Below are 115,343 nucleotides of genomic sequence, written 5' to 3'. Positions count from 1 at the left end.
GTGGGGATCAAAAAGAAGTTAAACCGAATTGGCTTCGGTGGAATTTCGGAGACTACTCTTTACGGAAGCTGGATGGAAACACGTGTTAAACAGTTTCAATCCTATTACGGTCTATCTGCGACAGGAAAAGCAGATGCAGCAACGACAAAGAAATTAGATGAAGTGTATAATAGTCCGTTCCAACAAGGTAAGCGTCACAGTGACACGACAGAATTAAAGGAAAAGTTGAATCAACTTGGTTATGGTTATATTACGGTTACAACACTTTACGGTTCCTTTATGGATAAACAAGTAAGGAAATTTCAAAAAGATAATGGCCTTCGAGTAAATGGAATAGCTGATGAAGTGACTGTAGCAAAAATTAATAAAGCAGTTAAAAATAATGTTGTTAAAATATTTTTAGACCCAGGCCATGGAGGACACGATCCTGGTGGAGAAGGATATGGGCTTCAAGAGAAAAATATTGTATTAGATATAGCATTAAGAACTGCAGAGGTTTTAGCAAAGCATTATATTGGAGTAGAAGTAATGCTCTCACGTACGACTGATAAATTTATTGAGTTAACGGAAAGAGCTAGAATGGCTAATAACTGGAATGCGGATTACTTTGTCAGTTTCCACACGAATGCTTTTAACGGTGAAGCAAGTGGATTTGAATCCTTTATTCACAATGGAGAAGTAAGTAAGGAAACAAGAGATAGACATTCCGACATACACAATTACTTAGCAAAAAAATTACCAATTAATGATAGAGGAATGAAAGAAGCTAATTTTAACGTTTTACGCAATAGTAATATGCCTTCTATTTTGTTAGAGTATATGTTTATCGATAATAAGAACGAGAATTCTCTGTTAAAGAGTTCAAGTTATCGACAATCATTAGGAAAATTAACAGCGGATGCTATTGCAAATTCTTTTAACCTAAAAAGAAGATAATTACATTTTTGAAGATGAGGATTCTATTTCGATAGAGCCTCATCTTTTATTAATGAAAAATAACATTAATCAGCTTGAAAAATAGTAGAAATATGTCGATACTAGAATAGTAATCTAAATAGTAAGAAGGAGGTGAAACTAAAGTGAAAACAAAAAAGTTTATAATTCTAGCTGTCTCATTATTTACCTTTTTCCACTTTAGTCCACAATACGTAGCTGCAACATCAGATGAGGTTAAAGAACAGGTAAATGTAAAAAAAACCGATGAGCTTGATGCATCCAACGAATTACAAGATGAAACACAAACTGAAGATAAGGATGAGCAATCTCTACCTGAAGTAGATGAACCAACAGAAGAGATAGACAATGGTTCAGAAGAAGCAGATAGTATAGGGACAGAAACATCAGAAGAGGGAAACTCAGATAAGCCAGAAGAACTGTCCAAGCAAGAATCTGGTGAGAAAGAAACGCCAGCAAAAGAAGAGGCGGATGAGCCCGCTGAAGTGAAGGAAGAAGAATCTGTAGAAGAGGATTCAGTAGAAGAAAGTGAATCAATTCAACTAGAAACTTTTTCGGTTCAAGTTGCGGAAGCTCCATTTCAAAAAGGTGATCGTCATAATAACATAGTTGGAATCAAAGTGAAGCTAAATAGAGTAGGCTTTGATGGAATATCAGAAACAGATTACTTCGGAAGCTGGATGGAAACGCGCGTAAAGCAATTCCAAACGTACTATGGCTTATCGGTAACTGGAAAGACAGATCAAGCAACGCTCCAAAAACTTGATGAGGTATACAGCAGCCCATTCCAAGAAGGAAAACGTCATAATGATACGGTTGCTTTGAAAGAAAAGCTTAATCAATTAGGCTATGGTTATATTAGCGTAACAACACTTTATGGCTCTTACATGGATACACAGGTAAGAAAGTTTCAAGGTGATAATGGTTTACGTGTAAATGGAATCATGGATAGCATCACATTGAAAAAACTTAATGATCTAGCTGGACAGACAAGCTTCCAAAAAGGTGATCGTCATAATAACATAGTTGGAATCAAAGTGAAGCTAAATAGAGTAGGCTTTGATGGAATATCAGAAACGGATTACTTCGGAAGCTGGATGGAAACACGTGTGAAGCAATTCCAAACGTATTACGGCTTATCGGTAACTGGAAAGACAGATCAAGCAACACTCCAGAAACTTGATGAGGTATACAACAGCCCATTCCAAGAAGGAAAACGTCATAATGATACGGTTGCTTTAAAAGAAAAGCTCAATCAATTAGGCTATGGTTATATTAGCGTAACAACACTTTATGGTTCTTACATGGATACACAGGTAAGGAAGTTCCAACGTGATAATGGTTTACGTGTAAATGGAATCATGGATAGCATCACATTGAAAAAGCTCAATGATCTAGCTGGACAGACAAACTTCCAAAAAGGTGATCGTCATAATAACATAGTTGGAATCAAAGTGAAGCTAAATAGAGTAGGCTTTGATGGAATATCAGAAACAGATTACTTCGGAAGCTGGATGGAAACGCGCGCAAAGCAATTCCAAACGTATTATAGATTATCAGTAACTGGAAAGACAGATCAAGCAACGCTCCAGAAACTTGATGAGGTATACAACAGCCCATTCCAAAAGGGAAAACGTCATAATGATACGGTTAGTTTAAAGGAAAAATTAAACCGTGTTGGTTATGGTTATATTACAGAAACCACTCTCTATGGCTCCTTTATGGATACGCAAGTAAGGAAATTACAACGTGATAATGGTCTAAGAGTGAATGGAATCATGGATAATATCACACTGAAAAAACTTGATGACCTTGTGAAGGAAACACCTTTTCAATTTGGAGATCGTCATGATGATATTGCTGGGATCAAAGTGAAGCTAAATAGAGTAGGCTTTGATGGAATTTCAGAAACGAACTACTTCGGAAGCTGGATGGAAACACGCGTGAAGCAATTCCAAACATATTATGGCTTATCAGCAACTGGTAAGACAGACGAAGCTACATTAAAGAAATTGGATAATGTATATAATAGTCCATTCCAAGAAGGAAAACGTCACAATGATACGATAGAATTAAAAGAAAAGCTGAATCAATTGGGTTATGGCTATATTACAGTAACAACGCTTTATGGTTCATATATGGATACGCAAGTAAGGAAGTTTCAAAGTGATAACGGACTTAGAGTGAATGGAATAGTAGATGAAGTAACTTTAGCTAAGATTAATGAAGCTATTGCAAACAAAACAATTATCAACTATACACGTTACAATTTAACTTTACAGCAAGCCCTGAATATTCAAATGGCTATTGATAATCCACCACCGCAGACAGATCTATATCGTAGCTCACCTGCATATATCAGTAGTAACTATGTAGAGATTAGCCAATCTGGTGCTATATATTCAGGTGGAAATGTTAAGGTTCGAACTCTACCTAAACTTATAGAATCAACTTATAAATATACACTCACGCCTGGTACGAGGGTTACAATACTCGAAACAGTAAAAGGCGATGCATATAATGGAAGTACCGACTGGTATCGAATAAGATACAACGATCAAATATTATATGCACATACCCTTTTAGTGAACCCTCAGGCAACTATTGCAACAACTACAGCTAATTTGAATGTTAGATCTGAGCCGGGCAGTAATTCACATGTCTACGGGGTTCTTCCAAAAGGAACGGAAGTAAATGTAATTAGTAATACAGGGAATTGGTATGAGATATCTTATGGAACTTGGAGAAATGCAACCCAATCTGATACAGAGTTATATTTAAATCCAGATAATAATGATGAATTTCAACATTTAGATCTATCATCGACAGCTGGAGCAACTGTAGCAGAGTTAAATGCATTTTTAAAAGGAAAAGGTATTTTAGAAGGGTTGGGCCAAGCATTCATTGATGCAAGCAAAGCACATAATGTAAACGAGTTATACTTAGTATCGCATGCTTTGCTTGAAACAGGTAATGGTACTTCTAAATTAGCAACAGGTATTGAAGTTAATGGTAAAAAGGTTTATAACATGTTTGGTATCAATGCATATGATTCTTGTCCTCAAACCTGTGGTTCTCAGAAAGCATACGAAGAGAATTGGGATACCCCATATAAAGCTATTGTTGGTGGCGCAAAGTTTATAGGTGAAGACTATATTCATAATGCAAATAAGCAAAATACACTTTATAAAATGCGTTGGAATCCTTCAGCAATGGAAGCCACCGGAAAATTTGGTAGGCAATATGCAACTGATATAGGTTGGGCTGCAAAGCAGGTAACGAATCTCAAAAATATGTATAATACATTGAGCAACCCTTTATTTAGATTTAATATTGTACAATATAAATAATCTATCATTCTATGTGTCTAGCTCTTTAATAAGAGCTAGACTTTTTTATTTTTGATAATAAAAGTGTTCATTATATAGTGATATACTTTCTTATATTTTATGTTAAAATAAATAAGACTATATCAAACTACTAAGTAGGTGCACACTTATGTGGAACACAAGCGAATTGCTTATAGCATTTCTAATTTCCTGCGGGACAGCATTACTTGTAACGCCTTTAATTATAAAACTATCATTTAAATTTAATATCGTTGATAAGCCGGATAATAACCGTAAAATGCATAAAGGCGCGAAACCTAGTATGGGTGGGCTTGGTATTTTTATTGGTGCAGCTGCAGGTTTTTGGTATTTACAGCCTGTCAGTCCGGAAATGAATGCAATTATACTTGGTGCGTTTATTATGTTGATTACTGGTATAATTGATGACATTTTTGAAATAAGAGCGGCCTATAAATTATGTGGTCAGATTGCTGCTGCTGTAGTAGTTGTATCATCTGGATTAATCATAGATAAAGTAACCTTGCCGTTCACTGGAACTGTATTTTTAAATGAATATGTCGGGATTGCTTTGACGATCTTCTGGATTTTGGCAGCTTCCAATGCAATTAACTTAATTGATGGTTTAGATGGACTAGCTGCTGGAGTTTCAATAATTGCTTTAATAAGTATTCTAATTATGGGTGTAACAGATTTCCGCTTTATCGTCGTGGCTCTATGTGTTATTTTGATCGGAAGTTCTTTAGGTTTTCTTTTCTTCAACTTCCATCCGTCGAAGATTTTTATGGGGGACACGGGAGCATTGTTCCTCGGATATTCGATTGCAGTTGTATCAATGCTTGGATTATTTAAAAATGTAGCTTTCTTTAGTTTTATCATTCCGATAATTGTTATTGCCATTCCGGTATTTGATACATTGTTAGCTATTATAAGAAGAACGATAAATCATCAGGGGATTGCTAAACCAGACAATAAGCACATTCATTACCAGTTAATGAAAAGAGGGTATTCACATCGTGCTTCGGTTTTAATCATCTACGGTTTTAGCGTATTCTTTGGAATCATGGCGGTAATCTTTAATAGTGCGACACTATTATCTTCGTTAGCTGTATTCGCATGTATATTAATAGGTTTTCAGCTGTTCTCTGAAATAGCTGGGATAACGATTCATAATCGTCAACCAATATTACGTGGAATTCGCCAGCTAACGAAGTTACGAAAGCCTAATCGAATGAAATAAAAGAAGCATCTAATCTATAATACTAGATTAGATGCTTCTTTTTAATAGGACTCTGAAGTACTTTCTATCGTTGGATCTTGAGTATTCGCAATCGATGAATTGATTTCTAAATGATCCTGTAATAAGGCTTTTGTTTCTTCTAAAGACGGTTGATCAAGTGCCCAATAATATTTATTTGAAGGCTGATAATCGTACCCTTCTAATGTTAAAGCATTGACCTCGATGTTCTTTCCTTTTGTACCGTACGTAATAAATGTTTTCATATCACTAAACGTCATATTTGTCGTCATATTATCACCAACAGCTTCCAAAAGATCATCATAATTTAAAATGGAATTCAGTGACGTCGCTTTGTTAATTACTGCTTTCATGATTTCCTGTTGTCTTTTACCGCGCTCAATGTCATTATCAAGCTTTCTTGTTCTTGCAAGTGCAAGTGCTTCTTCTCCATCTACATCCTGAACACCAGGCATAAGGTGAATCGAATCACGTTTATCCATAGAATTGGATTCTTTGAATTCATATGGTACATCTACGTTTATTCCACCTAAAGCATCGACAACGTCTACAAATGCGTGGAAGTTTACTTTAACATAGTAATCTACTGGTATATCAAGTAAGTTTTCTACAGTTTCAATCGCTGCGGTAGTGCCGCCGAAATAATGTGCGTGATTGATTTTATCTTCATAACCAACTTCAGGAATGTAAACTAATGAATCACGTGGGATACTTACTAAATTAACGCTCTTTTCATCCTTATTGAAGGTCGCAAGCATTAAAGCATCTGTCCTTGCACTTTCAGCATTACCTCGATGATCATTAGCATCTATCCCCATAATTAGTATGGAGACATTATCAATACTTGGATCAACAAGTGCATCTCTTAACGGAGATTTTTCTCTTTCAGTTTCTACATAGGAGTCTGATAAAACAGTATCAGCTTTTATATACAAATAAGTGCCGTAACCTAGTATACTTACAAAGGCAATTATTATGGGTAGCAAGATAAAATATACTCTTTTACGTATTTTTCTTTTGTGTCTTTTAACGGTACGAGTTGTTGTAATTTTATTATTATCACGCATCTGTTTTCTCCTTAAACAATTCTATTAACCACTCATCAAAAAACGTGCTACAGTTCATTTTACTATGAAAGGAGCTATTCGTAAATTAAATTTTAATTACAAAATCAAGGATAAGTGGTCGACTTATTTATTAGACGTGTAACTTGCAAAAAGGATTCATGTTATTGGTTATTATTTATATTTTTTTTGATTCCCGATGTCGAAATACCTTCTGTTCTTGGAAAATATACGACTTCACAATACTCCAGCAGGAAATCAAAATGTCCCTTCCAGTCATCTCCCATAACAAAGGTATCAATATTGTAACGCTTAACATCATCAATTTTTTGATCCCATGAATGTTCGGGAATAACCTTATCAACGAAACGAATCGATTCTAGGATCATTTTTCGATTGTCAAAAGAATGATAAGCCTGTTTATTTTTTAGTTTATTAAATTCATCTGTTGAAATCCCTACTACTAAATAATCTCCTAATTCCTTTGCTCGGCGTAGTAAATTGATATGGCCTGCATGAATCAAATCGAATGTACCATATGTTAGTATATTTTTAATGGCTTACTCCTCCATTTTTTTAGGTGATGATTTCTTAATTATCATACCATAAATGTGAATCTAAAACTTACATAAATCGACTTTTTTAGTACAAATATGACAGATGAAACTTGATTGAGACAAGTCTGTAATTTGATGGATATAAAGCTTGTAAAAATTTCAATGAGTGCTGCGAAAACAATCTCGAAAAAACAGCCATCTAATTCAAGTAATACCGGATCATCCTCTTTAGCTCCATTCTCAGAAATATAGCACTATCCGTCCGCCGCCCCCGATCGCCATGCGGCTAAATCGAAATTAACATCAACATTCCTCTTGCCCCTTGCTAAATTGAAAAAAATCCGAGTACCGAATCGACTAAATCTTAATCTTCTCCCTACCACGGTGTAATCTACTATGTTATTTTAAATGTATGGATAAAAATTATTTATTATTCTATGAAACTGGAATAATAAAATAGGGAAGTTTGAAAGGTTGTTATTAGATGACAAGGGAATTAAATGCTGTGAACATAGAAGGAATTGAAGTAATAAATACAACAAAAAAAGATTTTTTACATTATCATCTATATCCTCGGTTGAACAGAAAACAGCAATCTTTTGTTGTTTTTGCTGACACAGCAACACTTATGCATGCGAATAAGGATATAACCTATAAACAAATCATTCAGTCAGCTGATTATGTTGTTCCAAATGGTGAAGGAATCGTAAGTGCTGCAAAATATAAAAAACAGCCATTCATAGAACGGATCGAGGCTTATGATATGATTCTTGATTTACTTAAATTTGCTGAAGTGCAAGGCTTAAGCTGTTACTTCTTAGGTGGGAAAGATTATATCAATGAAAAGACTGTGTTGGAAGTGGAGAAAAAGTTTCCGAGTGTTAGGATCGCTGGACATCATCACGGTGCAATTTCCATTGAAGATTCACATATCGCAGAGAATGTAAAGCAAGCAAATCCAGACCTTATTTTTGTGTCATTAAAGAAAGCCAAACAGGAACAATGGATTGCTACCTATAAAAATCAATTTCAAAAAGGAATGTTTATCGGAGTCGGTGACAGCTTTGAGCTATTAGCTGATGAAAGGAAGCAAACACCACGAAAGTGGAAAAGAGTAAATTTGGAATGGTTGTATCGTTTGTTGCAAAAGCCAACCCGATTTGGTCAAACAATAAGTAAAATTGGATTTGTCTTACATCTAATTTTTAAAAATAAGTAAGGCTAGCGTATGAGACGAATTCCCAAAAGTTAGATTTCAATTCTTACTTTTGGGGTTCAGTGCAATGACGCTAGCCTTTTTATATTGTTTTCAATTAAGCTCGGAATCTATTATCTATATAAATATTAGATAAATATATTCTGATTAATCATTTTATTATTAACCTTCTATTAAATATGTAAATCATTCGTTAATCATTTGTAAGAAATCAGTAAAAAACCATTTTTCTGTTTTTATTTATGATTAAATGAATGTTGTCACATGGTGATGTAGCTATGTTCTTGCAATCCTCTGCAAGCTCAAGACAGGTTATTGATAATGCTCCGTTTGAAGTAGGTATTACCTTCCTGCCTCATCCGGAAGATAAAGAACGACAAGGTGTTGTAATTGGTGGCGAAAGCCTTTGGATGGTTGATGGTAAAGGTTCCGCAGAATAGGATGCAGCATGGGATTTTATGAAATATCTATAAATTCCTGAAGTACAAGCGGAATGGCATGTTGGAACAGGATACTCTGCAATCAATCCAGATGCATATGAAGAAATGCCTCATTATAAAAGTATCAGTTGAACAGTTAAAGCAAAAACACGCTCTAACTCCTCTATTTAATAATTTAGTAAAGGAAGTGTTTCTATGTGTGAGACAAAGATTTACGGTCATCGTGGTTGTATGGGTACGTTTCCGGAAAACACATTGCTTGGATTTAGGAAAGCAATTGAGTTAGGTGTTGATGGACTTGAAATTGATGTACATCTGACAAAAGATGGTGAAATTGTTGTCATTCATGATGAAACATTGGATCGAACGACAGATGGATCTGGATTTGTTAAGGATTTAACTTTAGAAGAGGTTAAACAATTTAGCGCTGGCGTAAAATATACTCATTTTGAGAATTATGATGAAGCGGCTTGGACTATGGAACGTGTACCGACATTAAAAGAGGTGTTAGAGCTGCTTGGGCCATATCCAATTGATTTGAATATCGAATTAAAGACATACCGATTCCATTATGAGGGTATAGAAGAGAAGGTTCTTTCATTAGTAGAGCAGTATGGAAACCGATGTAATGTAGTTTACTCTTCTTTTCACTTGCCGACTTTATTACGTATTAAGAGTTATGATAAAGAAGCGAATATTGCATGGCTGTTAGATCAACCAATTACACATCCACTGGATTATATGGATATATTTGATTTGGAAGCATTGCATTTATCGAAAAGGATGACATTATCAGATCCGTTTGAGTGGAAAGGAATGCTTGATAAGCTACGTGTCTGGACAGTAAATGAAAAAGATGAATTGAAACAGTTATTAGATCTACGTGTAAATGCGATTATTACGGATTTTCCAGAAAAAGCCTTATTTTATCGAAGTGAAAGACTGACATTTTCGTAGAAATGTCTGTTACTAAATAGATAAAATAGGACATTTCGTCATACTGCCGTCTACTAGAATATGTGAGACTACAAAGTGCAATCAAGTAGAAATACCGACATTGGATGAAATTTTGCAAACCTTTGGTGCCGAATCAAACTACTACATTGAAACAAAAACTCCAGAACAATATCCCGATATGAAATGAATTAATTACGGTATTAAGGAAGCATAATCTTGTTGGAGAAGATGTATCAGAAGGCAAAATTAATATTTAATCGTTTAGTAAGGAAGGCTTATTAGAGGTAATGCAATTAGCACCATCGCTTCCACTGGTACAATTAGTAAGCTATAAAGAAAAGGCATATGTTCCGGAAAGCGAACTTAAGGATTTGAAAGAATATGCCGTTGGAATTGGAGTTAACTATACATCCTTAACGGAAGGGTTATGTTCAGAAGGTTAGAGATGCAGACTTGCTTATTAATCCATTTACGGTTAACGAAAAGGAAGATATGGAGCGGCTTATTAAATGGGCTGTGACAGGGAAGTTTACAGATTATCTCGATCGACTTAACGAAGTCTTGCAAGGTGACTAGGTAATTTAGGAATATAAAACTTACTAAAAACACCTTTGATTATGAATCCAATTTAAAGAATTAAAAGTGACCACAAGCATTTTATTCCTTATTATCAATACGTTAGCCTAGTAAGATATAAGTTGATAGTAGAAAAAGGTCGAAAATAAGAATCATTTCCCGGGAAATATCGACAAAATAGCAGGGCTAGAATATCCAGGATTTTTGTGAGATACGGCTAGTATCTCCGGTCAGCAATTAGTTGCTCCTCTCGGGGAGAGACAGCGCACGTAGGAATAGACCTCACATGGACTGGTAATCTCAGAGAGGTCTATTTTTTATGGTCGATGATCACTACAACAAGTGTTGCGACGGCAAAAAGTGCGCCGACCTCCATGAGAAAAAGCAACCATTGCATGTAATTATGATACCTTAACGTATCATAATTCAAAAAGAACGAACCTTCTATTTAAGCTGCATATTTGTTATATAATCCAATACGAAAAGAGGCTTTACCAAATGTCCAGCACTCCTCTCTTCAAACCTACTATACCCTTTTCACAGAAATAGCCTGAGAATAACTTGCCACTCTACACCCCTCTAAATCTTCTTCACGAAGCAGTCCCAGTTCAATTGCAGCTTTTACCTTCCCATCATCAGGCTTTTTCACAACTTGAATGAGGTCATGCATTTGTAATTCTTCTAGTCGCTCAACCGTATCCATCTCTTTAAACTTCTCTGTTTTTCGAATCTGTCGCAGAAGTCTGTAGTCACCTTCGATAAACTCTCCCTTTTTATTAGGTCCACTATATTTATCCATATGTGTATGGAAAGAGGCTTTCAATTGACTCATCTCTAATTCAATTTCTTTCTTTAGCTTGTTCAAATCATAATAACGGGCTAGCATATCCTCTGTTAACAGCAAATTCTCTATGTTCATTATACCCCTCCAAAAAATACTGTTTGTAGAGTTTATTGAAAGGATAGATGAATTATTACTTGTTTTGGTGGAGGTTTTATTTATCTGTTCTATAACTATAGTGGTATAGACATGTATACTTTTAAATAATATAATGACAATAATAGGGGATAAATTGGTAGGCATAATTGAGAAAATGTTATTTAGGTGAAAAGTTTAAGAAAGGAGCGTTCAAATTGCTGAAAAACTATTAAAGGCAAAAAGGAAGACCTTTACGGAACAGCAAGACATACGTGAAGAGGACGTTGTAATTGTTGTGTCTACATCAGGAAGGAATCCAGTTCCGATTGATTCTGTTTTAATTGCAAAAAAAAGGTGTATTTGTTATCGGGATATCATCACAAACATACGCTAATTATCAACTATATCGGCATGTGTCTGGTAAATTTTTGCATGAAGTGGTTAATTTAGCAATTGATAATCATGTGCCTTATGGAGATGCACTCCTAAATGGTGAAAGGTTGCAGTAAAGTTTGCACCAAGTTCAACGGTTATTGGAGCTCCTATTGTAAAAGGTGTTATTGGACAATCTGTATCAGCAAAGGAAGATAGAGGCGTTAATCCGCCAGTGCTTTTAAGTGGCAATGTTGATGGAGCAGATCAACATAATAAGACATTACTAGCAAAATATGATGGAACGATTCCATTAACGTAATGGTATGGACAACTATAATGTCAACTGCTTTTATTTATGCTTAATAATGATAGCGGTACCAATTATAGGAACAATTTAGGTAAGAAGTTAATACCGAAAAGATTTTTAACGAAATAGATATCGTTTCATCTAAAAATTATACATGAAATAGGAGGTAATTCTGATGATGAAATATCTGCAAAACCTTGGAAAATCGCTGATGCTGCCAGTAGCTGTATTACCTGCTGCTGCTATTCTAATGGGTATTGGCTATGCAATTGATTCAGATGGCTGGGGTTCTGAAAATGTGTTTGCTGCCTTTTTAATTAGTGGGGGAAGTGCAATTCTTGATTTTATTCCAATTTTATTTGCTGTAGGGGTAGCTATTGGGATGACGAGGGATAAAGATGGACCTGCTGCACTTAGTGGTTTAGTTGGTTATCTTGTTATTACGACCGTTCTTTCTTCTGAAAATGCTGCGAATCTGCTGCAAATTTCAAGTGACGCAGTAAACCCTGCGTTTGGTGCTATTCAGAACGTATTTATTGGTATTTTATCTGGAGGAATTGCAGCTGCCTTGTATAATCGTTTTAGCAATGTAAAGCTACCAGATGCCCTTGCATTCTTTAGTGGGAAAAGGCTTGTACCAATTCTTACTGCAGCAGCAATGCTTGCAGTCTCAGTAGTGATGCTGTTTGTTTGGCCTGTTCTTTATTCAGGGTTAGTATCATTTGGTACATTTATCAGTGATCTAGGGGCGTTAGGTGCAGGGTTATATGGATTCTTTAATCGTTTATTAATTCCGACAGGCTTGCATCATGCACTAAATAATGTATTCTGGTTTGATTTAGCAGGAATTAATGATATTGGAAACTTTTGGTCTGGAAATGGTGAAAAAGGTATAACAGGAATGTATCAAGCAGGGTTTTTCCCAATTATGATGTTCGGACTTCCTGCTGCCGCTCTTGCCATGTATCATACTGCTTTAACAAAAAGAAAAAAACAAGCTGCATCATTATTAATGGCTACAGCATTTGCTTCTTTCCTTACAGGTGTTACAGAGCCGATTGAGTTTGCTTTTATGTTTCTAGCACCTGCGCTGTATGTAGTTCATGCTGCATTAACGGGTATTTCACTGGCTGTTGCAGCTATGTTTGGGTGGACAGCAGGGTTTAGCTTTAGCGCGGGATTAATTGATTTTATCCTGAGCTTTCAGCTGCCATTAGCCAACCAGCCGTACATGCTGCTTATACAAGGACTAGTAATTGCCGTCATTTATTATTTCCTGTTTCGTTTCCTCATTGTTAAATTCAATATGAAAACTCCAGGACGTGAAGATGACGATGTGGAAGAAGTACTTATTGGAAATACTGTGAATTCATCAGAAACAGGTACAAGTACCACAGGGAAAGATAGATTTGCTATGATGGCTGAAAAAATTTATGATGGACTTGGTGGTGCTTCAAATATCCGATCCATTGATAATTGTGCAACCCGTCTTCGATTAGAAGTAAATGATATGGATGCTGTTGACCAAAATAAAATCAAAACAGCAGGCGTTCCAGGGGTAAATGTCGTAGGTAAACACAGTATTCAAGTTATTGTCGGTACACAAGTCCAATTTGTTGCTGATGAAGTGAAAAAATTACATGATGAAAAATAAATAAAGGGGCTAGTGTCGTTCATGGACACTAGCCTCTTTAATGTTAGGGTTATTAGTATGTCTCGTACAGTAAATTACTTGCTAACTTATAAACTAATACGGCACTGCTACAAAGTGCAGCACCGTATTACTCCCGTTTCATTTGCATTTTAAATATGTACTTATCGGAGCGATATGCTGATTTGACATATTCAATGGGTGTGTCTAGTTGATCCTTTAAATAAGTTGTTCGCTCCATGAGTAGAATAGGATCACCCTTCTTAATCTTTAAATTTTCAATCTCCTCTTTTGTCGCGAGCGCTGACTCAATCGTTTGTTGCCCGAATGCTATTTCTAATTGAAGTTCCTGCTCTAAGTAACGATAAAAGGAGTGCTCTATATCTGCATCTTGTATATTTCCAACTAGTTTTTTCGGTGTATAAATCGTTTCTAATGCCATTGGTTCATTGTTAGCTAAGCGGATGCGTTTCATCTCATAAACCGTATCGGAGAGGTTTATTTTTAGAATGGATGCGATTTTATCATTTGGGGAAATGCTATTCAAGCTTAATAATTTATTGGAGGGAGTGAGACCACGGCTTTTCATATCTTCACTAAAACTGGACAAACCAGATAAATCCTGTTCAATTTTCTTTTCTGCTATGAAAGTTCCTTTTCCTTTCTGCCGGTAGATAAGCCCTTCTGTTACAAGATTATTGATGGCTTGCCTTACAGTCATTCTGCTTATGTCATATTTCTCCGCATATTCACGTTCAGAAGGTAACAAATCTCCTGGCTGCAACTGTTTAGATTGAATTAAATTTCTAATTTCCCCTTCTAATTGAAAATAAATAGGTATTGGTGAATTTTTGTCAATCATTGGTAAGCCCCTTTTCCTAATAGATGATTAACTCTGAATTTGTCTAATTTCTTCATTTTAACAAATAGCTGATAGCTTGTATACATATACAAAAGTATAGACAACTATATAAATTTATTACAGAAATAGTTTCGTTTAGGATAGCTATTCAATGGAGTATTACTATTCTAAAATAAAGAAGAAGTAAAGAGTTTCATGAATAATAACTGATATCCAAATACAAAAGGCTAGTGTTCATCTGAACTGCTAGCCTTTTGATTAACTATATTTATGAATAGCTTCTAGTGTTTTATTGCGAGCATGCATTAATTTTTCATGGTTTAGCAATTTATAGGTTAATAAATCAAGTAAAAATAATCCTGGTAATTGAGAATTAATAAACCTCGTATCATCAATGTATTTATAGCTTGATATGAGAACAACCTCGTCTGCAAGCTCCGTTAAAGCTGTTTGCTCAAAATTGGTTACGACAATAACGGTAGTCTTATTGGCTTTTGCTATTTTAGCAGAGTCAATAACCGGTTTCGTTTTACCGGTATTAGAGAAACAAACGAGCAAATCATTTTCTTGAAGGAGGCTACTTTTCATTAATAAATCATGTGCATCCGTGACAGATTCCGAAGCGATCCCCATTCTGTATATTCTGCTGTTAAACTCATGAGCAACCAATCCGGAGTTGCCAATGCCACAAAACAGGATTTTATTCGTGTTTAAAATGAGATTTACAATTTTACTCGTTTGTTCTTCACTGAAAAACTGTTGAGTAGATTTGATTATTGTTTGGTAATAGTTGTAAACTGTTTCGAATGTTTCATCATTTTTCTTATTTTCTGTACTGCTTCCAATTAAGGAAAATTTCATTTGCTGGAATGTGTTGAAATCAATTTTTTTGCAAAACCTGGTTATACTAGCTGGAGATACTTGAATTTCTTCAGATAAGTCGATAATGGTTTTATCACGTATGGAAGCTTTATTGGCGAGTAAATATTTGGTTATTTTTTTATCATTATCGGTCAATGAAGAATTATATTTTTGAATCCTATTCTTAAAATTCACCGGATTCATCTCCTTTCTTAATTCTAATTAATTTTATCATACCACCAAATATTATATTGACATAGATGAAAGCGTTTGTTAATATTTTTATGAAAATAATTTTCTGGAGGTGTAGTATTTATGAAAAAGTTTTTCGGTAAAGCGCAGCAATTTGGAAAATCGTTTATGTTACCTATTGCTATACTACCTGCTGCAGGTCTTTTGTTAGGAATAGGGGGCGCTTTATCCAATCCAAATACAGTTAATGCGTATCCAATCTTGGACCAATTCCTGCTCCAAGCGATTTTTACGATAATGAGTTCCGCTGGTAATATTGTGTTTGCAAATTTACCAGTAATATTTGCAGTTGGGGTTGCCATTGGGCTAGCCAGATCAGATAAAGGTACAGCTGGCTTAGCTGCTTTAATTGGTTATTTAGTAATGAATGCAACGATAAATGCTATTTTAATTATTACAGATAGCCTTGCAGCAGATAGTCTTTCTGCAGTTGGACAAGGTGTTACGTTAGGAATTCAAACATTAGAATCTGGCGTTTTTGGTGGGATTATTGTTGGGATTATGGCAGGTTTACTGCATAACCGATTTAATAAAATTGAGTTGCCACAATTCTTAGGGTTCTTTGGAGGATCGCGGTTTGTACCAATTATAACTTCTTTTGCTGCGATCATACTCGGAACAGTTATGTATTATGTATGGCCAATGGTTCAAAATGTCATTTTTAACTTTGGTGATATCGTTAATGCAACCGGTTATATCGGTACATTTTTCTATGGATTCATCCTGCGTATGTTAGGACCATTTGGTTTGCATCACATTTTCTACCTACCTTTCTGGCAAACAGGCCTAGGGGGAGCTTTAGAAATTGGTGGGCAATTAATACAAGGAACACAAAATATATTCTTTGCACAGTTAGGTGATCCAACAACGACAAAATTCTTCGAAGGTACATCACGTTTTATGTCTGGACGATTTATTACGATGATGTTTGGTTTATTAGGTGCAGCTTATGCCATTTATCGTACTGCGAAGCCTGAGAATAAGAAGATTGTTGGAGGATTAATGTTATCTGCTGCGTTAACTTCCTTTTTAACTGGGATTACAGAGCCATTGGAATTCTCATTCTTGTTTATTGCTCCATTACTCTATGTCATGCATGCAATTTTTGATGGTTTGGCATTTATGCTAGCTCACATTTTCCAAATAACAATTGGGCAAACATTCTCTGGAGGATTTATTGACTTCATCTTATTTGGAGTATTACAAGGGCAGGCACTAACGAACTGGATGTACGTTATCCCAATCGGAATCATTTGGTTCTTCTTATATTTCTTTACATTCACATTCTTAATTAAGAAATTTAACTTTAAAACGCCTGGACGTGAAGATAAGAAAGCAGAAAATGATACTACTGTTCAAACAGCTCAAGGTTCTGGTGAAGAACGACCACTCGCAATTATCCAAGCATTAGGTGGAAGAGATAACCTGGTTGATGTTGATAATTGTGCAACAAGATTGCGTGTCACGGTTAAAGATGGGGAAATGGTAAATGAAGCTGCTTTACAACAAACAGGCAGTAAAGGTGTTATTGTTAAAGGTGAAGGAGTACAGGTAATTTACGGACCTCAGGTATCAGTTATAAAAAATGAAATTGAAGAAGAATTAGAGAAATAATAGGAGTTGAACGTTTTGAAATTACCAAACAATTTAATTGTATCGTGTCAAGCACTAGAAGATGAACCACTTCATTCATCCTTTATCATGAGCAAGATGGCGCTTGCTGCTGCTCAAGGTGGAGCAAAAGGAATTCGAGCTAATTCAAAAGAAGATATTATCGAGATAAAGAAAGAAGTCTCGCTTCCTATTATTGGAATTGTAAAGCGGGACTATCAGGGGTCAGATGTCTATATTACTGCAACAAGTAAAGAAGTAGACGAATTAATTGAAAGTGGCTGTGAAGTTATTGCGATGGACGCGACCATTAGTGAAAGACCAAAAGAGTCATTAGAAGAATTGGTTAACTATGCGAGAGAGCAGGCGCCGGATGTTGAATTAATGGCGGATATATCAACCATTGAGGAAGCAATTATTGCTGAAAAACTAGGCTTTGATTACATTGGAACAACATTGCATGGTTATACAAATCATACAAAGGGTAAGAAATTATATGATCAAGATTTTGCCTTTTTAAAAGAAGTATTGCAAGCAGTGGAAAAACCAGTAATTGCTGAAGGAAATATTATAACACCAGATATGTTGAAGAAATCCTTTGAATTGGGAGTATATGCTACCGTTGTGGGTGGGGCAATTACAAGACCGAAAGACATTACAAGTCGATTTGTTCATGAAATCAAAGATATGCTTTAATAGAAGATAGTGATTAACTAATATAGGAAGGAATTTAACTATGTTTAAAAAACTGTTTAAGCAAAAAAAGGAAGAAAATATAGTTGCACCATTAAATGGAAAAATCGTACCTATAGAAGAAGTTCCTGATCCTGTCTTTAACCAAAAAATGATGGGAGAAGGAATTGCAATTGTTCCGGAAGAAGGAATGGTTTATTCCCCTGTTAACGGTAAGATTGTTCAGCTTGCTGAGACAAAACATGCGATTGGAATTGTTACGGATGGTGGGGTTGAGATTCTTATCCATATCGGACTGGAGACAGTTGGGTTAAAAGGAGAAGGATTTGCATCAAAAGTAAATGTAGGGGAAGAAGTATCAGCTGGCCAGCTTTTAATGGAAGTAGATTTGGAATATATTGGTGAGCATGCATCGGACACAATCACACCAATCGTAATTACAAATAGTGCGGAAGGTAATAAAACGTATCGCTTTACATCTGAAAAAATAGCTAAAGCAAAAGAGACGGTTATCATTACAGCTGAAGATAAATAAATGTGTAGTAGAAATAGGTGGAGGGGAAGCGAATGATAGAAGGAACTTGGTCAATGTTTATTAAGAATGTGAAGATCTATTTGGAAGATAAGACGATTCCAAATAGTGGAATTTATATCGAAAATAACCGTGTTCAGTCTATTCATGAAGGTAATGATCTGCCGCATGACCTTGACCAAAACGCTCACATCATCGATGCAACTGGCCTAAACGCCATCCCAGGTTTCATCGATGGACATATTCATGGTGCAAATGGTGCGGACACGATGGATGCAACGGAAGAGGCACTGGATAAAATTGCATCGCTTTTACCAATGGAAGGAACGACGAGCTTTCTCGCAACGACGATTACACAATCACACGACAATATTTCTAAAGCCTTAGAAAATGCTGCCCATTATTCAAACAAACCAGGACAGGCAGAACTGGTTGGAGTCCATTTAGAAGGCCCTTTTGTGGAAAAAACAAAGGCAGGCGCGCAACCAAGAGAGTATATTATTAAACCGGACTTGCAGCAATTTAAGAAATGGCAAACGCAATCGGCTGGAAAAATCAAAACAGTTACGATGGCTCCAGAGCATGATGAGAATGGTCAATTTATTAACAGTCTAGCAGAATCTGGAGTTAATGTATCGGCAGGGCATACAGACTGTGGATTTGCTGGAATTGAGAAAGCAGTGGCACAAGGGGTGAGCCAGCTAACACATCTATGTAATGCAATGAATGGTATTCATCACCGTGATATTGGCGCGGTCGGTGCCGCATTTCAATTGAAGGAATTACGTGCAGAGCTAATCGCTGATGGAATTCATGTTGCTCCTGAAATGCTGCAATTGATTTATAATAATATGGGTAGTGAGCGGATTATTTTAATCACGGATGCGATGCGTGCTAAAGGACTACCAGATGGCGATTATGAGCTTGGCGGTCAACCTGTTAAAGTAGAAAATGGGAAAGCTGTATTAGAAGATGGAACACTAGCTGGGAGTATTTTGAAGATGCATGAAGGTGCGAAGCAAATGTTGAAGCTAAACGGTGTCTCTATTCGTGACATTGTTAAGATGGCTTCCGTTAACCCAGCAAAACAAATTGGCATTTACGACCGAAAAGGCAGCATTTCACTTGGGAAAGACGCCGATATTTTGTTGGTAGATGATGAACTTAATATAAAATTTACCATTTGCCGAGGGGAAATTTCATTCCAATAAACACTTTGTAAATAATTCGTGTTATTATCAAGGTGTATACAAAATTTGACAAGATTTGTAGAAGTTTTTCATTTGGAGGAGATTGGAAAGTGAACGTTATCAAAGTAAAAAACTACGATGAGATGAGCGAAAAAGCAACTGAACTTATCGTAAATCGTATCAATACCTTAGAGAATCCGGTTCTTGGTCTAGCAACTGGTTCAACACCAGAGGGTCTCTATCAACGAATTATAAAAAAATATGATCAAGGCGAAGTATCTTTTAAAAATGTAACTACTTTTAATTTAGATGAGTATGTCGGATTAGATAAAGATGATTCAAATAGCTATTATTATTTTATGAAGGAAAAGCTATTTCGTCATGTAGATATTGCAATGGATCATGTTCACGTTCCAAATGGTGTAGCTTCAGACTTGGAGAAAGAATGTGTAGAACATGAACGTGCAATTGAACAAGCAGGTGGAGTAGATGTTCAAGTATTGGGAATTGGTGGCAATGGCCATATTGGTTTTAATGAACCAGGAACTCCCTTCTCTAGTAAAACACATGTTGTTGACCTAGATCAGTCTACCATTCAGGCGAATGCACGATTCTTCAACTCCATTGATGAAGTGCCAACACAGGCGGTTTCAATGGGAATTGAAACAATCATGAACAGTAAAGAGATTCTTCTGCTTGTTTCAGGTGAAGCAAAAGCAGATGCAATGGCAAAATTGCTAAATGGCGAAGTGTCTGAAGACTTCCCAGCTTCTATTTTGAAACAGCATGATAACGTAACAGTTATTGTTGATGAAGCAGCATTGACTGTTGCAGAAGGTAAATAACTATTCCAACAAGCGCTCGTATTGAGCGCTTTTACTTTTTTACTAGCACCATCCAGGTTGGGAATGGCACCATTCCGTGCAACTAAGACACCATTCGTAAAACTAAGGCACCATCCCGTGCAGCTAAGACACCATTCGCAAAACTAAGGCACCATCCCGTGCAGCTAAGACACCATTCGCAAAACTAAGGCACCATCCCATGCAGCTAAGACACCATTCGCAAAACTAAGGCACCATCCCGTGCAGCTAAGACACCATTCGCAAAACTAAGGCACCATCCCGTGCAGTTAAGACACCATTCTCAAAACTAAGGCACCATCCCTCGCACCTAAGGCACCATCCCTCGCACCTAAGGCACCATCCAACCCCCAATAACTCCACCAACTAGCATCTGAACTCTCATTATAATTCGTGATTAAGATAGAAATAAACAGGGTACAGTAAGAAAAGAAAAATCAAGCTTGAAAAGAGGTGTTAATTCAAGCTCTTTCCTTATGCATGATTTAAATTCCCACCCACCTTATTAAATTATGTCAACAATAGTTATGCCAATTTGTCGCTTTCTTTTGATTGAATAACCAACCATAGTCGCTTACGATTAATAATGATGCAATTATGAAAGGAGAATATTAAATGGCTGAACAAAAAGGACTCCGTGCTAAAGTACAGCGCTTCGGGAGCTATTTAAGCGGTATGATTATGCCGAATATTGGTGCTTTTATTGCATGGGGAATAATTACAGCTTTATTTATACCGGATGGCTGGCTGCCAAATGAAGATTTGGCAACATTGGTTGATCCAATGCTTTATTATTTATTGCCACTTTTAATTGGTTTTACTGGTGGACGTATGGTTTATGATTTGCGTGGTGGAGTTGTCGGTGCTACTGCGACGATGGGGGTCATTGCTGGAGCAGATATTCCAATGTTCTTAGGTGCAATGGTTGTCGGTCCGTTAGCTGGTTATTTAATGAAGAAAATTGACCAGGTACTGCAGCATCGAGTTCGTCAAGGATTTGAGATGCTTTATAACAACTTCTCAGCAGGGATTCTTGCTGCGCTTTTAGCAATTGTAGCTTTACTTGGAATTGGACCAGTAGTAGGTGCATTGAACAAAGCCTTAGCTGCTGGAGTTGAAGTTATTATCAATGCTGGATTATTGCCACTGGCAAATATCATTATTGAACCAGCGAAAATACTATTTTTAAATAATGCAATCAATCATGGAATTTTAAGTCCAATTGGAGCGGATCAAGCCTCACAATTTGGGAAATCAATTCTATTCTTATTGGAAGCGAATCCAGGACCTGGTTTAGGTATCCTGCTTGCCTTTATGATCTTTGGAAAAGGTGCCTCAAAAAGCTCTGCTTCTGGTGCGGCAATTATTCAATTCTTTGGTGGGATTCATGAGATTTACTTCCCGTATGTGTTGATGAAGCCAGCATTAATTTTAGCAGCTATCGCTGGTGGGGTTAGTGGTGTGTTTACTTTCCAACTATTTGATGTAGGACTAAGAGCTCCTGCTTCACCAGGTAGTATTTTTGCCGTATTGGCGATGACAGCACAAGATAGCTACGTTGGAGTTATTCTCGGTGTGATTATTGCAGCTGCGGTTTCATTTGTTATTGCTGCTATCATTTTGAGAACAAGCAAAGACAGTGAGAAGGATCTTTCTGAAGCTACAAGCAAAATGGAAGCGATGAAAGGGAAGAAAAGTTCTGTTGCTGGATCATTGAATCAAACTGCAGAAGAGCAGGCTGAAGAAGCAGCTGATGAAAGCAAGCAGGCAGAAGATGTGGACAGAATTATTTTTGCTTGTGATGCTGGAATGGGCTCCAGTGCAATGGGTGCTTCCTTATTGAAAAATAAATTTAAAAAAGCAGATATTGATATTTTTGTGACGAATAAAGCGATTAATGATATTCCAGATGATGCAGATATCGTTGTTACGCATAAGGATTTAACGGATCGTGCAAAAGCGAAGGTTCCAGCAGCTGAACATATATCCGTAGAAAATTTCTTAAATAGTCCAAGATATGACGAGCTAGTAGAACGTCTAAAAAAGTAAGATAAGGTGGTGAATGGTTCTGAACATTTCTAGTCGTGAGCGTAAAATCTTTGAAATTCTATTGGGAAATCCTGATGGTATAACTGTAAAAGAAATTGCCAAGGAATTAGAAGTAAGTGCACGAACCATTCATCGTGATTTAAAAAATACAGAAGAAATTACGAATCTCTACAACTTAAAGTTAGAAAAAAAATCTGGTGTTGGCCTTCGGTTAGTTGGTATGGAGCAGGATCGGAAACAACTCCGTCAAGCATTAACGAATGTAACTGTTATTGACTTCACACCAGAAGAAAGACAATCGATTATTTTGGCTACCCTTCTTGAAATGAAGGAACCAATTAAGCTGTTCACCCTAAGCGCTGAATTAAAAGTAACAGAAGCAACGATAAGCCATGATCTTGATCAATTAGAGAAAGAAATAGCAGCCTATCGTCTTATTATAATTCGAAAAAGAGGGTATGGAGTTGAAATTGCAGGGGAAGAAGCAAATAAACGTGCTGCATTAAGTGATCTCATTTCAAAGCATATTGATCCATTCGAATTCGTGACATTGATCAAGGATAATATTCAAAAGAATGCACAGGATCAGTTTTCTGCAATATCCAATAGACTGTTGGGGTTAGTCAATCCAGAGCATTTAATTGTAATTCGACAAAGGGTAGAACAGGCCAGAGAAGAATTGCCATATGAATTAGCAGATAGTGCATTGATTGGCTTGGTCGTTCATTTAGCGTTAGCGATTGAGCGACTGCAAAAGGGTGATACGATCCAATTTGACCAAGCACAGCTAAAGCAAATGGAAGGTACAAAGGAATATCGCATTGCCGAAAAAATGATACGTGATTTAGAATCCCCCCTTGGAATGGACATCCCAGATGATGAAATTGGCTATATAACGATGCATTTAATGGGTGCTAAATTGCGCTTTGATTCGAATTATATTCATATGTATCCTGATGAGGACATCGTTTTTTTAGCAAATCAATTAATTCGCTCTGTTAGTTCGCATATCAATGTACCTTTGATGAACAATAAGCAGTTGCTAAATGATTTAGTAGCTCATTTGAAACCATCCATTTACCGGCTAAAGCAAGGGATGACAATAAAAAATCCAATGATTCAGGAAATCAAACAGGACTACGATGAGTTATTTCATATGATTGCAACAGCTGTTGAGGATACGTTTCCGAATATGGAATTTCCAGATGACGAAATTGGTTATCTTGTCCTTCATTTTGCAGCGGCATTGTTAAACAATGAAAAAGCAGTAGACTTACAAGCGTTAGTCATCTGTTCGAGTGGAATCGGTACTTCAAAGATGCTAGCAACAAAGCTGGTGCAACGTATACCAGAGATTAAGCATGTTGAAAATGCATCAATTTTTGACTTAAATAAATTGGATGTGGAAGCTTATCATGTTATTGTGTCCACGATTCCATTAAAAGAATTTGACCACGGTTATTTACTAATTTCTCCTATGCTTACTCAATCTGAGATTCATCAGGTGAAAAAGGAAATAAAGAAAAGAAAACTTACGGTTCGTTTGAATCGCAAGGAGCAACCAGTGTTCACAGATAGCAGTAATTTTATTGTTCGCATGGAAGCACTGCAAAACTATTCACGCACAACACTTAATCTGCTCGATTCCTTTCGAGTTTATGATGTCACAGATAATTTAACAATGGATTCGGTATTACGTTTAGCTTGTAAAACGTTAGCAGAAAAGAAAATCATACGAAATGAAGAAATTGTATTTAAAAAGCTGCAATTAAGGGAACAGATAAGTGGATTAGGAATTCCAGCTACGTCCATTGCCCTTTACCATACACGATCCAATGCAATTCATAAGCCGACGTTTTCTATTTATAAATTAACCTACCCACTCACTATCCGCGGGATGGATGGCAACCAAATGAAAATGGATACGGTAATCGTCATGCTGGCACCAGAAATAATACATCAGGAAGTACTAGAGATTTTAAGCTTTTTAAGCAGTTTGATTATCCAGGATCAGACAAGTATTTCCTTGTATGAATCTGGAGACGAAACAAGGATAAAACAGTATCTTTCCGAACAGCTAGAGCAGTTTTTACATGAAAAAGATTTAATTTAAGGAGTGAGTTTTATCATGGCAAAAGAAATTTTAAGCAAAGATAACATTCAATTAGACACAAAATTAGCTAACAAAGAGGAAGCAATCCGTTTCACAGGTAAGATCCTCGTTGATAATGGGTATGTTGAACCTGCATATGTGGAAAAAATGCTTGAACGTGAAGAGCTGACTTCAACATTTATGGGAAATAGTGTTGCTATTCCACATGGTACAGAGGATGCAAAGGAATTAGTTAAAGAAACAGGGATTTCAGTTGTTATTGTACCAGATGGTGTAGATTTTGGTGACGGAAACACGGTGAAAATCTTGATTGGTATTGCTGGTAAAGGTGATGACCATTTGGAGGTCCTATCAAAAATTGCGATTGTACTTTCTGAGGAAGAAAATATCCAAACAATCGTTAATGCAACGACAGAAGAGGAAATCATAAGCATTTTTGATGAGGTGAATTAAATGCTGGCAGTACATTTTGGAGCTGGAAACATTGGCAGGGGCTTTATTGGCGCCCTGCTTTATCAAGCGGATTATCATACAACGTTTGTCGATGTTAATGAGGGCATTATTAATGAAATAAACGAGAAACAGCAATACAATGTCGTTTTAGCTGCTGAAGAAAGTGAAACGCTAACAGTAAAAAATGTTTCCGGAATTAATAGCATTACAGATCCAGGTAAAGTAATTGAAGCAATTGGAAAAGCAGACCTCATTACAACTGCAGTTGGCCCTAACATTCTAGCCATCATTGCCAAGTTAATTGCAGAAGGTTTGCAAAAACGAATCAAGACAAATGATAAATCCTTAAATATCATCGCTTGTGAAAATATGGTCGGCGGGAGTGCTCTGCTTAAAGAACATATTTACAAACAAGTAACAGCAGATGAACAACAACAGTTTGATAAAGTGTTTGGATTTCCAAATGCAGCAGTAGACCGGATTGTCCCTAACCAAGTAAATGAAGACCCATTATTAGTCTCTGTTGAACCATACTATGAATGGGTTGTTGAAAAACCAGCATTTAAAGGTGAGGTACCTGCAATTGATGGTGTCACATATGTCGAGGATCTAACGCCATACATTGAACGGAAATTATTTACGGTAAACACTGGACATGTCGTGCCTGCCTATATTGGTCGTTCCTTAGGATACGCAACCATCAATGAAGCAATGCATGATGAAAAAGTACAGGAAATCATTAGGGGTGCTTTAAATGAGTCTGGTGAAGCGCTGATTCAAACCTATCATTTTGACCGCACCGAACATCAAAACTATATCGATACAATTATCGGTCGCTTTATGAATCCATATATATCAGACGAAGTAACACGAGTTGGACGTGGCCCAATTCGCAAGCTAGGACCACGTGATCGGATCATTCGTCCAGCAAGCTTGTATATGGATGTAACAGACAAGGTACCAACCTATCTCGTCCAGGTAATTGTAGCTGCATTACAATACAAAAATGAACAAGATGAAGAAGCAGTGAAATTACAGCAAATGATCGCTGAGCAAGGCTATGAAAAAACGCTACAAACTGTTTCGGAACTGGATACCCACCCGTTGATTGCAGCAGTGATGAAGGAATTATAAGCTTAAGAGACACGTGGGTGCACGTGTCTCTTTTCTACTCCCCTCGCCAAGACTACTTTTATTAAAAATAAGACGCCATCCCTCGCAGCTAAGACACCATTCTCAAAAATAAGACACTATCCCTCGCAGCTAAGACACCATTCTCAAAAATAAGACACTATCCCTCGCAGCTAAGGCACCATTTTCAAAAATAAGACGCCATCCTCCGTAACTAAGACACCATTATTAAAAATAAGACGCCATCCCTCGTATCTAAGACACCATTCTCAAAAATAAGACGCCATCCTCCGTAACTAAGACACCATTATTAAAAATAAGACGCCATCCCTCGCAGCTAAGACACATCCGTAGAAAACAGCACCACCCGTCGCTAACATATTTTGATTTTAAATTAGAACACCTATTTAATTTTTGCTATACTAATGAACATAAAGGATTAGAACAGGAGAAGTTGACATGGCAACCACATTACTAGCTAGAATTAACGAACGGCTTCACCAATTTTCCAAAACGGAGAAGAAAATTTCTACGTACATATTAAATCACGCAGAGCTAATTCCAAACATGACAACGAAGGAATTGGCGAATAAGGCAGATGTAAGTGAAGCAAGTGTTATTCGCTTTGCGAAAACAATTGGAATAGGAAGCTTTAAGACATTTAAAATTTCCTTAGCACAGGAATTAGCTGTAAAGGATGGATATATCACTGACTTTTCAATTTTGCAGAAAAAAGATTCCCCATACGAAATGTTCCAGAAAGTTGTCCATGTGAACAAGAATGCGATTGAGCTGATAATGGAATCCTTAGATAAAAAAGAGCTAGAAGATGCAGTCAACGTATTAAAAAATGCGCGAAAAATTATTTTTTATGGTGTCGGAGGATCGTCGATTGCTGCGATGGATGCATTATACAAATTTACGAAGCTCGGATTTCAAGTGGAGTTTAATTTAGACTTTCATTACATGCTATCAAAGGTGCCGCATTTTAATAGTGAAGATGTCTTTGTTGCGATTAGTATGTCAGGAAGGACGAAAGATGTTCTGGACCTAGCACGATTGTCGCAAAAAAAAGGAGCCAAGGTGATAGCAATTACAAATATAAACAAGTCACCACTGTATAAAGAAGCAGATATTCGATTAGCTACACCAAATGTAGAGCAGGACTTTCGGATTGGCAGCATTACATCAAGAATGACCCAGCTGACAATTATAGATAGTTTATACATCAGTATTTTTAATAGCATTGGTGAGAATGTGCTGGACGAATATCAAGAAGCGAGAGATCATGTCGTGAAATTAAGAAGATAGCTTCTTTTTTTACCTAATATGAAATTTAATTTCATATTATTTATAATTTATATTGACTTTTAATTTCATAAATAGGTAAAATAGAGGTGTAAGAAAGTAGAGGAGGCTGAAATTATGCTTGAAAAATTAACAACCGAAGCGCGAAATCAACACACGATGCATTTAGATGAAATGAGTACGATGGATATTTTGCGCACGATGAATAAAGAAGATCAACAGGTTTTAACAGCGATTAAGGAACAACTTCCACAAATTGAGAAAGCTACGCAATATGCAATAGAATCATTTAAGAAAAACGGAAGACTTATCTATGTTGGAGCTGGTACAAGTGGTAGATTAGGAATTTTAGATGCTGTAGAATGTGTTCCTACATTTGGTACGTCTCCAGAGATGGTGCAAGGAATTATTGCGGGTGGAATGAAAGCGCTCTATGAGGCTGCCGAGGGAGCAGAAGATGATCCAGAGCTTGGAGCAAACGATTTAAAGAGCATTCAGCTGTCCGAAAATGATACGGTAATTGGAATTGCTGCAAGCGGTCGTACTCCTTATGTTATCGGAGCATTACAATATGCGAATTCGAAAAAAGCGAGTACAGTAAGTATATACTGTAATAAAGACGCAGTAATGAGTCAATACGCTTCGGTGGCGATTGAACTTCTAACAGGATCTGAGGTACTAACTGGTTCTACTAGATTAAAGGCTGGAACTTCTCAGAAAATGGTCTTGAATATGATTTCAACAGCATCGATGGTGGGAATTGGTAAAGTATATCAAAACTTTATGGTAGATTTAAAGCCGACGAATGAGAAATTAGAAGAAAGGTCCAAACGAAATATTATGGAAGTTACTGGTGTTGATTATGAAACTGCAGCCTCTTATTTTGAGAAATCGAAGCATCAGGTGAAGATAGCAATCGTTATGATTTTATTGCAATGCTCCTATGAAGATGCTATTAACAAGCTTAAGAGCTCTGACGGGTTTGTTCGACGCGCATTAGCTAAATAGAAAGGGAGGGGTCAATCATGAAGAAAGAACAAAAAATGGCCACGGATATTTTAGAACATGTTGGTGGAAAGGACAATATTCAGCGAGTCGCTCATTGTATGACAAGGTTACGTTTGTCATTAAAGGACGATTCCAAAGTGAATATGACTGACTTAAAGCGTGTAGATGGTGTGATGGGCGTTGTTGAGGATGAAACGTTACAGGTCGTTATTGGACCTGGAACCGTAAATAAAGTTGCAACGGAGATGAGTCAACTAACCGGATACGGTATCGGAGAAGATGCAACATCAGATGATTTAACATTTGAAGAAAAAGCAGCGCTTGATAAACAAACACTCAAAGCGAAGAATCGAACACCATTTAAAAACTTTTTACGTAAGCTCGGGAATATTTTTATTCCACTTATTCCAGGTTTGGTTGCTTCAGGGATCATTAATGGAGCAGCTAACTTTGCAGTAAACGCAGGTGTAGATAGGGAACAGACATGGATGCAAATTTTACTCTTGCTTGGAAGCGTTGTCTTTGCTTCGTTAGGAATATTAGTTGGTTGGAATACAGCAAAGGAATTTGGTGGAACGCCTGTATTGGGCGCAATTGCAGGTATGTTCCTATTTAGTCCGCTTCTCGCAGATATTACGATTTATGGTGAAGCGTTAACCCCTGGCAGAGGCGGCTTATTCGGTGTTATTTTTGCAGCTTGGTTAATGACATTTATTGAGAAAAACGTTCGTAAAGTAATGTGGGATGCAGTAGATATTATTTTTACCCCTCTAATCACATTACTCGTTGTCGGATTTGCATCCTTATACGCTGTTATGCCAGTAGCTGGTATCCTGTCAGACGGTATTACGATGGGACTTACTGCTTTAATTGATACAGGTGGAGCGATAGCAGGAGCAGTTCTAGCTGGATTTTTCCTACCATTAGTTATGGTTGGTTTACACCACGGTTTAACACCGATTCACCTTGAGTTAATTAATGTATATAATGAGACTGCCTTGTTAACAATCTTAGCAATGGGTGGAGCTGGACAAGTTGGTGCAGCGATTGCGATTTTTGTAAAAACAAAGAATACGCGTCTGCGAAATATTATCAAAGGGAGTGCTCCAGTAGGGTTTCTGGGAATTGGCGAACCGTTAATGTATGGAGTAACATTACCACTAGGAAGACCGTTTTTAACAGCTTGTCTGGGAGCTTCCGTTGGTGGAGCATTCCAAGCAGTTATGAGTACAGCATCATCAGGAATTGGCGTTTCTGGTTTATCTCTAATTCCACTCATAACAAATGGACAATATTTAAGTTATTTTCTTGGACTCGTCATTTCGTATGCGTTTGGATTCCTATTTACGTATGCATTTGGCTTTAAGGAAAGCATGGCAGATGGAATTTAATAGATATTAAGAATAGGAGGTTGCTTTAACCTCCTATCTTTGCTTACATCATCAGGAAACAATAAAATTTGAATGCTGTGGATAACGTGGTTACCTAAACAGCCACGTCCAGCTCCAGCGCCCAACGACTAGCGAGACTTCCCTCACCTCCGTACGATAAGTCAACATCGGCTCCCTGCGGTCGCCGTGTTTCCTTTATCTCCTCCGGATCAGTCCAGTCCGTACGTCGTTACCCGGGCGCTTGCGCTTTTGTACATCATAATTAAATGGAGGGAATCAGTGTGTTAGGAATTTCTGTTTATCTAGGGAATGGGTCAATTGAACAACAGACTCCCTATATTCGTAAGATGAAGGAAAGCGGATTTCAGTCGATTTTTACATCGCTCCATATTCCTGAGGACGATCACTCGATCTATAAGGATCAGCTTCAGGCACTTGGAAAAGTAGCTACTGAGTTAGATATGGAATTGATGGCAGATATTTCACCGAATTCATTACAGGCATTAGGATTTAATTGGGAAAATGCTGATGAATTACTGAGTTGGGGGCTTTCAGGCCTTCGAATCGATTATGGTGTGGACGAGCAAACGATTATTGATTTGTCTCACAAAATGCGAATCGCATTAAATGCAAGCACCATTACAGCGGATTCGTTAAACGATATGAAAGCAAAAGGGCTCAATGCTGAGGCAGTTGAAGCTTGGCATAATTATTACCCACGACCAGAAACCGGACTTGGGCTAAGTGATTTTATCCAAAAAAATAGGCTATTAAAATCAGCAGGGATAACTGTAATGGCATTCATTCCTGGGGACAAGCGATTAAGGGGACCGTTATATGAAAAATTGCCAACCTTGGAACAGCATCGCAAGCTTTCCCCGTTTGCTGCTTTTTTGGAATTAGAAAAACTGGCTGAGCTAGATAAAATTGTAGTTGGTGATGTTGAAATAAGTGATGCTTCACTGGAACAATTTCGTGTCTACAAGCAAAATGAAATAGTAGTACGGGCTACCCCTAATAAACTGACAGATATTGAAATACTTAATAAATCAGCGAGTCCGTTCACCAATCGAGCAGATAATGCGAGAGACTGTATTCGTGCAGTTGAATCGAGAGGCTATGCACAATTTGGAGAATCAGTTGTTCAACCCCGCAACTGTGTCGAGCGGTTGATTGGATCCGTTACGATCGATAATGAAAAATATATGCGCTATCAGGGAGAAATTCAAATCACATTAGCCGATTTACCAGCTGATGAAAAAGTAAATGTGCTTGGAAAAGTCATTGACGATGATTTACCATTGCTTCCATGGATTAAGGGCAACCAGAAGTTTAGAATCAAATGGGTGTAATCACGCTATCCATGGTAGAATGTCAGAAACATAGGAGGGACAGGGATGATCATTAGAGCAATTGCGGAAAGTGATGCAGAAAATTTATTAGAGCTTAGTAAAGAAATTGATGCGTCTGGCTTTATGTTATATGAACCAGGAGAGCGAGATACAACTGTCGAGCAGCAACGAATATCAATCGAACGAATCCTAACTGAAAAAAATACAGCTTTTTTTGTAGCTGAAGATGATGATAACAAATTGATTGGACTGATTGGAGCAACAGGTGGCACGCTGAAAAGAAATCAGCATTCTGCACACCTTTTTTTAGGTGTTCATGAAGCATATCAAGGACAGGGGATAGCTACGAAATTATTTCATCAGATATTTGAGTGGGCAAAGAGCAGAGGAATATCAAGATTAGAACTAACAGTTATAAAAGACAACATAAAAGCATTTAATTTATACCGAAAAATGGGGTTCGTTTTAGAGGGGGAGAAAGTGAATTCCTTGATGATAAACGGTAAGCCGGTTAATGAGTATTATTTATATAAATTGATATGACCGTAGATTTCCTTCAAGGGGGAGTTTTTTTTCTACATAAAAAAGAAGCTAAAAGTCTAAGTAGATTAGATAATTAGCTTCCTTTTTATGGATTACAGTAGTTTCATTGTATTGAATTAGCACCTAAACGAGATTTTTTATGGTAGCTTCATCATCCAAATTGTAAATTCTTTTCTTAAAGGGCATAATCCATGTATTTTTTATAGAACACCGCCTTTCCTCCATATTCAAAACCAACTCGAATCTAACTAATAATCAATTTTTCCCTAACATATAATCTAATAGATAATCAACCTAATAAACAGTGGTGGAGGCTAGTTATTATGTACGTTTTAGGAATTGATGGTGGTGGCACAAAAACGAAGGGCGTCATAGCAAAGTCCAATGGAGAAATAATTGCCGAAGCAACAGTAGGTCCGACCAACCCGAATAGTGTAGAGAAATTGGATTTGAAAAAAGAGTTGGAGAATCTAGTTACTTTATTAAAACAACAGTGTAATTCTTGCTTTTCCCAATTAAAACATGTATTTGCAGGGATGTCAGGTGTTGGCCATCCAACAACGAAAGAGATGGTGCAAAAGTTACTTACCGACTTATTACCTGATCATGTGCATGTAACAGTAAATACCGATGCTATTAATGCTCTCTATTCAGGAACCCTAGGAAAACCGGGAATTGTACAAATTGCCGGCACAGGATCTATTACATTTAGTATAAATCATGACGGTTTATCTGATCGTGTTGGAGGATGGGGTTATTTAATTGGAGAGATGGGGAGTGGTTTTGCGCTTGGTCGTGATGCTTTAGAGGCGGCTTTCTTAGCTCATGATGGATTAGGGAAGCCAACAACAATCTGTAGTTTACTTCTTGAATACTTTCAAGCGACTGCACTACCTGATATTATCTATTCTGTATATCAGGGAAAGAACCAGAAGCAACGTGTCGCATCTTTAAGCAAACTTGTAATGAGAGCTGCTGATACTGGTGATCCGGTTGCTCAAGAAATCATTCGAAAAAATGCTGTACATATCGGAAAGTCCATTGCTTGTTTACAAACAAAGCAATTTTCAAAAAAGGATAAAGTTCAGGTTGTGCTAACGGGTGGAATTTATAATCGACTTGACCTTTTCGAAGCAATAATCGAAGAAGAAATTTGTCAACATCAATTGGAACCAATGCTCACTGTACCTAAAATGGAGCCTGTTGGAGGTGCAGTTGTTGCTGCCTTGAGGGAAGAAGGGATTATGATTCATTCTAGTTTTGTTGAGGTTTTTATGAGATAAGCAGGAGGTTAATCGTACTTGAATCAAGTCTTTTTACCTGTTGACAGATTTTTTTAGGTACATTCGTTTATTTGTTTATTTCTAATAATTGAAACTTGTTTAGCATTTTGGTTTAATGTAGAATGAAACTGCAATCGCGCGATATGCTTAAAATTTAGTTCCTATCACAAGAGTTTATAATATCAGGGAGGAATTGAAGTTGACCAAAATGAATCTTGAATTGGCGAAGAAACTAATTGAAGGTGCTGAGCAAGAAGCAGCGAATGTTGGAGTTTCAATGGTTATATCCGTTGTTGATGAGGGTGGAAATCTAATCGCAGTACATCGTATGGATGACGCATGGTTAGCTAGTGTTGACATAGCGCAAAATAAAGCATGGACTTCTGTTGCATTAAAAATGCCAACATCAAATTTAGCTGAAGCTACTGTTCCTAATGCTGAGCTTTATGGTTTAAACACGACTAATAACGGGCGAATTGTTCTCTTCGGTGGAGGAATTCCATTAGTCGAAAATGAACAGGTTATAGGTGCTGTGGGCGTAAGTGGCAGCTCTGTAGAACACGATGTTCAGGTAGCTGAGGCGGCAGTGAATGCTTTTGAAAGATTAAAAGTATAATTTAATAGAATAAGTGCAGTAGACATAAAAAAGCAGTGAATGAAAAAATCATTCACTGCTTTCACTTATTGCAAGTACATATAGATTATTTAGTTATACTAGAAACACCGTCCGCTTTTCCAACAATAACTTTATCAGCCATCCCTACAAATAGACCTGTTTCAACAACACCTACAAGCATTTTCAAGTCCTTTTGTAATGCTTCTGGGTCAAGAATTTGATTAAAAGAGCAGTCAAGAATGTAGTTGCCATTGTCGGTAACAAAGACTTCCCCATCTTTATGGCGTAATGTTGGTGTGCCTCCTAGATCAGCAATACTCACTGAAGTTATTTCCCAACCGAACGGCGTTACCTCTACAGCTAGCGGAAATGCTCCCAGATGAGATACAAGTTTAGATTCGTCAACAATAACAATAAACTCTTTTGCAGCAGCTGCAACGACTTTTTCGCGCAGTAATGCTCCACCGCCACCTTTAATAAGCTGCAGGTTTTTATCTACTTCATCAGCACCATCAATTGCTATGTCCAATTGCTGTACCTTTGAGAAGTCAGTAAGTGGTACACCGAATTCGACTGCCCACTTGGCTGTCGTGTTGGAAGTAGGAATAGCTGTAATATTAAGTCCATCTTGGACACGTTCTCCTAATCTTTTCACCATCCAGTACACTGTAGATCCAGATCCTAGGCCGACTTTCATGCCGTCTTTAACTAAATTTGCTGCCTCTTCTCCAACTAACTTTTTTAACTCATCTACATTTTGCATCCTGCAACATCTCCTATTCGTGAAAAAAATTATGAAATAACTTCCACGTTTAATACAGATTCAACATGCTTAACTACATTCTCAACAGTAAATCCATACGCTTCAATTACTTTATTTCCTGGTGCTGATGCTCCGAAAGTGTCAATTCCAAGAATTGTACCTTGTTCACCTGTATAACGTTCCCAGCCAAAAGTGGATCCCATTTCGATTGCAACACGTGCTTTCACTTGAGGCGGAATAACTTCATTTTTATATGCTACATGTTGTTGATTGAAGCGATCCCATGATGGCATGCTAACAACGCGTACATCAATTCCTTTTTCTTTCAATTCTTTCTGGGAAGCAATTGCTAGTTGAACCTCTGATCCAGTAGCTAACAATAGTGCATCTGGGGTCTCTTTTTCAGAGTGACTAACGATATAGGCACCTTTTTTAACACCCTCGTAGGCATTTTCTTTTGTTGATTCCAATGTTGGTAAGTCTTGTCTAGTTAAAACGAGTGCTGTAGGTTGATCTTTTGATTCTAATGCTAGACGCCATGCAGCAGCGGTTTCGTTAGCATCAGCAGGACGAATCATGGATAGTCCAGGAATAACACGTAATGCTGCTAAATGTTCAATTGGTTCATGTGTTGGGCCATCTTCACCAACAGCAATAGAATCATGGGTAAATACATAGGTAACAGGTGTTTTCATAATTGATGCTAGGCGAATAGCTGGGCGTAAATAGTCATTAAAGACAAAGAATGTACCACCATATACTTTTAATCCACCATGTAGAGCCATTCCGTTTAAAGCAGCTCCCATTGCATGTTCACGTACACCAAACCAAATATTTCTTTCTTCGTAAGTATTCCGTGAAAAATCACCTTCACCATTTATCATTGTCTTGTTGGAGCCTGCTAGGTCAGCACTTCCGCCAAAGAAGTTAGGTACTGCTTTTGCAATAGCATTTAAAACTTTACCAGAAGATGCTCGAGTAGCAAGTGTGTCTTGCCCAGCCTCAAAAACTGGTAAAGATTTCTCCCAATCTACCGGAAGTTCATCTTGAATTGCTAGTTTAAGCTCTTTTGCAAGTTCTGGATATTTTTCATTATAAGCTTCCATTAATTGATTCCATGTTGCTTCTTTTTCTTCCCCGTTTTTACCAATTTTTTCGTTGAATTCGGCATATACCTCTTCTGGAACATGGAAGGCTTCGTGTTCCCAACGGTAAAATTCTTTTGTTAGCTTTGTTTCCTCTGAGCCAAGAGGTGAACCATGTGATGCAGCAGATGCAGATTTATTTGGTGAACCATAGCCAATTACAGTTTTGATTTCAATTAAAGTTGGTTGTGTGTTATTGGCTTGAGCTTCTCTTATTGCTTTTCTAATTTCATTGATATCGTTTCCATCTTCAACCCGGAGAACCTGCCATCCGTATGCTTCAAAACGTTGCTCGGTATTTTCAGAGAAGGATTTATCTAAATCACCATCTAAGGAAATATCGTTAGAGTCATAGAGTGCGATTAATTTGCCTAAACTTAAGTGGCCAGCTAAAGAAGCAGCCTCATGGGAGATTCCTTCCATTAAATCACCGTCACTCACAAGTGCATACGTATAATGATCCACTACAGAGAGATCTTCTTTATTAAATTTAGCAGCTAAATGTGCCTCAGCCATTGCCATCCCAACAGCCATTGCAATCCCTTGGCCAAGTGGACCAGTAGTTGCTTCTACTCCATCAGTATGATGTACTTCTGGGTGTCCTGGAGTTTTTGAGCCCCATTGGCGAAACGCTTTCAAATCGTCCATGGATACGTTGTACCCAGATAAATGAAGTAAGCTGTATAAAAGTATTGATCCATGACCTGCTGAGAGAACGAAACGATCACGGTTAAACCATTTAGCGTTTTTTGGATTATGGTTCATGAAATCCGCCCATAGCGTGTATGCCATTGCAGCAGCTCCCATTGGTAAACCAGGATGTCCAGAATTCGCCTTTTCGATTGCATCAATTGATAATGTGCGAATGGTATTAATGGATAAGTTCTCAATGTTTGTTGACATTAGTAAACGCTCCTTTATTTTATATTGTTATATGTTTCACATAACTATCGTATAATGAACCGTTTTCAAAAACAAGCATTTTATTGTACGTAATTGTGAATAATATATGTACAAGTTTGTATTTTCTGTGTAAATCACAACATTGTACATTTGATGTCCTGCTTTTTGGGATGAAAACGAATTCAAAATATGTATAATAGATGTTAGTATATAGCTAAAGGAGGATTACGAGTGGTACTAAGCGATCGCGACAAAAGGATCTTAAATGATTTGATAAGTAATCCAAGTATTACAAGTATGGCATTAGAAGAGAAACATGTATTAACAAGAAGGCAGCTTGGTTATAGCTTTACGAAGATTAACGAATGGTTAAAAATAAATAGCCTTCCAGCAATAGAAAGAACCAGGAAAGGTCAATTTGTTATCGATCAGGCTATTTTTTCAAAACTTAATAGTAGTTATGAAGGTGCTGTTTCCTCAGCAATATTTACGGAAGAGCAACGTGTTCAATTAATTATTTTAATGTTGCTAAGTTCCGAGGAAGAGCTGTCGCTAAATCATTTTACAATCGAACTGGAAGTTAGTAAGAATACAATTCTTAATGATATGAAACAAGCCCAAGTATTTTTAGATGATTACGATTTGGCGATCCGTTATTCAAGAAAACATGGATATTTGATTGAGGGTAATGAGTTTCAAATTCGCAAATTACTCATCCACATTACACATCAAGTACTGCAAATGAGTAATGGGAAAAATAGATTAGAAGATTTATCTGGCATTCAAAATGATTTGTTAGATGAATTTAAAAGGCGTATTGAGAAAGTGGAGAATAAGTTAAATTTAAAATTTACTGATGAAAAATTGGTAACGATGCCATACATTTTGATTTTAATGTTAAGAAGGATACAAAAAGGCTATGAGATTAACTCGTTTTCCATTCGTTATGAGGAATTATCGGATACGAAAGAGTACCAGGCTACAGAGGAAATTTTATATGATTTTAATGAAATCACAGTAACCGAGCGCCTATTCATCACATTGCATCTTTTGACGACAAATGTATATTGGTCTGAGTACATTAATGAGGAAGCAATACCAAATCTAGTTCCAGCTATTAACGATATGCTTAGACAATTTGAGAAAAGTGCTTGTATTTATTTACAGGAGCGTAATCAGCTATTAGACAAGCTTTTACAACATCTTCAGCCTGCATATTACCGAATAAAATATCATCTTACAGACACGATCAATTTTCAAGGATCTTTGAGTAAAGAGTTTAAGGAACTGCATCATCTCGTAAAGCGTTCCATTGGACCACTAGCAGAATTAATCGGTGATGATATTCCTGAAAGCGAAACCACTTATATTACGATGCTTATTGGTGGGTGGATGAACCGACAAGGTGAAAGTATTGAAGAAAAAATAAAAGCAGTTGTCGTTTGTCCACAAGGCGTATCCGTTTCGAAATTAATGTTTAATGAATTGAAAGAGTTATTTCCGGAATTCGTGTTTTTGGATTCCTTGTCTGTACGAGAGTTTCTTGACTATAAGTTAGATTACGATATCGTATTCTCACCAACCCAATTGGAAACAGAGAAAAAATTATTTATCTCAAAAGTATTTCTGGGTCAAGATGAACGTTATCGTTTAAGAAAGCAAGTGATGCTTGCAATTCATGGGTATATTCCAAATGATATTAATGTTGATCATGTTGTAGACATCATTAAAAAACATTCTGCAATCAAAAATGAAAAGGCTTTAATAGAGGATTTGGAGCAATACTTTAATCGAGATGATGATTCAGCTGTGGTAAGACAGAACGCTACACAACGGGAAATCGATTTAGATGAATTAATTGTGCCAGATAATATCACGTTAAGAGATTCCATTGGTTCTTGGGAAGAGGCGATTCGTATAAGTGCCGAACCATTGATTAAAAAGGGCAAAATACTTCCAGAGTATGTGCACGCTATGATTCACCATTCGCTGGATGACCCGTACATCGTAATAGGTTCAAATATAGCAATCCCACACGCTGCCCCAGAAGATGGCGTTAAAGAGGTTGGCATGACTTTATTACGATTAAAAGAAGGTGTTCAGTACGGCCCGGATTATACGATTAATCTAATTTTCGTTATTGCTGCAGAGGATAAAAAGCAACATATACATGCTTTAATGCAATTAATGAATTTGGCAGGATCTGAAGAAGATACGAACAAAATAATCAATGCGAGTTCTATTGAAGAGGTTCATGAAATTATAAAATATTATAGTTCTGACAGAAGTTAGTAAGACAGAAGTAAAGAATAGGAGTGCAAAGAATGAGTGAATTATTTTTCAATGAATCTGTCATTCTGCTAGATGTGGAAGGCGACAATAAAGAAGAGGTATTAGCAACAATAAGCAATAATCTAGTGGAAAGAGGTTTAGTGAAAGAAAGCTTTGTTCCTGCGATTATTAAACGAGAAGGTGAGTTTGCAACAGGACTTCCTACAGCAGGAGTATCTGTAGCAATTCCACATACAGATGTGGAGCATGTAAACAAAAAAACGATTAGTATCGCTGTTTTAAAGAACCCAGTTGATTTTGTGATCATGGGAGACGATAGTGAGACTACACCTGTACAATTAGTTTTTATGTTAGCAATGGATGAAGCGCATTCACAGCTTTCTTTACTCCAAAAGTTAATGCAAGTTTTCCAAGAAGAGGATACATTGAAGTACCTAGTAAACCAAAAAGACAAAACAAAGATTAAAAGTCTTTTGGAGGAAAAGCTAGATTTTGTAGCACTTAAAGGAGGTGAGAGATAATGGCGAAACAAGTATTAGTAGCATGTGGAGCAGGTATTGCAACATCAACAGTTGTAAACAGTGCAATTGAAGAATTAGCGAAGGAAAACAACCTTAAAGTTGATTTAAAACAAATCAAAATTGCTGAAGTTGGTGCTTATGTAGATACAGCTGATCTATTAGTTACAACTGCAATGACGAAAACAGAATACCCATTCCCAGTAATTAACGCACGTACATTTTTAACTGGTATTGGTGTTGAAGATACAAAAAAACAAATCTTAGAAGAACTTCAAAAATAAGTAGCAAGACATAAATCTCGATAAGCTCGTAACGTGATATCGAGATTTATGTTGAATTTGTTAGGGGGCATCATGATGCAAGCATTCGTAGATTTTATTCAAGGTTTTTTAGGTTTAGGAGCAACAGTTATACTGCCAGTAGCAATCATGATTTTAGGTCTTGTGTTTGGTCAGAAGCTCGGTAAAGCGATTCGTTCAGGTTTAACAATCGGGGTTGCTTTTGTAGGTATTTTCTTAGTAATTGACCTGTTAACACTCAACTTAGGTCCGGCAGCACAAGGGATGGTTGAGCGTTTAGGGGTAGATTTAAATGTTATTGATGTAGGTTGGCCAGCAACATCGTCAATTGCTTGGGCATCTGTTGTAGCAGCATTTATTATTCCGTTGGGTCTAATTGTAAACGTTGTTATGCTATTAACGAAGACAACGAAGACAATGAACGTTGACATTTGGAACTACTGGCATTATACATTCATGGCAGCAGTTGTGTATACGGTGTCAGGTAGTATTGTCCAAGGTTTAATTGCGGCCGTCTTATTCCAAATCGTATGTCTTAAAGTTGCGGACTGGACACAACCGATGGTTAGTGATTTTTATGAATTGCCAGGAGTTTCCGTTGCAACAGGAAGTACAATTTCCTATGCACCTTTCATTTATTTAGTAAAATTAGTACAAAAAATCCCTGGATTGAAAGATTTACATGCTGATCCAGATTCAATTCAAAAACGTTTTGGTATCTTTGGGGATTCCATGGTAATTGGTTTGATTTTAGGTGCAGCAATTGGTGCATTAGCAGGATACAGTGTTGGAGATGTTATTAACATTGGTATTTCAATGGCTGCTGTAATGGTCCTTATGCCACGTATGGTTAAGATTTTGATGGAAGGGTTAATGCCTGTTTCAGAATCAGCACGTGAATGGTTAAATAAACGTTTTGGTGATAGAGAAATTAATATCGGGCTGGATGCAGCTGTGTTGTTAGGACATCCTTCTGTAATTGCAACCGCTCTTATTTTAACACCAATTACAGTTCTAATTGCAGTTGTATTACCTGGTAATGCTGTTCTGCCGTTTGGTGACTTAGCAACAATTCCGTTTGTTGTTGCATTCGTAGTAGGTGCAGCTAGAGGAAATATTATACACTCGGTTATTGTTGGTTCGGTTATGATTGCACTTTCACTATATATGGCAACAGACATTGCACCACTCTTTTCTGAAATGGCTTCAACTGCAAGCATTAATTTACCTGAAGGCTCAGCAATGGTTTCAAGTATTGACCAAGGTGGTAACTTAGTAAACTGGATTATCTGGAGAATATTTGAGATTTTTAACTAGAAAGAATCATTCTTTATAAAGTTAAACAGTGTCTAATTGTGAATTATTTCACTTAAAAGCTATTTGCAATTAAATTGATCGAGTTAAACGAAAGCAACAGGAGGAATTCATAGTGAAAGCATTAGTAAAAACAGAACTCGGATTCGGTAACCTAGAAATTCAAAATAGACAAGAGCCTCAGGTTGGCAAAGGCCAAGTGAAAATAGAAGTTAAATATGCGGGTATCTGTGGATCTGATATTCATACGTATGAAGGACATTATAAAGTTGCAACACCTGTAACACTCGGACATGAATTTTCTGGTGAGGTAGTTGAGGTTGGAGAAGGAGTAACGGAATTTAAAGTCGGTGATCGAGTTACTTCAGAAACTACTTTCTATATTTGTGGTGAATGTGAATACTGTAAATCGGGTGACTATAACCTTTGTAACCACCGAAAAGGTCTTGGTTCACAACAAGATGGTGGTTTCGCCAAGTATTTAGTAGCCCGTAAAGAGAGTGTTCATCATTTGCCGGAAAATGTTGACTACCAGTCAGCGGCAATGACAGAACCATTAGCATGCACATACCATGCAATTGAGAAAACAGAAATTAATGCAGGGGATCTTGTTGTTGTGATTGGTCCGGGCCCTATAGGATTGTTAGCAGCTCAGGTAGCTAAAAGTAGAGGTGCTACGGTAATCATTACAGGACTGACAAATGATAAAGTTCGTCTAGATAAAGCAATTGAAGTAGGTATTGATTATACCGTTAATACTCAAGAAAAAGATCTAAAAGAGTTTGTCAATAAATTAACAAATGGTTATGGTGCTGATGTAGTATTGGAATGCTCTGGTGCTGTACCAGCTGCAAGACAAGGTCTAGAAATTCTTCGCAAAAAAGGACATTATGCACAGGTAGGTATTTTTGCTCAATCTGAAATTCAATTTGACCTTGAGAAAATTATTCAAAAAGAAATTCGAGTTGTGGGCAGCAGAAGCCAAAAATCAGCTGATTGGGAACCATCACTTGCATTAATGAATGATGAAAAAGTAAATGCAAAGGCTTTGGTAACACATGAGTTTAACATTACCCAATGGGATGAAGCATATCAAGCGATAAAAAGCGGAGAAGCAATTAAAGTTTTGTTAACGCCTGTGGAGTGATCATAAACGTAGTAATCTTCCAGCGCAAACGTCTGAATTACATTATACCTTGTTTCAAAGGTGAGGGGGAGAAAGAAATTGGATAAGCAACAACTAATTGACATGATTGATTATACACTATTAACTCCAACTGCAAGTAAAGAGGATATTAAAGCATTCTGTGAAGAAACAATCGAATATGGCTTTAAAACTGTTTTTGTGAACCCATATTATGTATCTTACGCCCATAGTCTGTTATCTCCACACAATATTAAAGTAGGAGTACCAATAGGATTCTCACTTGGTGGTGCAACAACACATGTAAAAGTGGAAGAAACAAAAGAGGCAATCAAAAATGGTGCTGAAGAAATCGATATGTTAGTTAACTTGGGAGCTCTTAAATCAGGTGAATATGATGTGGTAAGAAATGATATTGCAGAAGTTGTTAAGGCATCTCAAGGATTAACAACAAAAGTTATTATCGAAACAGCATTATTAACAGATGAAGAGAAAGTAAAAGTAACGGAATTAATCATCGAAGCGGGAGCTGATTTTGTTAAAACAGCAACTGGCTTTAATGGTGGCGGAGCAACCGTTAAAGATGTTAAATTACTTCGTTCTATAGCAGGTGACAAAATTGGCGTGAAGGCTGCTGGTGGAGTTAAAACGTATGAAGATGCAGTAAATATTGTCGCTGCTGGTGCGAACCGTATTGGTGCAAGTGGGGCAGTAGCAATTATCAGTGGCGGGGTTTCAGAGGCTTCATATTAAGAATATCGTGCCTAAACGGTTAAGTATATTACTTAATCGTTTTATCACTTTTCATAGAAATGAGGGTTAGTATGGTAGACACACTTTTAGACTTTATGTTAGGCCCACTGAGAGGGATAAGTGAATTCTATTTTGAATACCAATTAATTTTTAACACGATTATCGTTGGATTCGCAGCATATAAACTATTTTTTAGCAAAAAAAAAGAAGTAAAAAATGAGTCTGCAAATTAGTAAGAGTGAGGGTGACTGAGATGAAATCGTTAAATCTTTATGGTGTACAAGATCTTCGTTTTGAAGAGAATACACCAGTTCCAGTAATCGAAAATGATAATGATGTTATCATTAAAGTAAAATCAGTTGGAATTTGTGGATCCGATACATCTAGATATAAAAAACTCGGTCCATATGTAGAGGGAATGACGTTTGGCCATGAATTCGCAGGTGAAGTAACAGAGGTTGGTCCAGAAGTTGAAGGAATTAAAGTTGGTGATCGTGTCGCTGGATGCCCAGCTTTCGTTTGTGAAAAATGTGAGTATTGCTTAGGTGGCGAACCAGCACGCTGTGAAAACCTAAGTGTAATTGGTGCACGCCGCCCCGGCGCGTATGCAGAATATACAAAATTACCTGCTACCCACATCGTTCCCCTTCCAGATAATGTTGATTATGATACAGCTGCATTGGTAGAACCCTCTGCAGTAGTTGCACATGGTTTTTATCGTACTAAAATCCAACCAGGTGCAGAGGTTGCAATTATGGGAGTTGGAAGTATTGGACTTCTAGCTGTACAATGGGCAAAAATTTTCGGCGCGAAAAAAGTTTATGCAATTGATATTGATGATAAGAAACTACAAATTGCTAAGGAGCTTGGTGCTGATGTAGCAATAAACTCATTGGAAAAGCCCGCACATGAACAAATTATGGAGTATACAAATGGGCGTGGTGTTGATCTGGCTGTTGAATCTGCCGGCTCTCCAATTACATCTGCTCAAGTATTAGCCTTACCCAAAAAAGGCGGGGAAGTAGTATTCATGGGAATTCCATATGCGGATATTAATATTGAACGTTTCTATTTTGAAAAAATTGTCCGTAACGAATTGACCATTTATGGATCATGGAATGCAATCTCTGCACCATTTCCTGGAAAAGAGTGGACCTCAACAGTTCACTATATGAGTACTGGCCAAATCAATGTTGAACCAATGATTTCTCATAAGTTATCTTTACAGGAAGGTCCAGAAGTATTCCAAAAAGTTATTAATAGAGAGATAGATTCAGTTAAAGTTATTTTTAACCCGGAAAAAACGGAAGTATCTGGGGAAATAAATAATGTTGAAGAGGTTCCGGTGGGAAATTAAAATACTCTATAATATGTAACCTATAAAAGCTTAATGAATTTTAATTAATGACCAAATCAATTTCAAATAAATCTTTGATTGAAATAATTGAGGATCACTACTATACAGGAGGCCTAAAGGTATCTTGTATAGTATTTTCTGTTATTTCGAGGTTAGTTAACATGTGAATAATTATTACGATAAATTGGTTTATTTGGACAACAAACAAAATATCTGTTTATATATAAATATAGAAATAACTTAGAAAAATAACTACTTGGATGTGTTGTAAATGATGAAAATAGGAGTATTAACAAGCGGTGGGGATGCGCCTGGTATGAATGCTGCAATTAGTGCCGTCGTTAAAGCAGCCAATTATCATAACATTGATGTGATGGGAATTAATTATGGGTACAATGGGTTAATAGAGGGTTCTATTTATCCGCTAAATGCATCTGATTTGGAAAATATTACAGATGCAGGCGGTACAATCTTAAAGATAACAAGAAGTCCGGAATTAAACGAAAAAGAGGAATTAATAGTTCGAAATAATTTAGAAAAATTCGAAATAAATGCTTTAGTTATAATTGGGGATAATAAATCTTTTGAAGTAGCCAGGAAATTACAACAACTAGGTGTAAAGGTAATTGGTATTCCTGCAACAGTTGAGAATGAAATGATCTATACAGATTATTCTATTGGTTTTGATACAACTGTAAATACTATTTTAGAGTGTATTCATAAGATTAAAGATACAAGTCTTTCTCATGATAAGACAACTATTGTTGAGGTGATGGGAAGAAATTGTGGAGATTTGGCTTTATTTTCAGCCTTAGCAGGCGGGGTAGAAATTATTTCTACACCTGAACGGAAACTGGATTTAGATACAATATGTTCCACATTAGCTACGAGAATAAGTGATGGAAAAAGAAACAATATGATTATTGTAACAGATGAATTGCATGACATACAGGAATTACAAAAAAGTATTGAAGAAAAGCTAAATATATCTGTAAGAACATCTACATTAGGGTTTTTACAAAGAGGAGGCAACCCATCGGCCTTTGATCGGGTGCTTGCAAGCAGGATGGGCATTGCTGCAATAGAATTATTAATGAACGAGCAAACTGGCAAAGCGGTAGGGATTAAAGAAAATAAAATGATAGATGTTGATTTTGATATGGTAGATATTGACGAAGGAAGTAAACTGGAGAGTTATCGTTTATTAGAACCCCTTCTTAGTACTTGACTTTTACTGTACATTTTTGAAATGCAAAGGCCATAATGGCATTTTAACTTTTCAAAGAAAAAAGCCTAGGCAGACAGAAACACTATGTTCTGTCGACTAGGCTAATCTGGATTAATACCTGCATCGCTATAAGATGGTTCATCCTACAAAACCAAATATGTTATTTTACTAAATTCTTTAAACTTGGTCGATCCAATTTAAAGATCGAGATATCATGATCTGTTTCACCAGTTAACGCCAATTGAGATAAGATTTCACCTATGACACTAGCAAATTTGTATCCATGTCCTGAACACGTAGCAGCAATTGAGATGTGAGGATGAACTGGATGCTTGTCAATGATAAAGTGACCATCTGGGGTTCTTGTATACATGCAAATGACCCCCTTCTTTAATGCGCCGGATGCTTCTGGCATGAATTGATCCAAAAACTCACGGATATGACCTTCATCGTTTTCGTTTGATCCGAATTCACGGTCCACTGTATTTGGATCAATATGATCTTCATAATCATGTCGACCAACTTTTACACCACAGCCATCAAAAGTTGGGAATCCATAGTAGATTGCTCTTGTATCACCCTGTGGAACTTCTACCATGAACACAGGGAATGCCTTTGTATTAAATAATTCCTCATTAGCTTCGAACCAAGCGACAGGCTGACGAGTTGGGTATAGTGGTAGATTCAAGCCTATTTTTTCAGTTAACATTCCATTCCAAGATCCAGCGCTAAGAATTAACTTATCCGAAGTAAATTCTCCGTTTGCTGTTACCACTTTTACTGAATCTTCATATGCCTCGATGTCGGTAACTGGATTGTTAAATGAAAGCTCTGCTCCGTGGTGCACTGCTAGCTCTTTGTATGATTGGATAGCATTTTCGCTAAATAAGAACCCTGAATCAGGCTCAAAAAAAGCATTATAATCATCTGGTACTTGCAACCCAGGGAACCGCTCTCTCATCTCTTCTCCAGTAAGCTGTTCTACATTTAAATTATACTCTTTTCCACTAGCAATCGCTTCATCGATAAATGGTGCATTACCTTTAGGGCCAAATCCCATTGCACCAACCTGTGAGAATATTTTAAGATGTGATTTCTTTTCTAATTCATTCCAAAGTTCTTGTGATCGTAGAGCTAGTGGAACATACTCTCTACCTTCCCCGTATGCATGGCGAATAATTCGAGTTTCGCCAAAATGGCTTCCTTGATCATGTGGTGGGTTGAATGCGTCTATCAATAAAACTTTTACCCCTTGTCTCGCTAAATAATAACCAGCAGCCATACCCATAGATCCAGCGCCAGCTACAATCACGTCATAATGTTTTGTCATATAAAATCCCCCTTTTTGGAATTTTGGTGAATATATTAATTTAAATTGTTAAATTGTGTACGACATATTCCGTGTAAACGATACATTAGTGATCTGTCGTTAATGATGGTAAAGTAAGAAATCCATCTCTTTTAGTGATATAATTCCCATGAAAAATGATAAAACTATTAAAATGAAAACCATGGCAATAATAAAAGATGGGTGTTCATATCGATAACTGAACACCCATATGAAAAAATGAAATCAATTATTTTTTGATAATGTTATGCTCTGGTCCGTAAGGGAATTTCGTGATATTTTCTACCACTCCATCTTCCCCAATAACGAGAATATCATGCTCACGATACCCACCAGCACCAGGTTGACCTTCTGGAACCATAATCATTGGCTCCATGGAAACGACCATTCCTGGTTCTAAAACAGTTTCAATATCTTCACGAAGTTCCAGCCCTGCTTCACGTCCGTAATAATGTGAAAGAACTCCAAATGAATGTCCATAACCGAAAGTCCGATTCGGTAAAAGATTATGTTCTATATAAATTTCATTCAATTCAGCAGCAATATCCATACATTTCACACCAGGCTTGATCAACTCAAGACCTCTTTCATGTACTTTCACATTGATCTCCCATAATTCAAGATGACGATCTGGTACTTCTTCTAAGAATAAAGTACGCTCAAGTGCAGTATAGTAACCTGCAATCATCGGGAAGGAGTTCAGGCTAAGAATTTCGCCACGTTTTATTTTTTTGCTAGTTGCCCAGTTATGCGCACCATCTGTATTAATTCCAGATTGGAACCATATCCATGAGTCTCTTAGCTCAGCATGTGGGTAAGTACGAGCGATTTCCCGAGTCATTGCTTGCGTACCGTGTAAGGAAACTTCATATTCTGGTACACCTTCAGCAATTGCTTCAACTACTGCAGCACCACCAATATCAGCAATTCGAGCTCCATTTTTAATTAACTCAATTTCTTCCTGAGATTTAATCATACGTTGTTTCATTGTTACTTTAGAGACATCTACAAGTTCAGCATCCGGGAAAGCTTCTTTAACCTTTTGACGCATTTCAAGTGTCAAATGATCATCTTCGACACCAAGACGCTTAACCGAAGTTCCGTTTAACACTTTCTTCACTGCGTACAAATAATTATCTCTTTTCCAATCGGTATATACGATATTATCTTCATAACTGCGACGCCAAGGCTGACCACCATCAATATTTGCACTAACTGTATAATGTTTATCACCAGTTACAACAAGTGCATAAGATCTACCAAATGATGTATAGAGGAAATCGCTATAATAATTAATATTGTGATAGGATGTGAATAATACAGCATCGATATCTAGCTCAGCTATGTTTCGGCGTAAAATTGAATTGCGATTTTCCATCTCCTGCCTAGAAAAGGTTGATGTTACTTTTTCACCATTTTCTATGATTTTAGTTCTTTCCAATTCGGTTACGTTTTGCATGTTCAATTTCCCCTTTCTGGTATTCAAATTATTTAGTAAGAATCATGCATAAAAATCGAATACTAATATGCATAATCACTTAAACTCTATTGTTCTTGCTAATATTTGAATGCGTTTTCAATATATGGAGTGAAATCTTAATTTTATTGTATTGGATAAAAAATCTTTTGTATAATAGTTAAAAATGATGTGTGTATCATTTTTACAGATTGATTACGGTTTTAAAATAAAATATCACCTAGAATTTGACAACTATTTACACAATCTATTTATTTATACTTGAATTCGTGACATAGATTTCCTTTCGTTCGACAGTAAACTCCTTCTTCAAAAACGAAATAATATTAGTGGACACGTTCTCTACAATTAAACGGCCTTTTTCAGCTGTACTAGATTTTCCAGTATATAGACATCCCGAAGCTGGAATTAAATTCTTTGAAGGTGGAAATCGTTGATAGGTTGGTGCGTTTTCAATACCATCATCTGTAATCAGGTCTTCATGAACAAGATCTGGAGTAAAATACATCATCATCGATGTTTCCGTAATAGCAGCATGCTCCATTGCCCATCCTTTAAATTCTACTTCATCAAAAATTGTTGGCAAAAGTTCAGGTGAAATATTATCCCACCAATTTGATAAAAGAATTTTAGGAAATTCCTCTTTTTGATCTCTTAATAATAGATCACAAGCTTCCGCTAGAAAGGCATCATTTTCATAATGCCCACTCATAATTAATATATTTTTCCAGCCATCAGCAATAAACTCTTTTAAAACATCATAGATTAGCGATGTTAACGTTGATCCGTTTAGATCAACCGTACCAGGGAATAAAGGACCGCCACCACTTGCAGGTTGTGACTTATAGCCATAAGTAATTGTCGGAGCTATAACTGCCTTTACTTTCTCTGCAATAGACTCACTGTATTTTTCCGCTATGATACAATCAACACCTAATGGTAAATGTGGTCCGTGTTGTTCAGTAGATCCAACTGGTAAAATTAAGATGTGGTCCTCCACTTTGGCTTGATATTCTTTCCATGTCATGTTTCTTGCAAAAATTTGACTCATTAGATTTATCCTCTCTTTTTATATTTTTTAATACTTAACCACTGATTTTAACGTCCTCTGTTTTACTTGGAGTTTTATGTTGATCATCGATACCTAATAAGTTATAGATTTTTTTCATAACATAAACCAATCCAATTCCAAGTAGTATTCCATTAAGTGGTGGTAGTCCTATTTCAAAAACAGAACTTAAATATGCACCTAATGTGGCAAATATATAAGCAATTAAATTCGAAGATCGAATCACTCTAAAATTCATTTCTTCAATTCTTGGCATTGACTTTCTCCAGTTAAATAGATAATCACCGATAATCAATCCACCAAGAGATGGAACGAAAATACCTAAAAATGTTAAGAATGAAATGAACACTTCATAGATTCCGGTTACAGCCATAATCGTAGCGATGATAAGTCCTCCAATTACAAATGGGACTTTATTCGGCTTATTGAAAAATTCAGCACCAGCAACGCCGAAGGAATAGGCTGCAGTTGTGTTTGTTGTCCAAATGTTAAAAATTAATATGAACATGGCCCATACAATAATACCCATTTGTAATAAAACATTAACCATATCCTGTTCTTGCATAACTAATCCACCTAGCATACCGGATATAGCCATGACAATATTACCGATTAAGAAGGCTAAAAATCCCACTGAAAATGCTGTTTTTGGAGTTTTTGCGAAACGAGCCCAGTTAGGGGCCTGTGTACCCCCAGAAATGAAAGCTCCTATAATGATTGTAATAGCTGCAGCAAAAGTAATGGTTGTAGTAGGTTCGATTGCAAAAAGCTCACGAACACCTCCAACAGTCTCTATACTAATTTGAGGAATCTTGTAAGCTAAAAAGAGAAATGGTGGAATTGATAAGTAAGCTACTATTTCCATTCCTCTCGTTCCCCAGATTGCAAAAGCGCCCATGAAGAGTGACCAAAACATGGTTACTGGAACAAAATAAGTTTCCCAACCGAGAGCTGCAGTAAATACTTTTCCCATATAGGCAGCCTGGAATGCATACCAGAAGACCTGTGTTCCACCCAAAATTATACTTGTCCACTTTGAGCCAAATTTCCCCAATGTGTATCGAGCTAGAAGGATTGTATTTAAACCAGTTTTTGCAGAAATCCAACATAATACACCAACATAGGTTGAAAGAATTATATTGCCTATCAATAATACTGTAATTAAATCACGAAGTGGCAGTGACGTTCCGAGGTTTGCTCCAGCCGCCATCGTGGTAACGATGAAAGTGAATCCTAGCAGAACAGCAAATATGGGTATCCAGCTTTTTCTAGCACTTTTCGGAACATGAGTTAAAGTATAATCAACATCAACATATTCTTTTGATACTTTCTGGCTCAATACTAACACGCCCTTCCGATAGAATAGGTTGCTCAATCAATCCCTTTTGCTTATTTTAAGGAATATCCATAAAGTAGATTTCAACTATACATATTCACCTCCTCAAATGTCGCGACGTTTGGAATTCATTCTAATCCAATTGAATCCGCTTCTATTATGGGGCTGATTTTTTTCCGTTTCAGATTCTTCTATTAATACCTCCGTTCCTTTTATCTCTGAAAGTGAAATATTTGTCGTTTCTGTCGTTTTAAGCAGGGCAATCAATGCGATAATTGCTCCTGCCATGAGATAAAAAGCGGGTGCAAAATTGTTGCCAGTGGTGGCAATTAAAAAAGTTGCGATATAAGGTGCAGTCCCACCAAAAAGTGCATTTCCTGTATTAAAAGATAATGCAAATCCACTGTACCGGACTTCTGTTGGGAACATTTCAGATAAAAATGTTGCTAATACACCATCATTACAGGCAAGAATAGCTCCTAAAATAATCAATGACAATATGGTGAAAATACCTCCCATAGACATCAAATAAAAAATCGAATACGTAAATAATATAAAGAAAATACAAGCAGTTATTAAGACTGGTTTTCTGCCAACTCTATCGGTTAAGCTACCAACAATTGGTAAGAAGATGTATGTGAGCAAGGTAACGATCGTCGTTAACGTGCTTTGCAAATGATCGAAACCTAAGGCTGTTGTAAGGTAGGTTGGCATGTAGGATAATATGATATAGAATCCAACAGCGTTGAGAGAGATGACACCCATAGCAATTAATATTTTTTTAAAATTCTTTTGAATTCCTTCGATAATCCCAAGCTGTTTAATCTCCAGTTTTTCTTTCTTTTCTATCATTTCGTTATACACAGGCGAGTCTTCCATTTTCAGGCGAATATATAAGCCGATTAATCCTAGTGGCAAGGACATTAAAAAAGGGATTCTCCAGCCCCAACTGTATAGGGCTTGGGTATTCAAGCTGAACTCCAAAATGGCAGCAACACCAGCTCCTAAAAGCATTCCTGCAGCAGTACTTGCTGGTATCATACTAACCATTAGTCCTCTTTTTTTCGCAGGTGCATGCTCAGCAATCATGAGGGCAGCACCTGCATATTCTCCTGAAGCAGAAAAACCTTGTATGATTCGACATAACAATAATAAAATAGGGGCAAATACACCGATGGTTTCATAGTTTGGAATAATTCCGATTGTAAAAGTTGCTAGTGACATCATACACATGGTTAGAATTAATACTTTTCTTCTTCCAATCCGGTCACCGTAATATCCCCAGACAACACCACCAATTGGTCTAACGATGAACGATAAGGCAAATATTGCAAAGGTGTTTAATAGAGCAGCAGATTCATTTCCAGGTGCAAAAAAAACAAAAGCAATTACTGTAGCTAAATAACCGTATGTGGCATAGTCAAACCATTCGATCATATTACCATAGGCAGAACCGCCTATGATTTTTTTTAATCCTTTTTGTTTGTTTTTTTCTATTATTGTAGATGTCATCTTTTCAACTCCTTAGGTTTATTTAAAAAAGTAAAGGATTCACTTGTAACGTCAATCTTCTGTTAAGGAAAGAAGGCCTATTATTTTTTGGTGTATTTTGAATAATTTAAACCTTGTTTAATATTAGATAATATTATAAGATGAAAGCGCGATCATGTATAATGATAAAAAAAGATGGCTCCCATCAATACTACTGAAGGAATGAAAAAGTCAAGGAGGCTACGCATGGAAATTAAAGATCTGTTAATATTTCAAAGTGTTGCTCGAAATGGAAGTATTAGTAAAGCTGCAGATGAACTTTGTTATGTTCAATCCCATGTTACAGCTAGAATTAAGTCATTAGAATCGAAATTAAAGACGCAATTATTCGATCGTCACAGTAGAGGAACAACGTTAAATACGGAAGGGAAAAGGCTTCTAGTTTATACGGAAAAAATTTTATTCTTGATCGAAAAAGTGAATAAAGAATTTCAGGATTCTGCCAATCCTTCTGGGGCCCTCGAGATTGGAACAGTTGAAACTATTATGAAGCTACCAATGATTTTATCTACCTATCATAAAAATCATCCAAATGTAGATTTAACATTGAAAACAGGGGTTTCTACAGACCTCATTAATCAGGTATTAAAACGTAAGCTGGATGGTGCTTTTGTTACAGGATTTGGTAATCATCCTGAAATTGAAAAAGTTGAGGTTTTTCAAGAAGAATTAGTTTTAATATCGGGTAGCAAAAGAATTAGCTATGACAATTTAAAAAATAAACCCCTACTTGTTTTTAATTCTGGTTGCAGTTACCGTGCGCGATTAGAAAACTGGTTATATGATGAGGGAATAATAAATGCAAAGGTTATGGAATTCGGAACACTGGAAACGATATTGGGAAGTGTTACAGCTGGGCTTGGAATTAGTCTAGTCCCTTATTCGACAGTCAGTCACCTAGAGGCTGATGGAATTATTCAATGTTATCCAATACCCAAAAAATATAGTGACATATCAATTGTTTTTATTAGACAGGTGGATGATTATTTAACAAGTACAATGAAGAAATTTATTGATACCATTAATCAAGTCACAAATGAACCTCATTTAATGACATTGAAACCAATTATAAATGTTTTTGATCACGAAAAGTACCCAGTAGAGAATTGATCCGGAATATGGGTTATAAAATAATAAGCAAACCACACGAATAATGTACTATTTTTTACGGTTAATGCTGAAATAATTGGACAAGCAGGGCTTTGATAAAGTGACGAAAAGAAAAATCGCTGATTTAGCAGGACATTCTAGGGGCATGCTCACTCCAATCTCTTAGAGAAAAAGATTCTAGTCGAAGACCTTCATTCTTATTATGTGACATTTCTGCCCTTCGTTTTAAATAACCAGGTGTTCCTATGCATTAGCTACCTCTAAACTACCAACTGGATAAATAGAAGGCTGTTCTTTGTCACTTAATTTTGTAAAAGTTTTATTGGCTTCATTCCCGTTCATATTGAAAAGGGTGTTGTTAGGGTAATTCATAGAATGTTTGCTGATATACTCCTCTTGAACAAAGAAGTAAGTTGTTTAAAGGGGAATTTTTTGTGTGCGGAAAAAAAGGGGAGGGAAATCACCACTTCTGCTGTATCTTTTATCATGCAATTTAAATCTAGTATATTGTAATCATATTACAATATCTGAATTTCTACAAAATTCTACATAAGTTGAGGTTGACAATCTAATTATTCCGCTCTATAATGAAAGCGTATTCTAACAAATGACACAAACTGTAACGAATGTTATAAAAATAAGCTTTATTTACATCCTGTAACAACTGTTAATAAGAAGAAACTTATTAACGAAGGTAAGTTAATTATGTATACACTTTTATTTCAGAAGATTCAGAGGGGGAAGTATAATGTCAATTTATCAAGAACTTCAATTAAGAGAACGAGAAAATAATCCAATCAAAGTAGGAGTTATTGGTGCTGGCCAAATGGGATTTGGTCTTATCACACAAATATCTCGTATTCCAGGAATGATTGTTGGTGGCGTTTCAGACGTAAACGTTGAAAGAGCTCAAAAAGCAGTTGATTATTATCAATCTCAAGAAAATAAAAAAGTGAATACATTGGTATCTACTGACTACCGAGAAGTAATCCAGTCCTCGAATGTGGAAGTAGTTGTAGATGCTACTGGAGTACCTGAAGTTGGAGCGAACATTTCATTGGAAGCATTAAACTCAAGAAAACATCTTGTATTACTGAATGTAGAGGTTGATATAACAATAGGTTCCTATATGAATTCATTATTTAAAAATGCTGGACTAGTTTATTCAGGATCTGCTGGAGATGAGCCAGCTGCAATCGTTGAGTTATATGAATTTGCTAAGACGATGGGAATGGAAGTCGTTGTTGCTGGTAAGGGGAAAAATAACGCATTAAAAACGACAGCTAACCCAGATACTGCAGCAGCAGAAGCAAAAGCTAAGAACATGAGTCCGCATATGTTAGCAGCATTCCAAGATGGAACAAAAACAATGGCTGAAATGAACTTATTAAGTAATGCAATCGGTTTAGTGCCAGATAAAGTGGGGATGCATGGCGTGGATGCTAATCTAGATGATGTTGCACAAAAACTGGATTTAAAGGAAAACGGCGGCGTTTTAAATAGCTTAGGTGTAGTAGAATATGTTAACGGTTTAGCACCAGGCGTATTCGTTATTGTTAAAAGTGATTTAGAGCCTGTTGATGAAGAGCTACGCTATTTACTAAAAGTAGATAAAAGTCATGGTAATCATTATACATTGTATCGTCCGTATCATTTAGCTAGTTTAGAAACACCAGTTACAATTGCAAAAGCAGTATTACAGCATGATACTTCAATACACCCACTTGGTGCACCAATCTCTGAAACAGTAACGGTTGCTAAAAGAGATATTAAAGCTGGTGAAAATCTAGATGGCATCGGTGGTTACTCTATTAGAGGTATTCTAGAAACACATCAAGATATGGAAACGAATGGACATATTCCTATTGGTTTAATTAGTGGAAAGGTTGTTGCTAAAAAGGATATCAAAGAAGGTCAATTTTTAACACATGATGATGTAGAACTTGACCCTTCAACAACAGTATGGAAATTAAGAGCATTGCAGGATCATATGTTTCGAGTTAAACAAGATTAGATGAAATCGCTACTATTGGCCGCACGATGTTATGAAAATGATTAAGTTACAAATTGATAGCACTAGGAGGAGAGATCTATGATGAAAACTAAAGTTCTAGAAATTGGAGCACTTGTACCAGATTTTAAGGAGGAAAGCTTGTTAGTACTTTTTAATGAAACAGCTCCCCTTGAATTAAAGGATATTTCAGTAATTCACCGTTTTGAAGAACAACCTAAAAATGCTCTGCAACAAGGAACAATACTTGTAATAGGAGATAAAGAATATACGATACAAAAAGTCGGAGAGGAAGCAAATCCAAATTTTGAAAGCCTTGGTCACGTTTCGATTTATTTTAAAGACGATGAAACGGAAGAAATCTTACCAGGGGCAGTTTTAGTAACACCAAGTGATTTTCCAGAGTTAAATATTGGTGATTCAATTGAAGTGAAATAATGTGGATACGCCCTTAAAAGGCATTTCCCTCTATATATTACGTTATACGAGAGGATGGAATTAATATGGATTTTATGATAGCTATTGCTGATGGCTTTATTGGAATGTTTCAGGCGGGTGCAGAAGTATTTATGGGGTTTATGACAGGGATTATACCGTTATTAGTCACATTGATCACAGCTGTTAATGCGTTAACAAAGATGATTGGAGAAGAAAAAATAAACCGATTCCTTCAAAAAATTACGAAATATGCTTTGTTACGTTATACGGTTGTACCACTTATAGCTGTTTTCTTCTTCACAAACCCGATGTGTTATACAGTTGGGCGCTTTATGCCAGAAAAATATAAACCAGCATTTTATGATTCTGCGGTGTCATTTGTGCATCCCATTACCGGACTTTTTCCACATGCAAACTCCGCCGAGTTATTTATCTGGCTAGGAGTCGCAACAGGGTATGCAACGGCAGGTGGTAGTCAAGCGCAATTAGGTCTTATGTTCTTATTAACTGGTTTACTTGTTATTTTAATGAGAGGTCTTGTAACTGAACGAATCAGTGCCTATATGTTTAAAAAACAAGGTTATGAACGAATCCTTAACGAGAAATAAAGTAGAAGCGTAGAGGGGGAAATCTTATGGCTAACCATAAGACGGTAATAGTGTCTAAAGGAAAAAATGGCTGGGGTGGACCATTAGAATTAACACCAACCGAAGAGAAAAAATATGTCATCAGTGTTACTGGGGGAGGGATTCATCCGGTAGCAAGAGAGATTGCAAGACTTTCAGGTGCAGAAGTAGTTGATTCATTTAAAAATCCAGTAGCAAAAGAGCAAACATTGGTTGCGGTTATTGATTGTGGTGGAACAGCAAGATGTGGAACGTATCCAAGATTAAGAATACCTACGGTTAACGTCAAAGTGATGAGTCCATCTGGACCACTTGCAAAATTTATGACAGAGGATATTTTTGCCTCTGGTGTAACAGTAGGTGATATTGAGCTCGTTGATAGTGAAGCTGCCGTTGCAGCAGCACAAAAAACAGAAGCAGATGAAGCTGTGGTAAAAAATAATGAAAAAATCAAAGAAACGGTTGCAGCTAAAGCTGAAGCAGTAGAAGATAACAGTGAAAACAATGGTTATGGGGAAAAGAAAGGTGTCATGGGAATCATCGACAAGATAGCCAAGGGTGCGGGAACCTTTATGAATATCATGTACCAAGCAGGTCGTGATACCATCGACACAATCATTAAAAATATAATCCCATTTATGGCGTTCGTTGCAACTTTAATCGGGATTATCAACTATACAGGTATTGGGGAAATATTAGCAAATGTATTGGTACCACTTTCAAATAATATTGGTGGGCTAATTATTTTAGGTGTTATTACCTCGCTCCCATTCCTGTCACCACTACTTGCACCAGGGGCTGTTATCGGTGCGATTATCGGGACATTAGTTGGGAATGAAATTGCAAACGGTAACATTGATATGAGCATTGCACTTCCAGCATTATTCGCGATTAATGCTCAGGTTGGAACTGACTTTATTCCGGTTGGCTTAACGTTAGGTGAAGCAAAGCCTGAAACAATTAGTGTTGGAGCACCAGCGATTCTTTTTTCTAGAGTAATCACCGGACCACTCGCGGTTGTTATTGCTTACTTTATGTCGTTTACGTTATAGAAAAGATGATGAAAGGAGGATCAAGATGCTACCAGATTCATTTCGATTTGGAGTTCTTCTAGAATCAGGAAAAGCTGAAATAAGAGAAGAAAGGCTGCCTGATTTAAAAGATGATGAAGTGCTGATTATGCAGGAAGCATGTAATATCTGTACAACCGATTATCAACAATGGCAAGGAAAACGTGAACATCAAGGATACCCCATGGCAGGTGGACATGAATGTTCGGGGATAATTGTAGCTAAGGGAGTAAAAGTAAGTAACTCTTTAAAGGTTGGAGAGCGTGTCAGTGTGTTGTATGACTACTGTGGTGATTGTGAGAAGTGTAAAAAAGGTGACATTACTTCTTGCAAAAACATAAAACAATTTGGGAAGAACTATTCGGATCAATACTTTGGTGTTTTTGGATTTGCGAATTATTTTATTCGAAAGTCAAAAAGTGTTGTGAAAGTCAGTAATGATTTATCTGCTTCTGAGGCAGGATTTGTCGAACCACTATCATCTGTATTAAAAGGAATACGAAAACTTCGTATTAACTCAGGATTTGACACTGTAGTAGTTATTGGTGGCGGTACAATGGGATTGCTTAATGCAGCTGCTGCTCAAGCAATGGGGGCACGAGTCATTGTATCGGAACGTAATCCAAAAAAAGTAGAGAAAATTAAACAAATGGACTTAGAATTAATTGATGCTGGTGAAACGGATCCAGTGGAGGAAGTAAAGAAACGAACAAATGGAAGCGGTGCAGATATCGTGATTGTTGCAGTCGGTACTTCTTCTGCAAATGAACAAGCTTTGAATATGATCAAAGATGATGAAGGGAAGGTTCTATTGTTTGCAGCGGGTTATCCAGCACCAGAATTAAATGTAGATTCCAATGAAATTCATTACAAGCAATGTGAGCTTATCGGTACGTATGGCTCAAGCCTCGAAGATTTCAATAATGCAGCAAAAATGCTAAGTGAGCGCCGAATCGATGTTAGCCCTTTAATTGAAGAAGAGGTTCCATTAACGAGAATTCAAGAAGCCTATGAAAAAGCAAGTACTCGTGGAAATTATCGTATTTCTGTTTTGCTTCAAGGATAAGCTTTTAAATGGAGGGTAAAAAAATGAAGTGTTTAGCAATCGCTGATTTATTTATTGATAAACAAATGATGGAAGACGGGCTTAGTAGTTTAAAAGAGTTAGGTGTTGATATTACCGTAAGAGAATGGATGCATAAGGATTTGGAAGCCTTACAAAAGGATAATATTAAATTAGAGCATGAAGGTAGTGAAGCAGTTGCGCTTTCCTCTGAACTAACAGAAGGACTAGAAGACTATGATATTATCATTACTCAGTTTGCACCAATTGGAAAATCTGTCATTGACCAAAGTAAAAATTTAAAGGTGCTAGGCGTACTTCGTGCAGGGATTGAGAATGTGAATAGGGAATACGCCGAATCAAAAGGTATTACGGTTTTGAATACACCAGGACGTAGCATTACAAGTGTATCCGAGTTTGCTGTTGGAATGATTCTAAGTGAAATTCGTAATATTGCTAGAGCTAACTTTAAATTAAGGAACGGTGTGTGGGAAAAGCATTATCCAAATGGTGTGCTTGCTCCTGAACTAAAGGAATCAACAGTAGGTTTGATTGGATATGGTGCTATAGGTCAACAAGTTGCAGAATTAATTCGCCCTTTTGGCAGCAAAGTTTTATTCTTTGATGAGTATTACCAAGGTGACACATCAGACACTCAAGTTGAAACATTGGAAGAATTAGTAAAGGAAGCGGACATCCTTTCGATGCACTATCGCTTAACCGAAAAAACAAAGAATATGATTAATAAAGAACATTTTAACATAATGAAAAATAATGCAGTGTTCATCAATACGGCTCGTTCTGGATTAGTTAACGAACAGGATTTGGCAGAAGCATTGCGTGAGAAAAAGATTGCTGGTGCTGCAGTAGACGTTTATAATGTTGAACCATTGCCAAGCGATCATCCATACAACAGCCTAGATAATATTACAATTACGCCACATATTGCAGGCTCAACAATTGGTAACTTTGCTAATTCACCAATTATATTAAGTGAACGAATTATCGAAGCTTTAGAGCTGACAGTTCATTAAGCCGAACAATGGATGAACGGTTAAAATCTTCATCCATTGTTCATCAACCTAATTCTCAGTCTATTGTATAAGTAACATCAATCAGAATAGGAGGAAAAAAGATGGATCCCTTAGCATTCCTAATGTTATTAGTCGTTGTTCTTGTCGTACAGGCATTTACGGGGATTTTACATGTGAAATATTATCAAAAAAAGGTAAAGAAAATTACCCAACAGTATAGTGAAGGGTACCTTGGTGTAGGGATGACGAAAAAAATGTTCCGCGTTGGAAAGGTAGCTATTGTCGTTACAGATAAAAAAGGAACCATTCAGGAATGTAATATTTTATCAGGACTTACAGTTCTTTCAAGATTTGCAAAGTATAAAGAGTATGTTGGTGAAAATATAAAAGTCATTGATTGGGAAAAGAAAAAGCATAAGTTAGTCGTTCAAGACGCTGTTAAACGAGTAGAAGAGCAAATGAAACGAGAAGCAAAGGTAAGTTAAAGGAAGCAATTAAAGTTAGAAATGGTTCGTTGTAAGTGTTAAAATTAGAAGTTTTTGTAAAAACAATGTAAACTGGGTACTGGAAAAGAAGTGATATTGAGGAATTTTGATATCGCTCTAAGATAAATGAATGTGGAGCAGCATTTGTTTTATCGAATTAGCTTTCAATTAAAACAGTAACCTAAATAATTTTCAATGAGAACAGGGTGTAAGAAAATGTCCTATCTAGACGATCGGAGATTAATGGTTAAAATTGCAAATTTATATTATGAAGCAGGAGAAACCCAATCAACTATCGCCAAAAAAATTGGGGTAAGTCGGTCATTAATATCAAAGTATTTATCAAAATCAAAGGAATTAGGTATCGTTGAAATTATTATTCATGATGAAGATTATAGTACCGTATCAAGTTTAGAGACGAAGTTAGAAAATCAATACGGATTACGTGAGGCAATTTGTGTGCCTGATACGGAACAAAGTAATTCTAAAATTCAGTTGGGAACGGCGGCAAGTAAATACTTGCATAGAATGATCAGGGATAATCAGGTTGTTGGGGTGTCTTCAGGAACAACTTTATATGAGGTTGCAACTGCAATGTCAACTAATCAGCATTTCTCAAATGTATGCTTTGTTCCTATAGTTGGGGGAATGGGAGACGAACGTGTAGATATACATGCAAACCATATTGTTGCAAAGCTTGCGGAGGCATTAAAAGCAACTTACCACCTTTTACATGCTCCAGTTGTCGTTGATTCTAAAGAGACAAGGGAAATAATACTGAAACAACCGTCTATAAAGAATACATTGGAATTGGGGAGCAAGGCAGATATTGCGATCGTAGGAATAGGTGGAACACCAGAGCATTCGACTATGGTTCGATCGTATATTAATTCTGGCATAACAGATGATTTAAATTTTGATGAAATTGCTGGTGATATTTGCTATAACTTTATAAATGAAAATGGAGAAGTAGTAAACAACTCCTGGAATGAAAAAACGATTACACTTGAACTGAATAAGTTAAAGCAAATCCCTCTAGTTGTTGGAGTAGCTGCTGGAGATGAAAAAGTGAATGCTATTAAAGCAGCATTAAAAGAAGATTTAATTGATGTATTAATTACCGATGAAAAAACTGCTAGATTATTATTGTAACGGGTTAGTATCATTAGGATGCTGACCTTTTTTCTATTTAGAAGTAATCTTGACAAAAATCGATTTCTCTCATACAATTGTTTTGGTTAGGAACAATTGTAAATAAATGACGTTTGACTAGAATGATAAGTTTGTTATATTTTTCAAGAAAAATAACCGAAGATGTAATTGTTATCTAATTTACGAAAAGGAAATGGTCTAATGTTAGATTGGGAAGAACGACGATTAATGGTAAAACTAGCAAGATTATATTACTTTGAAGGATGGACACAAGCACAAATAGCAAAGAGACAAAATGTTTCTCGTCCAGTTATTTCTAAGCTCTTAAATAACGCAAAAAAAGAGGGAATCGTTGAAATATATATAAAGGATGAAACGGTTCTCACGGTAGAATTAGAAGATCAATTGGAGAAGAAATATGGTTTAGAAGAGGTAGTGGTTGTATCTACTTCTAATTTTACTCGGGAGAAGTTAAAGCAACAGCTTGGTAAAACAGCATCTTCTTACCTATCTAAACATCTAGATGGAGTTGAAAATCTTGGTATTTCTTGGGGAAGTTCACTTTTATCATTAGTTGAAGAATATCCATATGAGCGAAGAAATGATCTTAATATCATTCCGATTATCGGTGGGATGGGGAATGATTATGTACATTTACACTCCAACCAACTTGCCTCTCAACTAGCACAAAAAATGAACGCATCCTGCTCGTATTTATATGCTCCAGCAATGGTAGAGACGAATGAATTAAAAAATAACCTTATTCAGATAAAGGAAATAGCACATGTGTTGGAAAAAGGGAGAAATGTGGACATGGCCTTAGTGGGGATTGGCAACCCATTTAAAGAATCAACACTAGAAAAAATGGGTTATTTAGAAGAAAGCGACTTAAAATCTTTACGCGAAGCTGGAGCTGTAGGAAATATTGGTTCATCCTTTTTTGATGCAAAAGGAGAAGAGATAGATCACCCACTGAATGATCATTTCATTGGACTTAATATAGAAGAAATTAAAAATATCCCTCATGTCATTGGAATTGTCGAAGGAGTACACAAACTGGAAAGTATTGATGCAGCGCTTAAAGGTGGGCATTTAAATGTTTTAATAATAGATGAACACACCGCACAAGTATTAATTAATGAATAACGAAGTAACCTCGCTTTTTATGAAAAGCGAGGTTTTTTCTTTTATGAGAGGAACTTTATCTGCAAGTCTATAGTTTACCTGTCAAAACGGCTTGTGAAAGACAAAGTTTTCTAATAATACCTTGACGAAATCCTTAAAAAGGGGTACACTTATTACAAATGTAACTAGTAAGAACAAATGTAATAGGTGATATATAAACATGATTTGTTCAATAGTTCTACATTTTATGATAGCGATTGCAAAGCATTTATAATTACAAATTTTATATAACAGAAAACAATTTAAAGGAGAGTGAACAAAATGGAACAAACCAAAACATTAAAACTCGTTCCAGAATTATCAGATGAAAAATTGAAAGGGCTTTACCAACAAATGTGGTTAATCCGCTACTTTGATGAACAAGTTGATCAATTCTTCGCAAAAGGATTGATCCATGGAACAACTCACTTGGCGGTTGGGCAAGAAGCAACTGCGGCAGGTGCATGTGCATTGCTTTCTGATGAGGATAAAATTACAAGTACACACAGAGGACATGGTCATAGTATCGCAAAAGGCGGTCGTGTCGATAAGATGATGGCAGAATTATTTGGAAGAACGACAGGATATTGTAAAGGGAAAGGCGGTTCCATGCACATTGCGGACTTGGATAAAGGTAACCTTGGAGCAATGGGGATTGTCGGTGGCGGAATACCACTTGCTGTTGGCTCGGCACTTACAGCACATATGAAGAAGCTTGACTATGTAACGGTTTGTTTCTTCGGTGATGGTGCATCGAATGAAGGTAGTTTTCATGAAGCGGTCAATATGGCTTCGATTTGGGATCTGCCGGTCGTGTTTTTCTGCGAAAATAATCAGTATGGCATGTCGGGTAATGTAAGTGAAATGACGAATGTGGAACATATTGCAGATCGTTCTGCTGCATATGGTATTCCTGGCGTGGTCGTTGATGGAAACGATATCATCGAAGTCATCAATGCTACGTATGAAGCGACAGAGCGTGCCCGTCGTGGTGAAGGACCAACATTAATTGAAGCAAAAACATATCGCTGGAAGGGTCATTCGAAAAGTGACGCGAAGAAATACCGTACACGTGAAGAAGAAAAAGATTGGAGAGATAATCGAGATCCAATCAAACGATTCAAGGAAGACTTATTGGAAGCAGGAATTGCAACGGAAGATGAGTTAGAAACGATTAAGCAAGCAGCTAAGCAAGAGATGGATGAAGCGGTTGAATTTGCGCAGAATAGTCCAATGCCGTCACTGGATGAATTATTAACGGATGTATATGCATAGGAGGGGATTTTAATGAGAGAGATAACTTATTTAGAAGCTGTCAGAGAAGCAATGAGTATCGAAATGCGAAAAAATAATGACGTATTTTTAATGGGTGAGGATATTGGTGTATATGGTGGTGCATTTGGTGTGTCACGCGGGATGATTGAGGAATTTGGTCCTGAGCGTATCCGTAACACACCGATTAGTGAAGCAGGAATTGCAGGTGCAGCAGTCGGTTCTGCATTAACAGGAATGCGCCCGATTATGGAATTGCAGTTCTCCGATTTTATCACAATTGCACTAGATCAGATTGTGAACCAAGCTGCAAAATTACGTTATATGTATGGTGGAAAAGGGAAAGTGCCAATGGTTGTTCGAACACCAAGTGGCTCTGGAACAGGAGCAGCAGCACAGCACTCACAAAGTTTGGAGGCATGGGTTACACATATCCCAGGGTTAAAAGTAGTACAGCCGTCTACTGCATACGATGCGAAAGGGCTGCTGAAAGCTGCAATGGATGATGATAACCCAGTTATTTTTTATGAACATAAATTATTATATAAAACAAGTTCGGAAGTGCCGGAAGAAGAATATAGCATTCCATTAGGTAAGGCAGATGTGAAACGCGAAGGAACAGACATTACGATTGTCGCTACTGCTATTATGGTTCATAAAGCGCTAGAAGCGGCAGCAGAGCTAGAAAAAGAAGGAATTAGTGTTGAGGTTGTTGACCCGCGTACGCTCGTTCCATTAGATACAGAAACTATTATCGAATCGGTTGCCAAAACTGGTCATCTCGTTGTCGTGCATGAAGCGGTAAAACGTGGTGGATTTGGTGGAGAAATTGCCAGTATGATTGCTGAAAGTGAAGCATTTGACTATTTGGATGCACCGATCAAGCGATTAGGCGGAGTAGAAACACCAATTCCATATAACCCTGAATTAGAAAAAGCAGCCATTCCGCAGGTTCCAGATATTGTAAATGCTGTAAAAGAAACGTTAACGAAAAAAGCTGTAGCCAAGTAAGGGGGAACAGACATGTTAAAAGAAGTGTTTATGCCAAAGTTAAGTAGTACGATGGAAGTTGGTACCTTACTTGAATGGTTTAAAGAAGAAGGAGAGTCCGTTGAAGTAGGGGAACCTTTATTCGAAATCATGACAGATAAAATCAATATAGAAGTAGAGTCCTATGATGAAGGGATTTTGCTGAAAAAATATTATGATGTGGAAGATGAAATTCCGGTAAATGAGATTGTCGCATTTATCGGTGAATCAAATGACAAAGCACCAGATACTCCGCCGGCAGCAGGTAATGTTGAGCAGTCTGAGGAAGAAGTAGTAGCAGAAGAAGTAGTTTCACAAGAGGAAGTTACAACTAGTGAAGAGTTTAATGGTAACGTACGAGCAACTCCTGCAGCAAGAAGAGTAGCTCGAGAGAATAATCTATCCATAGCAACCGTTCAAGGAACAGGGGAAAATGGTCGTATTCATAAACAGGATGTTGTAGATGAGCTAAACACGAAATCTAGTAAACTCGTAACGCCTTTAGCGGGAAAAATCGCAGCAGACCAAGGTATCGATACTGGTTCTATTCAGGGAACCGGAGCTCGAGGAAAAGTCGTTAAACAGGACGTGTTAGGTCAACAAACCTCATCAGTTCAGGAAACAGTAGAATTAGAACGAATCAAACTAAAAGGTCTTCGTAAAGCTGTTGCAGATAAGATGTTACAAAGTGCAAGCTCTATTCCGCATGTAACGTTAACAACAGATGTCGATATGTCAAAAGCCATCGAGGTACGCAAGGCATTACTACCAACAATCGAAGCGCAAACTGGATATCGTGTATCCTATACAGAAATTATTATGAAAGCTACTGCATGTGTACTGAAAAATCATCCAAGAGTGAATGCATCCCTTATTGATAATGAAATTGTTATGAATCAAGCAATTAACCTTGGATTAGCAGTTGCTGTAGAAGATGGATTAATTGTTCCTTCTGTACCAAACGTTGACAAAGCAGGCCTGGCAGAACTAACAACGGTTAGTAAAGAGCTTGGTGCGAAAGCAAGAAATAACAAGCTAACACCAGATGAAATGCGAGGAAGTACGTTTACCATAAGTAACTTAGGAATGTATGCAATAGATGGCTTTACCCCAATTATTAATGCACCAGAAACAGCAATTCTAGGTGTTGGTAGAATCGTAGAGAAAGCCGTTGTGATTGAGCATGTTGTTGAAGTGCGACCAATGATGGTATTGAGTCTGTCTTTTGATCACCGAGCAATTGACGGTGCACCAGCTGCAGCCTTCTTAACAGAACTAAAAGAACGTTTAGAAAATCCATGGACATTATTGGTGTAGGAGGCGGTTAGCAATGCAAAAGTTTGATGTAGCAATCGTTGGTGGTGGACCTGGCGGATATGTGGCAGCCATTCGTGCAGCAAAGGAAGGGCTAGCTGTCGCACTAGTTGAAGGTAGAGATTTAGGTGGGACGTGCCTTAATAGAGGCTGTATCCCTTCAAAAACTCTATTAAAACACGCAGAAGTACTTGAGCAAATTAAGAATGCACAGGCGTTTGGCATCACCGTAAATGATGTTTCCTATTCGATTGAAGCAATGGTAGAAAGAAAAAATACGGTTGTAAACACGTTGAAAAATGGAATCAAAGGATTGCTGAAACAAAACAAAATTAAAGTTTTCGAAGGCTATGGTGTCGTATCAGAAAACAAAACAATAACTATTTCTTTAGCTAAAGAAAATACGACCATTCAAGCAGAAAATATTATACTTGCAACTGGATCCAAGCCATTTGTACCTCCGTTACCTGGTTTAGATAACGTTTCCTATCATACAAGTGATACGATATTTGATATAGAAGAGGTCCCATCTAAGCTGGTCATTGTCGGTGGAGGAGTAATTGGATTAGAAATTGGATGTATTTTTAATCGATTAGGTTCGGATGTAGAAGTTGTAGAAATGGCTGATCGGATTATCCCGAACGAAGACGAAGATGCAACAAAATTTCTTGCAAAGCAATTGAAAAAAAGCGGCATTTCCATTCATACAGGAACAAAGATTACGGGTTTCAAGCTGGATAATGGAAAAACAATTGTAGAGATGGAAAAAAATCAGGAGCAACAAACAATCGAAACAGATAGCGTTTTAGTTGCCGTTGGGAGAACACCAAACGTAACAGGAATCGAAGAACTCCCGGTTACGTTTGATGGGAAATTTGTAAAAGTAAATCAATCCATGGAAACATCGATATCAGGAATCTATGCGATTGGTGATTTAGTTGGAGGGCACCAGTTAGCCCATGCTGCAAGTGAAGAGGGAATTAGGGCAGTTAAACAAATCGTAGGACAGGAAGTTCACGGAGAATCACTTATCCCGCGTTGTGTCTATTCATTCCCAGAAATTGCGAGTGTTGGCTTAACGGAAGCAGAAGCGAAGAAAGCGGGCTACACTGTCAAAGTGAAAAAGGTCGATCTTGCTGCAAACGGGAAAGCTATTACTGCTAACGAAAACAGCGGTTTCGTAAAAATAATTGCTGATGAAAAATACGGTGAAATTCTTGGTGTTGTAATGGTGGGTGCTCATGTAACAGAAATGATTAGTACCGGTACTGCATTCATGCATCTAGAAGGAACGGTAGAGGAAATTGAAAGTATGGTTTTCCCACATCCGACCGTTTCAGAAGCATTGTTTGAAAATGCGGCAGCGTGGATGGAGAATGGCATCCATTATAATTAATGAATAAAAACTGATAATTCAAAGACTAGCAATTCATTTCTGCTAGTCTTTTTGGTATAGTAGTTCAATAGGGATCTATCTACATAAAATGGACGTCAAAAGGGGATGGATGTGTTGAAGGAGAAATTCTTAGACTTATTGGCACAGAAATATGATAGTGAAGAAAAAGTAGTTACGGAGATTATTAATCTGGAGGCCATCCTTGATTTACCAAAGGGAACAGAGCATTTTGTAAGTGACTTACACGGGGAATACCAAGCCTTTCAGCATGTGTTAAGAAATGGTTCGGGAAAAGTGAAAGAAAAAATCAGGGACATTTTTAAGGATGAACTAACGGAGGAAGAAATTAATGAATTCGCGACATTAATCTATTATCCGGAAGAAAAGCTGCAATTAATTCGGAATCAATTTGACAATAATCAGGAATTAAATGAATGGTATGTAAAAACAATTGACCAGATGATTCGGCTCATCCCTTATGCATCATCCAAATATACACGTACCAAGTTACGGAAAGCATTACCGAAGCAATTTATATATGTTATAGAAGAGCTGCTCTACAAAACAGATGAATATACAAATAAAAAACATTACTACTCCAAGATTGTCCAAAAAGTAATTTCACTTGGTCAGGCGGATAAACTCATTATCGGTCTCGCCTATACGACTCAACAATTAGTTGTTGACCACCTTCATGTAGTGGGAGATATTTATGATCGGGGGCCTGAACCAGATAAAATTATGGAAGCGCTTATCAATTATCATTCTCTGGATATTCAGTGGGGCAATCATGATATATTGTGGATTGGTGCTTTTTCGGGATCCAAGGTTTGTCTAGCAAATATTATCCGAATCTGTGCACGCTATGACAATTTAGATATTATTGAAGATGTGTATGGCATTAATCTTAGACCGCTTTTGAATCTTGCGGAGAAGTATTATGAGGACAATCCTGCATTTAGACCAAAAAGGCATTCCAATAAACAGCAATCCGAAGAAGAGCAATTACAAATCACCAAAATACATCAAGCAATTGCTATGATTCAGTTCAAGCTTGAAATGCCAATTATAAAGCGACGTCCATACTTTAATATGTCGAAGCGGCTTTTACTCGAGAAGGTCGATTATGAAAAGAATGAAATTACAATCAATGGAAAAACATATCCACTGGAAAACACCTGTTTTACAACTGTTAATCCAGACCAGCCAGATGAATTGTTGGAGGAAGAAAAGCAAGTAATGGATAAGCTATTATTTTCTGTCCAGCATTCAGAAAAGCTAGCAAGACATATGAAATTTTTATTAAAAAAAGGAACACTTTATTTAAAATACAATGGGAATTTATTAATACATGGCTGCATTCCAATAGATGGAAATGGAAATATGGAAAAGTTGGTTATTGAAAATAAAGCATATGCAGGTCGTGAGCTGCTTGATATTTTCGAGCAATATTTACGACATGCTTTTGCAAATCGTGAAGAAACAGACGACCTTGCAACAGATATGGTTTGGTATTTATGGACTGGAGAGTATTCCTCCCTTTTTGGGAAAAGGGAGATGACCACCTTTGAAAGGTATTTTATTAGCGATAAGGCGACACATAAAGAGAGAAAGAATCCATATTATTATTTACGAGAAAAAGAAGAAACCTGCCGGAATATTTTAGAAGAATTTGATCTTGATCCAGATCAGGGCCATATCATCAATGGTCATACACCAGTCAAAGAGATTGACGGCGAAAACCCAATCAAAGCAAATGGCAAAATGATTGTCATTGACGGTGGCTTTTCGAAGGCGTATCAGTCAACAACAGGGATTGCAGGCTATACGTTATTATATAATTCATTCGGTATGCAATTGGTTGCCCATCAGCATTTTAGCTCGAAGGAAGATGTTTTGCGAAATGGTAATGATGTGCTATCTGTAAGAAGATTAGTAGATAAAGAGCTGGAGAGAAAAAAAGTTTCCGAAACCAATGTTGGAGAGAAGCTGATACAGGAAATTAATATGTTGAATAGTTTGTTGAAATATAGGTATATGAAGTGAAGGTAAATCTTACAATTATATGCAAGTGCGTAAAGATAACTCACATGTAGTACTTAAAAAAGAGAGATCGGAAGTCACACCCTTCCGATCTCAAATTGTATTAGTTAATCCGTTTAAACAACACATTATTTTCTAAGTGAACGTGTTGGAATGTATCGGATTCCAACTCAGCTAATCGTGCATACGTTATTTGATAGGAGTTACATGCTCCAGCTGGCGGGATGAAATCATTTGTAATTTCTCGCATTCTTTTTAAAATGTTCCCCTGTGATTCGTGTTCATCCTCTAAACTACCATTTGCTACATGAATACGCGCTGCAAGATCTTGATTTGGATTTTTTTCATATTCCTTTATCAATGGAAATACTTCATTTTCTTCTTTGACCATATGTGCTTCCATGTCCACTTTAAAATCATTATATAATTTGTGCAGTTCTTGAAGATGCGGATGATCTGCACCATGTACTCGGAAAATCTTCGTTACAAACTGCCCTAATGGAGAAAGTTCTTCATTTAAATAGGTATGGTGTTTGTGGACGATATGATCCACTAATTCGGAAAGTGGCACCCGGTCCCAATCGATAACTTCATGATCTTCCTTGCTCCAGCTTTCATATGCTGTATTCAATTCTGATAGAATAGCAACTTCATCCATATCTTTTTCAGTAAATACTGTACCTAGTGGGCGATCCCCACCACAGCAAAAGTCGATACGGCGCTTTTTAAATAAATCACTTGCCTTTGGAAAAACCTTCACAATTTCTGCTGGTGTATGTTCAATCGTAAATGTATTCATGACATGACCTCCTATTTATCAATCTATCTTCATGATAAAGGAGGTTGTTCGTTTTTTCTGTGATGGAAATCACATGGAAGGGCGCTTATTTGAGAAATTGAAATGGTCTATGGCTTATTCCTACGAACATGGATGTTTATGTAGTTCAATTTATATAAGTTAAAGTATGCACGTTCCTCTTGTTGATAAATTTAAATATTTAGTTTATATATATTTTTTGAATTTCTTTATCTATTGTTCCGCATAGAAGAACTTACCTCTTTTTGATTAATAAAATAGTCTCTATAATAAAAACAAGCTAAACTGATAGTGCAAATAAACATAAAAATCACTGTTACAAAAGGAGGAACAGGAAAATTTATTTTAAGTTATAAATACAATGAAAAAATGTTGTGAACATGGCATCTAAAAATATGGAAACAGAAACATTTTTTTTAATAAGTAATTTCAATAATGGGATTTTACAACTTTAAAATGTAAGCGATTTCTATTATTGGAATATTTCATGAAAATAATCTGCAAATTTTAGGGGGAATGAAAAAATGGCAATACTTAACAAAAGGTTTAAAGAGGTTGAGCTAACGGAATTAGATCTTAAATTATCGGGAGTTGCACACATCGGGCATGCTTCTATTGATGTAACTAATTTGGAAAAGTCACGATGGTTTTTTACAGAGGTATTGGGACTGCATGTGACTGCTGAAGAAAATGGAAAGGTATATTTAAGAGCTTGGCAAGACTGGGATCATCATACATTAGTACTAAATGAATCTGAAAATTCAGGGCTTGATCATTTCGGATGGAGGGTAAACTCAGAAAAGTCTCTCTACGCGTTTGAAAAAACACTTATCGATTTAGGACACGATTATCAGTGGATTGAAGGAGGAGGGGAATTAGGTCAGGGAGATGCAATTAAATTTTACAGTCCATCCGGGGTTCCTATAGAGCTATATTGGGAAATGGAATCTTATTCTAATGAGTTTACAGCATCTAAACTGCCAAGTCATCCGATGAAGTATAGTGGAAAAGGTGCAGCCCCACGTCGCTTTGATCATGTTAATGTAATGGTTAATGATGTAGCAAAAGAGCAGGAATGGTGGACGGATTTTCTTGGAATTCATCACCGTTATTATATCCAAAATGATGAGGATATTCGTCTTGGCTCATGGTTAAGCAAAACGAATATAGCTCATGAGATTGCCTTTATGCGTAACAGTAATCAGACAGGCTCTCATTTACACCATGTGGCTTATTACCTGGATACACCAGATGAATTATTCCGAGCGCTAAACATTATGGCTGAAAATGATATTAAAATAGAATGGGGACCAGGAAAACACGGTACAAGTGGTGCACAATTTCTTTATGCATTTGAGCCTTCTGGGAATAGAATTGAACTTTGGACTGGTGGAATGCTTATTTTTGCACCTGATTGGAAAGCGATTGAGTGGAAATCGGGAACTGGACAATTTGGACTTGATATGTGGGGAAGTACACCACCTGAAAGCTACTTGACCTATGGAACTGAAATCAAATAGCATTGTAAATATTTTATAGAAAGGTGGACCTTTTTGGTGGTAAAAAAATTACGAGTCGATTTTCATACACACATTATTTCTGAAGATTTCCCGAATCTAGCAGAAAAGTATGGGGATGATCGCTTTCCGATACTTCAAAATAACTGTAGCTGTGGAGCTGAAATTTTGGTCCAAGGAAAAACATTTAGAAAAATAACGAACCCAACCTGGGATCCGATAAAAAGAATGGAAGATATGGATAAAGAAGGTGTAGATATTCAAGTTTTATCACCGATCCCAGTAACATTTTCTTACTGGTCTGATTCCCAATCAGGTTTGGAGCTTGCAAAGTCTCAAAATAATTTCATCGCTTCAGTAGTAGAAAAAAATCCTGATAGATTTATTGGAATGGGGACAGTTCCATTGCAGGATGTTAAGCTGGCGATAGCTGAAATGGAAAGAGCAGTAAAGATACTTGGGTTAAAGGGAATACAGATTGGCTCCAATGTTAATGGACTAAATTTGGATGATAGTTCTTTATACCATTTTTTTGAAGCGGCCGCAGAAATAAATGTTCCTCTTTTTGTACATCCTTGGGCAATGTTGGGAAGGGAAAGGTTACAAAAGTTTAATTCGATGTACACGATAGGAATGCCTTCCGAAACAGCATTGGCAGCAGGAAGCATAATTATGAGTGGGTTAATGGACAAGCTTCCAAATTTGAAGGTGTGCTTTGCGCATGGGGGAGGATCGTTACCATACGTCCTACCTAGAATGGATAAGGGGTGGGAAGTGTGGCCAGAAACAAGACAAACGGAAAAGCCTCCAAGCTTTTACGCGAAAAAGTTATACTATGATTCTCTTGTATATGATCCCGTTAATTTGAAGTTCATGATTGAACAATTTGGGGCAAAACAGATTATTGCAGGTTCCGATTATCCTTTCCTGCTTCGAGAAACCCCTGTTGGCAGGGTGATTGATAATCTTGAGGGTGTTGCTGAGGATGATGTTCGATTAATGCTCGGACAAAACGCTTTGGGCTTTCTTGGTTTGCATGAATTGACGAAAGCTTAACTCAAAAAAGTAGAAGGAGGAAAATCTGTGAAAAATTCAAAAATATTGTTTTTCCTGATTTTGATAACAACTATACTTTTCCTAGGTGCGTGCGGTGGTAACAGCTCTGCAACAGGTGTTTCGGGAAAGGAAGGAGCATCATATGATTTTAAAATATCCTATGTTACCCAAACTGGACATAACTGGCATGCATTTGCAGAAAAGTTTCGTGATGAATTAGATACGAGATCTGATGGACGAATGAAACTGGAACTTTTCCCTGCAGCACAATTAGGGCCTGAGGCTGATATGGTGCAGCAATTATCTACTGGGTCGCTTGATTTTGCCTTACTTACTGTTCCATATTTAAGCACGCGTTTTCCTGAATTTGATGCATGGAATATGCCATTCCTATTTGAAGATTTAGAAGCTGGTATTATAGCATCAGAAACAGAACCTGCACAAGAAATGTTAGGATTACTTAAAGAGCAGGGTCTTAAGGGAGTTGGATATTTGCATACTGGAACTCACAGTCTACTTCTAAAGGGAGATCCGGTTAAAACGTTGGAAGATGTTAAAGGGAAGAAATTACGTTTTACTGGTGGAGCCTCTATATTGGACTTTTGGGAAGATATTGGTTCAAGTCCAATAGCTATGGGATTGCCAGAAGTATATAATGCTCTGCAGACAGGTGTTATTGAAGGTGTTTCAGTAGATACAAATGCACTGTTATCAGAAAAGTATCATGAGATATCTGAAAGCTATGCATTGACAAAACATATGGTTTTCGGCGGTGTGGTTACTGCTAGTTTGACGAATTACGATAATATGCCTGAAGGAGACCGAAAAATAATCGATGAAGCGATGGATGCTTCAATTGAATGGGGTAACGAACAGTTACTAATTAATGATGTTGAAGACTTAAATGAAGTGGCTGAGTTGGTAAATGTTGTAGAGTTGGATAACCGTGATGAGTTTGTTGAACAGGCGAAACTGGTGCATGAAGAATATTCGGGTAAAAATGAACTAATTAAAGAATTTATTGAAGCTGTGAAAGAACAACAATAAATATAACTTATAAAGAGGTTGTACAAAATAGGAATAGATTCCTTTGGGAAACAACCTCTTTCGTTACAATATGGAGGGCTATTATGGCAGGGAAATTAAAAGGAAAGGTAGCGCTAATAACTGGTGCTTCTAGTGGGCTCGGATTGGCAGATACAATCGAGTTTGTAAAAGAAGAAGCTGACACAGTTATTATGGTAAGCAATAATAGTAACAAGTTAAATAATGCAGCAGAAGTAGTAAAAAGATACGGAAATTCAACCATTCTTACTTATCAGCTTGATGTGGCCAGTGAGTCGGAATGGAAAAGGTTCAACCAGCAAATCATTAAAAAAATAGATAGATTGGATGTGTTAGTTAATAATGCAGGTGTAAACAAACGAGATACTTTTCAGCAGTGTACACTTGAAGACTGGAATCGCATTATTGCAGTTAATCAAACAGGTGTATTTCTTGGAATGAAATATTGCCTGGAACTTTTAAAAAAATCCGATAGCCCTTCTATTATTAACTTATCTTCCATAACTGGCTTAACTGGATATTTTGCTGTAGCATATACGGCTGCTAAGTGGGCAGTTAGGGGGATGACAAAATCAGCTGCCGCAGAATTTGGTAAATGGGGAATCAGAGTAAATTCTGTACATCCTGGATTTATTAATACTCCATTGAATGAATCCATACAGAATCTTATCAAGGTATCTAATGAAATGAATCCGCTGGAAAGAGCGGGTGAATCTTTTGAAATTGCGAAAGTAGTTACGTTTCTTGCCTCGAATGAATCTTCCTATATGACTGGTTCTGAAGTAGTTATTGATGGAGGCTTAACCTCTGGGGGCCAATTTAAGCCAATTGCTCATCAATTTAATATCTATTAAAGGTGGAGGACGATAGTGAAATATACACAGACAGTAAGTGATGTTATATATAAATTGGAAAAAATACTGGTTGTCCTATTAATACCAACGATGTTAATTGCAATGGTATTTGATGTTATTTTCCGTTACTTTTTCAGTGCTCCTATAGTTTGGGGGCAAGAGGTGGCTCTTTATACCTTTATATGGTCAAGCTTTATCGGTGCCAGTATGAGTATAAAATCTAAAGAGGCGGTAGCTGTTACACTCTTTGTTGATAGGTTAAGTAATCAAGTTAGGAGTGTTATGATAACTGGTGGATTACTTGTTTCTACTATATTTTCTTTATATATTTTATATTTATCGTTTAATTGGATTATAAATCCCAATATTCTATTACAAAAATCCATTACAACACAAACACCAATGATATATATGTATCTATGTATCCCGATTAGTTTACTCTTTATGTCTATTCATTTTATTAACTTATCGTTTGAAGCGCTAAAGCTTACCAAAGCTGGGAAGGTGATTGAATGACACTTACGCTTACAATATTTGCATTATTGCTTATTATTAGAATTCCGATAGCTATTGTACTTGGAATATCGGGAGTTTTACTTCTATTCATAAGTGATAATACAGGAATGCTTATTAATGCGCCACAGCGGTTATTTTCATCTCTTGAAAGCTACAGTTTGTTGGCGATCCCTTTATTTATGCTTGCTGGAGAAATCATGAATGCTGGTGGAATTACGTCTAGACTTATCATTTTCTCACAAAAGTTTGTTGGGCATTTCAGAGGAGGCTTGGCCTATGTAAATATTGTGGCTAATACCTTTCTAGCGTCTATTATTGGGTCAGCTGCAGCACAGATCGCAATGATGACAAAAATTATGGTGCCTGCAATGGAGAAGGAAGGCTATAAGAGAGAATTTGGTGCAGCTACCACAGCATCGGCTGGAATGCTCGGTCCGATTGTTCCTCCTAGTATGCTTTTCATTATTTATGGGGCTACCTCTGGTTCATCAATTGGTGATATGTTTCTTGCTGGTATTATTCCAGGAATTCTCATTTCCCTAGCCTTTATTATATTGGTTGCTTATATAGGATATAAACAAAATTTTCCTTCAAAACCCAAAGCAACCTGGAAAGAAAGAGGTAAATCCTTTATTTTGATTATCCCTGCATTATTGGTTCCCGGAATTCTGATTTGGGGAATTGTCACGGGTGTCTTTACTCCAACAGAATCAGCAGGAATAGCGTGTATAGTTGCATTAATAATCAGTATCTTTATTTATAAAGATATAAATTTAAAAAAGCTACCTAATATTATGGTGAACACGGCGATTTCTACTGCGATTGTAGCATTACTTATTGCTATGGCAAATGTATTTGGCTGGGCAATGACATTTGAACGTATTCCACAAACAATTGCCGAATGGATGACGACGATTGCGAGTAATCCAATTGCTTTTTTAATTCTTGTAAATATTTTATTTCTGTTATTAGGAATGGTGATTGAGGGTATTGCTTTAATTATTATATTAACACCTATCTTCGTCCCAATATTACCGACATTTGATATTGATCCTATTCATTTCGGCGTACTCATCTGCTTGAATGCAACGATTGGAATATTGACACCTCCAGTTGGATCAGGGTTATTTTTGGCAACATCTTTAGGTAAGGTAAAAATAGAGGCTTTTGTTAAAGCTGTTTGGCCATTTGTTTTAGTGGCAATAGTAGTCTTACTTCTAGTTACATTTATCCCGCAGTTGACATTATGGATTCCATCTTTTGTTGAATAAATGAAGTTTATTATATGGAGGGGTAAAATGGAATTAAATGGTAAAACTGCAGTAGTAACCGGTTCTGCTAAAGGAATTGGGAAAGCAATCGCAGAGAAGCTAGCTATTCAGGGCGCAAATATTGCAGTAGTTGATATGGATGAGGAAAGTAGCAGAGATACCGTATTACAGTTGAAAAATTTTGATGTGAAAGTAAGCGGATATTTTTTGGACTTGAAAGAGGTAGAGAGGATAAAGAAGTTATATTTATCAATTATCGATGATTTTGGTTCGTTTGATATCGTTGTAAATGCTGCGGGAATTATCAAAGTGAATAAATTTTTAGAAGTAACACCAGATGACTGGGATGTTGTGATGGATTTAAATGCAAAATCACTGTTTTTCAGCATGCAGGAAGCCGCTATAAATATGATCAAGCATGGTAAAGGGGGAAGAATTATAAATATTTCGTCCATTACTGGTAAAGCAAGTCGACCCGATTACCCTGTTTATGCAGCTTCTAAAGCTTCGATTATAAGTACTACACGTTCAGCGGCTACTGCACTGGCAAAATATAAGATTAATGTAAATGCAGTTTGTCCTGGATATGTGCATACCTCGATGTGGGATCACATTGATGATCACTATGTTAGTAAATTTAATCGACCAAAAGGAGAGGTTATAGAGAAAATGCTCAATAGTATTCCCTTACAAAGATCCGGGGAGCTTCATGAAATTGCATCCCTGGTAGCTTATCTCGCTTCCTCGGAAGCGAGTTACATCACAGGGCAGGCGATAAATGTGGATGGTGGAGCAATTATGTATTAATGTTGGGCTTTGCAGTTTTTAATGTTATATTTTGTCTACTTAAGACTCACTATCGAATACGGTAGTGAGTTAATTATTTGATTCCTAACTATAATACACTGACTTAGCTAAAAATTATGATAAGCTATTCAAGCTTATATGCTTCATTTTACCGTTCACTCCATACTTAATGTTTGATTATTTTTCCCATCATATCATCATTACATTATTCTATTATAAGATAAAATTATATAATCCCTTGTAAAAGGCTTACAACTATTATATACTTTTACTAAATCGGTTTACTAAATCGATTTAGTAATAAACTTTAGGAGCAAACAGATGAAAAAGACGACAATAGCAGATGTTGCAAAACATGCAAACGTATCAAAAAGTACAGTATCCCAATATTTGAACCAGCGCTACGACTATATGGGGGAGCAAACAAAAGAACGGATTGAAAAAGCAATTGCGGAGTTGAAATACAGTCCTAACATTTTGGCAAGAGGGTTGAAACAAAAATCTTCTACAACAATTGGTGTAATTGTAGCGAATATTTTACACGTGTTTTCCACTCAAGTTATCCGAGCTATTGAAGATTTTTGTAATGAAAAAGATTTCCACGTTATTGTTTGCAACGCAGATGATGATCCAGTTAAAGAAAAACGATATATTGATATGCTTCGAGCCAAGCAGGTAGATGGAATCATCGCATTTCCTACTGGAGAAAACGTCGAATTATATAAAGGAATAATGGAAGAAAATTATCCAGTGGTATTTATGGACAGATTGATACCTGGTATTACCATTAATACAATTTTGTTGGACAATGAACAAGCAGCATTTCTAGCTGTTAATGAATTTGTAAAAAAGGGACATGAACGTATAGGAGTAGTTTCTCCACCGTTAACTCAAAAAGTTACACCAAGATTTGAACGTATGGAAGGCTATAAAAAAGCTTTGGAGCACCATGGTATCGAGTTTAATCCAGATTACATTCTAAGTGGAGAGATAGAGGAAATGCATACAAAATTAAAGAAAATGATGCGCTTGCCTGTTCCGCCAACTGCGATACTTGCCATAAATGATCGTACGCTAATTGAAATATTAACGTACACCAAAGAAGAGCAGGTGCGGATACCAGAAGATTTGGCATTAATCAATGTCGATGATGTATCTTTTGCGAGTATTTATAATCCAGCTCTGACAACAATTGCTCAGCCTGCATTCGAAATGGGGAAAAAAGCAGCAGAAGTTCTTTTTGATTTGATACGTGACAAAGGTTTATCTGCCGACGTAAAAGTATATCGTTTTAAACCTGAGCTAATTGTAAGGGAATCTAGTTAAAGGAAGGTTGATCAGTTATGAAAAATATAATTAACACAGTTGCATTAGAAGTGAAAGAAGTATTGGAAAAAGCCGATTCCAATGAAACTATCAAACTAGCAGAAGAAATCGAGCGTGCAAGTCGGATATTTATAGCGGGAACAGGTCGATCAGGGCTAATTGGTAAAGTATTTGCGATGCGATTAATGCATAGCGACTATCCGGTCTATGTTATTGGTGAAACAATAACGCCAAGTATTGGTTCGGATGATTTACTGCTCATTATATCCGGTTCGGGAAGCACCAGTTCACTTATAAATTATGCTGAGAAAGCAAAAGAGATTGATGCCAAAGTCGCATTAGTAACCACAAATAAAGAGTCGAAGATAGGAACTATAAGTGATTATCTCATTACAATTCCAGCAGCAACAAAGAAACGTTTGGACTCTGAACCAGCTACAATCCAACCGCTTGGAAATCAATTTGATCAGTCGGCACATTTGCTGCTTGATGCAATCGTAGTATACCTTTTGGAGAATAATCCAGATAGAAACAGCCATGCAAGCTTGAATCAAAAACATACAAATTTAGAATAATAGGGAGTGCTCATTAAATGAATTTAGTAGAACAAATTCAACAACATAGAATAGTAGCTGTTATTCGAAAAGCAGATGAAAATAATATCGTTCCAATTCTTAAAGCATTACACGAAGGGGGGGTTCAATCTGTCGAGATTACTGCAGAAACTCCAAATGTTTTGCAAGTAATTGATACCGCTGTCAAACATGTGGGAGATAAAATAAATATCGGCGCAGGAACAGTACTTGATCCAGAAACAGCAAGATCAGTCATCATGGCGGGAGCGAAATTTATCGTATCCCCTACACTGAATATCGAAACGTTAAAGTTAACAAATCGCTATGGAATTTTAAATATCCCCGGAGTCTTGACTCCAATAGAAATCTTGACTGCTTATGAAAGCGGTGCCCAAATGGTTAAGATTTTCCCGGCAGATGCATTTGGACCAAATTATGTAAAAAATATTCTCGGTCCATTACCACATGTGAAGGCGATGGTTACTGGTGGAATTACGCTTGAGAACATAAATGAATACCTTTCCAAAGGAAGTGCAGCGGTTGGAATTGGAAGCAATCTTGTAAATGCAAAACAATTAAAAACAGATGAAGACTACTTCCATTTAATACAAACAGCAAGACAGTATGCAGAGAAGGTAAATGAGCTTGAAGGGTGAATATCAATATTTATAAGGAGGCTTATCACATGACTAATCGTAACTATACTTTTATCATGATCATTTTTATATCAATTATTGCTCTATTGGCTGGTTGCAATACGGATGATGTCGAGGCAGAGGCTGACGGGAAAATTAAATTAATTGCAGCTCATAATCAAACATCACCTGATAATCCGTACCAAGCTGGTTTACTGAAGTTTAAAGAGGTTGTTGAAGAAAAATCAAACGGAAAGATTGAGGTAGAAGTACATGCAGGAACGATTGGTACGGAAGAATCACAGCTAGTTGAAAAGCTGCAACTTGGTGCAGCGGATCTCGTTGTTGTTTCACCTGGACTTATGACGCAAACGGGTATTCGAGAAGTAGATTTATTTTCTGCACCATACTTGTTTACCAGTTATGATCATTGGTTACGAGCGGTCGATGGAGAAGTTGGAGAAGAGATGGCAGCCATCATTAATGAAAAATCTAATAACTCATTTAAACTATTAGGCTATTGGTCCGCAGGAGTTAGACATTTCTATGGGAAAATCCCGTTGGAATCCGTAGATGATTTAAAGGGAGTTTCCCTAAGAACGCAAACATCTGGGGTTATATCTGATTTCTGGCAAACGACTGGAGCAATTCCTTCATCTATATCATGGGGAGAGCTGTATCAAGGATTACAGCAGGATGTTGTTGACTCTTCAGAAAACGCTTACCCGTTTTTTGTGCAACAAGCACATCACACGACTTCTAATGGAAAGTATATAACGGAAACAGCTCATGATTATACAACAAGACTTGTCTTATTTAATGGAGAAAAATTTGATAATTTCCCAGAAGAATATCAAGACATTATTTTAGATGCAGCTGAACAATCTGTAGTTGCTGAACGTGAAGCAACGAATGCACAAGATATTGAATATAAGGAAAAGGCTATAGCTGACGGAGCTATCATCAATGAGATTGATAGAGAGCCATTTATTGAAATTGCCAGGCCGATCCTGGATGACTTTGTAAAAGAAATTGAAGCGGAAGAATTATTGCAGAAAATTAGAGATTTAGAGTAAATAATATAGGAGGTTATATCATGAAGCGTTTCGTAAACGTGCTTGAAAAGATACAGATTATTACCGGTGTCACATTTCTATGTGTATTCTTTATTATTATTATGCTGCAAATAGTTACTAGACATCTTGGTATATCCGTTATTTGGACAGAAGAGGTAGCGAATTATTCCTTTATTTGGGGAATCTTTATGGGTGCTGCAGTAATGGTGAATCGTAGAGAACATTTTAATTTTGATTTCTTAATCCGAAAATTACAAGGGAAAAAAAGAATGTCTCTAAGTATAACTAATGATTTAGTTCTAATTGCTTTTAATATTTGTATATTATTGCTTGGTTTACAAGTCGTAACAGAATTTTGGAATTATACATGGGCAACGATACCAGAAATGAAGATGGGATATGTCTGGATTGCTATTCCAATCATGGCAGGAACGATGATTCTTTATTCTGTTTCACATTTGATTGATCATGTCCAGGCAGCTAAAGTGAAGGAGGTAAGTGAGTAATGGGGTTTTTATTAATTGGTTTATTTCTTATATTAATGATTCTCGGTGTTCCAATAGCGTTTGTTATCGGGATAGTCGCATTGTTAGGTATTTTTGGAATCCCTTACACGCCTGAGGCTACTGTACCGATGTCCATGGTGAACGGTTTAGACTCGTTTGTATTGCTTGCTGTTCCTTTGTTTATATTAGCTGCGAATTTAATGAATTCAGGTAAAATATCTGAGAAATTGATAGACCTTGCTTTAGCAATTGTTGGCCCAATACGTGGTGGATTAGCCCATGCGAATGTTCTTGTATCCATGATGTTCGCTGGTGTTTCTGGTGCAGCACAAGCAGATACAGCTGGGGTAGGAAAAATACTGATTCCGAGTATGCTGCGAAAAGGATATGATAAGGAAACGTCTGTTGGAGTAACAGCAGCATCATCAACAGTCGGGGTAGTTATACCGCCAAGTATCCCAATGATCATTTTTGCTGGATTAACCAATGCATCAATTGGAGCGTTGTTCCTTGGTGGAATTGTCCCTGGAATTCTAATTGGGTTAGGAATGATGGTTTTTATTTACTTCATGGCAATTAAGCGGAATTATCCGAGAGATACACGGGTTGAGATGAAGAAGTTTATGAAATTATTAGTACAAGCTATTCCAGCGCTGCTAACTCCTATTATTATCATCGGAGGTATTATTACAGGGTTCTTTACTGCTACAGAAGCAGCCGCAGTTGCTTCATTATATACACTGCTTGTATGTATGTTTTACTATAAAACATTACGTGTAAAAGATTTACCAGGTATTCTAATGGATACCCTTGCATTAAGCTCCTTATCCTTGTTTGCATTAGCAGCAGCAAGTGCACTTGGAGAATTAATGAGTTATTATCAGTTGGGAACGATTGCACAGGAATTCTTTACGAATAATATAGGAACAGAATGGTTATTTATTCTGATTGTAATCGCATTCTTCCTATTCGTCGGAACGTTTATGGATGCCATCCCAGCCATGATTTTATTTGTGCCTGTTATTCTTCCGACAGCATTGCAATTTGGAATTGAGCCGGTTCATCTAGGGTTGATCGTTGTTATTACATTAGCGATTGGATTGATTACACCACCATATGGACTTTGTCTATTACTCGCAGCAAAAATTGGAAATATGTCAATTGAAAGGTCGTTTGTTGCAGTAATTCCATACATTGCAATTATTTTGGTAGTATTACTGTTTGTCGCGTTCTTCCCGGAAATTGCATTTTTTATTCCGAAAATGATTAATCCAGGATTATTTTAATTAATTGCTTGTTAGGAGAGATAATGATGGAAGATAAACGAATGGCTGCTGAAGCGTCTATAAAATATATAAAAGATGGGATGACGGTTGGACTCGGTTCTGGCTCCACCGTCAACTTCATGCTTGAACAGCTTGCTGAACGTGTTAAAGAAGGGCTCAAAATCAAAGGTATACCTTCTTCATTAAAAACAGAACGATATGCAAAACAATTAGGAATTCCATTGATTGATTTTTCTAAAACGACAAAGATTGATATTGCGATTGACGGGGCCGATGAAGTGGATCCAAACCTCCACCTCTTAAAAGGTGGGGGTGGGTCACTTGTCAGAGAAAAAATTGTTGATCGAGCAGCTGATAAGCTTATTATTATTGCTGATTCATCAAAGATTGTATCTAAATTAGGAGAATTTCCACTCCCCGTTGAAGTGCTGCCATTTGGGTTTGAGGTGACAACGGAGCAAATTGCAGCAGGCGGTTGTACCCCAGTATTGAGGAAAAAGGACGGGCAACCATTTGTATCAGATAATGGAAATTATATTTTAGATTGTAAGTTTAACAGTATTGAAGATCCACTAGCACTACATGAAAAATTGAAGTGCATAACAGGAGTTGTCGAAACTGGTTTATTTCCACAGATGGCTCATAAAGTGATTGTTGCAAGAGATGGAAGGATTGACATTTTACATAGGTAACTGTCAAAAGGAGGTAGCTGAAATGAATGATGTGATTACAATTGGCGAAGCAATGATTGCATTTAGTCCGCAATCAACAGGGCCAATGAAATTCGTAAATATGTTTGAAAAAAAGGTTGGCGGAGCAGAGTTAAACCTAGCAATAGGTTGTTCACGATTAGGTTTAAAAGCTGGTTATATTAGTAGATTAGGTAATGATGAATTCGGTAAATATATTTATAATTTTGCTCGTGGTGAAGGAGTAGATATGTCACAGGTTCAACTTGTCGACGGCTATCCTACATCATTAAATTTTAAAGAAATTATGGATGATGGAAATGTACGGACATTTTATTATCGTGATAAATCTCCGACATTAGCAATGCATCCCGAAGATTTGGATGAAGATTATTTTAAAGATGCGAAAATACTCCACATAACAGGGATTTATCCGGCAATCGGCGAAATTCAGATTGACGTTATCCATAAAGCGATTGAATTAGCAAAGAAAAACAACCTGCTAATTTCCTTTGACCCAAATATAAGACTTCGAATGTGGAGTAAGGAAGAAGCAAGTCAAGTGTTGGCTGAAGTCCTCCCCCATGTTGATATCTTATTAGCAGGGGATGAAGAGATGGATATTATTATTGGTGAAAAGGATTCTAAAGCTATCATCGAAAAGACGAAGGAGATGGGAATTTCCTATATTGCTGTAAAGCAAGGTGAAAATGGATCTGTTGGATATTATAATGGAGCGACCGTGGAAGCACCTCCTGTTAAAGCCAGCAAGGTTGTTGATACGGTAGGAGCTGGAGATGGATTCAATGCCGGTGTGCTTTATGGAATCCTGAATAAGTGGCCGCTTGAAAAAACATTGCACTTTGCAAATACGATTGGTTCGATGGTTGTCAGTGTTGTTGGCGATAACGAAGGGCTGCCATATTATGAAGACGTACAAGGCAAACTTGGTGAAATTGAACGTATTGAGCGATAGAAAAGAGGTACAAATAAATGAAGCTGCAATTAGCATTGGACAGACTTACTAGACATGAATGTTTTCATTTGATGGAAGAAGTAAAGGATTATATTGATATTATTGAGATAGGAACAGGCGTTATTAAAGAATATGGCATGGCGATTGTAAAGGAAATGCGAGAACTTTTTCCAGATAAGCTGATCCTTTCCGATATGAAAACATGTGATGCTGGCAGACATGAAGCATACCAGGCCTTTAAAGCAGGTTCCGATATGACGACAGTTATGGCATTCTCTTCTGACTTGACGATAAAAGATACGCTCCAGGTGGCTGAAGAGATGGGAGCTAAAGTAATGGTTGATCTGCTCGAAGTACATTCAAAGGATCGAATTACAGACCTTGAACAGCTAGGTGTAAGTCTTGTTAGCCTCCATGTTGGAAAAGACAAGCAAGCAGAAGGTGGTTTTACAACCGATTTGTTTTCTCTAGTAAAGGAATCATCGTTTGAAATAGCGGTTGCAGGGGGAATCAATTTGGAATCACTACCTGAAATTATTCAAGAGGAACCAGATATCATTATTGTTGGAAGTGCGATAACAGCGGCAGATAATCCGAAGAGTGTAGCAGGGGAAATGAGAAGGATAATCAGCCAGTGAATTTTAATAGAGGATTCCAATATTACTCACGTTACTCTCTCCATCAGATTAAAAAGGAGCCATATCACCTGGCTCCTTTCAAGTTTTTAACGAACACTATACAGTTTTAGGCGTCAAATTAAAGCAACGTTTATAAATCCATACATAATCCTTTTCTTTTAAATCTCTTGGATTTCCGATAGTTTGTGGGTCTTTCATTGCTTCTTTTGCTAATCTATCAATCATGTCTGGTGAGACACCTTGTTCTTCTAAATTAGGAATATCTAAATCATCTGCAAGCTTATACATTTCATAAACTGCAGCTTTTGCAGCCTCTTCAGTTGTCATGTTGAATGTATTGACACCTAAAGCTTGTGCAATTCGTGCAAATTTATCAGGGTGACCTTTCCAGTTATATTCCATGACTGGTCCCATCATTGTTGCTACACATTGTCCATGGGCTACTGGGATGATACCGCCTAGTGTTTGTGACATCGCATGTGCAGCTCCAGCAGATTCACTGCCGTACGATAACCCTGCGAGCATCGCTGCTTGTGCCATTCCATAGCGAGCTTCGATATCGCCACCGTCAGCATATGCACGGCGGATGTACTTTCCAACATATTCAATAGCAAGTAGTGCTACTGCATCTGTAATGGGTTGTGCATAATGCATCGTATAACATTCAATTGCATGTGCAAGTGCATCAATACCAGTCATCGCGGTTACATGTGGTGGCATTGATACATGTAACTCTGGGTCAATAATCGTTAAGTGAGCAGCGATTAATGGACCACCAGTATTGAATTTGAATTCACGTTCTTCATCCGTGATAACAGCCCATTGGGTTACTTCAGAACCAGTTCCAGCCGTTGTTGGAATGGTCGTTAATGGTGGAATACGATTGGCTAAAGGCTTTTTCCCTTCAGCAGCTTCGTAATCCAATACACTACCTTCATGCGTTACTTCCACGCCGATACCTTTTGCGGTATCCATTGAGCTTCCACCGCCAACTGCAACTAAACCATTACAGTTTTCTTCTTTGTATGTTTTTGACCCTTCAGAAATAAGTCTTACTGGAGGATTCGGTTCTACCTTATTGAAAAGGACAATCTCGACTCCAGCTTCTTTTAAGTATTTTTCAACAGGGGCCGTAACACCAGCTTGATAGATACCTGGGTCTGTTACTAATAGTACTTTTGTAACTCCAAGATTTTTAACTTCCTCACCAATATGTTCAATGGATCCAATGCCATGCTTGATAGCTGTTGGAAGTACAAATTGGTGAAATTTATGCATATGTTCTACTTTCATATTTAGACTCATTATTTAATTCCTCCTGGTTTATTTCTTTTTAACTAATTAAAACCAATTAATTGGTTCTGGATTTAGGTTTTGGAAGACATGTTTTGTTTCCTGATATTCTTCTAAACCAAGTCTACCTAATTCACGGCCGTTACCAGACTGCTTAAATCCACCCCATGGTGCATGTGGAAAATAGATGTTGAAATCATTGATCCACACTGTCCCCATACGCATGTTGGCAACACAACGCTCTGCTTTAGCAATATCCTTGGTCCATACTCCGCCAGAAAGTCCATAGATGGAATCATTTGCAAACTTGATTGCTTCTTCTTCAGTATTGAATTTTTCCACAGTAATAACTGGGCCGAAGCCTTCATTTTGCACCACGTTCATATTTGTCGTACAATTTGTTAGAATCGTAGGTAAATAGAAGAACCCCTTTAGCAATTCCGGATTTTCAGGACGTTTAGCGCCTGCTGCAACCGTTGCACCTTCTTCAATTCCCATTTCCACATAATCAATTACTTTGTTTAAATGCTCCTGTGAAATAAGTGGTCCCATTTGAGTAGCCTCGTCAAAACCACTTCCAAGTTTAATGTTCTCAACACGTTTAACGAGTGCATCAACAAACATATCATGGATGCTTTCTTCCACGAGAATTCTTGTGCCAGCTGAACAGATTTGCCCTGCATGGAAAAAGACAGCATTTAAAGCTTGGTCAACAGCAGTTTCTAAGTCAGCATCCGCAAAAATAATATTTGGATTTTTCCCACCGAGTTCTAGAGCGATTTTTTTCATATTTATACTTGCCGATTGCATAATTTTTTTCCCAGTTTCAATACCGCCTGTAAAGGAAATGAGATCTACATATTCATTCTTAGAAAGCTCAGCACCAACTGTATCTCCAGCTCCTAATACAAGGTTCGCGACCCCATTTGGTACACCTGCTTCTTCGATTAATTCAAATACTTTTACTGTTGTAAGAGGTGTTATTTCACTTGGTTTCATGATTACTGTATTTCCAGAAACTAATGCAGGCGCCAACTTCCAAGATGCCTGTAATAAAGGATAGTTCCATGGTGTAATTTGCCCGCAAACACCAACTGGTTCTTTTACAACCTTACTTATTGAATTAGGAATCGGCGAATCAATAATTTCTCCGCCATCTTTATCTGCGATGTCTGCATAGTAATGAAAAACGCCAGCAATATCATCCATATCCCAGCGACTTTCTTCAACTGTTTTACCGGTATCAAGGGATTCTAACCTAGCAAGTTCTTCTTTATCTCTTTCAATCAATTCTGCGATTGTACGAACAATTTTGCTCCGTTCTGCAGTGGATAGCCTTGGCCAGTCACCGGTGTCGAATGCTTTTCTTGCAGCTGCAATTGCATGCTGTGCATCGGTTTCATCACTCTCAGCGACTTGCGCGATAACTTCCTGATTGAACGGGTTAATAATAGAGCGTGTCTTATTTGAGATGGAGTTAACCCATTTGCCATCAATAAAGTTTTGTTTGATGTCCAATTTAAAATCACTCCTATTTCGTTAAGTTTGTTAAGAAAAAATTTAACGTATTGAACAATATGAACATAACATGTAATATTTTCTTTGTCAAAATGAAAAGATAGTTTGCGTATCACTTCCATCTCTAGGAGCAAAAGAACTTTTTTGGGTTTGACAATTAAATTTCATGCGTTAAAATTAAATTTGTTAAGAAAAAATTTAATGGATTTAATTTAGTTGATATTTGAGGTGGAGAAATGAAAGAGAATAACGATAAATACGCAATCGATAAAATCGAACAAGCAAAAGAAGAGGTTATCGGTGCTATCTCGGAAACCATGGATCTATATGGAGTAACACCTTCTGCGGGCACATTATATGCAACCATGTATTTTCAAAATGAAATGAATTTAGACGAAATGCGAACAGAATTAGGGATGAGTAAACCTAGTATGAGTACAAGTGTCCGTAAGCTTCAGGATAATGGGATGGTAAAAAAAACATTTCATCGTGGTTCGCGTAAGCATACCTATATCGCAGAAAAGGATTTCTTTAGTTCCTTTATGTCTTTTTATTGTCGCATGTGGGAACGCGAAGTGAAGATGAATATGGAAGCCATTAAAATTGCGGAAAAAGATTTAAAGGAAATTGTGGACGATCAAGAAGTTTCTCAAGAAATTAGGGAAAAAGCAGAAGAACATTATAAATTGCTAGATAAATCAAAGGTCTATTATCGATGGCTTGAGCGGCTCACTGTAAGCATACAGAATGAAGAGATATTTGAATTTCTACCAAAGGAGTCGAACGAAAAAAATACAAAGAGAGGGTAATGCATGATTATTAAAAATACAAAAGTTTTTATTGTAGGACTATTATTTTTAATGGTATTAACGGCATGTAGTGGTGAAAGTGATGGAAAAAGTCAATCACAAGGGGAAGGTAACAAAACGATTGTAATGGGACAAATTAATTGGGCGGAGAACATTGCTGTCACAAATATGTGGAAGGTCATTCTGGAAGATAAAGGTTATGAATTGGATTTAAGAATGTTAGATATGGGAACACAAATGGCAGCATTACAAAGTGGAGATTTAGATGTCAGCACAGAGGTTTGGCTACCAATCCAGGATGCAAGTTATTTAGAACAATATCAAGAAACAGTTAACTTTTCAGAGGAAACGTGGTATGACAATGCAAAAGTTGGTTTAATTGTACCTTCCTATATGGAAGATATAAATAGTATTGAAGATTTGAATACCTATACAGAAGAGCTTGAAGGCACAATTACAGGCTTTGATCCAGGGGCAGGTACGATGGAAGTTACGGAAGAAGTAATTGCGGAATATGATCTTGACGTTGAACTTTTACCGAGCTCTGAACCTGCGATGATTGCAGCGATTGATCAAGCAATTAAAAATGGGGAAGCAATTGTTGCTCCACTATGGAGTCCACATCGGATTTTCTCAGAAATGGATTTAAAATATCTGGATGATCCCAAAAAGGTATATGGCGATGTAGAAAAAATACATCATGCTACTCGACAAGGATTTGAGGAGGATTTTCCAGAGATAGATAAGTGGTTGAAGAATTGGAAGATGGATGATGAAGCAATCGGACAATTAATGAGTTCTGTCGGTGAAGCAGAAGATCCACTAGATGGGGCAAGAGAGTGGGTCGAGGAAAATCAAGATCTCGTGAATGAGTGGATGGAATAGATATGATTGGGAAGAGGCTGGGATATAACGAAAAGTGTTTAAGGTAAAAGACGAACGATGCACAAACTTAGCCTAGGAAATATAAGAAGACTTCTACGGGAGGAAAGAGATAGGTGAGATACCGAAGTGCAATAGCACAAGGGAGCTCACCCTCTTTGTGATTTTATAGAATTTCAGTACGTAAACTCGGTAACTTCACTACCTGTTCTTAAATTTGTTGGAATAGTTAGCAACCGTTCCATCGTATTATATTGCATCAATAATCCTCTAGCTTTCGCTCCCCTATCGTAACTGCTAATAATATATGTATACCATCCAACTTCTATCCGTCCAGCATATTTTTATGCTATATTAGTAAACGTAAACACTTACAATTAATTATTTTACAATTTACATAGCTGAGTAGTTTAGCAGAAGGAGCTGTTACGATGGGTAAAATTATTAAGTCGGAATCTTTGCATTTACAGGCCTATCATTTGATCAAAGAAGCAATTATGGAAGGAAATTTAAAGCCTGCCGAACGTGTTGTAGAAGCTAAGGTCGCAAGTACGTTAGGGACCAGCAGGGGAACGGTAAGAGAAGCGATTCGCATGTTAACGCAGGATGGCTTACTAATATATAACGATGGTTTTGTAAAGGTGTATGAGCCAACAGTTGACGATGTTGTAGATATATTTCAGTGCAGGGAAAGTCTTGAAGTGTTAGCGGTTCGTCTTGCTATTAAGAATCTGACTGATGAAGTGAAGGAAAGTTTAGCTAATAATTTACAGGAAACGAAAAAAGTGAAACCGGATTCTCCAGAACTTGGTCAACTGGATCAGCAATTCCATACAATTATTACCGAAGCTTCCAACAACGGACAACTGATTAATTTGCTTGAAGTTATTAAAGTTAAAACGCATTATATGCGAAAAAGTATGGTCGGGGGATCATTTTACCCATCATTTATTGAAGACCATGAACAAATTTATGAAGCGATGCTTAGCGGGAATGAAGAAGAAGCAGCCAATTTAATGAGTGCTCATATTAAAAAAGCTTTGGAAGGTGTATTGATGCATATTGAATCTTAATCCAATCAAAAATGGATTAGGATTTTTTATTTTGTTTTAATTTTTGGTTGACAGTTAACTGTCGGGTGAATATAATTAGAGCTGTAATATTTTGAAAATAATAAAGATAGTAAAAAGTTAGATGTTTTTCCAACCTTATTATGGATGCTTTCAAACAAATATGCTGTCATTCATTGATTTAGAGAAAGGGTGAAAGAAATGAAGGAAGGATTGAAAGTAGGGGATTCAAACATTCTCGAAATAGAAGTGACTGAAGATATGTTTGCTCAATTTGGAGATGAGTTAGTACATCCCGCTTATTCCACCGCTTCCATGGTCTATCATATGGAATGGGTATCAAGGGACCTGTTACTTCCTTATCTGGGAGAACAAGAGGAAAGTGCAGGAGCCGCAGTAAAACTCAAGCATATTGCCCCGTCAGCACTAGGTACGAAAGTTAAGATGGAAGCTGTCGTAACAAGTATTACTGAAAAACAAGTAATAACGAAAGTTACTGCTGAAAATGAAAGCGGTACCATTGGAGAAGGTGAAGTAAAGCAGGCAATCCTGCCTAAAAATACGATGCAAAGCAAATTAGATGAACAATTGCAGTTAAACAAATAAATGGAGGTAGTTTTCTTGAAACAGCTTGAACTTGTCAAACCAATGGAGAAAAATACATTTGAAAAAATAGCTAACCATGAACAGGTGGTGTTCTGTAATGATCCGGCAACGGGACTTCAAGCAATTATAGCCATTCATGATACTACACTTGGTCCTGCATTGGGCGGTACAAGGATGTATCCATATAAAAGTGTTGATGAGGCATTGGAGGATGTCCTGCGACTGTCAGAAGGAATGACTTATAAATGTGCAGCTTCTGGTCTGGATTTTGGTGGAGGAAAAGCAGTCATTATTGGCAATCCCGAAAAAGATAAATCTCCAGCATTATTTCGGGCATTCGGACAATTTGTTGATTCTTTGAACGGACGTTTTTATACAGGTACAGATATGGGAACAACAACCGATGATTTTGTGGAGGCATTTAAGGAAACAAATTTTATTAATGGAATTCCTGAAGCATATGGGGGAAGTGGAGATTCTTCTATTACCACCGCCCGTGGAGTGCTTCATGCTTTAGAGGCAACCAATGAATACCTATTTAAAAATAACGATTTAGGAAGCAGAACATATGCCATCCAGGGATTAGGAAAAGTCGGTTATAAGGTAGCCGAACAATTACTGGAAGCTGGGGCGCAAATTTATGTCACTGATCTTAATCAAGATGTGTTGAGACAGATTAAAACAAAAGCAAAAGATACAAGCGGTGAAGTCCACGAGGTAGAGAGTAACGCTATTTATAGTACGAATGCAGATGTCTTTATTCCTTGTGCAATGGGGGCAATTATTAATGACCAAACCATTGGTCAGCTAAAAGTAAGAGCGATTGTCGGTTCAGCGAACAATCAGCTGCAAACTCTACATCATGCGAAAATACTGCATGAACAAGGAGTTTTATACGCACCAGATTATATTGTCAATGCTGGGGGACTGATTCAAGTTGCAGATGAATTATATGGTCCGAATCCTAAACGAGTACTTGTAAAGACAAAAGCAATTTACCATTCGCTTTTAGAGATCTATCAGCAAGCTGCAATGGATGCGATTACAACAGTGGAAGCTGCTAATAGAATAGTGTGCAGCGTATTGGATGAGCAGCGAAATCGAAACAATTTTTATTCTCGCAAGCGTAGACCGAAATGGAATATAAGAGAGTAATTCTCTAAACCTTTTATAGCATTAACATATAATCCCAAAATCTATGTGAAGGGAAAAATCTACTTATAGAATCTAAAAATAAGAGTTAAAGAGGTGATGGATATGAAAAGAGACATACAGGAAGAATTTCCAATGGTACAAATCATGGGCCAAAATGGAGAAATAATAGATAAATCATATCTTAATCAAATTGATCAAACATTAGCGCTCCAATTTTACAGACAGCTAATCTGTATGCGGGCATTTGACCAAAAGGCAATCAACCTGCAGCGCCAAGGCAGGATCGGTACGTATCCAGGTTTTGAAGGTCAGGAAGCAGCACAGGTGGGAAGTGCTCTAGCACTCGATGAAGATGATTGGATGTTGCCAACGTACCGGGATCATGCGGCAAGTATTACATTTGGAAAGTCTTATACTATTTTATCTGCATGGAATGGGAGAGTGGAAGGAAATCTTCCACCTGAAGGGAAAAATATTTTGCCGCCTTCCGTTCCAATTGCAACACAGCTGCCACTTGCAGCTGGAATAGCGATGGCAAATAAATATAAAAATTCATCACAAGCTGTTATTGCATATTTTGGAGACGGTGCAACTTCAGAAGGAGATTTTCATGAAGGATTAAATTTTGCCAGTGTATTTCAAGCACCTGTTGTCTTCTTTAATCAGAATAATCAATATGCTATTTCGACTCCAATCTGGAAACAAATGAATTCCAAGACGATTGCCCAGAAGTCAATTGCCTATGAAATTCCAGGTATTCGAATTGATGGGAATGACATTTTTGCAGCTTATTTTGAAACAAAAAAAGCATTAGAACGAGCGAGAAATGGAGAGGGGCCAAGTTTAATTGAAGCCGTAACATGGCGATATGGTGCCCATACAACTGCAGATGATCCAACCAAGTACCGTAATCAAAAAGAAGAAAATGAAAAACATCGCCAGAATGATCCAATTACAAGACTGGAACGATTTATGAAAGCACACGGTTTTTGGGATGAGACAGTCGCAGAACAGTTAAAAGAGGAAGTAAAGGAAGAAATTGATGGGGCGGTAAAAGGGTTGGAGACGATGCCACCAGCGGATGTAAATGATATTTTTGATTATATGTTCGAAAAACCGACATGGCCGATTGAACAGCAAAAGGAAGAATATATTAACCATTTGCGAGGTGTGAGATGAGATGATATCCATAACGAAAACGAAACAATTGACGCTTATTCAAGCTATCACCGATGGAATGCGTACAATGCTTAACGAAAAAGAAGAAGTCGTGGTATTAGGAGAAGATGTTGGGAAAAATGGTGGTGTCTTTCGGGCAACCGATGGCTTGCAGGAAGAGTTTGGGGAAAAGAGGGTTTTTGATACACCATTGAGTGAATCGGGAATCATCGGATCCTCAATTGGGATGGCAATAAACGGACTGTTGCCAGTAGCAGAAATTCAGTTTTTAGGTTTTATTTACCCTGCATACGAACAAATTATGACACATGCGACGAGAATGCGCTACCGTACCAAAGGTGCCTTTACCGTACCACTTGTGATTCGTGCACCATATGGAGCAGGAGTACGTGCTCCAGAAATCCATTCGGATAGTATGGAAGCATTATTCACCCATATGCCAGGGATAAAAGTCGTCTGTCCATCTAATCCACACGATGCAAAAGGACTTCTTATTTCGGCAATAGAGGACCCGGATCCGGTCCTATTTCTTGAGCCACTAAGATTATATCGTGCAGTTAGAGGTGACGTTCCAGAAGAAAAATATGAAATTGAAATTGGAAAAGGGAAGTATTTGCGAGAAGGGGACGATGCAACGGTAATTGCTTGGGGAGCAATGGTACCCATCGCGATGAAGGCAGCCGAACAAGCAGCAGAAAAAGGCATTACCTGTGATGTCATTGACTTACGCACGTTGTATCCGATTGATAAAGCTATTATCGCTGAATCTGTACAGAAAACCGGCCGCTGTGTCGTTGTTCATGAAGCTCCAGCAACCGGAGGATTAGGAAATGACATTATTTCGATTGTAAATGACACTTCATTTTTATATATGAAATCACCAATTGAACGTGTTACTGGTGCAGATGTTCATGTTCCTTTTTGGGCTCTGGAAGAACATAATATCCCGACACCGGCACGTGTATTAGATGCAATTCATAAAGTGATTAATTTTTAGTGGAGGTGGAACGATTGGTTGAAGTAAAACTACATGATATCGGAGAAGGTATGACAGAAGGAGATATTCTGACTTATTTTATAAAAAAAGGAGATCACGTTGAGGAAGATCAGCCGATTGTAGAATTGCAGACAGAAAAAATGGTTGCCGAATTAACAGCACCTGCCAAAGGGATTGTAAAAGAAATTTATATTGCTGAGGGGACAACTATCTCAGTCGGAACTACGATTTTGACAATTGAAGCAGATGGATCTATGGAAAAAACACAGTCTGCAGAAATACAAAAAGAAGCATACAATCAATCTGTACAATTAGCAGAGCGTGCTAATCCCAACATACAAACGAAACTGAAAAAAATAAACGGGCCAAAGCGAATCAAAGCAGCACCATATACGAGGAAGGTTGCTAGGGAAATGGATGTGGATATTGAATTAGTAGAAGGAACTGGTAAAGATGGACGCATTACCATAGAAGATGTTCAGCAGTTTGCTCAGAACAAAGAGAGCGCAGCAACAAAAGTCATGCCTGCAGTTAAACAATTACAAAATCAGTCTTTTCAGGAGATGGCAGAGAATCAGGGAGTCGAAGAGAAAGAGGAAGCAGCTATTATTCCATTTAAAGGCAGACGCAAACAAATTGCTAAAAAAATGACAACCTCCATCTTTACGATCCCACATGTTCATCACATGGAAGAAATTGATATGACCGAGTTACTACAGTTCAGAAAAGAGATTAAGCCTGATGCGGATGTGTCTGTAGTAGCATTTTTTATTAAAGCGCTGACGATATCATTGAGAGAATATCCAATTTTTAATGCCAAGCTTGATGAGAAAAAAGAGGAAATCAGATTAGAAAAAGGGGTTCATATGGGAATTGCAACGGACACGGAAGAAGGGTTGATTGTTCCAGTCATTAAAAACGCGGATAAAAAGTCAATCCTAGCTATTCATAAAGAAATGAAAGAACTGATGAAGAAAGCAAAAGAAAATACATTATCATTGAAAGAGATGACCGGAAGCACCTTTACAATCAGCAATGTTGGGCCAATGGGAAGTGTTGGTGCAACGCCAATCATCAATTATCCAGAAGTCGGATTAATGGCTTTTCATAAAACGAAAAAAATGCCTGTTGTAAACGATAATGACGAGATAGTAATCAGATCGATGATGAACATAACATTAACATTCGACCATCGAGTTACAGACGGAGGAAATGCAATAGCCTTTACGAATAGGTTCAAAGCATTGCTCGAAAAACCAAAACTACTTTTAATAGAACTTCGTTAATCTAACAATTTAAATTGAAGGAGATTCAATATGTTTCGAATTAAACCTGAGCAAATGCCGTCTTTGTCTGAGGCTATCCTTGTAATCTCAGCTATCATCGCTATTATCAGTGTCAGTATTATCTATTTTGAAGCTCCACCCCATATACCTTTAACGATTTCATTATTATTGTTAATCATTTATGGAATCATTAAAAAGATCCCTTATGAAAAATTGCAGGAAGGTTTTTCAGAAGGTGCTACATCTGGAATGGGGGCCGTCTTTCTCTTCTTTATGATCGGTATTTTAATCGCTGCCTGGATTTATAGTGGAACCATTCCGACTTTGATTTATGCTGGTTTTGAATTAGTGACACCAAGTTTTTATTATGCGATTGTTTTAATCGTAACCTCTGTCGTTGGAATTTGTGTAGGTAGTTCCTTAACAACGGTGGCAACAGTCGGATTAGCTTTTATCGGGATATCCCAGGCTCTTGATATTTCACTGGCAATCACAGCTGGAGCAATTGTATCTGGTGCATTTTTCGGTGATAAAATGTCTCCAATTTCGGATACAACGAACATGGCTTCCAGTATTCTGAAGGTCGATTTGTTTGAGCATATACGAAATATGATGTGGACAACAGTTCCTGCATTCCTGATTGGATTGGTTATTTTTGGAATTATATCACCGAGTATTTCAACTGCGAACTTCAGTGAAATGGAGTTATATCAGCAAGGGCTTTTGGATACAGGGCTGATTCACTGGTATAATGCGGTCATTCCACTTGCTGTCTTAGTTATTTTTTCTATCTTTAAGGCACCTGCATTATTATCGCTCACAGCTGGTACGATTAGTGCTATCCTTGTCTCGATTTTCCATACGGTTCCTTCAATTGGTGGCCTACTTGGAATCTTATATGGAGGCTACGTCTCAGAGACAGGTATTGAACAAATCGATTCCTTGCTGACACGGGGCGGAATGGAAAGCATGTTTTTTACGATTGCGATTATTTTACTTGCATTGGGAATGGGAGGGTTACTGTTTACATTAGGGATCGTCCCAAGGCTATTTGAATCTGTGGAAAGAATGTTACGATCCGTTAAGTCAGTAATTACCGGCTCCGCGCTAAATGCGATTGGAGTTAACTTGCTAGTTGGGGAACAATATCTATCCATTCTTTTAACCACAGAAACATTCCAGCCACAATACCAGAAACTCGGTCTTGCAAATAAGAACTTAGCAAGAGTGGCAGAGGATGCCGGTACGGTAGTAAACCCACTTGTTCCATGGAGTGTGTGCGGTGTTTTTATAACAAGTGTTTTAGGTGTACCGACTCTAGCGTATGTGCCATTTGCTTTCTTTTGCTTGTTATGCCCAATTCTGACGATTATTTTTGGAATTACTGGGAAAACGCTGACCTATACGGAAGCTGCTGTAGTAGATCCTGTTCAGCTTGAATCTGTTGAAAAGAGTAAGATGGGTTAATAGGTTTCAGGAAGGTAATTAAATAACTTGACGGGAGAAGTTCTGCTACCTCCCGTCTCTACAATACACTTAAAATTTACCAGCACTCTTTTAAATCGGTAGAGTTTTCCCCTATCTTATTCCTGAAACTATATCTAATTTAGGGACATTACAAATGAGACAGATTAAATAGATAGGAATGAGTATGAATGAATCATTTGCTTCTTCTTTTGGTTTAGGCCTTTATTGTAAAGGCCTTTTTGTAAGAACACTAATAAAATATTATGGATTAATGTTCAGAAAAGTTGTTTTTTTATATGTATTCTTCTATTATCTAATTAAAGCATACCAATTGAAAAGTTGACAGAAATCAATTTAAGAGATTGCAACAGGGGGATAAACATGATAAGTACAATAACAAAAATAAAAAAAAATGCGTTAAGTCTGTTTGTTGAAAAAGGGTACACTGCAACATCACTGTCTGACATAGCAGGGAGAGTAGGGATAAAAAAGCAATCCATTTACTCTCACTTTAAAAATAAAGAAGAATTATTTTTGGAAATTATGAGTGAGGTAGTTAGGGAAGAAATTGCTTTTTTAAATGATTATTTTGATCAATATAACAGTAAACCACTGGATGATGTGTTGTATAATTTTATTATTCAAATGGAAAAACGGTTTACATCCAATAAAGAAGATAATGTTAAATTTCTATTACGAATGATGTTTACTCCCCCCAGTGCGTTACAGGAAATTATTATTACTACTGCATTGGAATATTATAGCGAGTTGGAAAAACATATCGAACAAGTATTTATTTATCATGAAGAAAGTATAACTGCTACTGCAGAAGAAGCTAAAATTGCCTATCTAGCAATCTTTGATGGATTATTGGTTGAATTAGTTTATGTGAATGTTACCAATTTCCAAAAGAGATTTCAGGTAACTTGGGAAATTTATTGGCGTGGAATAAAAAGTTGAAAAAAAGTATTTTTATACTTGAAAATATTCAGTAATTATTGTATAGTACAACTAACGATCGATCGTAAGGTTATTAAAAGGGGTTCTCTTTATAGTTTTAAACGAAAACTGACGACCGTTCGTAAGTTTTGTCTGAATAACACCTTGAATGATTATTTTATAAGAAAGAGTTGAAAGGAGTGAATTGAATAAGTAGATAATTTAATGATTTTTGATTTAAATGTAAACGCTATCAAACAGTGGACATCAACTTGTTCAAGTAAAACAGCCTATATGGAAGGAGTGTTTATTTGGAGAGAAAAACAGGGTTTATCTCCCATGAAAGTTATTTCTGGCACGATACTGGAAACGGTGCATTGAGTTTGCCGCCAGGAGGATGGATTGAAGCTGACGAACACGGGGAGAGTCCTAAAAGTAAAAGAAGAATTAAAAACCTTTTGGAAAGAAGTGAATTTATCGAGAATCTGCAAATAATCAAACCAAAAGCAGCTGATAGAGAAGAAATAGAAAAGATTCACGAACCTTCCTATGTAGAAAAAGTAAAAAACTTAAGTGATGCAAACGGTGGGGATGCAGGATTAGCTGCACTTGTTGGCAGGGGATCTTATGAAATAGCCCTTCTATCAGCAGGAGGTACTATGGCTGGAGTCGATTCAGTGATGAAAGGAGAAGTACAAAATGTATATGCTCTAACAAGACCGCCCGGACATCATGCTGAAAAGGATCAAGGTATGGGCTTTTGTCTTTTTAATAATGTTGCAATAGCAGCTAATTACGCTCGTGAAAAATATGGTTTAAAACGAATTATGATTTTGGATTGGGATGTCCATCATGGTAACGGAACGGAGAATATTTTCTATAATGACCCTGAAGTATTATTCATCTCCCTCCATCAGGAATTAAATTTTCCTCCTAACAGGGGATTTATTGAACATACAGGGACTCAAGAAGGAGAAGGTTATAATGTAAATATCCCTTTGCCAGCTGGTACCGGCAATGCTGGATATAAATATGCTTTAGAAAAAGTTGTTGCTCCAATAGCGGAAGAATTTAAACCGGAGCTAATCATTGTATCGGCAGGTCAAGATGCAAATGTATTTGATCCACTTGCCCGGATGATGGTTACCGCAGAAGGCTTTGGTGAAATAGCATCACTGGTAAAAGGAATGGCTGAAACCCTCTGTGAAGGACGGTTGGTAGTAAGTCATGAAGGTGGATATAGTGCAGCTTATGTACCATTTTGTTCATTAAGAATTATTGAATCACTAACCGGATTAAAAAGTAAAGTAACAGCGGATCCTTATCAGGAAGTAATGGAAGGACTGCCCGTAAACATATTAAAAAATGATCAGAAAGTGGCTGTTGATGAAGTCATAGAACTGCAGTCCAAATACTGGAACAATCTTAAAGTTAATCATTACGGCTAGAATAGATCGAAAATTTAAAGTAATCAATATACACTGGAGGAATTTATGATGGCAAATGAAACGTTAACGAATATTGCGAAAGAATTATCTGACTTGGATAAAAAGCATTACTTACACCCTTTGACCCCACCAAAACTACAATACGAACAAGGTCCTCCGATTATCGTTTCGGAAGGAAAAGGTGTCAGAGTGAAGGATGTGAACGGTGGAACATATATCGATGGGATGTCCATGCTCTGGAATGTAAACCTCGGGCACGGGCAGGAAGAATTAGGAGAAGCAGCGAAGGAACAAATGACTAAGTTAGCCTTTAGTTCTTCTTTTAATGGCTATTCACATGAACCTGCTATTCGCTTAGCAGAAAAGATTACCACGCTTACTCCTGGGGATTTGAATGTTGTGTTTTTCACATCTGGCGGGTCTGAAGCAAATGATACTGCATTTAAACTGGCGAGGTATTACTGGAAACAAAAGGGTCAGCCAAACCGTAAAAAAATAATCAGCCTTAGTCGTAGTTATCATGGAGTAGCTCAAGGAGCCACAAGTGCTACTGGTATTAAGGAATTTAATAGTATCGTAAGTTCTAAAGCGCCAGACTTTCTGCACGCTGAGCCGCATCTATTAGAATGTGAACGTGGTGACAGAGATAATAAAAATTACGATAAGAGTGTAAGAGGTATTGTGGAGCAAGAAGGAGCAGAAAATATAGCGGCAATTATTTTAGAACCAATCATGGGAGCTGGTGGCCTCATGATTCCACCAGAAGGATATTTACAAGCGCTTCGTGATCTCTGTGATGAGAAAGAAATTCTAATGATTACCGATGAAATTATTTGTGGCTTCGGACGTACAGGAGAGCAGTTTGGAATAGATAATTGGAATGTTGTACCTGATATGTTGACGTTTGCTAAAGGGATTACGAGCGGATATATTCCACTTGGTGGCGTTGTTATGAGAGAGAAGATCCGGGATCAATTTGTCGAAACAGACGACGTTTTATTTCATGGATTTACTTATAGTGGTCACCCGACATCTTGTGCAGTAGCATTGAAAAATCTTGAAATTCTGGAGCGTGACAACGTTCTGGAAAATGTGAAGAAGATGGAAGAAGTATTTAAAGCAGAGTTAAAGAAATTAGAAGAAAACCATCCCCATGTAACAAAGACAAGAGCAATAGGCTTGCTTGGTGCATTTGAGTTATATGAAGATCGTGAAAATGAAAAACAATTTGATCCAGAAGTTGGTGCAGCATTTCAAGTAGTGAATGAATGCTTTGACCGTAAGCTTATCTTAAGGTTTATTAACTGGAATGGATCTAATATCGTTGCCATTGCACCTCCATTAATTGTAAATGAAGAAGAAATGAAAGAAATTTTTAGTATCATTGATGAAGCTTTGACCGTATTTGAAATTAGCTTAAAGTAAGCTTTTAATATTAATATCCTATTAAACAGAAACTAGGAAAATAAACGATTAATCAAAAATAAAAAAATCCTCCTAAGAACGTTTATTTCCCTAGTTTTTCTAGGTTATTTCCAAATAAAAATCAAGCAAATGGGAGGTTTTCCTTTGAGCAAAGGATTGATATTTATAGTCATAAGTATGATGTCGATTGGACTAAGTATTCCAATAGGCGGCGTTATGATGGAGCAATTTCCTGTATTTATTTTTAGTTTTATAACGATATTGATTGCCACTATTATTTTGGTTCCTTTTTCGAAAATCACCGAAAATACAAAGTGGACGAAGTTAGGTAAGAAAAATTATTTTGGTATGTTTATGCAGGCTTTGCTTACGGTAACACTTTACACTGTTTTTCAGTTGTATGGATTAACGTATGCAAGTGTTATTTCAGTTGGGATCATTACAAGTATAACACCCGCTGTCGTATTGATTTTATCTTTGTTCCTCTTGCGTGAGCGCTTAAGCTTAAAGAAATCCTTTGCTGTTGGATTGGCAATCGTTGCTGTCTTGGTTATGGAACTTTCTGGTGTACAAGGTGGCGGAGAGAACAGTATACTTGGAATTGTTTTTATGTTGTCTGCAGTAGTTTCACTAGCATTATTTTTTGTTTATGCGAAGAAATTTTCAGTGAAATTGCCCCCATTTACCTTAGCAGCTGGCTTATGTTTATTCGGAGCAATGCAAACGTTCCCAATGGCGATTTACGAATTAACGACAATCGACCTAGCTCTTTTCACTGAAGGTGGTACATGGCTTGGGATTATACTTTTTGCTTTGACAGGTTGGATAATTGCCTATTGCTTTACATTTTTAGCTTTACCAAAAATTAATGCAAGTACAGCAGGTATGGCAACAGCAGTGATTCCTATCGTTGCAACAGCAGGTGCAATTCTTTTCCTAGGTGAGGCATTACGTGTGGCTGACATGATTGGATTAGTTCTTGTCGTAGCATCCATTATAATTGCGGAATCCCAGGAAAGGTCTGTAAAATCAACTGTTGATGAAGGGTTGGTTATGAATAACGTGAAAGCGAAATAAATGTTTGGTACGGCTAGGTGTAATGATTACCCATATGGGTACTAGATTGATAGACTTAATAGATGATAAAATTTTAGGAATAATAAAATAACATTATAATTAAAGGGAGGAATTTTCAGGTGGCAAGCACATTAGACATTTCTTTAGTAAATCAAATAAGTAAAAGCTTTATCGGAGGAAAATGGGTAGAAGAAAAAAGTAGGAAAAATTATGAAATAACAGACCCGTATGATCGTTCTGTTGTTTCCACTGTGCAGCTTGCAAATAAGGGTCAAATTAAAGAAGCGTTCGAAGCAGCAAAAGAAGCACAGAAAGAATGGAAGAAAACAACTGTAGATGAAAGAAGAGAGATCTTAACGAAGGCTTTAAACTATTTAAAAGAAAACAAAGAGGAGATTGTTCAACTTATTACCCGTGAAACCGGTGGTACTAGATTAAAAGCAGAAGTAGAATTTGGCTTTGGTGTTGGGGATATAGTAGATACCATTCCAATGGTAGATGAAATCTATCAGCCCAAAGATTATACTTCCGGAACTCCAAACAAATTAAACCGTGTGTACCGTTTGCCGCTAGGAGTAATTACGTCGATTACGCCATTCAACTTCCCATTCAACATGGCAACGAGAACAATTTTCCCTGCGCTTGCATTAGGAAATGCAGTTGTCCATAAACCAGATGTACAAGTTGGTCTTGTTGGTGGTCAAATTTTCGCAAAAGCATTTGAAGAAGCAGGACTACCTGCTGGAATATTTAACTCTATTTTGACGGATGTGGAAGAAGCTGGAGACGAATTTATTACGAATCCAAACTCTGATTTTATCAGTTTTACTGGTTCCACTGCAGTTGGGAAGCATATTAAGGAAAAAACAGGTACGAGCATGAAGCGATTGGCACTCGAGCTAGGTGGTAATAACCCGCTTGTAATCCTTGAGGATGCTGATATAGACCAGGCGGTTAAAATCGCTACATTTGGTAAGTTTATGCATAATGGACAAATTTGCGCTATTACGAATCGTATTATTGTTCATGAAGCCATCTATGATGAATTCGTTAGCAAATACATTGAACGTGTTAAAAACCTAAAAGCCGGGGATCCGAAAGACCCAGCAACCATTATAGGGCCATTAATTAATGAAAAACAGGCAGATAAAGTGATGGGGTTAGTAGAGAAAGCAAAAGAAGAAGGGTTAAAGGTAGCACTGGAAGGAGAACGAAACGGCAATGTAATTTCTCCATATGTGTTTGTGGACGTGCCAAATAAATCGACACTTGCTTCTACAGAGGTTTTTGGTCCTATAGCACAAGTAATTCCGGTAAAAAGTGATGAAGAAGCGATTCAAGTTGCAAATGATACGGAGTTCGGTCTATCTGCAGCCATTGTAACCAGTGACCTAGAGAAGGGTGAACGATTGGCTCTTGAAATTGAATCAGGAACCACGCATGTAAACGATATGCCAGCGGTGTTGGAAGCAAATGTCCCATTCGGTGGAGTTAAAAATAGTGGTATTGGCCGTTTTGGTCATGAATGGGTAGTTGAAGAGTTTACTACAACAAAATGGGTATCGGTTCAAAAAGAGAAGCTGGATTATCCGTTCTAAAAAATTAAAAAATACGGGAGACTTGCTATTAGAGCATGTCACCCGTATTTTAATTACTCGTAAAAAGAAAACTCTATTTAATAGATTACCTGGTTGGCTCCTCAAACAACTCAATAAAACGTTGTTTACTTTTAGAAAGATAACGATCCTTCAGCCAAATAATCGCAGATTTTGAAATAATCGTTTCATCCTCAATGGCAAAACCTTTTATACCGTTAATAGAATGTTTTTTTAGAGTGGACGCTGGAACAATGGAAGCCCCAACTTCTGCGCTGACCAATTCAAGAATCATATCCACATCGGGACAAACTGTCACAATATCTGGAGAAAGCCTTCGCTTTTCAAATTTATCCATAATCAATTCATACTGACCAACACCACTGATTCGTCTTAATAATATTAAAGGTAAATTGGCAAGTTCGTTCATCGTAATGGTTTCGGCTTGATAGGATTTTGCCCACTGTTCAGGCATAATAGCTACATATTTTTCCTCTGGTAGAAAGAGGCTCGAATAAGGTTCCATATCAAGGGGAAGACGAACTACAGCCAAATCAATATTTCGGTTCTTAAGTTGCTCTGCAAGAAGGTAAGAGTCGCCCTCTCTTAATTCAAATGTTACGTTAGGATATTTTTCACGAAAAGATTTAATTCGTTGTGGTATATGAGAAAAAAGTGTCTTTACACAGCCTACAGTCAGTTGTCCCTTTAGTCCTTCTCCTGTTTCTTTCACTTCTGTAAGCGCTTCATCGAAAAACTTAAAAAAATAATCTGCTTTATTGTATAGCACTTCACCAGCATCCGTTAGCTCCATTTTTTTTCCGTTTCTTTCAAACAGCGGGACACCTATCTCTTCTTCTAACGCTTTCAAGCTTTGGCTCAATGGTGGCTGGGCCATATGAAGTTTCTTTGCTGCTCTTGTAATTTGTCCTTCTGTTGCAATCGTATAAAAGTAACGCAGTTGTCTCATATCCATCTTTCTCCACCCCGATATCTCTTATCTAAACGGTAATAAACCTAGTATATATAAAAAAATGATAGTATCAATTGATGAAGAAGTCAAAAAATTCACTTCACTACAAATTATATATAATAGTATATCTAAAATATATGGCAATCATATATTTTAGATATTTTTCATATATCCAATTGCGTGTTACTATACAAACAAGGTTGAATTATTAAAATGTTTTAAAAGCATATGCACGGTTTTTCTGTGACCACAATGATATGTAATCATTTTATTTTTATAACACATTATGAAAACGAATACATTTTGGCGGTCTTGAAAACAACTTGAAAAAATGGAAGAAAATCAGATGGAAACTAAAGGAGGATAAAGTTATGCCAGCTAAAACAGGACAGCAGTACATTGATAATTTAAAGAAAGCAAAGAACAACGTTTATATCCATGGGGAGCGAGTAGAAGATGTTACTACACATCCGGCATTTAAAGGTGCCGTCCAATCCATGGCAAAATTGTATGATTTACAATATGAAAAACCAGAAAAAATGCTTTATACATCTCCAACAACCGGTGATAAAGTTGGAAAGACCTTCATGGCACCGGAAACTATAGAAGACTTAATCGAACGTCGAGAAGCGATTATGGAGTGGCAGGGAATCACAAAAGGTTTAATGGGACGCTCTCCAGACTATTTAAATTCAGAAGTTATGACAATGGAAAAAGCATATGATTATTACGGCAAAGGTAATCCGCAATTTGCTGAAAACGCTAGAAAGTACGCAGAATATGCTAGAGAAAATGATATCAGTCTCACGCACACATTGATTCATCCGCAAGTAAATCGTGCGAAAATACAGGCGGAACAAAAAGATGCAAATGTTGCTCTGCATGTAGTGGAGAAGAATGATGATGGAGTTATTGTTGACGGTATTCGCTTACTTGCTACACAAGCTGGTATTACGGATGAAATTTTCGTTTTCCCTTCGACCGTAGTTAGAACAGGAGCAAAAGATGATCCTTATTCACTTGCTTTTGCAATACCAAATAACACGCCAGGATTGAAATACCTAAGCCGCGAAGGATTTGATTATGGTAAAAATGGTTATGATCATCCAGTAGGCTCTCAGTTCGAAGAAGGAGATGCAATTGTTTCCTTTGATAATGTACTTGTTCCTTGGGATCGTATTTTCATTCTGGAAGATTCTGAGATTTGTAATGGCGCATTCGCTGAAACAAATGCAGTGGTACACATGTCACATCAGGTTATCGCAAAAGATATTGCAAAAGTAGAATTTTTACTCGGTGTTGTGCTTAAGCTGATGGATTCAATTGGTATCGATGGATTCCAGCATGTGAAAGACAAAGGTACAGAAATTATGCTTACGCTAGAAAATATGAAATCTCATCTATACAAAGCCGAGTACAATGCAAAAATTGACAAATGGGGCATGATGACTCCAGACTTTGAAGCATTGAATGCTGCAAGAAACTGGTTCCCACGTGTATATCCACGTTTAGCAGAAATCTTAAGAATTTTAGGTGCATCTGGCTTAATGGGGATTCCGACTTATGATGATTTTGCTAGCGCAGAACTTGGACCAATCTTAAACAGAGCCATGCAAGGTAAAAACGTGGAAGGTTTCGAACGTGTTCAATTATTCCGTCTTGCATGGGACATGACAATGAGTTCATTTGGAAGCCGTCAGACACATTATGAGTACTACTTCTTTGGCGATCCAGTGAAAATGGGTATGGCTTACTTTGATAATTATAATAAAGAACCATATAAAGCAATGGTCGATGAGTTCTTAGAAAGCCAAAACATTAAAAAACCATCAATATTAACAAAATCAGGAACACAAACAGAAACTGTCTTAAAATAAAAGCATTTTAAACAAAAAATGTCATAGAAGTAATGAATGGAATTGAATAAGATGAATGTAGGCTAGAAAACAATGCAGCAGGAAGGAGAATTCTGTAATGGAAGTGATTAACTTGACTCACTTGGATGACCAAATATCTCAGAAACCTCATATCATGGCAATCGGATTTTTCGATGGGGTGCATTTAGGGCATCAAGAATTATTAAACCGTGCCAAGGAACTGGCGAAAAAGCAAAATGTCTTATTTACTGCGATGACATTTAGCCCGCATCCAGATGAAGTTTTAAAAGGGAATAAAAATCGTAAGTACTTGATGACATTACCTGAAAAAATTAAAAAAATGGAAGCCATGGGAGTTGATAAGTTATTTGTTATGGAATTTGATCGCACTTTCGCTTCACTCCTTCCGGCTGACTTCATCCAGAGATATATATTGAATTCAAATACGAAACACGTCGTTGTCGGTTTTGATTTCACGTTTGGTTTTAAGGCGCAGGGTAACACACAACTACTCCGGAAAGAATCGAAAAAAAGTGGGTTTGGTTTATCCGTTATCCCTAAAAAAACCTACTTGCAGGAAAAAATTAGCTCTACACTTATAAGAGGATTGGTCCAGGAAGGGAATGTGAATGTGGTGCCTTATTATGTAGGCTCGAATTATGAGGTGAGCGTTAACATTCTTCCATATAAAATCAATGGAAATATAGTTGTACAGCCAAGTGATAAATCTATTTTTCCGAGACCTGGAACTTATGCAGTGAAAGTGAAGCAAGGAACAAAAACCTTACACGGTAAGTTTCATCAATATTCTAATTCGAGAGCAGATAATGAATTGAAATTGAATGAACCGGCTCACGAGTTAGGTGATGTTTGTTCAATTGAATTTATTAGTAGGATCAACGTATCAGAGAGTCTTTCGGTATAATTTTAAAGGAGGAGTTTTAATGGATAGCAGAGAATTTCGGAATGCAATGGGGAGATTCGCTACAGGTGTAACGGTAATCACAACAAATGATGGCACTGATGCTCATGGAATGACAGCGAATGCATTTATGTCTATTTCACTAGAACCAAAATTGATAACGATTTCAATTGATAATCATGCAAATATGCTCAAAAAAATAAAGGCTTCAGGGCAATATGCAGTAAACTTTCTTTCGGATCAACAGCAGGACATCTCCATGAATTTTGCTGGGCAAAAGAAAAAAGAAGGCGGCGTTGATTTTGGTTCCATTCAAGGTGTGCCAGTTATTAAAGAATCTTTAGCTTCGGTTGTTTGTGATGTCGATCAAGAAATTGTAGTTGGTGACCATACACTGTTTATCGGTAGCGTAAAAGATGTAAAAGTAACAGATGGTAATCCATTAACTTTCTATTGCGGTAAATACGGAGATTACAGACAAAAAGAATACGCTTAAAGTACGTGTTCAAAAAGGAGGATAAAAAGTACCGAGAAGTTCGAGGCGGTGAAGCTTTGAGTACCGGAACGTATGCAATTAATACGTGAGGAACGGGCTTGCACAGGATGTGCTGACTTCTACGTTGCCCACAGGACGTGGGCGTTCTTAGTAGAAGTTCCTCTTTCGACAACGAAGAAATTCGATGTGTCATTTTTACCGGACTTTTTGAACAACCTCTTAAAGAGAACCTTTGACCAAATTCACCAATTCATATAATATGAAGACACTATGAATAATACTAAACGAGTAAGCAAAAAACAAAAAGCATATGATTATATGAAATCAAGAATTATGGAAGGTTTCTATGCACCTGGACAGCGGATTGTTATTAATCAGCTGGTCAAAGAATTAGCAACAAGTGCCATTCCAATTCGAGAGGCTGTACGTTCGTTAGAAGCAGAAGGTTTAATTGAATACCAGCAAAATATTGGTCCAGTTGTAACGCCGATTGATGAAAGCAAGTATACAGATACGCTTTCCACGTTGGCTGTCATGGAGGGATATGCTACAGCACTTAGCAAAGCATCACTTACTGAGGAACAAATTACATTCTTGAAGGACTTAAATCAGCAAATGAAGGAGGCTTTAACAGAGTTTGAGTTTGGAAAATTTGGAGATCTAAATCGAAAGTTTCATGACTTAACGTACGATAGCTGTCCGAATCAGTATTTGATTGAGTCCATCCGAAAGACATGGATGCAGCTGGATTCCATCCGTTTGACGGGGTCAACATTTAATCCAAAAAGAGCTAAAGAGTCTATTGATGAACATGAGCATATTATTCAGCTGTTAAGCGAGGATGCAGATTTTCAAGTAATCGAATTAGCAGTTAGATCGCATAAGTTAAATACAGTTCAATCGTTTCATGAAAGAAAAAGACAGCCAAATGGCACTACGTTTATATAGGGTGCCATCCTTGATATTTTATGGATAACAGTATTATGAAAAGAAATGAAAGCGCTAAATTTTGGGGGAACTGCAAATTTATTTTTAAAAATAAAGAATAACACTTCAAATCATATATGATTTAATATATAATCATAATAGAAAGAAAATTCAACTGAAGGAGTGGATCATGTGTCTGTAAAACATGAAGAATTAGTAAGCAAACACGAAGAATTAGTAAGCAAACACGAAGAACTAGCCAGCAAACTAGAAGATATTAAGCTATATATAAACGGAGAATTCGTTGATGCTGAAGATAAAGGAACGTTTGACAATATCAGCCCTTTTACGAATGAGAAGATTAATAGTATTGCATCAGGTCAAGCTGCAGATATTGATAAAGCTGTTCAAAGTGCAAAGAAAGCATTTAAAGGTGAGTGGGGAAATTTAAAACAAGCTGAACGTTTGGAGTATGTATATAAAATAGGTGATCTAATTGAGCAACATACAGATGAAATCGCTTTATTAGAATCATTAGACACTGGTCTTCCAATTGCTCAAACAAGAAAACAAGTATCACGTTCTGCAAATAACTTCCGTTTTTATGCAGATACAGTGAAATCTCAAATGTATGGAGAAGTGTACCAGGTAGACGATGAATTCATTAATTACACAGTACATTCTGCAGTTGGTGTCGCGGGATTAATCACGCCGTGGAATGCTCCTTTTATGCTAGAAACATGGAAAATCGCACCTGCATTAGCAACAGGTAATACGGTCATTTTGAAACCTGCAGAATGGTCTCCATTGACAGCTAATCGGATGGCAGAAATTATCGATCAAGCTGGACTCCCTGACGGTGTTTTCAATATTGTACATGGCTTTGGTGAAACGGCTGGAGATGCATTAGTTAAACATCCTGATGTACAGCTTATTTCCTTCACTGGGGAAACAACTACAGGATCTACTATTATGAAAAATGGCGCAGATGCGTTGAAACGTTTCTCCATGGAGCTTGGCGGTAAATCACCAATTATCGTATTTGAAGATGCTGACCTTGATAGAGCACTTGATGCAGCCACTTGGGGGATATTCTCATTTAATGGTGAACGCTGTACGGCAAACTCAAGACTATATTTGCATGAAAGTATTGCAAATGAATTTATCGAAAAATTAAAGGAACGGGTTTGGAATATTAAAGTGGGCGACCCGTTAGAAGACGATACACAAGTTGGACCGCTTATTAAAACAGAACATTACAACAACGTAAAAAACTATCTCAAGATTGCTGAGGAAGAAGGCTGTGAAATAATCAGCGGTGATATTCCTACAGAATTAAGCCGAGGCAATTACGTAGCGCCAACTATTTTGTTGAACGCTTCCAATGAAATGCGTGTGGTACAAGAAGAGATCTTTGGGCCTGTTATTGCAGTAATGACATTTAAAGAAGAAGCAGAAGTAATTGAAAAAGCAAATGATGTAAGATATGGACTTGCTGGATATGTATGGACAAACGATATCAAACGCGGTCACCGGGTAGCACATGCCATTGAATCAGGCATGTTATGGGTAAACTCCCAAAATGTGCGTGATCTAAGAACTCCATTCGGTGGTTCAAAAGACAGTGGAATCGGACGTGAAGGCGGACACTATGCATTTGAATTCTATACGGAACAAAAAATTATCCATGTAGCTATTGGTGATCATCATATACCGCAATTTGGAAAATAAGATCAAAAATGGAGAGGGGAACCTAAAATATGAACTTTGATATTAAACGTACAGGGCGTGCCGTCCTTCATGTTACAGACTTAGATAAATCAAGAGAGTTCTATGATGCACTTGGCTTAATCGAAACCGAATCAGATGATGAGAACATTTTCTATCGAGCAATTGAAGATCATAACCATCATTGCCTTTGGTTAAAAAAGAAAGCCGAAGCAGCTGTTGAAGTAATTAGCTATCGCGTTAATGCGGAAGCTGACCTTGAAAAGTTAGAATTATTCTTTCAAAGCCAAGGGACAGAAGTAAAGTGGATGGAAAAAGGTTCGCAAAAAGGAATTGGACGTACAATTCGCATTCAGGATATTTCAGGAATTCCTGTTGAATTTTATTTTGAAATGGATAAAGTGGAGCGTATGCTGCAGCGCTTTGACATTCACGTAGGTGCAAAAGTACAGCGAATTGATCACTTCAACTGTGCAGTACCTAATGTACAAAAAGCTTATGACTATTATATAAAAGAACTTGGTTTTGCTTGTTCAGAGTATACGACATCGAAAGGTGAAGATAATATTTGGGCAGCATGGTTACATCGTAAACCAGGAGTACATGACACTGCTTTTATGAATAGCATTGGACCAAGACTTCATCATATTGGTTTCTGGTTAAAAGACCCAATGAGTCTGATCGATGGCTGTGATTACTTAGCTGCAAAAGGATTTTCTGCATCAATTGAGCGAGGGCCAGGACGTCACGGATTGTCTAACGCATTCTTCTTGTATTTAAGAGATCCAGACGGACACCGTATCGAATTGTATAATGGCGATTATTACACGGGTGATTCTGACTTTGATCCAATCGAATGGGATTTAGATGATCCTCAACGTCAAACTTTCTGGGGACATGAAGCGCCAGATAGCTGGTTTGAAGAGGCATCAACATTCCTCAATGTTTATACAGGTGAAAAAGTTGAAACAAAACAGCCAACATTAGAAAAAAGAAAGCCAACTACAGTAATATAAATAATCTATATATTTAGCAAACTAACAGGAGGTTATTATAAAATGAGTAATAAATACGATACGATTAAAAAGAGATTAAGAGGGTCCATTGCACCAGTAATTACACCGTTTAAAGCAAATGGAGATATCGATTTCGAAAAGCAGTCTGAATTAATCGAATTTCAGATTGAAAATGGAACACATGCCATTTCTGTAACTGGTACTTCTGGAGAACCGAGTTCACTTACAACAGAAGAGCGCGTTCAAGTAATGGAAAATGCAAGCAAAACAATTAATGGACGAATTCCATTTGCTCCAGGAACTGGATCTACGAACCATGATGAAACCGTGTACTTAACGAAGAAAGCTGAAGAAATGGGTGCAGATGCTGCAATGGTAATTGTTCCTTATTATAACAAACCAAACCAGGAAGCCTTGTACGATCATTTCAAAACAGTAGCTGATTCTGTAGAGATTCCGATTATTATTTACAATATACCAGGACGTACTGCACAAAACATGGAAGTAGGAACGATGGCACGTTTGGTAAAAGATTGTCCTAATATTGTGGGAGCGAAGGAATCAAATAAAGACTTTGAACATGTTAATAGAGTATTGCTTAACTGTGGCAGAGACTTCCTATTGTATTCAGGAATTGAACTTTTATGCTACCCAATGCTAGCAATTGGAGGGGCAGGATCCATCAGTGCAACAGCAAACGTGGAGCCTAAGAAGATAGCAGAAATGCATAATGCATGGGAAGAAGGAGATATCAAACGGGCACAGGATCTTCACTTTGAATTAATGAATCTGAATGATGTGCTGTTTAAAGATACAAACCCTGCACCAGTTAAAGCTGCACTCGGCATGATGGGCATGATTGAACCAGTTCTACGTAAACCAATGGGCTTACCTTCAGAAGCATTGCAAAAAGAAATTCGCGAAACCCTGGTTGAATACGGGAAAATCGAAAAAATAGCTTCGGTTTAGATAAATAGTTTCATCGTATCTCTTATAAGAAGAAATTGAATGAAGACCAGTAAGCTACTGGTCTCTTTTTCTTCATGTGCATAACATAGCTTTTGAAATCAATCATGTTAAAGGAGTGTTGTTAGATGAGTAGAGTAAAATTTAAACATCAAGGGATTCAACAGATAAAAGAAGGAAATTATCAACCCGATCAAAACCTTTTAGAATTCGATGAAAAGCAGTGTTCTCCAGAAGAGTTGTCATTTGATGTACCTGTGTCTGGAACTGTTTATGGAACCCTACTAAACTATAAAGGTGAGTATGCCAAGTTAGAGCCTTCGATGAACGAGGATCCATACAAAGCCCCACCGAAAGCTCCTATACTATACATTAAACCTATCAATACACATATCGGATATGATGCGGTGATTCCTTTACCAGAAGGTTTTGAGGAAGTTTCGATTGGAGCTGCTTTAGGTGTCGTAATTGGTAAGTCAGCAAAAAAAATTAAGAAAGAAAATGCTTTGGATTATGTGGCTGGTTATACAATCGTAAATGATGTGAGCATACCACATGAAAGTTTTTATCGTCCTGCCTATAAAGAAAAAGCAAGAGATGGTTTCTGCCCAATAGGACCGTGGGTGCTTGACCGTGATGCTATCGGAAATCCGAATGAACTCGGAATCCGCGTTTTGATCAATGGCGAATTGAAACAGGAAAATACAACATCAAATTTAATCCGTTCAGTTGAACAATTATTGGAAGAGGTAACAGACTTCATGACACTTTATGAAGGAGATGTATTATTAGTAGGTGTGCCTGAAAATGCCCCACTAGCAAAAGAAAACGACAGCGTTAAAATTGAAATTGACGGCATAGGAACGTTAGCAAATAAGGTGGTAAAAGAGAAAGTAGTTGTAGGAGGCGGTATTGTATGAGACATGCACGTGTAGCGTATAATGGTTTAATTCAGAATGCAATGGATACAGAAGCAGGTATTCAATTAGAAGATGGTCGGATTGTCGAAGAATCAGAAGTTACGTGGCTCCCACCAGTAGAACCTAAAACCGTATTTACATTAGGTTTAAACTTTGCTGATCATGCTGCAGAACTTTCGTTTAAAGAAGCACCAAAAGAGCCATTAGTATTTTTAAAAGGACCAAACACGTTCATCGGCCACCGTGGAGAAACGGTTCGTCCGAGTGATGTAACATTTATGCATTATGAATGTGAATTAGCAGTTGTGATCGGTAAAACAGCTAAAAATGTTAAAAAAGAAGAAGCATATGATTATGTGCGTGGTTATACGGTAGCGAATGACTATGCGCTTCGTGATTATTTAGAAAACTATTATCGACCGAATCTTCGTGTGAAAAACCGTGATACATGTACACCAATAGGACCATGGTTAGTGGATAAAGAAGATATTGAAGATCCAATGAATTTACAATTGACTACTTATGTAAATGGTGAAATTACGCAGCAGGGTAGTACGGCAGATATGATTTTTTCTGTACCTCATTTAATTGAATATTTAAGCGGATTTATGACATTGAATTCAGGAGATATTATTCTGACTGGAACGCCAAAAGGATCTGTGGATACAAAGGTTGGCGATGAAGTAATAACAGAAGTAGAAGGAATTGGTAGACTTGTAAATACAATCGTTGGGGAAGAAGCCTTTCAAACGAATTAATTGAAGATAACTTTATTAAAGGAAGGGGGACTAACGATGCCACACCTGATTATTGAATACACCGCCAATCTCAAAGAAGAAACGGATATACCGGAACTTTTAAAGAAGGTTAATGATTCGCTGCTCTCCCATTCTACTATTATTCCAATCGGCGGTCTCCGTACAAGAGCAATCGAATTAGTAGACTATCGTGTTGCGGATGGAACGGAAGACGATGCATTTGTTCATGCCACCCTGAAGCTTGGCGGCGGTCGGACAGAAGAAGATAAAAAGGTACTTTGTGATGATCTATTTGCTACAATAAAAGACCACTTTGCGGATTTGTATGAAAAACGTTATTTGGCATTATCGTTGGAATTACATGAATTTACGAATCCGACTTATAAGCACAATAACATCCATACTCGGTATAAAAAGTAATATAAGGTAAGTCGCACTACTAATTATCCTAATGAGAGAGGTATGAGAATATGCAACAATATGAAATGTTTGTTGGTGGGAAATGGTTTGGAAGAGGTTTGGAACAGATTGAAGTTATCAATCCAGCTACAAATGAACCTATTGGAACCATTCCCAAAGGTGGAAAAGAAGAAGCAAAGCAGGCAGTGGATGCTGCACACGATGCCCTAAAAGAGTGGGCTGCAAGAACTGCAGAAGATAGAAGCAGCTACCTTGTGAAATGGCATGAGCTGATAAAAGAAGAAAGAGAAACAATCGGTAAAGTTATGACAGAAGAACAAGGGAAACCACTAAAAGAAGCAATTGGTGAAGTAGATTATGCAAATGGATTCATATCATGGTATGCCGAAGAAGGAAAACGGATATATGGAGATATTATTCCTGCATCTCATCCGAATAAACGTATTTTCGTGCAGAAACAACCGGTTGGCGTTGTTGCAGCGATTACTCCATGGAACTTCCCTGCCGCAATGATCACCCGTAAAGTTGGACCAGCACTTGCAGCA

At 37.2% G+C, this 115,343-nt stretch carries 105 protein-coding genes and 1 pseudogene (2 of these 106 running past the window's edge); 90 read left to right on the top strand and 16 right to left on the bottom strand.

The genetic code is table 11. From position 1 onward, the window contains the following. The 3 genes from F1560_RS13185 to F1560_RS13175 form a co-directional block, all read left to right on the top strand. Positions 1-936, top strand: partial view of a peptidoglycan-binding protein gene (locus F1560_RS13185; protein ID WP_149475092.1) — the 3' end only. 1,344 nt of this gene lie to the left of the window's left edge; only the last 936 of its 2,280 coding nucleotides appear in the window; its start codon lies beyond the left edge, outside the window; its stop codon occupies positions 934-936. Positions 937-1,079: 143 nt separating this feature from the next. Further along, a complete protein-coding gene (locus tag F1560_RS13180) occupies positions 1,080-4,304 on the top strand; it encodes a peptidoglycan-binding protein (protein ID WP_149475091.1) in 3,225 nt (1,074 codons plus the stop codon). A 148-nt stretch (positions 4,305-4,452) separates the two neighbouring features. Continuing rightward, positions 4,453-5,541, top strand: coding sequence for an MraY family glycosyltransferase (locus F1560_RS13175; protein WP_149475090.1), 1,089 nt, complete (start codon positions 4,453-4,455; stop codon positions 5,539-5,541). Between the two features lie 41 nt (positions 5,542-5,582). Here the strand turns inward: F1560_RS13175 and F1560_RS13170 are convergent, their stop codons facing one another. Next, positions 5,583-6,626: an LCP family protein gene (locus F1560_RS13170; protein WP_149475089.1), complete on the bottom strand. Its 1,044-nt coding sequence runs from the start codon at positions 6,624-6,626 to the stop codon at positions 5,583-5,585. A 161-nt stretch (positions 6,627-6,787) separates the two neighbouring features. Beyond that, on the bottom strand, positions 6,788-7,180 hold the full coding sequence (gene tagD, locus F1560_RS13165) for a glycerol-3-phosphate cytidylyltransferase (protein WP_149475088.1): 393 nt from the start codon (positions 7,178-7,180) through the stop codon (positions 6,788-6,790). 484 nt (positions 7,181-7,664) lie between these two features. Here tagD and F1560_RS13160 point away from each other — a divergent pair, with 484 nt between their 5' ends. From F1560_RS13160 to F1560_RS22585, 5 genes and pseudogenes are all read left to right on the top strand, one after another. Further along, entirely contained in the window at positions 7,665-8,399 is a 735-nt protein-coding gene (locus tag F1560_RS13160; protein ID WP_149475087.1) for a WecB/TagA/CpsF family glycosyltransferase, read from the top strand. 263 nt (positions 8,400-8,662) lie between these two features. After that, positions 8,663-8,941: pseudogene (locus tag F1560_RS13155) on the top strand (extracellular solute-binding protein); the annotation flags it as partial. A gap of 90 nt (positions 8,942-9,031) precedes the next feature. Next, positions 9,032-9,793, top strand: coding sequence for a glycerophosphodiester phosphodiesterase (locus F1560_RS13150; RefSeq protein WP_149475086.1), 762 nt, complete (start codon positions 9,032-9,034; stop codon positions 9,791-9,793). A gap of 287 nt (positions 9,794-10,080) precedes the next feature. Next, a complete protein-coding gene (locus tag F1560_RS22160) occupies positions 10,081-10,236 on the top strand; it encodes a hypothetical protein (protein WP_187773730.1) in 156 nt (51 codons plus the stop codon). 10 nt (positions 10,237-10,246) lie between these two features. Next, positions 10,247-10,369, top strand: coding sequence for a hypothetical protein (locus F1560_RS22585; protein ID WP_275955842.1), 123 nt, complete (start codon positions 10,247-10,249; stop codon positions 10,367-10,369). A gap of 526 nt (positions 10,370-10,895) precedes the next feature. Here F1560_RS22585 and F1560_RS13145 read toward each other — a convergent pair. After that, positions 10,896-11,288 carry a hypothetical protein gene (locus tag F1560_RS13145; RefSeq protein ID WP_149475085.1) on the bottom strand — a complete coding sequence of 131 codons (393 nt, stop codon included), beginning with the start codon at positions 11,286-11,288 and terminating at the stop codon, positions 10,896-10,898. A 214-nt stretch (positions 11,289-11,502) separates the two neighbouring features. Between F1560_RS13145 and F1560_RS22760 the strand changes: the two genes are divergently transcribed. Further along, positions 11,503-11,682, top strand: a complete 180-nt coding sequence (locus F1560_RS22760) for an SIS domain-containing protein (RefSeq protein ID WP_149475336.1) — start codon at positions 11,503-11,505, stop codon at positions 11,680-11,682. Positions 11,683-12,145: 463 nt separating this feature from the next. Then, complete coding sequence (nagE, locus tag F1560_RS13135; RefSeq protein WP_149475084.1) at positions 12,146-13,624, top strand: N-acetylglucosamine-specific PTS transporter subunit IIBC; 1,479 nt, start codon at positions 12,146-12,148, stop codon at positions 13,622-13,624. 127 nt (positions 13,625-13,751) lie between these two features. Here the strand turns inward: nagE and F1560_RS13130 are convergent, their stop codons facing one another. Next, positions 13,752-14,483: a GntR family transcriptional regulator gene (locus F1560_RS13130; protein WP_149475083.1), complete on the bottom strand. Its 732-nt coding sequence runs from the start codon at positions 14,481-14,483 to the stop codon at positions 13,752-13,754. A gap of 258 nt (positions 14,484-14,741) precedes the next feature. Beyond that, on the bottom strand, positions 14,742-15,539 hold the full coding sequence (locus F1560_RS13125; protein ID WP_187773729.1) for a MurR/RpiR family transcriptional regulator: 798 nt from the start codon (positions 15,537-15,539) through the stop codon (positions 14,742-14,744). A gap of 120 nt (positions 15,540-15,659) precedes the next feature. Between F1560_RS13125 and ptsG the strand changes: the two genes are divergently transcribed. The 16 genes from ptsG to F1560_RS13045 all read left to right on the top strand — a co-directional run bounded on the left by ptsG (position 15,660) and on the right by F1560_RS13045 (position 33,732). After that, positions 15,660-17,210, top strand: coding sequence for a glucose-specific PTS transporter subunit IIBC (ptsG, locus tag F1560_RS13120; RefSeq protein ID WP_149475081.1), 1,551 nt, complete (start codon positions 15,660-15,662; stop codon positions 17,208-17,210). Positions 17,211-17,225: 15 nt separating this feature from the next. Further along, positions 17,226-17,903, top strand: coding sequence for an N-acetylmannosamine-6-phosphate 2-epimerase (locus F1560_RS13115; protein WP_149475080.1), 678 nt, complete (start codon positions 17,226-17,228; stop codon positions 17,901-17,903). Between the two features lie 40 nt (positions 17,904-17,943). Further along, complete coding sequence (locus tag F1560_RS13110; protein WP_149475079.1) at positions 17,944-18,435, top strand: PTS sugar transporter subunit IIA; 492 nt, start codon at positions 17,944-17,946, stop codon at positions 18,433-18,435. Positions 18,436-18,467: 32 nt separating this feature from the next. Next, positions 18,468-19,643, top strand: coding sequence for an N-acetylglucosamine-6-phosphate deacetylase (gene nagA / locus F1560_RS13105; protein WP_149475078.1), 1,176 nt, complete (start codon positions 18,468-18,470; stop codon positions 19,641-19,643). 89 nt (positions 19,644-19,732) lie between these two features. Beyond that, positions 19,733-20,467, top strand: a complete 735-nt coding sequence (gene nagB / locus F1560_RS13100) for a glucosamine-6-phosphate deaminase (protein ID WP_149475077.1) — start codon at positions 19,733-19,735, stop codon at positions 20,465-20,467. A 633-nt stretch (positions 20,468-21,100) separates the two neighbouring features. Beyond that, positions 21,101-22,534, top strand: a complete 1,434-nt coding sequence (locus F1560_RS13095; RefSeq protein ID WP_149475076.1) for a PTS mannitol transporter subunit IIBC — start codon at positions 21,101-21,103, stop codon at positions 22,532-22,534. A gap of 13 nt (positions 22,535-22,547) precedes the next feature. Next, positions 22,548-24,647: a BglG family transcription antiterminator gene (locus tag F1560_RS13090; RefSeq protein WP_245347569.1), complete on the top strand. Its 2,100-nt coding sequence runs from the start codon at positions 22,548-22,550 to the stop codon at positions 24,645-24,647. Between the two features lie 15 nt (positions 24,648-24,662). Next, positions 24,663-25,100, top strand: coding sequence for a PTS mannitol transporter subunit IIA (locus F1560_RS13085; protein WP_149475075.1), 438 nt, complete (start codon positions 24,663-24,665; stop codon positions 25,098-25,100). Further along, the gene (locus tag F1560_RS13080) at positions 25,101-26,234 is read left to right on the top strand and encodes a mannitol-1-phosphate 5-dehydrogenase (protein WP_149475074.1); all 1,134 of its coding nucleotides are present in this window, start codon (positions 25,101-25,103) and stop codon (positions 26,232-26,234) included. A 456-nt stretch (positions 26,235-26,690) separates the two neighbouring features. Further along, positions 26,691-27,542 (top strand): MurR/RpiR family transcriptional regulator, encoded by an 852-nt coding sequence (locus F1560_RS13075; protein ID WP_149475073.1) that lies wholly within the window; start codon positions 26,691-26,693, stop codon positions 27,540-27,542. A 114-nt stretch (positions 27,543-27,656) separates the two neighbouring features. Beyond that, entirely contained in the window at positions 27,657-28,547 is an 891-nt protein-coding gene (gene murQ / locus F1560_RS13070; protein WP_149475072.1) for an N-acetylmuramic acid 6-phosphate etherase, read from the top strand. A gap of 17 nt (positions 28,548-28,564) precedes the next feature. Next, positions 28,565-29,938: a PTS transporter subunit EIIC gene (locus F1560_RS13065; protein WP_149475071.1), complete on the top strand. Its 1,374-nt coding sequence runs from the start codon at positions 28,565-28,567 to the stop codon at positions 29,936-29,938. A 281-nt stretch (positions 29,939-30,219) separates the two neighbouring features. Then, positions 30,220-31,290 (top strand): DUF871 domain-containing protein, encoded by a 1,071-nt coding sequence (locus F1560_RS13060; RefSeq protein ID WP_149475070.1) that lies wholly within the window; start codon positions 30,220-30,222, stop codon positions 31,288-31,290. 45 nt (positions 31,291-31,335) lie between these two features. After that, positions 31,336-31,833 carry a GNAT family N-acetyltransferase gene (locus F1560_RS13055; protein ID WP_149475069.1) on the top strand — a complete coding sequence of 166 codons (498 nt, stop codon included), beginning with the start codon at positions 31,336-31,338 and terminating at the stop codon, positions 31,831-31,833. 323 nt (positions 31,834-32,156) lie between these two features. Further along, entirely contained in the window at positions 32,157-33,116 is a 960-nt protein-coding gene (locus tag F1560_RS13050) for an N-acetylglucosamine kinase (RefSeq protein WP_149475068.1), read from the top strand. A gap of 199 nt (positions 33,117-33,315) precedes the next feature. Further along, positions 33,316-33,732 carry a GlcG/HbpS family heme-binding protein gene (locus tag F1560_RS13045; protein WP_149475067.1) on the top strand — a complete coding sequence of 139 codons (417 nt, stop codon included), beginning with the start codon at positions 33,316-33,318 and terminating at the stop codon, positions 33,730-33,732. 85 nt (positions 33,733-33,817) lie between these two features. On the opposite strand, the gene rpiA (F1560_RS13040) is transcribed toward F1560_RS13045, so the two are convergent. Then, positions 33,818-34,495, bottom strand: coding sequence for a ribose-5-phosphate isomerase RpiA (gene rpiA, locus F1560_RS13040; RefSeq protein ID WP_149475066.1), 678 nt, complete (start codon positions 34,493-34,495; stop codon positions 33,818-33,820). Positions 34,496-34,524: 29 nt separating this feature from the next. Then, on the bottom strand, positions 34,525-36,543 hold the full coding sequence (gene tkt / locus F1560_RS13035; RefSeq protein ID WP_149475065.1) for a transketolase: 2,019 nt from the start codon (positions 36,541-36,543) through the stop codon (positions 34,525-34,527). A gap of 231 nt (positions 36,544-36,774) precedes the next feature. Here tkt and F1560_RS13030 point away from each other — a divergent pair, with 231 nt between their 5' ends. From F1560_RS13030 to F1560_RS12995, 8 genes are all read left to right on the top strand, one after another. Further along, positions 36,775-38,835 carry a BglG family transcription antiterminator gene (locus F1560_RS13030; protein WP_149475064.1) on the top strand — a complete coding sequence of 687 codons (2,061 nt, stop codon included), beginning with the start codon at positions 36,775-36,777 and terminating at the stop codon, positions 38,833-38,835. Positions 38,836-38,867: 32 nt separating this feature from the next. After that, positions 38,868-39,356 (top strand): PTS sugar transporter subunit IIA, encoded by a 489-nt coding sequence (locus F1560_RS13025; protein ID WP_149475063.1) that lies wholly within the window; start codon positions 38,868-38,870, stop codon positions 39,354-39,356. Continuing rightward, positions 39,356-39,637, top strand: coding sequence for a PTS sugar transporter subunit IIB (locus F1560_RS13020; RefSeq protein ID WP_149475062.1), 282 nt, complete (start codon positions 39,356-39,358; stop codon positions 39,635-39,637). Before F1560_RS13025 ends, F1560_RS13020 begins: the two co-directional genes overlap by 1 nt. 75 nt (positions 39,638-39,712) lie before the next feature. Further along, positions 39,713-40,972 carry a galactitol-specific PTS transporter subunit IIC gene (locus F1560_RS13015; RefSeq protein WP_149475061.1) on the top strand — a complete coding sequence of 420 codons (1,260 nt, stop codon included), beginning with the start codon at positions 39,713-39,715 and terminating at the stop codon, positions 40,970-40,972. A gap of 112 nt (positions 40,973-41,084) precedes the next feature. Beyond that, the gene (locus F1560_RS13010; protein ID WP_149475060.1) at positions 41,085-42,116 is read left to right on the top strand and encodes a zinc-binding dehydrogenase; all 1,032 of its coding nucleotides are present in this window, start codon (positions 41,085-41,087) and stop codon (positions 42,114-42,116) included. Positions 42,117-42,194: 78 nt separating this feature from the next. After that, positions 42,195-42,866: a deoxyribose-phosphate aldolase gene (gene deoC, locus F1560_RS13005; protein ID WP_149475059.1), complete on the top strand. Its 672-nt coding sequence runs from the start codon at positions 42,195-42,197 to the stop codon at positions 42,864-42,866. A 253-nt stretch (positions 42,867-43,119) separates the two neighbouring features. Then, a complete protein-coding gene (locus F1560_RS13000; RefSeq protein ID WP_149475058.1) occupies positions 43,120-44,223 on the top strand; it encodes a galactitol-1-phosphate 5-dehydrogenase in 1,104 nt (367 codons plus the stop codon). 271 nt (positions 44,224-44,494) lie between these two features. Further along, positions 44,495-45,451, top strand: a complete 957-nt coding sequence (locus tag F1560_RS12995; protein ID WP_210095884.1) for an ATP-dependent 6-phosphofructokinase — start codon at positions 44,495-44,497, stop codon at positions 45,449-45,451. Positions 45,452-45,611: 160 nt separating this feature from the next. On the opposite strand, the gene solA is transcribed toward F1560_RS12995, so the two are convergent. The 5 genes from solA to F1560_RS12970 all read right to left on the bottom strand — a co-directional run bounded on the left by solA (position 45,612) and on the right by F1560_RS12970 (position 52,193). Continuing rightward, positions 45,612-46,781, bottom strand: coding sequence for an N-methyl-L-tryptophan oxidase (gene solA / locus F1560_RS12990; protein WP_149475057.1), 1,170 nt, complete (start codon positions 46,779-46,781; stop codon positions 45,612-45,614). A 247-nt stretch (positions 46,782-47,028) separates the two neighbouring features. Beyond that, positions 47,029-48,258, bottom strand: coding sequence for a M24 family metallopeptidase (locus F1560_RS12985; protein ID WP_149475056.1), 1,230 nt, complete (start codon positions 48,256-48,258; stop codon positions 47,029-47,031). Positions 48,259-48,523: 265 nt separating this feature from the next. Beyond that, positions 48,524-49,327: a creatininase gene (locus F1560_RS12980; RefSeq protein WP_149475055.1), complete on the bottom strand. Its 804-nt coding sequence runs from the start codon at positions 49,325-49,327 to the stop codon at positions 48,524-48,526. A 34-nt stretch (positions 49,328-49,361) separates the two neighbouring features. Next, a complete protein-coding gene (gene codB, locus F1560_RS12975; protein ID WP_187773728.1) occupies positions 49,362-50,684 on the bottom strand; it encodes a cytosine permease in 1,323 nt (440 codons plus the stop codon). Positions 50,685-50,786: 102 nt separating this feature from the next. Then, positions 50,787-52,193 carry an MFS transporter gene (locus tag F1560_RS12970; protein ID WP_149475053.1) on the bottom strand — a complete coding sequence of 469 codons (1,407 nt, stop codon included), beginning with the start codon at positions 52,191-52,193 and terminating at the stop codon, positions 50,787-50,789. A gap of 225 nt (positions 52,194-52,418) precedes the next feature. Between F1560_RS12970 and F1560_RS12965 the strand changes: the two genes are divergently transcribed. The 15 genes from F1560_RS12965 (at position 52,419) to F1560_RS12895 (ending at position 69,442) form a co-directional block, all read left to right on the top strand. Further along, on the top strand, positions 52,419-53,342 hold the full coding sequence (locus F1560_RS12965; RefSeq protein ID WP_149475052.1) for a LysR family transcriptional regulator: 924 nt from the start codon (positions 52,419-52,421) through the stop codon (positions 53,340-53,342). 748 nt (positions 53,343-54,090) lie between these two features. Beyond that, the gene (locus F1560_RS12960) at positions 54,091-55,356 is read left to right on the top strand and encodes an NAD(P)H-dependent oxidoreductase (RefSeq protein WP_149475051.1); all 1,266 of its coding nucleotides are present in this window, start codon (positions 54,091-54,093) and stop codon (positions 55,354-55,356) included. Positions 55,357-55,434: 78 nt separating this feature from the next. After that, a complete protein-coding gene (locus F1560_RS12955; protein WP_149475050.1) occupies positions 55,435-55,791 on the top strand; it encodes a PTS glucitol/sorbitol transporter subunit IIA in 357 nt (118 codons plus the stop codon). Positions 55,792-55,856: 65 nt separating this feature from the next. Continuing rightward, a complete protein-coding gene (srlA, locus tag F1560_RS12950) occupies positions 55,857-56,399 on the top strand; it encodes a PTS glucitol/sorbitol transporter subunit IIC (RefSeq protein ID WP_149475049.1) in 543 nt (180 codons plus the stop codon). A 26-nt stretch (positions 56,400-56,425) separates the two neighbouring features. Beyond that, positions 56,426-57,469, top strand: coding sequence for a PTS glucitol/sorbitol transporter subunit IIB (srlE, locus tag F1560_RS12945; protein ID WP_149475048.1), 1,044 nt, complete (start codon positions 56,426-56,428; stop codon positions 57,467-57,469). A gap of 25 nt (positions 57,470-57,494) precedes the next feature. Next, on the top strand, positions 57,495-58,553 hold the full coding sequence (locus F1560_RS12940) for a zinc-binding dehydrogenase (RefSeq protein ID WP_149475047.1): 1,059 nt from the start codon (positions 57,495-57,497) through the stop codon (positions 58,551-58,553). 23 nt (positions 58,554-58,576) lie between these two features. Then, entirely contained in the window at positions 58,577-59,584 is a 1,008-nt protein-coding gene (locus F1560_RS12935; RefSeq protein ID WP_149475046.1) for a 2-hydroxyacid dehydrogenase, read from the top strand. Positions 59,585-59,685: 101 nt separating this feature from the next. Continuing rightward, positions 59,686-60,069, top strand: a complete 384-nt coding sequence (locus F1560_RS12930; RefSeq protein WP_149475045.1) for a transcriptional regulator GutM — start codon at positions 59,686-59,688, stop codon at positions 60,067-60,069. 216 nt (positions 60,070-60,285) lie between these two features. Further along, the gene (locus tag F1560_RS12925) at positions 60,286-61,221 is read left to right on the top strand and encodes a sugar-binding transcriptional regulator (protein ID WP_149475044.1); all 936 of its coding nucleotides are present in this window, start codon (positions 60,286-60,288) and stop codon (positions 61,219-61,221) included. Between the two features lie 201 nt (positions 61,222-61,422). Further along, the gene (locus F1560_RS12920; RefSeq protein WP_149475043.1) at positions 61,423-62,367 is read left to right on the top strand and encodes a sugar-binding transcriptional regulator; all 945 of its coding nucleotides are present in this window, start codon (positions 61,423-61,425) and stop codon (positions 62,365-62,367) included. A 300-nt stretch (positions 62,368-62,667) separates the two neighbouring features. Next, entirely contained in the window at positions 62,668-63,660 is a 993-nt protein-coding gene (locus tag F1560_RS12915) for a thiamine pyrophosphate-dependent dehydrogenase E1 component subunit alpha (RefSeq protein WP_149475042.1), read from the top strand. 12 nt (positions 63,661-63,672) lie between these two features. Further along, positions 63,673-64,668: an alpha-ketoacid dehydrogenase subunit beta gene (locus tag F1560_RS12910; RefSeq protein WP_149475041.1), complete on the top strand. Its 996-nt coding sequence runs from the start codon at positions 63,673-63,675 to the stop codon at positions 64,666-64,668. A gap of 12 nt (positions 64,669-64,680) precedes the next feature. Continuing rightward, positions 64,681-66,003, top strand: a complete 1,323-nt coding sequence (locus tag F1560_RS12905; protein WP_149475040.1) for a dihydrolipoamide acetyltransferase family protein — start codon at positions 64,681-64,683, stop codon at positions 66,001-66,003. Positions 66,004-66,016: 13 nt separating this feature from the next. After that, the gene (gene lpdA / locus F1560_RS12900; RefSeq protein WP_149475039.1) at positions 66,017-67,396 is read left to right on the top strand and encodes a dihydrolipoyl dehydrogenase; all 1,380 of its coding nucleotides are present in this window, start codon (positions 66,017-66,019) and stop codon (positions 67,394-67,396) included. A gap of 114 nt (positions 67,397-67,510) precedes the next feature. Next, positions 67,511-69,442: a fructose-1,6-bisphosphatase gene (locus F1560_RS12895; RefSeq protein WP_149475038.1), complete on the top strand. Its 1,932-nt coding sequence runs from the start codon at positions 67,511-67,513 to the stop codon at positions 69,440-69,442. Between the two features lie 100 nt (positions 69,443-69,542). Here F1560_RS12895 and ric read toward each other — a convergent pair whose 3' ends face one another. Continuing rightward, positions 69,543-70,238, bottom strand: a complete 696-nt coding sequence (gene ric, locus F1560_RS12890) for an iron-sulfur cluster repair di-iron protein (protein ID WP_149475037.1) — start codon at positions 70,236-70,238, stop codon at positions 69,543-69,545. Positions 70,239-70,780: 542 nt separating this feature from the next. On the opposite strand from ric, the gene F1560_RS12885 reads away from it, so the two are divergent. The 16 genes from F1560_RS12885 (at position 70,781) to hxlA (ending at position 85,049) form a co-directional block, all read left to right on the top strand. Then, positions 70,781-71,776 carry a VOC family protein gene (locus F1560_RS12885; RefSeq protein ID WP_149475036.1) on the top strand — a complete coding sequence of 332 codons (996 nt, stop codon included), beginning with the start codon at positions 70,781-70,783 and terminating at the stop codon, positions 71,774-71,776. 36 nt (positions 71,777-71,812) lie between these two features. Next, positions 71,813-72,829: an amidohydrolase family protein gene (locus F1560_RS12880; protein ID WP_149475035.1), complete on the top strand. Its 1,017-nt coding sequence runs from the start codon at positions 71,813-71,815 to the stop codon at positions 72,827-72,829. A gap of 27 nt (positions 72,830-72,856) precedes the next feature. Then, positions 72,857-73,876 (top strand): TRAP transporter substrate-binding protein, encoded by a 1,020-nt coding sequence (locus F1560_RS12875; protein ID WP_149475034.1) that lies wholly within the window; start codon positions 72,857-72,859, stop codon positions 73,874-73,876. 83 nt (positions 73,877-73,959) lie between these two features. Further along, on the top strand, positions 73,960-74,748 hold the full coding sequence (locus F1560_RS12870; protein WP_149475033.1) for an SDR family NAD(P)-dependent oxidoreductase: 789 nt from the start codon (positions 73,960-73,962) through the stop codon (positions 74,746-74,748). 15 nt (positions 74,749-74,763) lie between these two features. Beyond that, positions 74,764-75,264 carry a TRAP transporter small permease gene (locus tag F1560_RS12865; protein ID WP_149475032.1) on the top strand — a complete coding sequence of 167 codons (501 nt, stop codon included), beginning with the start codon at positions 74,764-74,766 and terminating at the stop codon, positions 75,262-75,264. After that, positions 75,261-76,535: a TRAP transporter large permease gene (locus F1560_RS12860; protein ID WP_149475031.1), complete on the top strand. Its 1,275-nt coding sequence runs from the start codon at positions 75,261-75,263 to the stop codon at positions 76,533-76,535. The genes F1560_RS12865 and F1560_RS12860 overlap by 4 nt, the downstream gene beginning before the upstream one ends. A 27-nt stretch (positions 76,536-76,562) precedes the next feature. Beyond that, entirely contained in the window at positions 76,563-77,342 is a 780-nt protein-coding gene (locus F1560_RS12855) for an SDR family NAD(P)-dependent oxidoreductase (RefSeq protein WP_187773727.1), read from the top strand. 321 nt (positions 77,343-77,663) lie between these two features. Beyond that, a complete protein-coding gene (locus tag F1560_RS12850; RefSeq protein WP_149475029.1) occupies positions 77,664-78,668 on the top strand; it encodes a LacI family DNA-binding transcriptional regulator in 1,005 nt (334 codons plus the stop codon). Positions 78,669-78,685: 17 nt separating this feature from the next. Then, the gene (gene hxlB, locus F1560_RS12845) at positions 78,686-79,243 is read left to right on the top strand and encodes a 6-phospho-3-hexuloisomerase (RefSeq protein ID WP_149475028.1); all 558 of its coding nucleotides are present in this window, start codon (positions 78,686-78,688) and stop codon (positions 79,241-79,243) included. Positions 79,244-79,260: 17 nt separating this feature from the next. Further along, positions 79,261-79,899: a bifunctional 4-hydroxy-2-oxoglutarate aldolase/2-dehydro-3-deoxy-phosphogluconate aldolase gene (locus F1560_RS12840; RefSeq protein WP_149475027.1), complete on the top strand. Its 639-nt coding sequence runs from the start codon at positions 79,261-79,263 to the stop codon at positions 79,897-79,899. A 29-nt stretch (positions 79,900-79,928) separates the two neighbouring features. After that, entirely contained in the window at positions 79,929-80,954 is a 1,026-nt protein-coding gene (locus F1560_RS12835) for a TRAP transporter substrate-binding protein (protein ID WP_149475026.1), read from the top strand. Between the two features lie 20 nt (positions 80,955-80,974). Further along, on the top strand, positions 80,975-81,460 hold the full coding sequence (locus tag F1560_RS12830; protein WP_149475025.1) for a TRAP transporter small permease: 486 nt from the start codon (positions 80,975-80,977) through the stop codon (positions 81,458-81,460). Next, a complete protein-coding gene (locus F1560_RS12825) occupies positions 81,460-82,746 on the top strand; it encodes a TRAP transporter large permease (RefSeq protein ID WP_149475024.1) in 1,287 nt (428 codons plus the stop codon). The genes F1560_RS12830 and F1560_RS12825 overlap by 1 nt, the downstream gene beginning before the upstream one ends. Before the next feature lie 26 nt (positions 82,747-82,772). Continuing rightward, on the top strand, positions 82,773-83,438 hold the full coding sequence (gene rpiA / locus F1560_RS12820) for a ribose-5-phosphate isomerase RpiA (RefSeq protein ID WP_149475023.1): 666 nt from the start codon (positions 82,773-82,775) through the stop codon (positions 83,436-83,438). A gap of 22 nt (positions 83,439-83,460) precedes the next feature. After that, positions 83,461-84,411 (top strand): sugar kinase, encoded by a 951-nt coding sequence (locus F1560_RS12815; RefSeq protein ID WP_149475022.1) that lies wholly within the window; start codon positions 83,461-83,463, stop codon positions 84,409-84,411. Between the two features lie 17 nt (positions 84,412-84,428). Continuing rightward, positions 84,429-85,049, top strand: a complete 621-nt coding sequence (gene hxlA, locus F1560_RS12810; protein WP_149475021.1) for a 3-hexulose-6-phosphate synthase — start codon at positions 84,429-84,431, stop codon at positions 85,047-85,049. A 96-nt stretch (positions 85,050-85,145) separates the two neighbouring features. On the opposite strand, the gene gbsB is transcribed toward hxlA, so the two are convergent. Together gbsB and betB are read right to left on the bottom strand one after the other, a co-directional pair. Beyond that, entirely contained in the window at positions 85,146-86,354 is a 1,209-nt protein-coding gene (gene gbsB / locus F1560_RS12805) for a choline dehydrogenase (RefSeq protein WP_149475020.1), read from the bottom strand. Between the two features lie 36 nt (positions 86,355-86,390). Then, positions 86,391-87,860, bottom strand: a complete 1,470-nt coding sequence (gene betB / locus F1560_RS12800) for a betaine-aldehyde dehydrogenase (protein ID WP_149475019.1) — start codon at positions 87,858-87,860, stop codon at positions 86,391-86,393. Between the two features lie 236 nt (positions 87,861-88,096). Between betB and cudC the strand changes: the two genes are divergently transcribed. From cudC to F1560_RS12730, 14 genes are all read left to right on the top strand, one after another. Next, positions 88,097-88,669, top strand: coding sequence for a choline uptake/conversion transcriptional regulator CudC (gene cudC / locus F1560_RS12795; protein WP_149475018.1), 573 nt, complete (start codon positions 88,097-88,099; stop codon positions 88,667-88,669). A gap of 3 nt (positions 88,670-88,672) precedes the next feature. Then, the gene (locus F1560_RS12790; RefSeq protein ID WP_149475017.1) at positions 88,673-89,554 is read left to right on the top strand and encodes a glycine betaine ABC transporter substrate-binding protein; all 882 of its coding nucleotides are present in this window, start codon (positions 88,673-88,675) and stop codon (positions 89,552-89,554) included. 428 nt (positions 89,555-89,982) lie between these two features. Continuing rightward, entirely contained in the window at positions 89,983-90,624 is a 642-nt protein-coding gene (locus F1560_RS12785) for a GntR family transcriptional regulator (RefSeq protein ID WP_149475016.1), read from the top strand. A 198-nt stretch (positions 90,625-90,822) separates the two neighbouring features. Continuing rightward, positions 90,823-91,227, top strand: coding sequence for a thioesterase family protein (locus F1560_RS12780; protein WP_149475015.1), 405 nt, complete (start codon positions 90,823-90,825; stop codon positions 91,225-91,227). Between the two features lie 42 nt (positions 91,228-91,269). After that, positions 91,270-92,382: a Leu/Phe/Val dehydrogenase gene (locus F1560_RS12775; protein ID WP_149475333.1), complete on the top strand. Its 1,113-nt coding sequence runs from the start codon at positions 91,270-91,272 to the stop codon at positions 92,380-92,382. Between the two features lie 114 nt (positions 92,383-92,496). Continuing rightward, on the top strand, positions 92,497-93,561 hold the full coding sequence (gene pdhA / locus F1560_RS12770) for a pyruvate dehydrogenase (acetyl-transferring) E1 component subunit alpha (protein WP_149475332.1): 1,065 nt from the start codon (positions 92,497-92,499) through the stop codon (positions 93,559-93,561). Position 93,562: 1 nt separating this feature from the next. Beyond that, positions 93,563-94,558, top strand: a complete 996-nt coding sequence (locus F1560_RS12765; protein WP_149475014.1) for an alpha-ketoacid dehydrogenase subunit beta — start codon at positions 93,563-93,565, stop codon at positions 94,556-94,558. A 14-nt stretch (positions 94,559-94,572) separates the two neighbouring features. Beyond that, a complete protein-coding gene (locus tag F1560_RS12760) occupies positions 94,573-95,844 on the top strand; it encodes a dihydrolipoamide acetyltransferase family protein (RefSeq protein WP_149475013.1) in 1,272 nt (423 codons plus the stop codon). A gap of 30 nt (positions 95,845-95,874) precedes the next feature. Further along, positions 95,875-97,311 carry a Na+/H+ antiporter NhaC gene (nhaC, locus tag F1560_RS12755; RefSeq protein ID WP_149475012.1) on the top strand — a complete coding sequence of 479 codons (1,437 nt, stop codon included), beginning with the start codon at positions 95,875-95,877 and terminating at the stop codon, positions 97,309-97,311. Positions 97,312-97,692: 381 nt separating this feature from the next. After that, positions 97,693-98,271 carry a TetR/AcrR family transcriptional regulator gene (locus F1560_RS12750; protein WP_149475011.1) on the top strand — a complete coding sequence of 193 codons (579 nt, stop codon included), beginning with the start codon at positions 97,693-97,695 and terminating at the stop codon, positions 98,269-98,271. Between the two features lie 290 nt (positions 98,272-98,561). Continuing rightward, complete coding sequence (locus tag F1560_RS12745) at positions 98,562-99,698, top strand: class II histone deacetylase (RefSeq protein ID WP_149475010.1); 1,137 nt, start codon at positions 98,562-98,564, stop codon at positions 99,696-99,698. A 48-nt stretch (positions 99,699-99,746) separates the two neighbouring features. After that, complete coding sequence (locus F1560_RS12740) at positions 99,747-101,123, top strand: aminotransferase family protein (RefSeq protein WP_149475009.1); 1,377 nt, start codon at positions 99,747-99,749, stop codon at positions 101,121-101,123. Positions 101,124-101,267: 144 nt separating this feature from the next. Beyond that, entirely contained in the window at positions 101,268-102,200 is a 933-nt protein-coding gene (locus tag F1560_RS12735; RefSeq protein WP_187773725.1) for a DMT family transporter, read from the top strand. 137 nt (positions 102,201-102,337) lie between these two features. Further along, positions 102,338-103,798 (top strand): aldehyde dehydrogenase family protein, encoded by a 1,461-nt coding sequence (locus F1560_RS12730; protein WP_149475331.1) that lies wholly within the window; start codon positions 102,338-102,340, stop codon positions 103,796-103,798. Between the two features lie 85 nt (positions 103,799-103,883). On the opposite strand, the gene F1560_RS12725 is transcribed toward F1560_RS12730, so the two are convergent. Beyond that, positions 103,884-104,771, bottom strand: coding sequence for a LysR family transcriptional regulator (locus F1560_RS12725; RefSeq protein ID WP_149475007.1), 888 nt, complete (start codon positions 104,769-104,771; stop codon positions 103,884-103,886). A 368-nt stretch (positions 104,772-105,139) separates the two neighbouring features. Here F1560_RS12725 and hpaB point away from each other — a divergent pair, with 368 nt between their 5' ends. The 11 genes from hpaB to F1560_RS12670 all read left to right on the top strand — a co-directional run. Further along, positions 105,140-106,645 (top strand): 4-hydroxyphenylacetate 3-monooxygenase, oxygenase component, encoded by a 1,506-nt coding sequence (hpaB, locus tag F1560_RS12720; protein ID WP_149475006.1) that lies wholly within the window; start codon positions 105,140-105,142, stop codon positions 106,643-106,645. Positions 106,646-106,742: 97 nt separating this feature from the next. Further along, complete coding sequence (locus tag F1560_RS12715; RefSeq protein WP_149475005.1) at positions 106,743-107,570, top strand: FAD synthetase family protein; 828 nt, start codon at positions 106,743-106,745, stop codon at positions 107,568-107,570. Between the two features lie 19 nt (positions 107,571-107,589). Further along, a complete protein-coding gene (locus F1560_RS12710) occupies positions 107,590-108,063 on the top strand; it encodes a flavin reductase family protein (RefSeq protein ID WP_149475004.1) in 474 nt (157 codons plus the stop codon). A gap of 270 nt (positions 108,064-108,333) precedes the next feature. After that, positions 108,334-109,011: a GntR family transcriptional regulator gene (locus tag F1560_RS12705; RefSeq protein WP_149475003.1), complete on the top strand. Its 678-nt coding sequence runs from the start codon at positions 108,334-108,336 to the stop codon at positions 109,009-109,011. A 255-nt stretch (positions 109,012-109,266) separates the two neighbouring features. Next, positions 109,267-110,721: a 5-carboxymethyl-2-hydroxymuconate semialdehyde dehydrogenase gene (gene hpaE, locus F1560_RS12700; RefSeq protein ID WP_149475330.1), complete on the top strand. Its 1,455-nt coding sequence runs from the start codon at positions 109,267-109,269 to the stop codon at positions 110,719-110,721. Between the two features lie 29 nt (positions 110,722-110,750). Further along, a complete protein-coding gene (hpaD, locus tag F1560_RS12695) occupies positions 110,751-111,734 on the top strand; it encodes a 3,4-dihydroxyphenylacetate 2,3-dioxygenase (protein WP_149475002.1) in 984 nt (327 codons plus the stop codon). A 42-nt stretch (positions 111,735-111,776) separates the two neighbouring features. Further along, positions 111,777-112,703 carry a 2,4-dihydroxyhept-2-ene-1,7-dioic acid aldolase gene (hpaI, locus tag F1560_RS12690; protein ID WP_149475001.1) on the top strand — a complete coding sequence of 309 codons (927 nt, stop codon included), beginning with the start codon at positions 111,777-111,779 and terminating at the stop codon, positions 112,701-112,703. A gap of 125 nt (positions 112,704-112,828) precedes the next feature. Continuing rightward, positions 112,829-113,620, top strand: a complete 792-nt coding sequence (locus tag F1560_RS12685) for a fumarylacetoacetate hydrolase family protein (protein ID WP_149475000.1) — start codon at positions 112,829-112,831, stop codon at positions 113,618-113,620. Further along, complete coding sequence (locus tag F1560_RS12680) at positions 113,617-114,378, top strand: fumarylacetoacetate hydrolase family protein (RefSeq protein ID WP_149474999.1); 762 nt, start codon at positions 113,617-113,619, stop codon at positions 114,376-114,378. Before F1560_RS12685 ends, F1560_RS12680 begins: the two co-directional genes overlap by 4 nt. Before the next feature lie 36 nt (positions 114,379-114,414). Next, entirely contained in the window at positions 114,415-114,798 is a 384-nt protein-coding gene (locus F1560_RS12675; RefSeq protein WP_149474998.1) for a 5-carboxymethyl-2-hydroxymuconate Delta-isomerase, read from the top strand. Positions 114,799-114,848: 50 nt separating this feature from the next. After that, on the top strand, positions 114,849-115,343 hold the beginning of the coding sequence (locus F1560_RS12670) for an NAD-dependent succinate-semialdehyde dehydrogenase (protein ID WP_149474997.1). The gene runs 924 nt beyond the window's last position; only the first 495 of its 1,419 coding nucleotides appear in the window; the start codon lies at positions 114,849-114,851; its stop codon lies beyond the right edge, outside the window.

The organism is Oceanobacillus polygoni (genome assembly GCF_008304605.1).
In the GTDB taxonomy this organism is placed as follows: Bacteria; Bacillota; Bacilli; order Bacillales; family Amphibacillaceae; genus Oceanobacillus; species Oceanobacillus polygoni.
The sequence above is the reverse complement of the archived record's forward strand: the minus strand, read 5'-3'. Positions and strand labels throughout refer to the sequence as shown.

Coding starts and splice junctions, on each gene's coding strand:
- F1560_RS13095 (WP_149475076.1), top strand. CDS start 21,101: ATGGCTGAACAAAAAGGACTCCGTGCTAAAGTACAGCGCTTCGGGAGC.
- F1560_RS13085 (WP_149475075.1), top strand. CDS start 24,663: ATGGCAAAAGAAATTTTAAGCAAAGATAACATTCAATTAGACACAAAA.
- F1560_RS12840 (WP_149475027.1), top strand. CDS start 79,261: ATGAATTTAGTAGAACAAATTCAACAACATAGAATAGTAGCTGTTATT.
- F1560_RS12925 (WP_149475044.1), top strand. CDS start 60,286: ATGTCCTATCTAGACGATCGGAGATTAATGGTTAAAATTGCAAATTTA.
- F1560_RS13065 (WP_149475071.1), top strand. CDS start 28,565: ATGAAGAAAGAACAAAAAATGGCCACGGATATTTTAGAACATGTTGGT.
- F1560_RS13080 (WP_149475074.1), top strand. CDS start 25,101: ATGCTGGCAGTACATTTTGGAGCTGGAAACATTGGCAGGGGCTTTATT.
- F1560_RS12980 (WP_149475055.1), bottom strand. CDS start 49,327: ATGAGTCAAATTTTTGCAAGAAACATGACATGGAAAGAATATCAAGCC.
- hxlB (WP_149475028.1), top strand. CDS start 78,686: ATGAAAAATATAATTAACACAGTTGCATTAGAAGTGAAAGAAGTATTG.
- F1560_RS13055 (WP_149475069.1), top strand. CDS start 31,336: ATGATCATTAGAGCAATTGCGGAAAGTGATGCAGAAAATTTATTAGAG.
- ptsG (WP_149475081.1), top strand. CDS start 15,660: ATGAAAAAGTTTTTCGGTAAAGCGCAGCAATTTGGAAAATCGTTTATG.
- F1560_RS22160 (WP_187773730.1), top strand. CDS start 10,081: ATGCAATTAGCACCATCGCTTCCACTGGTACAATTAGTAAGCTATAAA.
- F1560_RS12885 (WP_149475036.1), top strand. CDS start 70,781: ATGGCAATACTTAACAAAAGGTTTAAAGAGGTTGAGCTAACGGAATTA.
- murQ (WP_149475072.1), top strand. CDS start 27,657: ATGCTTGAAAAATTAACAACCGAAGCGCGAAATCAACACACGATGCAT.
- F1560_RS12985 (WP_149475056.1), bottom strand. CDS start 48,258: ATGCAAAACGTAACCGAATTGGAAAGAACTAAAATCATAGAAAATGGT.
- F1560_RS13025 (WP_149475063.1), top strand. CDS start 38,868: ATGAGTGAATTATTTTTCAATGAATCTGTCATTCTGCTAGATGTGGAA.
- F1560_RS12995 (WP_210095884.1), top strand. CDS start 44,495: ATGATGAAAATAGGAGTATTAACAAGCGGTGGGGATGCGCCTGGTATG.
- hpaD (WP_149475002.1), top strand. CDS start 110,751: ATGAACTTTGATATTAAACGTACAGGGCGTGCCGTCCTTCATGTTACA.
- F1560_RS12710 (WP_149475004.1), top strand. CDS start 107,590: ATGGATAGCAGAGAATTTCGGAATGCAATGGGGAGATTCGCTACAGGT.
- hpaB (WP_149475006.1), top strand. CDS start 105,140: ATGCCAGCTAAAACAGGACAGCAGTACATTGATAATTTAAAGAAAGCA.
- nagE (WP_149475084.1), top strand. CDS start 12,146: ATGATGAAATATCTGCAAAACCTTGGAAAATCGCTGATGCTGCCAGTA.
- nhaC (WP_149475012.1), top strand. CDS start 95,875: ATGTTTCGAATTAAACCTGAGCAAATGCCGTCTTTGTCTGAGGCTATC.
- F1560_RS12915 (WP_149475042.1), top strand. CDS start 62,668: ATGGAACAAACCAAAACATTAAAACTCGTTCCAGAATTATCAGATGAA.
- F1560_RS13015 (WP_149475061.1), top strand. CDS start 39,713: ATGCAAGCATTCGTAGATTTTATTCAAGGTTTTTTAGGTTTAGGAGCA.
- F1560_RS12830 (WP_149475025.1), top strand. CDS start 80,975: ATGAAGCGTTTCGTAAACGTGCTTGAAAAGATACAGATTATTACCGGT.
- F1560_RS13175 (WP_149475090.1), top strand. CDS start 4,453: ATGTGGAACACAAGCGAATTGCTTATAGCATTTCTAATTTCCTGCGGG.
- F1560_RS12750 (WP_149475011.1), top strand. CDS start 97,693: ATGATAAGTACAATAACAAAAATAAAAAAAAATGCGTTAAGTCTGTTT.
- nagA (WP_149475078.1), top strand. CDS start 18,468: ATGATAGAAGGAACTTGGTCAATGTTTATTAAGAATGTGAAGATCTAT.
- F1560_RS13000 (WP_149475058.1), top strand. CDS start 43,120: ATGAAATCGTTAAATCTTTATGGTGTACAAGATCTTCGTTTTGAAGAG.
- cudC (WP_149475018.1), top strand. CDS start 88,097: ATGAAAGAGAATAACGATAAATACGCAATCGATAAAATCGAACAAGCA.
- F1560_RS13110 (WP_149475079.1), top strand. CDS start 17,944: ATGTTTAAAAAACTGTTTAAGCAAAAAAAGGAAGAAAATATAGTTGCA.
- ric (WP_149475037.1), bottom strand. CDS start 70,238: ATGAATACATTTACGATTGAACATACACCAGCAGAAATTGTGAAGGTT.
- F1560_RS12825 (WP_149475024.1), top strand. CDS start 81,460: ATGGGGTTTTTATTAATTGGTTTATTTCTTATATTAATGATTCTCGGT.
- F1560_RS12860 (WP_149475031.1), top strand. CDS start 75,261: ATGACACTTACGCTTACAATATTTGCATTATTGCTTATTATTAGAATT.
- F1560_RS12920 (WP_149475043.1), top strand. CDS start 61,423: ATGTTAGATTGGGAAGAACGACGATTAATGGTAAAACTAGCAAGATTA.
- F1560_RS12960 (WP_149475051.1), top strand. CDS start 54,091: ATGTCAATTTATCAAGAACTTCAATTAAGAGAACGAGAAAATAATCCA.
- lpdA (WP_149475039.1), top strand. CDS start 66,017: ATGCAAAAGTTTGATGTAGCAATCGTTGGTGGTGGACCTGGCGGATAT.
- srlA (WP_149475049.1), top strand. CDS start 55,857: ATGGATTTTATGATAGCTATTGCTGATGGCTTTATTGGAATGTTTCAG.
- F1560_RS13020 (WP_149475062.1), top strand. CDS start 39,356: ATGGCGAAACAAGTATTAGTAGCATGTGGAGCAGGTATTGCAACATCA.
- F1560_RS12765 (WP_149475014.1), top strand. CDS start 93,563: ATGATATCCATAACGAAAACGAAACAATTGACGCTTATTCAAGCTATC.
- F1560_RS12740 (WP_149475009.1), top strand. CDS start 99,747: ATGGCAAATGAAACGTTAACGAATATTGCGAAAGAATTATCTGACTTG.
- gbsB (WP_149475020.1), bottom strand. CDS start 86,354: ATGAGTCTAAATATGAAAGTAGAACATATGCATAAATTTCACCAATTT.
- F1560_RS13150 (WP_149475086.1), top strand. CDS start 9,032: ATGTGTGAGACAAAGATTTACGGTCATCGTGGTTGTATGGGTACGTTT.
- F1560_RS13160 (WP_149475087.1), top strand. CDS start 7,665: ATGACAAGGGAATTAAATGCTGTGAACATAGAAGGAATTGAAGTAATA.
- F1560_RS12815 (WP_149475022.1), top strand. CDS start 83,461: ATGAATGATGTGATTACAATTGGCGAAGCAATGATTGCATTTAGTCCG.
- F1560_RS13130 (WP_149475083.1), bottom strand. CDS start 14,483: ATGATTGACAAAAATTCACCAATACCTATTTATTTTCAATTAGAAGGG.
- F1560_RS12905 (WP_149475040.1), top strand. CDS start 64,681: ATGTTAAAAGAAGTGTTTATGCCAAAGTTAAGTAGTACGATGGAAGTT.
- srlE (WP_149475048.1), top strand. CDS start 56,426: ATGGCTAACCATAAGACGGTAATAGTGTCTAAAGGAAAAAATGGCTGG.
- F1560_RS13075 (WP_149475073.1), top strand. CDS start 26,691: ATGGCAACCACATTACTAGCTAGAATTAACGAACGGCTTCACCAATTT.
- rpiA (WP_149475023.1), top strand. CDS start 82,773: ATGGAAGATAAACGAATGGCTGCTGAAGCGTCTATAAAATATATAAAA.
- F1560_RS12705 (WP_149475003.1), top strand. CDS start 108,334: ATGAATAATACTAAACGAGTAAGCAAAAAACAAAAAGCATATGATTAT.
- F1560_RS12940 (WP_149475047.1), top strand. CDS start 57,495: ATGCTACCAGATTCATTTCGATTTGGAGTTCTTCTAGAATCAGGAAAA.
- F1560_RS12790 (WP_149475017.1), top strand. CDS start 88,673: ATGATTATTAAAAATACAAAAGTTTTTATTGTAGGACTATTATTTTTA.
- F1560_RS12850 (WP_149475029.1), top strand. CDS start 77,664: ATGAAAAAGACGACAATAGCAGATGTTGCAAAACATGCAAACGTATCA.
- F1560_RS12910 (WP_149475041.1), top strand. CDS start 63,673: ATGAGAGAGATAACTTATTTAGAAGCTGTCAGAGAAGCAATGAGTATC.
- F1560_RS12965 (WP_149475052.1), top strand. CDS start 52,419: ATGGAAATTAAAGATCTGTTAATATTTCAAAGTGTTGCTCGAAATGGA.
- F1560_RS12955 (WP_149475050.1), top strand. CDS start 55,435: ATGATGAAAACTAAAGTTCTAGAAATTGGAGCACTTGTACCAGATTTT.
- F1560_RS12855 (WP_187773727.1), top strand. CDS start 76,563: ATGGAATTAAATGGTAAAACTGCAGTAGTAACCGGTTCTGCTAAAGGA.
- tkt (WP_149475065.1), bottom strand. CDS start 36,543: ATGTCAACAAACATTGAGAACTTATCCATTAATACCATTCGCACATTA.
- F1560_RS12835 (WP_149475026.1), top strand. CDS start 79,929: ATGACTAATCGTAACTATACTTTTATCATGATCATTTTTATATCAATT.
- F1560_RS13050 (WP_149475068.1), top strand. CDS start 32,157: ATGTACGTTTTAGGAATTGATGGTGGTGGCACAAAAACGAAGGGCGTC.
- F1560_RS12685 (WP_149475000.1), top strand. CDS start 112,829: ATGAGTAGAGTAAAATTTAAACATCAAGGGATTCAACAGATAAAAGAA.
- F1560_RS13090 (WP_245347569.1), top strand. CDS start 22,548: ATGGTTCTGAACATTTCTAGTCGTGAGCGTAAAATCTTTGAAATTCTA.
- F1560_RS12870 (WP_149475033.1), top strand. CDS start 73,960: ATGGCAGGGAAATTAAAAGGAAAGGTAGCGCTAATAACTGGTGCTTCT.
- F1560_RS12970 (WP_149475053.1), bottom strand. CDS start 52,193: ATGACATCTACAATAATAGAAAAAAACAAACAAAAAGGATTAAAAAAA.
- hxlA (WP_149475021.1), top strand. CDS start 84,429: ATGAAGCTGCAATTAGCATTGGACAGACTTACTAGACATGAATGTTTT.
- solA (WP_149475057.1), bottom strand. CDS start 46,781: ATGACAAAACATTATGACGTGATTGTAGCTGGCGCTGGATCTATGGGT.
- F1560_RS13145 (WP_149475085.1), bottom strand. CDS start 11,288: ATGAACATAGAGAATTTGCTGTTAACAGAGGATATGCTAGCCCGTTAT.
- F1560_RS12935 (WP_149475046.1), top strand. CDS start 58,577: ATGAAGTGTTTAGCAATCGCTGATTTATTTATTGATAAACAAATGATG.
- F1560_RS12785 (WP_149475016.1), top strand. CDS start 89,983: ATGGGTAAAATTATTAAGTCGGAATCTTTGCATTTACAGGCCTATCAT.
- F1560_RS12930 (WP_149475045.1), top strand. CDS start 59,686: ATGGATCCCTTAGCATTCCTAATGTTATTAGTCGTTGTTCTTGTCGTA.
- F1560_RS12680 (WP_149474999.1), top strand. CDS start 113,617: ATGAGACATGCACGTGTAGCGTATAATGGTTTAATTCAGAATGCAATG.
- hpaI (WP_149475001.1), top strand. CDS start 111,777: ATGAGTAATAAATACGATACGATTAAAAAGAGATTAAGAGGGTCCATT.
- F1560_RS12780 (WP_149475015.1), top strand. CDS start 90,823: ATGAAGGAAGGATTGAAAGTAGGGGATTCAAACATTCTCGAAATAGAA.
- F1560_RS12725 (WP_149475007.1), bottom strand. CDS start 104,771: ATGGATATGAGACAACTGCGTTACTTTTATACGATTGCAACAGAAGGA.
- F1560_RS12775 (WP_149475333.1), top strand. CDS start 91,270: ATGGAGAAAAATACATTTGAAAAAATAGCTAACCATGAACAGGTGGTG.
- F1560_RS13170 (WP_149475089.1), bottom strand. CDS start 6,626: ATGCGTGATAATAATAAAATTACAACAACTCGTACCGTTAAAAGACAC.
- F1560_RS12715 (WP_149475005.1), top strand. CDS start 106,743: ATGGAAGTGATTAACTTGACTCACTTGGATGACCAAATATCTCAGAAA.
- F1560_RS12675 (WP_149474998.1), top strand. CDS start 114,415: ATGCCACACCTGATTATTGAATACACCGCCAATCTCAAAGAAGAAACG.
- rpiA (WP_149475066.1), bottom strand. CDS start 34,495: ATGCAAAATGTAGATGAGTTAAAAAAGTTAGTTGGAGAAGAGGCAGCA.